General features: G+C 71.1%; 111 protein-coding genes and 8 pseudogenes (1 of these 119 cut by a window edge). 28 read left to right on the plus strand and 91 right to left on the minus strand.

The features are described from left to right. Nucleotides 1-146: 146 nt before the first annotated feature. Nucleotides 147-1,046, minus strand: coding sequence for a hypothetical protein (locus ACFY3L_RS43645; RefSeq protein ID WP_389338899.1), 900 nt, complete (start codon nt 1,044-1,046; stop codon nt 147-149). Then, nucleotides 1,027-3,033 carry a hypothetical protein gene (locus ACFY3L_RS43650; protein ID WP_389338902.1) on the minus strand — a complete coding sequence of 669 codons (2,007 nt, stop codon included), beginning with the start codon at nt 3,031-3,033 and terminating at the stop codon, nt 1,027-1,029. The genes ACFY3L_RS43645 and ACFY3L_RS43650 overlap by 20 nt, the downstream gene beginning before the upstream one ends. A 580-nt stretch (nt 3,034-3,613) precedes the next feature. On the opposite strand from ACFY3L_RS43650, the gene ACFY3L_RS43655 reads away from it, so the two are divergent. Further along, nucleotides 3,614-5,176, plus strand: a complete 1,563-nt coding sequence (locus tag ACFY3L_RS43655) for a tannase/feruloyl esterase family alpha/beta hydrolase (RefSeq protein ID WP_389338905.1) — start codon at nt 3,614-3,616, stop codon at nt 5,174-5,176. An 81-nt stretch (nt 5,177-5,257) separates the two neighbouring features. Here the strand turns inward: ACFY3L_RS43655 and ACFY3L_RS43660 are convergent, their stop codons facing one another. The 9 genes from ACFY3L_RS43660 to ACFY3L_RS43700 all read right to left on the minus strand — a co-directional run bounded on the left by ACFY3L_RS43660 (nt 5,258) and on the right by ACFY3L_RS43700 (nt 12,087). After that, nucleotides 5,258-6,022 (minus strand): FadR/GntR family transcriptional regulator, encoded by a 765-nt coding sequence (locus ACFY3L_RS43660; RefSeq protein ID WP_389338908.1) that lies wholly within the window; start codon nt 6,020-6,022, stop codon nt 5,258-5,260. Between the two features lie 11 nt (nt 6,023-6,033). Then, on the minus strand, nt 6,034-7,284 hold the full coding sequence (locus ACFY3L_RS43665; protein WP_389338911.1) for an amidohydrolase family protein: 1,251 nt from the start codon (nt 7,282-7,284) through the stop codon (nt 6,034-6,036). Nucleotides 7,285-7,295: 11 nt separating this feature from the next. Then, the gene (locus ACFY3L_RS43670) at nt 7,296-8,117 is read right to left on the minus strand and encodes a class II aldolase/adducin family protein (protein WP_389338914.1); all 822 of its coding nucleotides are present in this window, start codon (nt 8,115-8,117) and stop codon (nt 7,296-7,298) included. Nucleotides 8,118-8,305: 188 nt separating this feature from the next. Beyond that, nucleotides 8,306-8,638 carry a hypothetical protein gene (locus tag ACFY3L_RS43675; RefSeq protein WP_389338917.1) on the minus strand — a complete coding sequence of 111 codons (333 nt, stop codon included), beginning with the start codon at nt 8,636-8,638 and terminating at the stop codon, nt 8,306-8,308. A gap of 147 nt (nt 8,639-8,785) precedes the next feature. Continuing rightward, nucleotides 8,786-9,007, minus strand: a complete 222-nt coding sequence (locus tag ACFY3L_RS43680) for a 4Fe-4S dicluster domain-containing protein (RefSeq protein ID WP_344499742.1) — start codon at nt 9,005-9,007, stop codon at nt 8,786-8,788. Then, on the minus strand, nt 9,004-9,714 hold the full coding sequence (locus ACFY3L_RS43685; RefSeq protein ID WP_389338920.1) for a GntR family transcriptional regulator: 711 nt from the start codon (nt 9,712-9,714) through the stop codon (nt 9,004-9,006). The genes ACFY3L_RS43680 and ACFY3L_RS43685 overlap by 4 nt, the downstream gene beginning before the upstream one ends. Continuing rightward, the gene (locus ACFY3L_RS43690; RefSeq protein WP_360558785.1) at nt 9,711-10,481 is read right to left on the minus strand and encodes a thiamine pyrophosphate-dependent enzyme; all 771 of its coding nucleotides are present in this window, start codon (nt 10,479-10,481) and stop codon (nt 9,711-9,713) included. The genes ACFY3L_RS43685 and ACFY3L_RS43690 overlap by 4 nt, the downstream gene beginning before the upstream one ends. Then, nucleotides 10,478-11,539 carry a 3-methyl-2-oxobutanoate dehydrogenase subunit beta gene (locus ACFY3L_RS43695; RefSeq protein ID WP_389338923.1) on the minus strand — a complete coding sequence of 354 codons (1,062 nt, stop codon included), beginning with the start codon at nt 11,537-11,539 and terminating at the stop codon, nt 10,478-10,480. The genes ACFY3L_RS43690 and ACFY3L_RS43695 overlap by 4 nt, the downstream gene beginning before the upstream one ends. After that, on the minus strand, nt 11,536-12,087 hold the full coding sequence (locus ACFY3L_RS43700; RefSeq protein ID WP_344499734.1) for a 2-oxoacid:acceptor oxidoreductase family protein: 552 nt from the start codon (nt 12,085-12,087) through the stop codon (nt 11,536-11,538). Before ACFY3L_RS43700 ends, ACFY3L_RS43695 begins: the two co-directional genes overlap by 4 nt. Nucleotides 12,088-12,166: 79 nt before the next feature. Here ACFY3L_RS43700 and ACFY3L_RS43705 point away from each other — a divergent pair, with 79 nt between their 5' ends. Then, nucleotides 12,167-13,282, plus strand: a complete 1,116-nt coding sequence (locus ACFY3L_RS43705; RefSeq protein WP_389338926.1) for a zinc-binding dehydrogenase — start codon at nt 12,167-12,169, stop codon at nt 13,280-13,282. Beyond that, nucleotides 13,264-14,697, plus strand: a complete 1,434-nt coding sequence (locus tag ACFY3L_RS43710) for a class I adenylate-forming enzyme family protein (protein WP_389338929.1) — start codon at nt 13,264-13,266, stop codon at nt 14,695-14,697. The genes ACFY3L_RS43705 and ACFY3L_RS43710 overlap by 19 nt, the downstream gene beginning before the upstream one ends. Nucleotides 14,698-14,714: 17 nt before the next feature. Here the strand turns inward: ACFY3L_RS43710 and ACFY3L_RS43715 are convergent, their stop codons facing one another. Further along, complete coding sequence (locus tag ACFY3L_RS43715; protein ID WP_389338932.1) at nt 14,715-16,301, minus strand: class I adenylate-forming enzyme family protein; 1,587 nt, start codon at nt 16,299-16,301, stop codon at nt 14,715-14,717. 89 nt (nt 16,302-16,390) lie between these two features. On the opposite strand from ACFY3L_RS43715, the gene ACFY3L_RS43720 reads away from it, so the two are divergent. Beyond that, on the plus strand, nt 16,391-17,014 hold the full coding sequence (locus ACFY3L_RS43720; protein ID WP_354894194.1) for a hypothetical protein: 624 nt from the start codon (nt 16,391-16,393) through the stop codon (nt 17,012-17,014). A gap of 354 nt (nt 17,015-17,368) precedes the next feature. On the opposite strand, the gene ACFY3L_RS43725 is transcribed toward ACFY3L_RS43720, so the two are convergent. The 13 genes from ACFY3L_RS43725 to ACFY3L_RS43785 all read right to left on the minus strand — a co-directional run bounded on the left by ACFY3L_RS43725 (nt 17,369) and on the right by ACFY3L_RS43785 (nt 28,167). Further along, the gene (locus ACFY3L_RS43725) at nt 17,369-18,913 is read right to left on the minus strand and encodes a class I adenylate-forming enzyme family protein (protein WP_389338935.1); all 1,545 of its coding nucleotides are present in this window, start codon (nt 18,911-18,913) and stop codon (nt 17,369-17,371) included. After that, nucleotides 18,906-19,631, minus strand: a complete 726-nt coding sequence (locus tag ACFY3L_RS43730) for an SDR family NAD(P)-dependent oxidoreductase (protein WP_389338938.1) — start codon at nt 19,629-19,631, stop codon at nt 18,906-18,908. The genes ACFY3L_RS43725 and ACFY3L_RS43730 overlap by 8 nt, the downstream gene beginning before the upstream one ends. After that, complete coding sequence (locus ACFY3L_RS43735) at nt 19,631-20,476, minus strand: enoyl-CoA hydratase (RefSeq protein ID WP_344499718.1); 846 nt, start codon at nt 20,474-20,476, stop codon at nt 19,631-19,633. The genes ACFY3L_RS43730 and ACFY3L_RS43735 overlap by 1 nt, the downstream gene beginning before the upstream one ends. Continuing rightward, nucleotides 20,473-21,375 carry an acyl-CoA dehydrogenase family protein gene (locus tag ACFY3L_RS43740; protein WP_389338940.1) on the minus strand — a complete coding sequence of 301 codons (903 nt, stop codon included), beginning with the start codon at nt 21,373-21,375 and terminating at the stop codon, nt 20,473-20,475. Before ACFY3L_RS43740 ends, ACFY3L_RS43735 begins: the two co-directional genes overlap by 4 nt. Before the next feature lie 12 nt (nt 21,376-21,387). Continuing rightward, nucleotides 21,388-22,527, minus strand: coding sequence for an acyl-CoA dehydrogenase family protein (locus ACFY3L_RS43745; RefSeq protein ID WP_389338942.1), 1,140 nt, complete (start codon nt 22,525-22,527; stop codon nt 21,388-21,390). After that, a complete protein-coding gene (locus ACFY3L_RS43750) occupies nt 22,524-23,258 on the minus strand; it encodes an enoyl-CoA hydratase family protein (protein WP_344499712.1) in 735 nt (244 codons plus the stop codon). The genes ACFY3L_RS43745 and ACFY3L_RS43750 overlap by 4 nt, the downstream gene beginning before the upstream one ends. Then, on the minus strand, nt 23,255-23,626 hold the full coding sequence (locus ACFY3L_RS43755) for a MaoC/PaaZ C-terminal domain-containing protein (protein WP_389338944.1): 372 nt from the start codon (nt 23,624-23,626) through the stop codon (nt 23,255-23,257). Before ACFY3L_RS43755 ends, ACFY3L_RS43750 begins: the two co-directional genes overlap by 4 nt. Continuing rightward, nucleotides 23,623-24,135 (minus strand): MaoC family dehydratase N-terminal domain-containing protein, encoded by a 513-nt coding sequence (locus ACFY3L_RS43760; RefSeq protein WP_389338946.1) that lies wholly within the window; start codon nt 24,133-24,135, stop codon nt 23,623-23,625. The genes ACFY3L_RS43755 and ACFY3L_RS43760 overlap by 4 nt, the downstream gene beginning before the upstream one ends. 10 nt (nt 24,136-24,145) lie before the next feature. Next, nucleotides 24,146-24,901, minus strand: coding sequence for an SDR family oxidoreductase (locus ACFY3L_RS43765; RefSeq protein WP_363398006.1), 756 nt, complete (start codon nt 24,899-24,901; stop codon nt 24,146-24,148). A 2-nt stretch (nt 24,902-24,903) separates the two neighbouring features. After that, the gene (locus ACFY3L_RS43770) at nt 24,904-25,545 is read right to left on the minus strand and encodes a gamma carbonic anhydrase family protein (protein ID WP_389338948.1); all 642 of its coding nucleotides are present in this window, start codon (nt 25,543-25,545) and stop codon (nt 24,904-24,906) included. Further along, entirely contained in the window at nt 25,545-26,528 is a 984-nt protein-coding gene (locus tag ACFY3L_RS43775) for an NAD(P)H-dependent flavin oxidoreductase (RefSeq protein ID WP_389339153.1), read from the minus strand. The genes ACFY3L_RS43770 and ACFY3L_RS43775 overlap by 1 nt, the downstream gene beginning before the upstream one ends. A gap of 62 nt (nt 26,529-26,590) precedes the next feature. Further along, nucleotides 26,591-27,343: a CoA-transferase subunit beta gene (locus tag ACFY3L_RS43780; RefSeq protein ID WP_389338950.1), complete on the minus strand. Its 753-nt coding sequence runs from the start codon at nt 27,341-27,343 to the stop codon at nt 26,591-26,593. Nucleotides 27,344-27,351: 8 nt separating this feature from the next. Further along, nucleotides 27,352-28,167, minus strand: a complete 816-nt coding sequence (locus ACFY3L_RS43785) for a CoA transferase subunit A (RefSeq protein ID WP_389338952.1) — start codon at nt 28,165-28,167, stop codon at nt 27,352-27,354. A gap of 171 nt (nt 28,168-28,338) precedes the next feature. Here ACFY3L_RS43785 and ACFY3L_RS43790 point away from each other — a divergent pair, with 171 nt between their 5' ends. Then, a complete protein-coding gene (locus ACFY3L_RS43790) occupies nt 28,339-28,929 on the plus strand; it encodes a TetR/AcrR family transcriptional regulator (RefSeq protein ID WP_354894174.1) in 591 nt (196 codons plus the stop codon). Nucleotides 28,930-29,028: 99 nt separating this feature from the next. Here the strand turns inward: ACFY3L_RS43790 and ACFY3L_RS43795 are convergent. From ACFY3L_RS43795 to ACFY3L_RS43815, 5 genes and pseudogenes are all read right to left on the minus strand, one after another. After that, nucleotides 29,029-29,283 (minus strand): annotated as a pseudogene (locus ACFY3L_RS43795) (transposase); the annotation flags it as partial. Between the two features lie 41 nt (nt 29,284-29,324). Next, nucleotides 29,325-30,179 (minus strand): SDR family NAD(P)-dependent oxidoreductase, encoded by an 855-nt coding sequence (locus ACFY3L_RS43800; RefSeq protein WP_389338954.1) that lies wholly within the window; start codon nt 30,177-30,179, stop codon nt 29,325-29,327. Beyond that, on the minus strand, nt 30,179-31,372 hold the full coding sequence (locus ACFY3L_RS43805) for an acetyl-CoA C-acetyltransferase (RefSeq protein ID WP_389338956.1): 1,194 nt from the start codon (nt 31,370-31,372) through the stop codon (nt 30,179-30,181). Before ACFY3L_RS43805 ends, ACFY3L_RS43800 begins: the two co-directional genes overlap by 1 nt. Nucleotides 31,373-31,396: 24 nt before the next feature. Next, complete coding sequence (locus ACFY3L_RS43810; RefSeq protein WP_389338958.1) at nt 31,397-32,056, minus strand: SDR family NAD(P)-dependent oxidoreductase; 660 nt, start codon at nt 32,054-32,056, stop codon at nt 31,397-31,399. Further along, nucleotides 32,057-33,547, minus strand: coding sequence for a FadD3 family acyl-CoA ligase (locus tag ACFY3L_RS43815; protein ID WP_389338960.1), 1,491 nt, complete (start codon nt 33,545-33,547; stop codon nt 32,057-32,059). A 46-nt stretch (nt 33,548-33,593) separates the two neighbouring features. On the opposite strand from ACFY3L_RS43815, the gene ACFY3L_RS43820 reads away from it, so the two are divergent. The 3 genes from ACFY3L_RS43820 to ACFY3L_RS43830 all read left to right on the plus strand — a co-directional run bounded on the left by ACFY3L_RS43820 (nt 33,594) and on the right by ACFY3L_RS43830 (nt 35,836). Beyond that, nucleotides 33,594-34,745 (plus strand): acetyl-CoA C-acetyltransferase, encoded by a 1,152-nt coding sequence (locus ACFY3L_RS43820; RefSeq protein ID WP_389338962.1) that lies wholly within the window; start codon nt 33,594-33,596, stop codon nt 34,743-34,745. Further along, the gene (locus tag ACFY3L_RS43825; protein ID WP_389338964.1) at nt 34,720-35,487 is read left to right on the plus strand and encodes an SDR family oxidoreductase; all 768 of its coding nucleotides are present in this window, start codon (nt 34,720-34,722) and stop codon (nt 35,485-35,487) included. Before ACFY3L_RS43820 ends, ACFY3L_RS43825 begins: the two co-directional genes overlap by 26 nt. Nucleotides 35,488-35,614: 127 nt before the next feature. After that, nucleotides 35,615-35,836 (plus strand): hypothetical protein, encoded by a 222-nt coding sequence (locus ACFY3L_RS43830; RefSeq protein ID WP_389338966.1) that lies wholly within the window; start codon nt 35,615-35,617, stop codon nt 35,834-35,836. Nucleotides 35,837-35,841: 5 nt separating this feature from the next. On the opposite strand, the gene ACFY3L_RS43835 is transcribed toward ACFY3L_RS43830, so the two are convergent. The 4 genes from ACFY3L_RS43835 to ACFY3L_RS43850 are packed head-to-tail and all read right to left on the minus strand — an operon-like array spanning nt 35,842 to nt 39,689. After that, complete coding sequence (locus tag ACFY3L_RS43835; protein ID WP_389338968.1) at nt 35,842-36,834, minus strand: acyl-CoA dehydrogenase family protein; 993 nt, start codon at nt 36,832-36,834, stop codon at nt 35,842-35,844. Beyond that, nucleotides 36,831-37,979 (minus strand): acyl-CoA dehydrogenase family protein, encoded by a 1,149-nt coding sequence (locus tag ACFY3L_RS43840; RefSeq protein ID WP_389338970.1) that lies wholly within the window; start codon nt 37,977-37,979, stop codon nt 36,831-36,833. Before ACFY3L_RS43840 ends, ACFY3L_RS43835 begins: the two co-directional genes overlap by 4 nt. Before the next feature lies 1 nt (nt 37,980). After that, complete coding sequence (locus ACFY3L_RS43845) at nt 37,981-38,826, minus strand: SDR family oxidoreductase (protein ID WP_389338972.1); 846 nt, start codon at nt 38,824-38,826, stop codon at nt 37,981-37,983. Next, nucleotides 38,823-39,689 (minus strand): LLM class F420-dependent oxidoreductase, encoded by an 867-nt coding sequence (locus tag ACFY3L_RS43850; protein ID WP_389338974.1) that lies wholly within the window; start codon nt 39,687-39,689, stop codon nt 38,823-38,825. Before ACFY3L_RS43850 ends, ACFY3L_RS43845 begins: the two co-directional genes overlap by 4 nt. 41 nt (nt 39,690-39,730) lie before the next feature. On the opposite strand from ACFY3L_RS43850, the gene ACFY3L_RS43855 reads away from it, so the two are divergent. Then, nucleotides 39,731-40,474 carry an SDR family oxidoreductase gene (locus tag ACFY3L_RS43855; protein WP_344499675.1) on the plus strand — a complete coding sequence of 248 codons (744 nt, stop codon included), beginning with the start codon at nt 39,731-39,733 and terminating at the stop codon, nt 40,472-40,474. 56 nt (nt 40,475-40,530) lie between these two features. Here ACFY3L_RS43855 and ACFY3L_RS43860 read toward each other — a convergent pair whose 3' ends face one another. The 10 genes and pseudogenes from ACFY3L_RS43860 to ACFY3L_RS43905 form a co-directional block, all read right to left on the minus strand. Next, nucleotides 40,531-41,250, minus strand: coding sequence for an ABC transporter ATP-binding protein (locus ACFY3L_RS43860; protein ID WP_389338976.1), 720 nt, complete (start codon nt 41,248-41,250; stop codon nt 40,531-40,533). Continuing rightward, complete coding sequence (locus tag ACFY3L_RS43865; protein WP_389338978.1) at nt 41,237-42,058, minus strand: ABC transporter ATP-binding protein; 822 nt, start codon at nt 42,056-42,058, stop codon at nt 41,237-41,239. The genes ACFY3L_RS43860 and ACFY3L_RS43865 overlap by 14 nt, the downstream gene beginning before the upstream one ends. Beyond that, nucleotides 42,051-43,001 (minus strand): branched-chain amino acid ABC transporter permease, encoded by a 951-nt coding sequence (locus ACFY3L_RS43870; protein ID WP_360558836.1) that lies wholly within the window; start codon nt 42,999-43,001, stop codon nt 42,051-42,053. Before ACFY3L_RS43870 ends, ACFY3L_RS43865 begins: the two co-directional genes overlap by 8 nt. Beyond that, on the minus strand, nt 42,998-43,873 hold the full coding sequence (locus ACFY3L_RS43875; RefSeq protein ID WP_344499667.1) for a branched-chain amino acid ABC transporter permease: 876 nt from the start codon (nt 43,871-43,873) through the stop codon (nt 42,998-43,000). The genes ACFY3L_RS43870 and ACFY3L_RS43875 overlap by 4 nt, the downstream gene beginning before the upstream one ends. Nucleotides 43,874-43,885: 12 nt before the next feature. Further along, nucleotides 43,886-45,103: an ABC transporter substrate-binding protein gene (locus ACFY3L_RS43880; protein WP_389338980.1), complete on the minus strand. Its 1,218-nt coding sequence runs from the start codon at nt 45,101-45,103 to the stop codon at nt 43,886-43,888. A 37-nt stretch (nt 45,104-45,140) separates the two neighbouring features. Next, entirely contained in the window at nt 45,141-45,989 is an 849-nt protein-coding gene (locus ACFY3L_RS43885) for an LLM class flavin-dependent oxidoreductase (protein WP_389338982.1), read from the minus strand. Between the two features lie 89 nt (nt 45,990-46,078). Beyond that, nucleotides 46,079-46,285 (minus strand): annotated as a pseudogene (locus ACFY3L_RS43890) (LLM class flavin-dependent oxidoreductase); the annotation flags it as partial. Between the two features lie 558 nt (nt 46,286-46,843). Further along, nucleotides 46,844-47,722 carry a fumarylacetoacetate hydrolase family protein gene (locus ACFY3L_RS43895; RefSeq protein ID WP_389338984.1) on the minus strand — a complete coding sequence of 293 codons (879 nt, stop codon included), beginning with the start codon at nt 47,720-47,722 and terminating at the stop codon, nt 46,844-46,846. Nucleotides 47,723-47,729: 7 nt separating this feature from the next. After that, on the minus strand, nt 47,730-48,923 hold the full coding sequence (locus ACFY3L_RS43900) for a trans-sulfuration enzyme family protein (RefSeq protein ID WP_389338986.1): 1,194 nt from the start codon (nt 48,921-48,923) through the stop codon (nt 47,730-47,732). After that, on the minus strand, nt 48,905-49,285 hold the full coding sequence (locus tag ACFY3L_RS43905) for a RidA family protein (RefSeq protein WP_389338988.1): 381 nt from the start codon (nt 49,283-49,285) through the stop codon (nt 48,905-48,907). Before ACFY3L_RS43905 ends, ACFY3L_RS43900 begins: the two co-directional genes overlap by 19 nt. A 144-nt stretch (nt 49,286-49,429) precedes the next feature. Between ACFY3L_RS43905 and ACFY3L_RS43910 the strand changes: the two are divergent. The 4 genes and pseudogenes from ACFY3L_RS43910 to ACFY3L_RS43925 all read left to right on the plus strand — a co-directional run. Next, a pseudogene (locus tag ACFY3L_RS43910) lies at nt 49,430-49,537 on the plus strand (GntR family transcriptional regulator); the annotation flags it as partial. A 195-nt stretch (nt 49,538-49,732) separates the two neighbouring features. Further along, nucleotides 49,733-50,779: a PLP-dependent aminotransferase family protein gene (locus ACFY3L_RS43915; RefSeq protein WP_389339155.1), complete on the plus strand. Its 1,047-nt coding sequence runs from the start codon at nt 49,733-49,735 to the stop codon at nt 50,777-50,779. Nucleotides 50,780-50,850: 71 nt separating this feature from the next. Beyond that, the gene (locus ACFY3L_RS43920) at nt 50,851-51,909 is read left to right on the plus strand and encodes a zinc-dependent alcohol dehydrogenase family protein (protein ID WP_389338990.1); all 1,059 of its coding nucleotides are present in this window, start codon (nt 50,851-50,853) and stop codon (nt 51,907-51,909) included. A 249-nt stretch (nt 51,910-52,158) separates the two neighbouring features. Then, nucleotides 52,159-52,377, plus strand: a complete 219-nt coding sequence (locus tag ACFY3L_RS43925; protein WP_389338992.1) for a hypothetical protein — start codon at nt 52,159-52,161, stop codon at nt 52,375-52,377. A gap of 228 nt (nt 52,378-52,605) precedes the next feature. On the opposite strand, the gene ACFY3L_RS43930 is transcribed toward ACFY3L_RS43925, so the two are convergent. Together ACFY3L_RS43930 and ACFY3L_RS43935 are read right to left on the minus strand one after the other, a co-directional pair. Next, complete coding sequence (locus tag ACFY3L_RS43930) at nt 52,606-53,682, minus strand: cytochrome P450 (RefSeq protein ID WP_389338994.1); 1,077 nt, start codon at nt 53,680-53,682, stop codon at nt 52,606-52,608. A 37-nt stretch (nt 53,683-53,719) separates the two neighbouring features. Continuing rightward, on the minus strand, nt 53,720-55,258 hold the full coding sequence (locus tag ACFY3L_RS43935) for an FAD-dependent oxidoreductase (protein WP_389338996.1): 1,539 nt from the start codon (nt 55,256-55,258) through the stop codon (nt 53,720-53,722). Between the two features lie 234 nt (nt 55,259-55,492). Here ACFY3L_RS43935 and ACFY3L_RS43940 point away from each other — a divergent pair, with 234 nt between their 5' ends. From ACFY3L_RS43940 to ACFY3L_RS43950, 3 genes are all read left to right on the plus strand, one after another. Then, a complete protein-coding gene (locus ACFY3L_RS43940) occupies nt 55,493-55,645 on the plus strand; it encodes a hypothetical protein (protein ID WP_389338998.1) in 153 nt (50 codons plus the stop codon). Nucleotides 55,646-55,985: 340 nt separating this feature from the next. Continuing rightward, complete coding sequence (locus ACFY3L_RS43945; protein WP_389339157.1) at nt 55,986-56,318, plus strand: alpha/beta fold hydrolase; 333 nt, start codon at nt 55,986-55,988, stop codon at nt 56,316-56,318. Then, nucleotides 56,281-56,556, plus strand: coding sequence for a hypothetical protein (locus tag ACFY3L_RS43950; RefSeq protein ID WP_389339000.1), 276 nt, complete (start codon nt 56,281-56,283; stop codon nt 56,554-56,556). Before ACFY3L_RS43945 ends, ACFY3L_RS43950 begins: the two co-directional genes overlap by 38 nt. A gap of 37 nt (nt 56,557-56,593) precedes the next feature. Here ACFY3L_RS43950 and ACFY3L_RS43955 read toward each other — a convergent pair whose 3' ends face one another. The 4 genes from ACFY3L_RS43955 to ACFY3L_RS43970 all read right to left on the minus strand — a co-directional run bounded on the left by ACFY3L_RS43955 (nt 56,594) and on the right by ACFY3L_RS43970 (nt 59,818). Next, on the minus strand, nt 56,594-57,097 hold the full coding sequence (locus ACFY3L_RS43955) for a PDZ domain-containing protein (protein ID WP_389339002.1): 504 nt from the start codon (nt 57,095-57,097) through the stop codon (nt 56,594-56,596). Between the two features lie 296 nt (nt 57,098-57,393). Then, entirely contained in the window at nt 57,394-58,731 is a 1,338-nt protein-coding gene (locus ACFY3L_RS43960; protein ID WP_389339004.1) for an aminoglycoside phosphotransferase family protein, read from the minus strand. After that, nucleotides 58,707-59,150 carry a hypothetical protein gene (locus ACFY3L_RS43965; protein WP_389339006.1) on the minus strand — a complete coding sequence of 148 codons (444 nt, stop codon included), beginning with the start codon at nt 59,148-59,150 and terminating at the stop codon, nt 58,707-58,709. Before ACFY3L_RS43965 ends, ACFY3L_RS43960 begins: the two co-directional genes overlap by 25 nt. 209 nt (nt 59,151-59,359) lie before the next feature. After that, nucleotides 59,360-59,818: a DUF4288 domain-containing protein gene (locus tag ACFY3L_RS43970; protein WP_389339008.1), complete on the minus strand. Its 459-nt coding sequence runs from the start codon at nt 59,816-59,818 to the stop codon at nt 59,360-59,362. A 203-nt stretch (nt 59,819-60,021) separates the two neighbouring features. Here ACFY3L_RS43970 and ACFY3L_RS43975 point away from each other — a divergent pair, with 203 nt between their 5' ends. The 3 genes from ACFY3L_RS43975 (at nt 60,022) to ACFY3L_RS43985 (ending at nt 62,083) form a co-directional block, all read left to right on the plus strand. Next, nucleotides 60,022-60,462: a VOC family protein gene (locus ACFY3L_RS43975; RefSeq protein ID WP_389339010.1), complete on the plus strand. Its 441-nt coding sequence runs from the start codon at nt 60,022-60,024 to the stop codon at nt 60,460-60,462. 139 nt (nt 60,463-60,601) lie between these two features. After that, nucleotides 60,602-60,790 carry a hypothetical protein gene (locus ACFY3L_RS43980; RefSeq protein ID WP_389339012.1) on the plus strand — a complete coding sequence of 63 codons (189 nt, stop codon included), beginning with the start codon at nt 60,602-60,604 and terminating at the stop codon, nt 60,788-60,790. 114 nt (nt 60,791-60,904) lie between these two features. Then, a complete protein-coding gene (locus ACFY3L_RS43985; RefSeq protein ID WP_389339014.1) occupies nt 60,905-62,083 on the plus strand; it encodes a DUF6891 domain-containing protein in 1,179 nt (392 codons plus the stop codon). 444 nt (nt 62,084-62,527) lie between these two features. Here ACFY3L_RS43985 and ACFY3L_RS43990 read toward each other — a convergent pair whose 3' ends face one another. Then, nucleotides 62,528-63,484 carry a hypothetical protein gene (locus ACFY3L_RS43990; protein WP_389339016.1) on the minus strand — a complete coding sequence of 319 codons (957 nt, stop codon included), beginning with the start codon at nt 63,482-63,484 and terminating at the stop codon, nt 62,528-62,530. 83 nt (nt 63,485-63,567) lie between these two features. After that, nucleotides 63,568-64,143, minus strand: a complete 576-nt coding sequence (locus tag ACFY3L_RS43995; protein WP_389339018.1) for a hypothetical protein — start codon at nt 64,141-64,143, stop codon at nt 63,568-63,570. 40 nt (nt 64,144-64,183) lie between these two features. Between ACFY3L_RS43995 and ACFY3L_RS44000 the strand changes: the two genes are divergently transcribed. Next, nucleotides 64,184-64,858: an amidohydrolase family protein gene (locus tag ACFY3L_RS44000; protein ID WP_389339020.1), complete on the plus strand. Its 675-nt coding sequence runs from the start codon at nt 64,184-64,186 to the stop codon at nt 64,856-64,858. Nucleotides 64,859-65,503: 645 nt separating this feature from the next. After that, nucleotides 65,504-65,989 carry a hypothetical protein gene (locus ACFY3L_RS44005; RefSeq protein ID WP_389339021.1) on the plus strand — a complete coding sequence of 162 codons (486 nt, stop codon included), beginning with the start codon at nt 65,504-65,506 and terminating at the stop codon, nt 65,987-65,989. 157 nt (nt 65,990-66,146) lie between these two features. On the opposite strand, the pseudogene ACFY3L_RS44010 reads toward ACFY3L_RS44005, so the two are convergent. Then, nucleotides 66,147-66,236: pseudogene (locus tag ACFY3L_RS44010) on the minus strand (IS5/IS1182 family transposase); the annotation flags it as partial. Between the two features lie 424 nt (nt 66,237-66,660). Then, entirely contained in the window at nt 66,661-67,056 is a 396-nt protein-coding gene (locus tag ACFY3L_RS44015; protein WP_389339022.1) for a hypothetical protein, read from the minus strand. A gap of 194 nt (nt 67,057-67,250) precedes the next feature. Between ACFY3L_RS44015 and ACFY3L_RS44020 the strand changes: the two are divergent. Together ACFY3L_RS44020 and ACFY3L_RS44025 are read left to right on the plus strand one after the other, a co-directional pair. After that, nucleotides 67,251-67,473 (plus strand): annotated as a pseudogene (locus ACFY3L_RS44020) (transposase); the annotation flags it as partial. Between the two features lie 239 nt (nt 67,474-67,712). Continuing rightward, a pseudogene (locus ACFY3L_RS44025) lies at nt 67,713-67,799 on the plus strand (integrase); the annotation flags it as partial. Between the two features lie 114 nt (nt 67,800-67,913). Here ACFY3L_RS44025 and ACFY3L_RS44030 read toward each other — a convergent pair. The 4 genes and pseudogenes from ACFY3L_RS44030 to ACFY3L_RS44045 all read right to left on the minus strand — a co-directional run. Beyond that, entirely contained in the window at nt 67,914-68,510 is a 597-nt protein-coding gene (locus ACFY3L_RS44030) for a DUF305 domain-containing protein (RefSeq protein ID WP_389339023.1), read from the minus strand. A 90-nt stretch (nt 68,511-68,600) separates the two neighbouring features. Beyond that, complete coding sequence (locus ACFY3L_RS44035; protein ID WP_389339024.1) at nt 68,601-69,302, minus strand: lytic polysaccharide monooxygenase; 702 nt, start codon at nt 69,300-69,302, stop codon at nt 68,601-68,603. Nucleotides 69,303-70,088: 786 nt separating this feature from the next. Beyond that, on the minus strand, nt 70,089-70,889 hold the full coding sequence (locus ACFY3L_RS44040; RefSeq protein WP_389339159.1) for a hypothetical protein: 801 nt from the start codon (nt 70,887-70,889) through the stop codon (nt 70,089-70,091). A gap of 331 nt (nt 70,890-71,220) precedes the next feature. Next, a pseudogene (locus ACFY3L_RS44045) lies at nt 71,221-71,403 on the minus strand (hypothetical protein); the annotation flags it as partial. A 23-nt stretch (nt 71,404-71,426) separates the two neighbouring features. Here ACFY3L_RS44045 and ACFY3L_RS44050 point away from each other — a divergent pair. The 3 genes and pseudogenes from ACFY3L_RS44050 to ACFY3L_RS44060 all read left to right on the plus strand — a co-directional run. Beyond that, nucleotides 71,427-71,951, plus strand: coding sequence for a hypothetical protein (locus ACFY3L_RS44050; RefSeq protein WP_389339026.1), 525 nt, complete (start codon nt 71,427-71,429; stop codon nt 71,949-71,951). Between the two features lie 687 nt (nt 71,952-72,638). Further along, nucleotides 72,639-74,105, plus strand: coding sequence for a fibronectin type III domain-containing protein (locus ACFY3L_RS44055; protein ID WP_389339028.1), 1,467 nt, complete (start codon nt 72,639-72,641; stop codon nt 74,103-74,105). A gap of 173 nt (nt 74,106-74,278) precedes the next feature. Continuing rightward, nucleotides 74,279-74,844: pseudogene (locus ACFY3L_RS44060) on the plus strand (IS6 family transposase); the annotation flags it as partial. A 240-nt stretch (nt 74,845-75,084) separates the two neighbouring features. Here the strand turns inward: ACFY3L_RS44060 and ACFY3L_RS44065 are convergent. The 5 genes from ACFY3L_RS44065 to ACFY3L_RS44085 form a co-directional block, all read right to left on the minus strand. Beyond that, nucleotides 75,085-75,807, minus strand: coding sequence for an SDR family oxidoreductase (locus ACFY3L_RS44065; RefSeq protein ID WP_360563122.1), 723 nt, complete (start codon nt 75,805-75,807; stop codon nt 75,085-75,087). 185 nt (nt 75,808-75,992) lie between these two features. Next, nucleotides 75,993-77,159 (minus strand): ABC transporter ATP-binding protein, encoded by a 1,167-nt coding sequence (locus ACFY3L_RS44070; protein WP_389339030.1) that lies wholly within the window; start codon nt 77,157-77,159, stop codon nt 75,993-75,995. A gap of 2 nt (nt 77,160-77,161) precedes the next feature. Next, nucleotides 77,162-77,995, minus strand: a complete 834-nt coding sequence (locus ACFY3L_RS44075) for a carbohydrate ABC transporter permease (RefSeq protein ID WP_389339032.1) — start codon at nt 77,993-77,995, stop codon at nt 77,162-77,164. Continuing rightward, nucleotides 77,992-78,873 carry a carbohydrate ABC transporter permease gene (locus tag ACFY3L_RS44080; RefSeq protein WP_389339034.1) on the minus strand — a complete coding sequence of 294 codons (882 nt, stop codon included), beginning with the start codon at nt 78,871-78,873 and terminating at the stop codon, nt 77,992-77,994. Before ACFY3L_RS44080 ends, ACFY3L_RS44075 begins: the two co-directional genes overlap by 4 nt. A gap of 70 nt (nt 78,874-78,943) precedes the next feature. Next, nucleotides 78,944-80,206, minus strand: a complete 1,263-nt coding sequence (locus ACFY3L_RS44085) for an extracellular solute-binding protein (RefSeq protein ID WP_360563127.1) — start codon at nt 80,204-80,206, stop codon at nt 78,944-78,946. A 210-nt stretch (nt 80,207-80,416) separates the two neighbouring features. Here ACFY3L_RS44085 and ACFY3L_RS44090 point away from each other — a divergent pair, with 210 nt between their 5' ends. Continuing rightward, on the plus strand, nt 80,417-81,229 hold the full coding sequence (locus ACFY3L_RS44090) for an IclR family transcriptional regulator (RefSeq protein WP_389339036.1): 813 nt from the start codon (nt 80,417-80,419) through the stop codon (nt 81,227-81,229). Between the two features lie 17 nt (nt 81,230-81,246). On the opposite strand, the gene ACFY3L_RS44095 is transcribed toward ACFY3L_RS44090, so the two are convergent. From ACFY3L_RS44095 to ACFY3L_RS44150, 12 genes are all read right to left on the minus strand, one after another. Beyond that, on the minus strand, nt 81,247-81,627 hold the full coding sequence (locus tag ACFY3L_RS44095; protein WP_360563130.1) for a Rid family detoxifying hydrolase: 381 nt from the start codon (nt 81,625-81,627) through the stop codon (nt 81,247-81,249). A 43-nt stretch (nt 81,628-81,670) separates the two neighbouring features. Beyond that, nucleotides 81,671-82,483, minus strand: coding sequence for an IclR family transcriptional regulator (locus tag ACFY3L_RS44100; protein WP_360563132.1), 813 nt, complete (start codon nt 82,481-82,483; stop codon nt 81,671-81,673). Next, complete coding sequence (locus tag ACFY3L_RS44105; RefSeq protein WP_389339039.1) at nt 82,467-83,303, minus strand: hypothetical protein; 837 nt, start codon at nt 83,301-83,303, stop codon at nt 82,467-82,469. Before ACFY3L_RS44105 ends, ACFY3L_RS44100 begins: the two co-directional genes overlap by 17 nt. Beyond that, nucleotides 83,300-84,460: an aminotransferase class V-fold PLP-dependent enzyme gene (locus ACFY3L_RS44110; RefSeq protein ID WP_360563135.1), complete on the minus strand. Its 1,161-nt coding sequence runs from the start codon at nt 84,458-84,460 to the stop codon at nt 83,300-83,302. The genes ACFY3L_RS44105 and ACFY3L_RS44110 overlap by 4 nt, the downstream gene beginning before the upstream one ends. Nucleotides 84,461-84,474: 14 nt before the next feature. Further along, on the minus strand, nt 84,475-85,557 hold the full coding sequence (locus ACFY3L_RS44115) for an amidohydrolase family protein (protein ID WP_389339041.1): 1,083 nt from the start codon (nt 85,555-85,557) through the stop codon (nt 84,475-84,477). A 29-nt stretch (nt 85,558-85,586) separates the two neighbouring features. Continuing rightward, nucleotides 85,587-86,552 carry a Gfo/Idh/MocA family protein gene (locus ACFY3L_RS44120; protein ID WP_389339043.1) on the minus strand — a complete coding sequence of 322 codons (966 nt, stop codon included), beginning with the start codon at nt 86,550-86,552 and terminating at the stop codon, nt 85,587-85,589. A gap of 11 nt (nt 86,553-86,563) precedes the next feature. Continuing rightward, entirely contained in the window at nt 86,564-87,325 is a 762-nt protein-coding gene (locus tag ACFY3L_RS44125) for an SDR family oxidoreductase (RefSeq protein ID WP_360563141.1), read from the minus strand. After that, nucleotides 87,322-88,290: a phosphotriesterase gene (locus tag ACFY3L_RS44130; protein ID WP_389339045.1), complete on the minus strand. Its 969-nt coding sequence runs from the start codon at nt 88,288-88,290 to the stop codon at nt 87,322-87,324. The genes ACFY3L_RS44125 and ACFY3L_RS44130 overlap by 4 nt, the downstream gene beginning before the upstream one ends. Beyond that, nucleotides 88,287-89,165: a carbohydrate ABC transporter permease gene (locus ACFY3L_RS44135; RefSeq protein ID WP_360563144.1), complete on the minus strand. Its 879-nt coding sequence runs from the start codon at nt 89,163-89,165 to the stop codon at nt 88,287-88,289. Before ACFY3L_RS44135 ends, ACFY3L_RS44130 begins: the two co-directional genes overlap by 4 nt. Continuing rightward, nucleotides 89,162-90,088: a carbohydrate ABC transporter permease gene (locus tag ACFY3L_RS44140; RefSeq protein WP_389339047.1), complete on the minus strand. Its 927-nt coding sequence runs from the start codon at nt 90,086-90,088 to the stop codon at nt 89,162-89,164. Before ACFY3L_RS44140 ends, ACFY3L_RS44135 begins: the two co-directional genes overlap by 4 nt. Nucleotide 90,089: 1 nt before the next feature. After that, nucleotides 90,090-91,283, minus strand: a complete 1,194-nt coding sequence (locus ACFY3L_RS44145) for an ABC transporter substrate-binding protein (RefSeq protein WP_360563148.1) — start codon at nt 91,281-91,283, stop codon at nt 90,090-90,092. Nucleotides 91,284-91,597: 314 nt separating this feature from the next. Continuing rightward, nucleotides 91,598-91,735 carry a hypothetical protein gene (locus ACFY3L_RS44150; protein ID WP_389339161.1) on the minus strand — a complete coding sequence of 46 codons (138 nt, stop codon included), beginning with the start codon at nt 91,733-91,735 and terminating at the stop codon, nt 91,598-91,600. Nucleotides 91,736-92,036: 301 nt separating this feature from the next. On the opposite strand from ACFY3L_RS44150, the gene ACFY3L_RS44155 reads away from it, so the two are divergent. Next, nucleotides 92,037-92,657: a cupin domain-containing protein gene (locus tag ACFY3L_RS44155; RefSeq protein WP_360563174.1), complete on the plus strand. Its 621-nt coding sequence runs from the start codon at nt 92,037-92,039 to the stop codon at nt 92,655-92,657. Nucleotides 92,658-92,735: 78 nt separating this feature from the next. On the opposite strand, the gene ACFY3L_RS44160 is transcribed toward ACFY3L_RS44155, so the two are convergent. From ACFY3L_RS44160 to ACFY3L_RS44235, 16 genes are all read right to left on the minus strand, one after another. Continuing rightward, on the minus strand, nt 92,736-93,752 hold the full coding sequence (locus ACFY3L_RS44160) for an alpha/beta hydrolase family protein (protein ID WP_389339050.1): 1,017 nt from the start codon (nt 93,750-93,752) through the stop codon (nt 92,736-92,738). Then, entirely contained in the window at nt 93,749-94,768 is a 1,020-nt protein-coding gene (locus tag ACFY3L_RS44165; RefSeq protein WP_389339052.1) for an LLM class flavin-dependent oxidoreductase, read from the minus strand. Before ACFY3L_RS44165 ends, ACFY3L_RS44160 begins: the two co-directional genes overlap by 4 nt. Continuing rightward, the gene (locus tag ACFY3L_RS44170; RefSeq protein WP_360563178.1) at nt 94,765-95,088 is read right to left on the minus strand and encodes a TIGR04076 family protein; all 324 of its coding nucleotides are present in this window, start codon (nt 95,086-95,088) and stop codon (nt 94,765-94,767) included. Before ACFY3L_RS44170 ends, ACFY3L_RS44165 begins: the two co-directional genes overlap by 4 nt. A 3-nt stretch (nt 95,089-95,091) precedes the next feature. After that, on the minus strand, nt 95,092-96,066 hold the full coding sequence (locus ACFY3L_RS44175) for a zinc-binding dehydrogenase (RefSeq protein WP_389339054.1): 975 nt from the start codon (nt 96,064-96,066) through the stop codon (nt 95,092-95,094). Further along, nucleotides 96,063-96,443, minus strand: coding sequence for a nuclear transport factor 2 family protein (locus tag ACFY3L_RS44180; RefSeq protein ID WP_389339056.1), 381 nt, complete (start codon nt 96,441-96,443; stop codon nt 96,063-96,065). The genes ACFY3L_RS44175 and ACFY3L_RS44180 overlap by 4 nt, the downstream gene beginning before the upstream one ends. Then, nucleotides 96,440-97,657: an amidohydrolase family protein gene (locus ACFY3L_RS44185; protein WP_389339058.1), complete on the minus strand. Its 1,218-nt coding sequence runs from the start codon at nt 97,655-97,657 to the stop codon at nt 96,440-96,442. Before ACFY3L_RS44185 ends, ACFY3L_RS44180 begins: the two co-directional genes overlap by 4 nt. Next, complete coding sequence (locus tag ACFY3L_RS44190; RefSeq protein ID WP_389339060.1) at nt 97,654-99,312, minus strand: hydantoinase B/oxoprolinase family protein; 1,659 nt, start codon at nt 99,310-99,312, stop codon at nt 97,654-97,656. Before ACFY3L_RS44190 ends, ACFY3L_RS44185 begins: the two co-directional genes overlap by 4 nt. Next, on the minus strand, nt 99,305-100,969 hold the full coding sequence (locus ACFY3L_RS44195; protein ID WP_389339062.1) for a hydantoinase B/oxoprolinase family protein: 1,665 nt from the start codon (nt 100,967-100,969) through the stop codon (nt 99,305-99,307). The genes ACFY3L_RS44190 and ACFY3L_RS44195 overlap by 8 nt, the downstream gene beginning before the upstream one ends. Further along, complete coding sequence (locus ACFY3L_RS44200; RefSeq protein WP_389339064.1) at nt 100,966-103,002, minus strand: hydantoinase/oxoprolinase family protein; 2,037 nt, start codon at nt 103,000-103,002, stop codon at nt 100,966-100,968. Before ACFY3L_RS44200 ends, ACFY3L_RS44195 begins: the two co-directional genes overlap by 4 nt. Then, a complete protein-coding gene (locus ACFY3L_RS44205) occupies nt 102,999-104,903 on the minus strand; it encodes a dipeptide ABC transporter ATP-binding protein (protein ID WP_389339066.1) in 1,905 nt (634 codons plus the stop codon). The genes ACFY3L_RS44200 and ACFY3L_RS44205 overlap by 4 nt, the downstream gene beginning before the upstream one ends. Before the next feature lie 10 nt (nt 104,904-104,913). Then, the gene (locus ACFY3L_RS44210; protein WP_389339068.1) at nt 104,914-105,780 is read right to left on the minus strand and encodes an ABC transporter permease; all 867 of its coding nucleotides are present in this window, start codon (nt 105,778-105,780) and stop codon (nt 104,914-104,916) included. Continuing rightward, on the minus strand, nt 105,780-106,790 hold the full coding sequence (locus tag ACFY3L_RS44215; RefSeq protein WP_389339070.1) for an ABC transporter permease: 1,011 nt from the start codon (nt 106,788-106,790) through the stop codon (nt 105,780-105,782). The genes ACFY3L_RS44210 and ACFY3L_RS44215 overlap by 1 nt, the downstream gene beginning before the upstream one ends. Further along, entirely contained in the window at nt 106,791-108,425 is a 1,635-nt protein-coding gene (locus tag ACFY3L_RS44220) for an ABC transporter substrate-binding protein (protein ID WP_389339072.1), read from the minus strand. It abuts the gene before it with no gap. 690 nt (nt 108,426-109,115) lie between these two features. After that, entirely contained in the window at nt 109,116-110,126 is a 1,011-nt protein-coding gene (locus tag ACFY3L_RS44225) for an amidohydrolase family protein (protein WP_389339074.1), read from the minus strand. Continuing rightward, nucleotides 110,123-110,641 (minus strand): 3-hydroxyanthranilate 3,4-dioxygenase, encoded by a 519-nt coding sequence (locus ACFY3L_RS44230; RefSeq protein WP_360563199.1) that lies wholly within the window; start codon nt 110,639-110,641, stop codon nt 110,123-110,125. Before ACFY3L_RS44230 ends, ACFY3L_RS44225 begins: the two co-directional genes overlap by 4 nt. Continuing rightward, nucleotides 110,634-110,845 carry the 3' portion of a RidA family protein gene (locus ACFY3L_RS44235; RefSeq protein ID WP_360563257.1) on the minus strand. The gene runs 202 nt beyond the window's last position, so 212 of the gene's 414 nt are visible here — the last part of the coding sequence; its start codon lies off the right edge, out of view — the gene reads right to left on this strand; the stop codon is at nt 110,634-110,636. The genes ACFY3L_RS44230 and ACFY3L_RS44235 overlap by 8 nt, the downstream gene beginning before the upstream one ends.

Below are 110,845 nucleotides of genomic sequence, written 5' to 3' on the forward strand. Positions count from 1 at the left end.
CCCCGGCGCTGCGCCCCCGCGCGTGGGTGGCCCGGCCCCCCGCGGGGCCGCGCGGGGCCGGGCCGGCCGCCCCCCCGCCCGCTCGCCCGCGGGCCCCGGGGGGGGGGGGCCCGCCCCCCCCCCCCACGCCCGTGAGACAGCACGCGTCAGGCGCCGAGGGTGCCGACCTCCGCGCAGGCGAACGGCACGGTGATGCTGACCTCGCCCAGCTTGCCCGCGTCGTCGCTGAGGGCCGGCAGGGTCAGTGTGCCCGCGGGCCGCTCGGCCGGGCCGGTCATCGACGCCTTCGCGCCGCCGACGTCCTCCGCCGTCAGTTCGCTGAGGGTCACCCCTTTCTTCGGTTTCGGGGCGGACCAGTCGAGGCCGGACAGGGTGTTCATGAGGGCGCCGGTGTGCTGGACGACGGTGATGCTCAGGTCCTCGTCGGAGACGCTGCCGTCGGCGGCGATGGTGACGGTGCCGATGGCGCCGACGTGTGCGTCCGTGTCGAAGTAGAACGACACGCTGAGGTCGCCGCCGCTGCGGTAGCACCGGGTGGTGGCCGCCCAGCCCGGGCGGGTGCCGGGCATCCCGGCACCGCTGACCGTGATCTCCTGCGCCGGCAGGGTGGTGAGGGTCGCCGTGCAGTCCGTGGCACCCTCGATCGTGGCGAACACCCGCCGGTCGCCGCGCCGCAGCAGGAGGGCGGGCATCAGGCCGAGACCGCTGAAGACCTCCTGGGAGGTCGCCGCTTCCTTGGGGTAGCGCAGTTCGTCGGCGACGTACCACTGGCCGGCGCCCAGCATGTCCACGAGGCGGTCGCACCGCTGCGCCGTGACCATGCGCAGCCCGTCGCCGGGCAGCGGTACCGCGATCACCTCGGGGGTGACGTAGAGACCGGCGAAGCCGGCCGGCAGCGCGGCCCCCGGCGGGTTCGCGCCCGCCCCGGTCGTCGGCCGCGGCGCGGGCTTGTGGTCCGAGGTGCACGCGGCGAGGCCCCCGGCGAGGACCGTGGCGAGCAGTCCGGTGAGCACCCGGCGGCGGTGGTCAGAGGTTGTCGTACTCATACGTCACCTTCGGGCAGCGCGGGTCCTCGGTGACCCGCAGGACGGGCCAGGTGAGGTCACTGAGCGGGAACGAGTTGCCGGCCAGGAGGATCTCCACCTCGCCGACCGGGCGGCCGACCCGCCAGTCGTCGAGGATCTCGGCGCGGGTGTTCAGGTAGCGGTCCGGGTTGAGGTCGAGGACCCCGTCCAGGAACTGCTTGCCGCCCTCGCCGGTCATGATGAAGAACGGGTTGGGGCCGGACCGGTCGTTGGTCAGGACGCTGAGGTTCGAGTTCTCCTGGCCGCCGATGCTCTTCGGGACGGGAATCCCGGCGACGGCGCCGGCAAGCTGCTCGAACTCGCTGTACTCGACCCCGCTGTAGCCGCCCTTGCCCTTGAACGGCCCGGCCAGGCCGGTGCAGCTCACCAGGTCGACGTACACCTTGGGAATCGACGCGAGGATCAGGTTCACGGAGTTGCTGCCCTTGGCGACGAGGATGTCCGAGCCGTGATAGGTGACCGCGACCGTGATCGTCTGGCTCGGCAGCCCGGCCTTGACCAGGACGTCGCGGAGCAGGTCGAAGGTCTTGCCGATGCCGTAGCCGACCGGGTTGCCGAGCAGGCCGTAGGTATCGCCGAGCTCGAACGGGAAGCTCTCCTTGTCCAGCGCCGCGATGAACGTCGCCTTGCCGCGCAGCTCCGGCCCCTCGCCCGGCGGGTCCTCGACCGGCGGCTTGACCTCCAGCGTGGACTTGCCGTCCTTGCCGGTCTTCTCGCCACGGGTCATCTTGGCGCTGTCCGCGGCCACCGCCTGCAAGAGCTGGCCGCCGCCCTTCTGGATGGTGCCGACCTGCGGCTGCTGGCTGGACCAGCGGACCGTCAGGCCCTCCATCGGCCCGGCCTTCGGCATCTCGACGCCGGCGAGCGCGTAGCATTCGAGCTTCTCCAGGGCGACCTTGATGTCGAAGATCGCGGTGGCGGTCAGCGTCACGTGCTCGCCGCGGCTGCCCGGGGCGTGCTTGAAGTGCGTCGCGGACTTGTCGGCGGTGAGGTCGATGCGGGTGCCGAGCATCAGCATGATCGCGCTGGCCGTGGCGCCGGCCTTGCCCCACGCCTCGTTGGCCTTGTCGAAGATCTCCTTCGCGCCCTCGCCGAGGATCGCGCCGGCCAGCCGGTCCTTGAGCTCCCCTTTCAGGAAGTCGCTGTTGGCCTTGATGACCGGGTCGTCCGGGGCGGCGAACAGGGCCGCGAACTCGCCGCACGCACCCTTCGGGTCCTCCGCGTGGGCCACGCCGCCGCCGACCAGCCGGTCGAGCAGGCCGGGCGCGGGCGCGGCCGTGCCGTTCTTGGCACCCTTGGCTACCAGCGCGAACCGGCTCGTCGCGTGGCTGAGCAGGAGGATCGTCTGCAACGGGTCGAACCACACCTCGGCCGGGTCGGCGGCGGGATGGATCACCTGGCGGTGCTGGGCGGCGAGGGCGCGCACGGCGGCGCCCGCGGTCGTGAACACCGCGCCGTCGCCGGGCTGCTTGCCCCAGCCGCCGATCGCCGTGGCGAGCTGCGCGAAGGTCGGCGCCTTGTCGGTCAGCCCGACGGCCACCAGCAGCGCCGAGAACTGCTCCGGCGTGTACCTGTCGCCCTCCCGCGTCGCCTCGGCGAGCAGCGGGACCAGCTCGGCGTAGATCGGCGCGTCCAGCAGCGTCACCTCGTCCGGGGCGGCGACGACCGGCCCTTTCGCGGACACGATCGCGAACCCCGAGCGCCGCAGCAGCTCGGCGGTGGCGGCCGGGGCGCCGGCCGGGTCGCTGGTGATCGTCGCGACGAGCTGCTCCGCCGCGGCCGCCGGCTCGGCGGGCAGGCCGGCAGCGGCGGCGGCGACGGACTTGCGGTCGACGGCGCCGCGTGCGGCTGTGTCGCCGCGGTCGCTGTCGTCGGTGCAGCCACTCGCCGCCAGTGTCGCGACGACGGCCAGGGCCAGCCAACGCCGGCCGGTTGAGCTACGTCTCAAAGAACTTCCTCACCAACGGTCTCACGACGCTTCCCGGGCCACGCACCGGCCGGTTCGGCCGGGGCGACGGCATGCGGCCTGGCCCGAGCAGAACACCACGCGCCTGTCCCGAGCGGTAAGGGACCACCGTCCCGGTGGGCCGGGACAAGTGGCCGCTGCCGGTCGCCGCGGCGTCGATCATGTACCGATCAGACGGGAGCGGGAAACGCAGCTGTCGGACTGTGGACACGAATCATTCTCACGGCGAGTGGGGTTGTCGCAGGCGCCCGGCGCTCGTCGTGCCTGGAAGTCGACGGCCGACCAATGGCCGACCAGCGCAGAACCAGCGCCGGACCAGCCGGCTCAGCATCTCCCACCGCCGCGGCGGCTCGGGCCGTCCGGCCCGCCTCGGCACGCCGGTAGATCACTGCCTTTAGGGTGTTCAGGATGCCCACACCCGCGCCGATCGTTGCCCAGATCGGGCTTTCCGCACGCTCGGCCCGGCGCCGTCTGCTCCGCCGGCGTGTGACGCGGGCCTCGGCGGGTAGTCAGCGCGGTGTCGATGCAGGTCCGCCTGCGCGGCCGTCCCACGGGAGCAGCGATGCGAACACCTCTGACTGTCATCGGCGCGCTCCTACTGCCGGTGGCGCTGACGTTGTCCGCCGCCGCCGTGCTGCTCACCGGTCACAGCAATTGCCCACACCTGTCCCAGCCGTCCCTACCCGGCACGCGAATCCTCGCGATGTCTGCGGTCGCCCGCCCGGACGGCATCAGTGCGCGGGCCTCCCGCCTCGGTCGGCCCGGTGCCAGCGGCGTTCCGGCGTCCTGCGACGTCACGATCATCCTGACGCACCCGCCGCTTCGTGACCAGGTCCGCATCGAGGTGTGGCTGCCACAATCGACGTGGAACGGCCGTTTCCAGGCCACCGGCGGCGGAGCGTTCGCCGCGGGCGAGTTCGAGCGCGCCCTCGGCCCAGCGGTCCGGCGGGGCTACGCGGCGGCGTCCACCGACGCCGGTGTGCCGAGCACCGCCAAGAGCCCGCCGGTCTGGGCGCTGCGCCGGGACCGGACGATCAACGAGGGGCTGTTGGCCAACTTCGCCTACCGCTCAGTGCACGACATGAGCCAGATCGGCAAACAGGTGATCACCGGGTTCTACGGCCGGCCGCCCGCCTACTCATACTTCACCGGCTGCTCGACCGGCGGCCGGCAGGGCCTGACCGAGGCGCAGCGCTACCCCGGCGACTTCGACGGCATCCTCGCCGACGCGCCCGCCATCGCCTGGAACCGCCTTACCCTGGCGCAGCTCTGGCCGCAGGTCGTCATGAACGAGGCAGGTGTCCATCCGACCGCATGCGAGTTCGCCGCCTTCAACCGCGCCGCAATCGCCGCGTGCGACAGCGACGACGGGCGCCTCGACGGGATCATCTCGCGACCAGACACCTGCCGGTTCGACCCCGGCCGGCTCGTCGGCACGAGCGTGCGCTGTCACGGCCGCACGATCCGGATCAGCCCGGCGGACGCCGACATCGTCCGCCGGATCTGGGACGGCCCGACGACCCGCGCCGGCGAACGGCAGTGGTACGGCCTGCCGCGCGGCGCGTCCTTCAGCTGGCTGGCCGGCACAACCAAGCCCCTGCTCGGGCCAAGGCACGGCGTGCCGTTCCCCGTTGCCGCGGACTGGATCCGCTACTTCCTGCTGCGCCAACCGCACCGCGACGTCTCCACCATCGGCGACGCCGAGTACGAGCGCCTGTTCAACGAGTCCCAGGCCCGCTACAGCGCCGTCATCGGCTCCGACGATCCCGACCTGTCCGCCTTCCGCACCGCCGGCGGCGGCAAAATGATCACCTGGCACGGCCTGGCCGACCCAGCCGTCTTCTCGCAGGGCACGGTCGACTACCGACGCCGCGTCGAATCCGCCATGGGCGGCGCCAAGGCCACCGACCGGTTCTACCGCGTCTTCCTTGCCCCGGGCGTGGGGCGCTGCTCCGGCGGGGCCGGACCCGTCCCCACCGACCCGCTCGCCGCGCTCGTGGACTGGGTCGAACACGACCGCGCGCCCGACACACTGCCCGCCGCCACCACCGGAGCACATCCGCACCTCAGCAGCGTCCTGTGCCGCTACCCGCAGCAGGCAACCGCCGACCGTCCCTGTCACTGACAGACCCGTCGGTCGCCGGGGACTTACGAATGCTCATCCCTCCGGAGACTGAACCGCTTTCGAAAAAGGCCGTTACCTCCGCTACCCGCGTGGCTGCCGGCGGATCAGGGCTGTGTCGATGACGGCGGACGGGCCGGCCGGGCTGGGGTTGCGCTGCGCGGACGTCAGGTGCTCGGTGACGAGCCGGTGCACCTCGTCGGCGGCGCCCTGCTCGATGAGCGCGAGGATCCGGCCGTGCACCTCGCCGGCCGCGCGGCGTTCGCGCAGTGGTACGCCAGTGGTCTCCCGGATGCGGGTGGCCCAGTCCTGCTCGTGACTGGACCACAGGGCTTCCAGCGCCCCGGCGAGCACGATCAGCGGCGGGTTGCCGCACAGGCCGACGAGGGCCTCGTGGAAGCGGCGGGACACGCCGACGACCTCGACCAGGTCGTCGATGCGGGCCAGATACTCCTCGTGCAGCGCCCGCAGCCGCGGGACCACGGTGTCGGCCCGGTCGGGCCGGCCGGCGCACAGGGCGGCGCAGGCCGGCTCGACGTGGCGGAGCGCGGTGGCGACGTCGTCGATGCCGACGCGTTGCGCGGCGAGGACGAGGCCGAGGTTGTAGCCGAGGTTCGCCGGGGAGGGCCGGTGCACGACCGCACCGCCGAGCCGTCCCCGGCGGACCGTGATCAGGCCTTCCGCCTCCAGGATGCGCATCGCCTCGCGGAACGTCGGCATGCTCACCGGGTAGCGCTGGATGAGTTCCTCCGACTTGGGCAGCGGGGCGCCGTCTGCGAGCTCACCGCGCACGATCTGGCCGCGGATGTGATCGGCCACCTGCTCGGCGAGCCGGTCGGCTGAGACCATGGAGGCGGAGTCTAGTAGGCGTCCGGGTCGTCCTGGACCGCGGGTGGGACCGGGTGCCGGTATACCCTGGACGCGTTCTCCCAGGTCATCTTGCGCACGTCGGCGTCGGGCAGGCCACCGATCTCCTCCTCGATGGTGCGCTGGGTGTGCGGCCAGGTCGAGTCGCAGTGCGGGTAGTCCTGCTCGAGGAAGATGTGGTCGACGCCGATGACGTCGCGCAGCGCGAAGGACGACGGGTCCTCGACCGCGCAGAAGTAGAAGTTGCGCAGCAGCACCTCGGCTGGGGTCAGGTCGATGCCCTTCCAGGTGCCGTACATCTCGTGGTAGCTCAGCATGTGGTTGAGCCGGTCGACGAGGCCGGGCACCCAGCCGATGCCGCCCTCCGACAGCACGATCTTGATGCCGGGGAACCGCACCGGGATACGGGAGTACAACCAGTCCACGGCGGAGAACATCGAGTACCCGAAGAACAGCACGCCGACGACGTCCGGCGGGGCGTCCGGGGCGGTGGACGGCGAGGTTCCCGACGAGCCGATGTGCAGGTTGATGACGGTGCCGGTCTCCTCGCAGGCGCGCATGATCGGGTCCCAGTGCCCGGTGTGCAGCGACGGCATGCCGAGCAGGTGCGGTGCCTCGGTGAAGGTGACGGCCTTGAACCCGCGCTCGGCGTTACGGTAGATCTCCTGGGCGCCGACCTCGGGGTCCAGGAAGTACGGCAGCTGGCAGGGGATCATGCGGTCCGGGTAGGCGCCGGACCACGCCTCGATGTTCCAGTCGTTCCAGGCGCGGGTGGCGGCGAGGGCCAGCTCGGTGTCCTTCGTGGACAGTTGCAGGCGCTGGCCGGCGAAGCCGGGCAGGAACGACGGGAAGCACAGCGAGGCGTACACGCCGCTGAGGTCCATGTCCTTGATGCGTTCGTGGATGTCCCACGAGCCGCGGCGCATGTCGTCGAAGCGGCTCGGTTCCATGCTGTACTCGTTGACCGGCCGGCCGACGACAGCGTTGAAGCCGACGTTCGGGAACTCCTTGCCGTCGTAGATCCAGACGTGGCTGCCGTCCTGTTCGACGACCCGGGGCGTCTGCTCGGCGAACTTCGCCGGCATGCGGCCCTCGAACGCGTCGGGCGGCTCGACGATGTGGTCGTCGACGGAGATGAACGTGTACTTGCGGGGCTGGCGGGGCGGGTCGGGCAGGAAGGTCACCTTCGACCGGTCGGCGATGGTGAACGAACTGTTCTGCAGTAACTCGTCGATCGATGCCATGACGTTGCCTTTCAGTCCAGTACTTCAGGCTCGCGGCGCAACAGTGAGCGCACGGCGCCGGCCCAGAACACGTCGGTGCCCCGCTCCAGCAGTGACTTCTTCATGCCGTGCCGCAGGCCGGGGGCGATCTCCAGGGGGTCGCGGCCGAGCAGCATGACGTCGTAGGCGAGGCGGCAGGCACGGTCGATGCTCGCCGAGCGGTATGTCGCCTCCTGGATCGTCGGGGCGGTGACGATGATGCCGTGGCTGGCGAGGATGACCACGGAGCTGTCCCCGATCCGGCGGGCCAGGTCGGCGCCGAGCGCGGCGTCGTCGACCTCGCCGGTGTATTCGTGCACGAACGCGAGGTCGCCGTCGTACATGCACCCGGTCTGGTGCACGATTTGCGGCAGCACTCCGATCGCGGCGAGCACGGTGACGTAGTACGGGTGGTTGTGCACGACGACCCTGGCGTCGGGCCGGACCCGGTGCAGTTCGGTGTGGATGTGGATGGCCGGGGTGACGTCCCACCGGCCATCCAGGACGGTGCCGTCCCGGTCGACCACGCACAGGTCGGACGCGGAGATCTCCTCCCACCACAGGCCCCACGGGTTGACCCACATGGCACCTTCAGTGCCGCCTGGGCCGCCTGGGCCGTCTTTGACCATGGTGATGTGGCCGGCGATGTTCTCGCTGAAGCCGCTGTTCCCCAGGATGCGGAACGCGCAGGCCAGGGCCTGCCGGTCGGTGAGGTCGACGCCGATCGGCGGGGTGATGCGGGGCGACCAGGTGGCGGTCCCGCCGTCGCGCATGGGCGCGTCGGTCGAGCCGGGCGGTGCTGTCGTGAGTGTCACGGCTCACCTCCAAATCTTTTAGAAGATTAAGCCGCACCTCGCCAGTAAATCAAGCAATCGCTTGGTTGACTTCACCTCGCCACTGACGTGGCGCCGCCCAAGGCGGCAGCATGACTACCCGGTGGATCGCCGGTCTGCTGGGACCACCGATCCACCGGGCAGACGACGTGTTCATCAAGCCCCGCGGGCTAGCGCTCCTTGGCGCAGATGACGACGCCCTTGCTGCCGGGCTGTTCGCGCCAGTAGTCGAAGGCGGCGTCCGGCCACCGGGCGCAGATGATCGAGACGTCCCTGGCGTCCTCGTCGGCGCGGTTCTCGACCCGGCCGAGCACGACGTACCGCGCGCCGGTGGACCCGCAGTCGGCCGTCTCGAACGTCGACGGGGTGGGTTTCCTCAGGCAGTCACCGGCGCCGGGGGCGGCCGGCTCGTCGCGGACGAGGAACCACACGGCGGCGACGGCGACGGCGAGGACCGCCGGGTGCGGCGTCGCGAGATATCGAAGGACATGATGAACGAACACCAGCGCCACGGACTGTCGGCAAACCGTCTCGGTGCGACTGTGCGCGCGACGTGGCCTGCTACGACAGCGGCGGCGCGCGGGTCAACGCCGGCTTCCTGACCAGCGCTGACTTCAACAACTGACCGTCCGTCGGGAGCCCCGCCACCCTCACGCGGGCGGCGGGGTGTATCGGTAGACGGCGATGACGAAGTCGGGGCAGACGATCTGGCAGGCGGTACATCCAGTGCAGCCGTCGTGCAGCTCCGGATACCGGTAGCCCTGCTCGTTGACGGTCGCGGACATGCTCAGCACGCTGGGTGGGCAGGCGGCCAGGCACAGCTCGCAGCCCTTGCAGCGGTCGGTGTCGATGACGAGGGTGCCACGGCTCACGGGGTCGTTCCCTTCAGGACGGCCGCCGCGTCCGTCCACTCTGCACCGTCCACGACGGACGGTGGGAAGACGCCGCGGCGGCGCAGCGCGGCGACGGCGTTGTCGGCGGTGAGGCGCAGGTGCGCGAGGGCCGCGGCGCCGGCGGCGTCGGGGTCCCCGTCGCGGATCGCGGCGTATTCGGCGTGCAGGGCGGCGCGCTCGGCCGGCAGGGCGTCGTCGATGGAGAACCGGGCCGCGGCCGGGACCAGGCCGCTGAACGTGCGCAGCAGCGCCCGCAGGTGGTTGCTGGCGCCGGCGACGTTGACGACCCGGCGGAACTCGCGGGCCAGGGACTCGAATTCGGCCGGGTCGTCGCAGCCGGCCAGACTCTCGTCGAGCTTGCCCAGAGCCTCCACGACCGCCGGGTCGCGGCGCGCGGCGACGCGGCGGTTGGTCAACGCGCTGAGCATGCCGTAGAGCTCGAACGCCTCCCGGACGGTGGCGTCGTCGAACTCCGCGACGAACGCCCGTTTGTAGTGGGCGCGTTCGACGAGACCGTCGCGTTCGAGCTGGATGAGGCCCTCGCGGACCGGCACCCGGCTCACGCCGAGCCGCGAAGCGATCTCGTCGAGGTCGAGACGCTGGCCGCTGCGCAGCTCACCGGCGAACAACAGGTCCAGCACGTGCGCCGCGACCGCCTCGCTGGTGTTGGCCCGCTGCAGCTTCACCGGGTCACCAGCTCGCCGATGCCGTACGTCTGCTCCATGGTGCCCTGCTGATACGACGGTCCTTCGGCGGTCGGCACGAACCAGCCGGTCGGGCACATGGTGAGGATCTCCACCAGGCTGAACCCGCCACCGGCGAGCTGCGTCTCGAACGCCTTGCGCAGCATCCGTTTCGCCTGCAGCACCCCACCGGCGCTGGAGACGGCGCCGCGGGCGACGTAGCCGACGCCCTGCAGCGACGCGACCAGGTCGGCGACCGGGATCGGGTAGCCGTGGGTGTCCGGGTCGCGCCCGTCGATGCTGGTCTTGGTGCGCTGGCCGAGGACGGTGGTGGCGGTCTGCTGGCCGCCAGTGTCGCCGAAGACCCCGTTGTTGAGCATCACGCAGGTGATGTTCTCACCGCGGGCGGCGGCGTGCAGCACCTCCTGCAGCCCTTCGTTGGCCATGTCCCCGTCGCCCTGCAGGGTGAACACGGCGACGCCGGGGCGGACCCGTTTGATGCCGGTGGCGCACGCCGGGGCGCGGCCGTGCAGGCACTGCAGGACGTCGACGTCCATGATGCGCACGAAGCTGCCGTAGCAGCCGTGCCCGACGACGCCGATGCTGCGCTGCACGATGTCGAGCTCCTGCAGCACCTCCAGCAGGATCCGCAGGGCGACGGGCTCGCCGCAGCCGGGGCACAGCGAGTGCTCGCCGAGCAGGAGACTGGGCTTGAAGTCGGCGACCTGTTTCGCCGGGACGGCGGGCGGCCCGGACGTGTCGATGATCATGTCGCACCTAGGATTCGTTCGCGGATCACGGGGGCGTCGAGCAGGGGACCGTAGGAGAGCCCGGACTCGGCGATGCTGACCCCGCCGACGAACCGGACGGCGTCGCGGTCGGCGGCGTGGATGCGCACGTCGTCGAGCATCTGCCCGGCGTTGAGCTCGAAGACCAGGACGTTGCGGGCGCCGGCGGTGGCACGGCGCAGCGCGGCGCCGGGAAACGGCCACAGGGTGACGGGCCGGAACCAGCCGATGCGGTGGCCTTCGGCGCGCAGCCCGGTCACGACGTGCTCGACGAACTTCGCCGCCGTGCCGAACGCCACCACGACGGTCTCGGCGTCGTCCACCATGGACTCCTCGTGGCGCTGCTCCTCCGCGGCGATCCGGTCGAACTTGCCGGCGACCGCGCGCCAGTGCCCGTCGGGGCCGGGGCCGGGGTCGTTGGCCTTGCCCATCGCCCAGGTCCAGATCTGGCGGCTGCGGCCGGTGCCGCCGCCGGTGCCGTCCAGCGCCCAGTCCTTGGCCGGCAGCGGGCCGAAGTCGAGGGCCTGGACGTCGACGCCGACGCGGGTTTGCGCGAGCAGCGGATCGCCGTACAGCATGACCGGCGCGCGGTGCTTGTCGGCGAGGTGGAACAGCAGCTGGGTGTGCTCGACGGCCTCCGGGACGTCCTTCGGGGCGAGGGTGATCGTGCGGTAGTCGCCCCAGCCGCCGCCGCGGGTGGCCTGGAAGTAGTCCTGCTGGTTGCGGGCCAGGTTGAACACGACGAACGGGGTCTCGTTGAGCGCGGCCTCGGCGATCGCCTCCTGCATCAGCGCGATGCCCTGCCCGCACGAGCCGGTCGCGGCGCGGGCTCCGGCCGCGGCGGCGCCGAGGGTCATGTTGACGCCTTCGATCTCGCTCTCCGCGTTGAGGCAGACCCCGCCGGCCTTGGGCAGCCGCCGTGACATCTCCTCCAGCAGGCCGGTGAACGGTGACATCGGGTAGCCGGTGAAGAACCGGCACCCGGCGGCGATCGCCGCCTCAGCCATGGCGGCCCCGCCGTCGAGCAGTTCCAGGCTCATGCCACACCGGCCCGCACGGTCAGGGCGCCCGCCTCGAGGGCGCGCGCGTTGGCGGGGGCGTGCTGCTGCCGGTAGGGAGGCAGCAGCTCCTCCATCGCGGCGACCAGCGACGCCGCCGCCACCATCGTGGTGAGGGCGTTGTAGGCGCCGAGGAGGACGAACCCGGACGCGTTCGGCGCGCCGCACTCCTTGGCCGCGGCCATCGCGTCGACGACGAAGACCCGCAGGTCGGCGCGGAAGCCGTCGGGGTCGACGAGCGGGGTGTTGGCCACGACGATGCCGCCGGGTCGGAGCCGGTCCTGCACGCCCTCGGCGAAGCGATGGTGGGCGAAGATCGCGGACCAGGCTGACGGCAGGATCGGCAGGGCGTGCAATGGGGCGTCGCCGACGACGACGCCGGCCTTGGACGGCCCGCCGCGCATCTCGCCGCCGTAGTCCGCGGCGAGCATCGCATAGCGCCCCTCCCGGGTGGCGGCGAGGGCGAGGGTCTTCGCGAGCAGCTGGATGCCCTGCCCGCCGACCCCGGTGACGATGAGCTCCCGCTCCATCCGAGCCTCCCTTGACGAGATTTGAATATTGAATACAAAATCTAACCGCACCGTCAAGCACGGCCGAGGAGAGCATGAGATGCGGGCACTGGTACTGCACGGCTTCGGCGATCCGACCGTCGAGGAGGTCCCGGACCCGGTCCCCGGGCCGGACGAGGTCGTCATCGACGTCGCCTGCGTCCAGCCGAGCGTCACCGAGTGCATGCTCATCGCCGGTGACCCGGTCGCCATGCACGACGTCCTCGCCGCCCGGCTCGCCGCCGGGCCGACCCGCTTCGGCGGCCACGAGTTCGCCGGGGTCATCAGCATCGCCGGGCCGGGAAGCGGGCACGCGGTCGGGGACCGGGTGACCGCCGTCGAGACGGCCGCGTGCGGCACCTGCGCCGCCTGCCGCCGGGACCGCCCGGACGCCTGCCCCTCCCCCGGTGTGCTCGGCTTCACCCGGGCGGGGGCGTTCGCCGAGCGGGTCGCCGTGCCGGCGAAGTCGGTCGTCACCGTCCCGGACGGGGTCACCGCGGCGCAGGCCGCCGCCGTGCAGCCCCTCGCCGGCGCGCTGCACGGGCACGCCATCGCCGAGGTGCGGCCCGGCGACAGCGTCCTCATCCTCGGCGCCGGCGTGATGGGTGTGCTGCACACGCAGGTGGCCCGGCACGGCGGCGCCGGCCTGATCATCGTCACCGGCCGCAGCCCCGCCAAACGGCGGCTCGCTCTCGCGGCCGGTGCCGATGCTGTCATCGACGCGACCGAGGACGTCCACGCCGCGGTCCTGGAGGCGACCGGCGGCATCGGCGCCGACGTGGTGTTCGAGACCGCGGGCGGCATGCCGAGCGCCGGACTCGCCGGCACGTCCACCTTGGAGCTGGCCGCCCAATGCGTGCGGCGCGGCGGGCGGATCGTCATGGTCGCGGTCCTGCCCCGGCACGCGAGCGCACCGCTGGGGCTGCTGCGGGAGCGTGCCGTGGCACTGCTGCACCCGCGGTCCGGCGCGGGCGGCTACTCCCCCGGCGGCGGCGCGTTCGAGCAGGCGCTGCGCCTGGTGCGCCGCGGCGACGTCGACCTCGACTGCCTGGTGACGCACCGGCTCGACGGCGTCGACGCGCTGCCGAAGGCCCTGGAGATCACCCGCGACAAGGCGGCGCACGCCGCAGCCGGCCCCGCACAGGTCAGCATCGGCCCGTGGGACGCAGCCGCATGAGCCTGCTGATCGGGGACATCGTCACGCTTGCCGCGCTCACCGCCCCTGGACGGACCGCTGCCACCCTCGGCGCGGGGGCGGTGACGTTCGCGGAGCTGGACGTCGCCGCGAACCGGACAGCGAACGCCCTCGCCGCCCGCGGGGTCGGCACCGGCGACATCGTGCTGTGGTGCGCGACGCCCACCCTGCGCTCCCTGGACGTGTTCGTCGCCTGCGCGCGGCTCGGCGCGGTGTTCGCCCCGCTGAACCCCGCTCTGCCGGTGCACGAGCGCGACGCGGTCCGCCGGTACCTCGACCCCCGGCTCGTGCTGTCGGACCTGGCGTTCGGCGAGGCGGGAGTCGTACACCACGAAACCCTCGGCAACGGCTCCAGCGGCTGGGACCGGCGGCCGGTGGACGACGCGGCGCCGCACATCGTCTACCTGACCAGCGGTAGCACCGGCACACCGAAGGGCGCCCTGGTCAGCCACCGGGCGAGCTGGCTGCGTGCGGCACCCGGCGGCGGCACGTTCACCAGCGGCCTGCGCGGGCACGGCGGCGTGGTGTGCACGTTCCCGCTGTACCACTACGGCGGCTGGCACTACGTGATGGAGGCCTGGCAGCACCGCACCGCCGTGCACCTGGTGCGCCGCGCCGACGCCGTCGAGGTGATCGACGTGGTCCGCCGGCAGCGCCCCTCGGCGCTGTACTGCATCCCGGCGGTCTGGGAACGTCTGCTGGACCGGGAGCACCGCGCCGCCGACCTGCGCTCGCTCCTGCACGCCGACACCGGCACGTCCAGCGTCGCCGCGGACCTCGTCGAACGGATCAAGGCCAGGCTGCCCGGCACGACCACGACGATCCTGTACGGCTCCACCGAAGCCGGCCGGATGGCGGCACTGCACGACTGGGATCTGGCCCGCAAGCCCGGCAGCGTCGGGCGGGCCGCGACCCCGAACGCCTTGTGGCTGGCCGCCGACGGCGAGGTCTGCGTCGAAGGCCCCGCGCTGATGAACGGCTACCTCGGCGCCGACCCGCTCACCGGCGAGTACCGCTCCGGCGACCTCGGCCGCCTCGACGAGGACGGCTACCTGTTCCTGACCGGCCGCACCCGCGAGGTGATCCGCACCGGCGGCGAGTCGGTCGGCCCGGCGGAGGTCGAGCACGCGCTACGCGACCTGCCGGGCGTGCTCGACGTGGCGGTCGTCGGCCTGCCCGACGACCGGTGGGGCGAGGTCGTCTGCGCGGTGTTCGTGGTCCCCGACGGCTGCCCGCCGCCGACGGTGGCCCAGGTGCGGTCGCATGTGGAGGGCCGGCTCGCCGGGTTCAAGGTGCCCCGCCGAGTCGCGACGACCAGCACGATCCCCCGCACCCCCGCGACCGGCCAGATCCAGCGCGGCCGCCTGCGCGATCTGCTCACTGGCCCGAAGGCCTGACGGAGCGGCAACGCCTTTCAGGCACGCAGGCGCTGGCGGAGCTGGGCCTTGGCGACCTTGCCACCGGAGCCGCGGGGCAGGTCCGGCACGATCTCCAGGCGCTCCGGCCAGTTGTCCCGGGACACCCCGCGCGCGTCGAGGTGCTGGCGGAGCCCGTCGAGGTCGAGGGTCTCCGCGTCGCGCAGCACGACGAAGGCGCAGACCCGCTCGCCGAATGTCGGGTCCGGCGCTGCCACCGCGGCGACCATGGCGACCGCGGGGTGCGAGCCGACGTGGTCCTCGACAGCGGCGGCGCTGATGTTCTTGCCGCCGCGGATGATGAAGTCGGACTTGCGGTCCACGACCCGCAGGTAGCCGTCGGCGTCGATGGTGCAGATGTCGCCGGTGAGCATCCAGCCGTCGGCCGTGAACAGCGCCTCGTTGGCGGCAGGGTCGGCGAAGTAGCCCAGGCACGTGGCGGGGCCGGCGCACGCGGCCTGGCCGGGGCCGCCGACGGCGGTAACGTCGGTGCCGTCCTCGGCGAACAGCCGCACCCGCATCGCGTCGATGACCTTCCCGGCGGTACGCAGCCGCTGGTCGGTGGTGTCGGTGACCGAGGTCCGCGACAGTGCGCCGGTCTCGTTGGAGCCGAAGAACTGCAACACTCTGGCGCCGGTGCGGCGTTCGAACTCGGCGGCCCGCTCGAACGGCACGGCCTCGCCGCCGGTGAACATGACCCGCAGCGACGACAGGTCCACGTCCGAGGCGACCGGCGAGTTGAGCATCATGATGAACTGGGTGCTGACGCAGCACACGACGGTGACCCGCTCGCGCTCGATGAGGCGCAGCGCCTCGTCGGCGGAGAAGCGGGGCATGACCACGGTTGGGGCGCCCAGCAGCGTGGGGGTGAAGTTGGCGGTCCACTGCGCGAAGCCGTAGGGCGCCGGGATCAGCGTCAGGAACACGTCGTCGGGGCGCAGGTCGCCACACTCGACGGCGAGCTCGTGGTAGTAGAACCAGCGGTCCTGGTTGTGCACCACGCATTTGGGCATGCCGGTCGTGCCAGACGTCGAGTTCAGCAGGTGGATCTCGTCGCGGCGCAGCTCGTGCGCCCCTTTCGGCGCGACCGTGCCGTCCTCGAGTTTCTGGATTTCGAGGTGTACGACGATGCCGAGCCCCTCCACGAGTGCGGCGACCGGCTCGTCGCGGTGCCGGGCCAGACTGACGAGCGCGGTGGCACCCCCGACGGTGAGCAGGTGCCGGACCTCCAGACGGGCCGCCCGCGGGCCGATCGCGACGACGATCATGCCGGCCTTCATCGCGGCGAGGTACACGACGTGCACCTCGACGCCGTCGGGCAGCAGGACCCCGACGCGGGTGCCGCGCGGGAGCCCGGCGTCGGCGAGCCGCTGCGCGAAGGCGGTGGAGCGGGCGTCGAACTGCGCCCAGGTGAGCCGGTCGTCGCCGGCGACGAAGGCGATGCCGTCCGGTTGCGCCGCGGCGTGCCGGCGGACGGTGTCGGGCAGCGTCTCGCCGTCCCGCACCTCGGCGAGGCGGTCGGCGACGTAGCGCTCGTGGACGCTGCCGGGCGCCGGCGCGGCTCCGGCGGGGAACAGGTCGTGCACGAAGAACCCCCAAGACCTCTACCAAACAAGCGCTTGGTTGTGCCATTCTGTTCCTGACCCTTCGAGCATGTCAAGGTAGGGAGCGCCGCGTGCCGGACCTCTGGACTGCCCCCGCCGGCACCCCGGCGGACCTTCGCATCCTGCCGCTGCTGCCCATCCCGGCGGACGCCCACGTGGAGCAGCTCATCTGGCACGGCGACCCAGCGGGTCACGGCGACGACCCGCTGCGGCTCACTTCCGTGGAGGGTGCGACCGGCGGCCGGGTGGTGATGCTGCGGCTGGTGCGGGGTGAGCGGCTCGTCGCCGACCTCCGCGTGCGCCACGGCGCACCCCGCGACGAGGCACCGCACCGGCTGCTGCGCACCGACCTCGGCCCAGGCGCCTCCCGCACCCGCACCTTCACGGTCACCGCGGACCAGACCACCGACCACGTCCCGGACACCGAGCCGGTGCTGAGCACCCCGGCGCTCATCGCCTGCCTGGAGGACACCGCCGCCGACGTCCTGCGCCCGTATTTCGCGCCGGCAACCGCGTCACTGGGCACCTGGATCGGGGTGCGCCACACCGGCCCGGCCCGCACCGGCCAGCAGTTCGTGGTGACGGCCGTCCTCGCCGACGTCCGCGGCCGGCGCTACCTCTTCGACGTGCACGCCACCCTCGACGGCCGCCCCATCGGTGACGGCCAGGTGGCCCAGACCCTCATCAGGCACTGAAGCTGACCTACCTGGGCCAGCTCGCCGTCGTACAGCGACGGCTCCACGCGCGCCTCGGCCTGCGCTGCCAGCCGCTCGACGATCCCGCCCGAGAGCGCGGTCTCGGCCCCGCTCAGCGGCCGGCGCAGCCGGATCTCGGCGAGGACCGGCACGAGCCCCGCGATGCCGGCGAGGATGGGAGTCCCGGTCAGGCGCGGGCTCCGGCCAGCCGTCGGTGACCCGGTCAGGCAGCCACGGCCGTCGTCGCGGTGCACGTGGCGCAGCGTCCACGCCCAGGCCGCCTCCCCGAGGTCCCGGTAGGTCGCAGCGTCGCCCGTGCCGCCATGCTGCCCGGTGCCCGCGGCGCCGCGGACGTCAGGCGGTGAAGCGCCGGGCCGCGTCGGCGCGCAGCGCCGCCTTGTCCACCTTGCCGCCGGTACCAAGGGGCAGCGACGGCAGGGCGACCAGGTACTCCGGCCAGTTCTGCTTCGACACCCCTGCCGCGTCCAGGTGCACCCGCAGGGCGTCGAGGGTCAGCTCGTCGCGGGTGACGATGTAGGCGCAGACGCGTTCGCCGAGAACCGGGTCGGGGACGGCGACGACGGCGGTCTGCGCGACCGACGGGTGGGCGCCGACCGCCTCCTCCACGACGAGCGCGCTCACGTTGTGGCCGCCGCGGATGATGAAGTCCGCGATCCGGCCGGTGATGGACAGGTAGCCGTCGCCGTCGACGGTGGCCACGTCGCCGGTCAGCAGCCAGCCGTCGGGACGGAACAGGGCGGCGTTCGCGGCGTCGTCGTCGAGGTAGCCGGGGGTGCAGCCGGGGCCGCTGGCGGCCACCTGGCCCGGTCCCCCGTCGGCGGTGACGTCGGCGCCGTCGGCGAGCAGCCGCAGCCGCGCCCCGGGGATCGGCCGGCCGGCGGTGGTCAGCCTGGCCGTGCGCGGGTCGTCCACGGTGGTCACCGACAGCGGGCCGGCCTCGTTGGAGCCGTAGAACTGCAGCACCGCGCAGCCGGTCCGTTCCTCGAACTCGCGGGCCCGCTCGACCGGCACTCGTTCCCCGCCGGTGAACATGACCCGTAGCGAGGAAAGGTCCGTGGTCGCGAACGCCGGTGAGTTCAGCAGCATGATGAACTGGGCGGTGACCGCGCACAGCACGGTGACCCGGTGTTCCTCGATGAGCCGCAGTGTCTCGGCGGCGTCGAACTCGGCGGTGAGCACGGTCGGGTAGCCGTACATGGCTGGCACGATGTGGGCGCTCCACAGCCCGAAGCCGTACGGGGCGGGCAGCACGCTGGCGAAGACCTCATCGGGGCCGAACCGGCCGGCGGCGTGGGCGAGGGGTCCGAAGTACTTGCGGTTGTTCATCGTCTGCCGTACGCACTTCGGCAGCCCCGTCGTGCCGGACGTGGAGTTGACGAAGAACAGGTCGTCCGCGCCGAGCCCAGGGCCCGGGTGGTCAGCGGCGGGCAGGGACGCCAGGTCGAGTGGTACGTGCCGGGGCGCGCCGCAGCGCGCGGCGATCTCCGCGCCCGGCCGGCCGCGGTGCGACCAGCGGGTGGCGAGCCCCACCGCACCGGTCTTGGCCAGCAGGTGGATGATCTCGGCGTCGCCGGCCCGGGGGCCGATCCCGACGGTAACCAGGCCGGCCTTCTGCGCGGCGAGGTAGGCGACGTGGGTCAGCGCGCCGCCGGTGAGCAGGACGGCGAGCCGGTCCCCGGGCGCGAACCCGGCATCCACATAGGACTGTGCCAGGCGTGATGACAGGATGTCGTATTCGCCCCAGGTGAAGGTGCCCTCTGGGGCGATGAACGCGACCCGGTCGGGGTCGTTGCGGGCCACCATCGCGGCGATCGTCTCGGCGGTCCAGGTGCCGGAGGCGTGGTGGGCGGCGACGACGTCCGGAGGGTACTCAGACACCGGCGCCGCCGTCGAGGCGCAGCACGGCACCGGTGGCGAAGCGCGCTTCGGCGGAGCCGAGGTAGGCGATCGCGGCGGCGACCTCGTCCGGCTCGGCGACCGGCGGGTCGAGCAGCGCCCGGGCGTGCCCGGCCAGCCGCGGGTCCTGGTCCGCCACGGGCACCAGGTTACGTTTCAGCGGCGTGTCCACGGACCCCGGACACACGCAGGCGACCCGCACCCCATCCGGCGCGTACTCCACGGCGAGTGCCCGGGTGAGCGCGACGACCCCGCCCTTCGCGGCGGAATACGCGGCGCTGTACCGCCAGCCGCGGACCCCTGCCAGGGACGCCACGTTGACGACGGCACCCCGCGCGGCGATCAGATGCGGCAGCGCGGTCCGGCAGGCGAGGAACGTGCCGGTGAGGTTCACCGCGAGGATCCGGTCCCACTCGGCGAGGGTGACGTCGGTGGTGTGCGCGTAGGAGGCGACCCCGGCGACGTTGGCGAGCAGGTCGATCCGGCCGCCCCAGCCGGCCGCGTCGGCGACGGCGGCGGCGACCTGATCTTCGTCGCGCAGGTCGCAGCGGATGCCGCGCACCCCGTCGATGTCCACGGCGGCCGTGTCGAGGCCGGCGACGCGGGCGCCCTCGTCCCGCAGGCGGGTCGCGACGGCCCGCCCGATGCCGGAGGCGGCACCGGTGACGAGGGCGACGCGGCCGTCGTACCGTCGCGGCATCAGCGACCGCCGTCGCGCATCGACCGGGCGTCGTGCCCGGCGAGGGAGTCGTGGCCGACCTCGGCGTTGTGCGCGTGGGCGACGTGGTGCAGGCCGAACACCGAGTCCATCCCGGCGCGCAGGCCCATCAGGTCCTCGGCCTGGTTGACCGCCTTCTTCGTCAGGGCGAGGCCGAGGCGGGGCATCTCCGCGATCCGCCGGGCGATGTCCATCGTGGACGATTCCAGGTCGGCGCGTGGCACGACCCGGTTGATCATGCCGAGTTGCAGGGCGCGGTCGGCGTACACCCGCTCACCGAGGAACAGGAACTCCTTGGCGTGCCGGGGACCCATCACCCACGGGTGGGCGAAATACTCGACGCCCGGGATGCCCATGCGCACCACCGGGTCGGCGAAGAACGCGTCGTCGGCGGCGACGATGAGGTCGCAGCACCAGGCCAGCATCAGCCCGCCGGCGATGCAGGCGCCCTGGACCGCGGCAATGGTCGGCTTCGGCAGTTCCCGCCAGCGCCGGCACATGCCGAGGTACACCTCGGACTCGCGGGCGAAGCGGCTCTCCGCGCCGGGTTTGCCGACGTGGTCCCACCACAGGCCGGCGCGGCGCGGGAACGTGGTGTCGATGTCCCGGCCGGGCGTGCCGATGTCGTGCCCGGCGGAGAAGTGTTTGCCCTCCCCCGTGAGCACGATGACCTTGACCTCGTCGTCGTCGGCGGCGCGGTACAGCGCGTCGTCGAGCGCGTAGGTCATCGCGGAGTTCTGGGCGTTGCGGTACTGCGGCCGGTGCATCGTCACGACCGCGACCGGGCCTTCGGTGCGATACCGGACGACGTCTGCTTCGTCGGTCATGTCCCTTGCTCCTTCAGACCGATGGTGGTGGCGAGGGCGGCGAGGTGGTCGCCGGGGCCGGCGAGGGCGGCGAGGGCCCAGGCGCGTTTGGCGAAGCGGTGCAGTTCGTATTCGACGGTGTAGCCGATGGCGCCGTGGCACTGGATCGCGGCGCGGCTCGCCGCGTGCGCGGCGTCGGCGGCGAGCACGACGGCGCCGTCGACGGCGGGTCCCGCGTCCGCGCCTTCCTGCAGGGCCCAGGCGGCGGCAAGGACGGCGGGCCGGGCGAACTCCAGGCCGAGGTACGCGTCGGCGAGTTGGTGCTTGACGGCCTGGAAGCTGCCGACGGGCGCCCCGAACTGGTAGCGCTGCTGGACGTAGCCGACGGTCAGGTCGAGCATCCGCCGGCCGAGCCCGACCAGTTCGGCGGCGTGGCCGAGGGCGGCCCGCGCGGCGGCGGCCTCGACGAGTGCCGGGTCGTCGGTGAGGACGCCGGCAGCCGTGGAGACGACGGCGTCGAGACTGGTGTCCACAGTGGATGCGGCAGCGCTCAGGCCACCGATCCGGGCGACACCGCCGTCGAGGTGCAGCACGAGGTCGGCGTGCCCGCCGAACGGGGTGAGGCCGCCCGGCCCGGCGACCGCGATCCGCAGCGACCCGGTGGCGGCCGCGGCGGCCCGGTCGTCGTCGAGCGCGGCGAGCAGCGGCACGGCGACGAACGCGGTCGCGGTGACCGGCAGCGCGACGGCGGCGTAGCCGACCTCCTCAAGGACCGGGACGAGGTCGGTCTCGTCCAGGCCGAGGTCGGCCATGGCGGCGAACACGCCGAGATCGGCGAGCGTGGACCAGCCGCCCGCAGCGAGCGGCGCCCGCACCGCGTCGCGCAGCGCGGTCTGGTCCTCAGTCAACGCGAACCGCACAGTGGCTTCCCTTCACGCTCGTGGCAGGCCGAGCACCCGCTCGGCGACGATGTTGCGCTGGATCTCGTTGGTGCCGGCGTAGATCGGGCCGGCGAGCGAGAACTGGAAGCCGCGGGTCCACGGCGAGTCGAGGACCGCTTCCGCGCCGAGCAGTTCCAGGGCGATCTCGTGCAGCTCGATGTCCAGCCGCGACCAGAACAGCTTGTTGAGGCTCGATCGGGCGCCGGGTGGTCGCCCTTCGACGAGGTCGGTGACCTGGTTGAGGGTGAACAGCTGGTAGGCGCGGGCGTTGAGCCAGGCCCGGGTGACCCGCTCCCGCACGACGGGCCGCAGCCGGTCGCCCTGCGCGGCGGCGAGCGCGACGAGCCGCTGCGCGGTGTGCAGGAACCGGCCCGGGGAGCGCAGCGTGAGGCCGCGTTCGGAGCCGGTCGTGGACATGGCGACCTGCCAGCCCTTGCCGGGTTCGCCGAGGACGGCGCCGGCAGGGACGAACACGTCGTCGAAGAAGACCTCGGCGAAGCCCTCGTCGCCGTCGAGGCGGCCGAAGCCGCGGACCGTCACCCCGCCGGCGTCCAGAGGGACGAGGAAGTAGGTGAGGCCGCGGTGCCGGGCGGCGGCCGGGTCGGTGCGGAACAGACCGAAGAGGTGGGTGCTGAAGGCGCCTCGGGTGGTCCAGGTCTTCTGCCCGTTGAGCCGCCAGCCGCCGTCGACGGGTTCGGCGCGGCTGCTGATGGCGGCGAGGTCGCTGCCGGCGCCGGGCTCGGACCAGCCCTGGCACCACAGGTCCCGGGCGGCGGCCATCCGAGGCAGGAGGGTGTCCTGCTGCACAGCGGTGCCGAACTCGAACAGAGTCGGGGCGAGCAGGAAGATGCCGTTCTGGGTGACGCGCTGCGGTGCGCCGGCGGCGTAGTACTCCTCCTCGAAGACGAGCCACTGCCACAGTGAGGCGTCGCGGCCGCCGTACCGGCGCGGCCACGACACGACGGCCCAGCCGGCGTCGAACAGGGCGCGTTCCCAGTGCAGGTGCGCGGCGAAGCCCTCGCGGGTGTCGCCGGACGGCAGCGGGCCGGGCACGTTGGCTCGCAGCCAGGCCCGCGCCTCGGCGCGGAAGGCGGCCTCGTCCGGGGAGTCTTCCAGGCGGATTCCGGTCATTGGCCGAACTCGTCCCGGACCTTGTCGGCCACGCCGGTGAGGTTGAGCTCGAAGGTGAAACCCTGCTCGTAGCGGTAGCTGCGTTTCGGGTCCCACGGGTCGATGCCGTTGAGCGACTCCTTCGCGGCCCGGATGACCGCCGGGTCCTTGGCCGCGATGTCGTGGGCGACGGCGAACGCGGCGGCCCGCAGCTCGTCGCGGGGCACGACGGTGAGGACCGAGCCGAACGCGTGCAGCTCGGCGGCGGTCGCGGTCGCCGACGTGTACATCATGGCCCGCATCTTGTGCTGCGGCACCAGCCGCGACAGGTGCGTGGCCGCGCCGAGGGCGCCCCGGTCGACCTCCGGCAGCCCGAACGTGGCGTCGTCGGAGGCGACGATGACGTCGGCGTTGCCGACCAGGCCGATGCCGCCGCCGAGGCAGAACCCGTGCACGGCGGCGATGACGGGGACCGGGCAGTCGTAGACGGCGCTGAACGCGGCCGCGCAGCCACGGTTGGCCCCGACGAGGGCGCCGTAGCCGGTGCTCGCCTGGAGTTCCTTGATGTCGACGCCGGCGTTGAAACCGCGTCCCTCGGCGCGCAGCACGACCGCGCGGACGCCTGCGTCGGCGCCGGCCGCGTCGAGGGCGGCGGCGAGGGCGAACCAGCCGGCCACCGGCAGCGCGTTCACCGGCGGGTTGGCCATGACGATCTCGGCCACCCCAAGTTCGTCCACTGTGGACTCGATCACGATGCCTCCGTGGTGAAGGTCGCCCAGCCGTACACGGCGACGGTGCCGTCCTGGGTGGTGCACGTCATCTCGACGTCGAAGCTGTCCTCGTCCTGCCGCACGACGGTGCCGTCGCAGGTGACGGTGTCGCCAGGGAAGACCTGGGCGGCGAAGCGGACCCGGAAGGAGCGGACCGCCGCGGCGCCGAACCGGTCGGTCGCCCAGGTCGCCAGGAACCCGGCCTGCAGCATGCCCAGTGACAGCGGCGCCGGCATCCCGGCCGACAGGGCGAACGGCTCGTCGTGGTGGATCGGGTTGAAGTCCCCGGACGCCCCCTGGTAACGCACCAGGTCAGTCCGAGTCAGCGGCCCGTGGACGGAGGCGGTCATGCCGTCACCTTCGCTTCGGCGCCGCCCTGACCTTGGGACTGCGCTGCCTGATGACCGGCCCCTCCGCTGCGCTGCGTACCGGTCACCGCCGTCTCCACGCCGGTGAGGCGGGCGGTGGCGACGTGGCGGCCGGTCTCGTCGCGGAACTCGGTGACCATCACCGCGAAGGTGAGGGTGCCGCTGCGACCCTCCTTGCGGGTGACCGACTCGATCCGGGATCGCCCGGTGAGCCGGTCGCCGGCGCGGGGTGGCGGGCCGTGGAACACGAACTCCTGCTCCGCGTGCAGCCCCTTGCGCTGGTCCATCGCGACCGCCTGCCAGGGGTCGGACTCCCCGGTCTGCCAGAAGAACGCGGTGGTCAGGAACGTCGGCGGGATCACCGGGTCCTCCGCCGTCAGATAGTCGGGGTTCGCCGAGCCGGTCGCGCGGGCGAACTCGCGGATCTTGCCGCGTTCGATGTCGAGGGTGAACGGCTCGCCGGTCACCCCGACTGCACTGTCGTCGACCATGCCGGCCTCTCTACGGGTGTTGGCTGCTGACCGAGACGACCTCGCCGGTCATGTACGAGCTGTATTCGCTGGCCAGGAACACGATCACGTTGGCGATCTCCCACGGCTCCGCGGGGCGGCCGAACGCCTCCCGGGTGGACAGCTCGGCGAGCAGTTCGTCCGTGGTGACCTTCGCCAGGTGCGGGTGCATCGCCAGGCTGGGCGCGACTGCGTTGACCCGCACCCCGGAGCGGGCCGCCTCGAGGGCGGAGCAGCGGGTGAGCGCCATGACCCCGGCCTTCGCCGCGGCGTAGTGCGCCTGGCCCTCCTGTGCCCGCCAGCCGATGACGGAGGCGTTGTTGACCACCACTCCGGTGCCGCGCGGGATCATGTGCCGCAGTGCCGCCCTGGTACAGCGGAAGGTGCCAGTGAGCGTGACGTCCAGGACCGTGCTCCACTGCTCGTCGGTCATGTCCACGACGGCGGCGGTGCCACCGAGCCCGGCGTTGTTGACCAGCACGTCGAGCCCGCCACCGAAATGCGAGACGGCGGTGGCGAAGAGGTGCTCCACCTGGGCCTGGTCGGTGACGTCGCACGGCACGCCGAGGACGCCGAGGCGTTCGGCGGCTTCGGCGAGGCGGCGCTCGTGCCGGTCGGAGACGACGACCGTGGCGCCCTCCTCGACGCACCGCTCGGCGGTGGCGAAGCCGATGCCGGTGCCCGCGGCAGCGGTGACCAGCACGGTGCGACCGGCGAGCAGCCCGTGGCCCGATGTCCTGTTCGGCATGGTCACGACTCTACCAAGCGCTTGCTTGGCTCACCAGAGGCACGCCGGGCCTGATCGAGCGGCACCGCGACCGCCGCGGACGTCGACAGCCGCGGCCGGTCCGGCTCCTCCTCCGTCAACGGCGTAGCAGGTCGCAACGAGTCGCGGCTGCGCACGGCCAGGGCCTGATACACCGCCGTCCCGTGCGCCTTCCAGGCCAGTTCCACGTCCGTCAGGTCCCGCACGACCTTCGCCGGCGCGCCGGCCGCCAGGGTCCTCGGCGGCACCACGAACTCGGCCCTGACGAGGGAGTGCGCGCCGACGAACGCGTATTCGCCGACGTCGGCGCCGTCCAGCACGACCGCGTTGATGCCGATGAGCGCGCCGGCGCCGACGCGGCAGCCGTGCAGGACCGCGCCGTGCCCGACGTGTCCGTCCGGGCCGAGGGTCAGGACCGTGCCGGGGAAGGTGTGCAGGACGCAGGAGTCCTGGACGTTCGAGCCGGCCGCCATGACGATGCGCCCGAAGTCGCCGCGCAGGCTGGCGAGGGGGCCGACGTAGCAGCCGGCGCCGACGTGGACGTCGCCGATGAGCACCGCGGTCGGATGGACGTACGCGGTCGGGTGGACGACCGGCACGACGTCCTCGATGGCGTAGGCGGGCATCAGGCGAACCGCTTCAGCGTGTCCGCGGCCTCGGCCATGATGCGCTCGATGAGCTCCGCGCAGCTGGGCAGGTCGTCGATGAGCCCGGCAACCTGGCCGGTGGCCATGACGCCGGCGTCGGCGCGGCCGTCGACCATGGCGGCGCGGATCAGCATCGGGGTGTTCGCGGCGAGGACGAGCTGGCTGAGGCGCAGGTCGTGGCTGCCGCGCATGGCCCGGCCCTCGCGCAGCATGCTCAGCCACGACCGGCCCGTCAGCTTCCGCAGCACCTGCGCGTTGCGGACCGCGCGGGGCAGCCGCCGCAGCGCGCCGGTGTCGGCGAGGCCATCGACGAAGGGGGTGCGCAGGACCCGCTGCGGCACGCCGTCCAGCGCGGCGGTGACGACCGTGTCGGTGACGGTGGCGTCGAGGTACCGCTGCTTCACCGCCGCACCGACCGGGCTGTCGCTGGTGAGCAGGAACCGGGTCCCCATCGCGATCCCGGCGGCGCCGTAGGCGAGGGCGGCGACCAGGCCACGTCCGTCGAAGAAGCCGCCGGCGGCGATGACCGGAATGTCGACGGCGTCGACGACCTGGGGCAGCAGCAGGGTGGTGGGGACCGGGCCGGTGTGCCCGCCGCCCTCGCCACCCTGCACGACGACGGCGTCGACGCCCCACGCGGCGACCTTCTCCGCGTGCCGGCGCGCCCCGACGGACGGCACCACCACCACGCCGGCGGCCTTGAGCCGCTCGATCAGTTCGGGCTTCGGCGCGAGGGCGAACGAGGCCACCCGTACACCTTCCCGGATGAGCAGATCGGCGCGCTGTGCCGCATCGGGGGCGTCGGCGCGCAGGTTGACCCCGAACGGTGCGTCGGTCAGCTGCCGCACGTCGGCGATCGCGGTCACCAGTTCCTCGTAGGACAGGGTCGCGCTGGCGAGGATGCCGAGGCCGCCGGCGTTGGAGGTGGCGGCGGTGAGCCGGGCGTCGGAGACCCAGCCCATGCCGGTCTGCACGATCGGGTACCGGATGCCGAACAGCTCGCAGATCGGCGTCCGCAGCGCGCTCACGTGTCGACTTCCCGCGAACGGACCGAGGCCGGGTCGATGACCTCGCGGATCAGGGCGAGTTCGGCGTCGGTCGGCAGCCGGGTCTGCGGTACCTCCGCGGGCACGGCCAGCTCGAACCCGGTCGCGGAAACGATCTCGTCGACGGTGACGCCGGGATGCACCGAGACCAGACGCATCCGGTGGTCGTCGGTGCCGAAATCGAAGACGCCGAGGTTGCTGACCACCCGCCGGATCTCGTGGTAGCGGCCGGCGGCCGGGTTCGCGGCGGCCCGGTCGTAGCCGACGCCGCTGACCATGTCGACCGCGGCGACGAACGAGCGCTGCCCGTGCCGGGGCACCCAGTAGCTGGTGGGGTGATTGACGGTGTTGCCGGGCGCGCCGCGGACGCCGAGCAGCGCCCGGGTCGGGCGGGCGAAGTCGCCGATGGCGGAGATGTTGGCGTTGCCGTAGCGGTCGATCTGGCTGGGGCCCATCATGACGTGCCGGCGGCCGGTGTACAGCAGGTCGAACACGGCCCGGAACGGGATCCAGCCTTCGACGACCGGCGGGGTGGCGCCGATCGCCCAGGTGCCCTGGGTCAGGTACGCCTCGCCGTCGGACAGCAGCAGGTCCGGCGCGAAGGTGGCACGGGCCAGCCGAGCGGCGATGCTCGGCACCAGGCCGGTCGGGCTGGCGAGGATCTCCCCGTCGCCGCGCCACACCTCGGCGCAGGCCACGACGCACACCTCAGCGCGAGTGACGGTGCTCATGCTGTTGCTCACGTCAGGACCCCCAGGTACCGGTCGTAGAACGCCGCCCACGCCTGCGGGTCGGCGGCGGCCGCGACGTATTCGCGCTGGAACGCCTCGTCCCGGCCGTAGTCAGGGGCGCAGGAGGTGAAGTGCGCGCCGCGGGGCGCCTCGACGACCCCGTGCACCATCCACCGCTGCAACAGCAGCGACTGCACGGGTGCGGTCCGGGTGAGCTCGGCGGTGTCGACGATCTGCTCACACGACACGTAGGCCCTGTCGGCGGCGCTGCAGAACAGGTCGTCGAAGTACGGGTCGGGCCCCAGGTACTGGGCGTTGCCCTGCACGTCGGCCCGGTTGAGGTGCACCAGGGCCGCGTCGAGGCGCACCGCCGGGATCGCGACGAGTTCCTCGTCGCCGTAGGGCGAGGCGACGGTCCGCAGCGCGGGGTTGACCTTCAGCACGTCGGAGCCGAGCCCGGCCCGGCTGGGCATGAAGGGCAGCCGGCACGCTGCGGCGTACAACGCCCAGCGCAGCATGCCCTCGTCGTATTCGGTCACTTCCACCGCGCCCGCCTGGCGGGCCGCCCGGAAGTGCGGCTCGAGCGGGATCGTGTCCAGGGAGACGAACCCGTACACCAGTCGGCGGACCTTCTTGGCGGCCAGGAGCAGGCCGACGTCAGGCCCGCCGTAGCTGACGATGGTCAGGTCGGTGAGGTCGGAGCGCAGGATCGCGCGCACCAGGGACATCGGTTTGCGTCTGGATCCCCAGCCGCCGATCCCGATCGTCATGCCCGAGCGCAGCTGTGCCACGACCTCGTCTTCGGTCATCTGCTTGTTCGCCATCGCCGCCTTCTTCACCGCGCAGGCTGGACCTTGCCCGATGAACGTACCAAGCGCTTGCTTGATTGCGCTACACTCGCTGCCGAGCCATATCTCACGGCCGCGGTCCACGTAGACTCCTGGTGCGAACGGGATTGACGAGGCTGCACAACGACATCGGTGAGGAAGAGCGGGATGGCACGAGAGCCTGGGGATCGACGCGAGCGGATTCTCGCCAGCGCTGCGGCGCTGTTCGCCCGCAAGGGCGTCTCGGCCACGACCGTGCGCGAGATCGCCGACGAAGCCGGCATCCTGTCCGGCAGCCTGTATCACCACTTCGAGTCCAAGGAAGCCATGGTCGACGAGATCGTGACCTCCTACCTGGACGACCTGCGCACCCGCTACAAGCGCGTGCTGGACGGCGAAAGCCACCCGCGGACCCGCCTGCACGACCTCATCGTGGCCTCGCTCGAGGTCGTCGAGGCGCACCCGCACGCCACCGAGATCTACCAGAACGATGTCAACTACCTGACCCAGATCGAACGGTTCGGATATCTGCGCACCGCCGGCAAAGAGGTGCAGAGCACCTGGCTGTCCGTCATCGAGGCAGGAATCGCCGAGGGCGTCATCCGCGACGACCTGGACCCCAAGATCCTCTACCGGTTGATGCGTGACGCCGTCTGGCTGTCGGTGCGCTGGTTCAAGCCCACCGCGGCGTACCCGATCACCCGCCTCGCCGAGGACTGCACCTCACTGTTCCTGGACGGCCTGGCCAAGTCCCGCTAGGTTCTGTCTCGCGGATCATGGCTGTCGGGAACGGCTCGTAGCCAATCGAGGGTTTTCGGCGAGGTCGAGCGTGGTCTGATGGTGGCTGGCCAGCTTGTCGGCGAGGGCGACGACCCGTTGTTTGAGCATCGCCCACGTGCCGTCGGCGGCCCACCGCCGCAACCGCTGGCACGGCGTCTTCCACGGCCCGTACCGTTCCGGCAGGTCACGCCACGGTGACCCGGTCCGCTTCACTCAGCAGATCGCATTGATCACCTGACGGTGATCACGCCACTGTCCACCACGAACAGGCTGCGCCGGCAACAGAGGCGCCAGCACAGCCCACTCGTCATTGCTCAGATCACCACGAGCCACACCGGTGCAACGATCCAAGCCCATGATCCGCGTTACAGAACCTAGGCGCGGTGCAGGCCGACCGGGCTGATCGGGCCGACGGCACCGGCCGCGAAGGCCGCCTCGACCTTCTCCACCGTCCACTCGGCGTCCTGGGCTCCGGTGCCCTGCACGACGGGGTGCGCGATCATCGACAGCTCGTCGCCGTCGATGCGGACCACCTGCCCGTGCACGGCCGCGGCGGCGTCGGAGAGCAGGTAGATGACCGCCGGGGCGTTCTGCTCCGGCGGCTTGCGCACGTTCTGTCCCTTCGCGGCCGCGCCGAGGTACGCCTCGAACGTGTCGGCCATCCGGGTGTGCGCGTTCGGTGAGACGGCGTTGACCCTCACCCCCGTGCCGATCAGGTCGGCCGCCCAGCAGTAGGTGAGCGAGGCGACGCCGCCCTTGCTGGCCCCATAGGCGCCCATTGCCGCCGACCCGGCGTGCGCGCCGGACGTCACGTTCACCACCGAGCCGCCGCCCTGCGCGAGCATCGCCCGGATCGCGTGCAGGCCGCAGTACGCCGTGCCGAGCAGGTTCACCTCGATGACGGCGCGGAACTCGTCGGGGTCCTGCTGCGACGGGTGCGCGAGGCGGAAGATCCCGGCGTTGTTGACCAGGCCGTCGATCGCGCCGAACACCTCGACGCACCGCTCGACCACCGCGCCGGCGCCGTCCCAGGTGCTGATCGTGCCGACCGCCACGTCGGCCTGGCCGCCGGACGCGGTGATCTGCGCAGCGACGGTCAGAGCGAGGTCGGCGTCGACGTCGTTGACGAGCACCGCCGCCCCCTCGGCCGCGGCGAGACGGGCGTAGGCGGCGCCGAGGCCCCGCCCGGCGCCCGTGACGACGACCGCCTTGCCGTTCAGGGCACCCATCAGGCGAGCCGCTCGATCACCATGGCCATGCCCTGCCCGCCGGCGGTGCACATGGTCTCCAGGCCGAACTGTGCGTCGCGGTGCACGAGGCCGTTGAGCAGCGTGGTGGCGATCCGGGCGCCGGTCATCCCGAACGGGTGGCCGACCGCGATGGCACCGCCGTGCACGTTGACGCGCTCCGGGTCGGCGCCCATCTGCCGGTACGCCGGGATCGCCTGCGCGGCGAACGCCTCGTTGATCTCGACCAGGTCGATGTCGCCGATGCCCAGGCCCGCGTTGGCGAGGGCGCGGCGGGTCGCCTCGACCGGGCCGAGGCCCATGATCTCCGGGCTGAGCGCGGACACGCCGGTGCTGACGATCCGCGCGAGGGGGGTCAGGCCGAGCTCGCGGGCCCGCACGTCGCTGAGCACGACCAGGGCGGCGGCGCCGTCGTTGAGTGGGCAGCAGTTGCCGGCGGTGACGGTGCCGTCGGGTCGGAACGCGGGTTGCAGCGCCGCGACCTTCTCCAGGGTGACGCCGGCCCGCGGCCCGTCGTCGTGGCGCAGCACGGTGCCGTCGGGCAGGGTGACCGGGGTGATGTCGCGGTCCCAGAAGCCGTCGGCGAGGGCCTCCTCGGCGTTGTTCTGGCTGCGGACCGCGAACTCGTCCTGTTCGAGCCGGGTGATCCCGCACAGCTCGGCGACGTTCTCGGCGGTCTCCCCCATCGCGATGTACACGTCGGGCAGCTCCCCGCGGTTCCGCGGGTCCGACCAGGGCCGGGACCCGGTGATGCCGTCGAAGCGCGGGTTGCGGGTGCCGGGCATGCCATCCGCCTTCCCCAATGGGTAGTGCGAGACAACCTCGGCGCCGGCGGCGACGAACGCGTGCCCCTCTCCGGCCTTGATCGCGTGGAACGCCATCCGGATCGCCTGCAGCGACGACGCGCAGTACCGGTTGACGGTCGTGCCGGGCACCATGTCCAGGCCGAGGTGCATCGCGACCTGCCGGCCGAGGTTGTACCCCTGTTCGCCGGCCGGCTGGGCGCAGCCGAGCATGAGGTCGTCCAGCGTCCGCGGGTCCAGCGACGGGACTCGCTCCAGGGCGAGGCGCACGACCTGCACGGCGAGGTCGTCGGCGCGCACGCCGGCGAGGGAACCCTTGTAGGCGCGACCGATCGGCGAACGCACGGCCGAGACGATGACGGCGTCAGGCATCTGCGCAGCCCCTTTCCTTGACGGTTACTGGGAGACCGTCCAGCCGCCGTCGACCGGCAGCAGGACGCCGTTGATGTACGCGGCGGACGGGGAGAGCAGGAACAGCACCGCGGCGGCGACGTCCTCGGGGCGCCCGGCGCGGCGCATCGGGTTGCGGGTGATGAGGTCCCGGCCGAGCGGCGTGTCGCCGAACCCGGCCATCCTCGGCGTGTCGATGAAGCCGGGGGCGACGGCGTTGGCGCGCACCGCCGGCGCGATCCGGGTGGCGAGGTGGCGGGTGTAGCCGGCGATGGCGGCCTTGCCGGCCGAGTACCAGGCCGAGTCGGTGCCGACGAGATTCCCGGCGACGGAGGCGACGTTGACCACCGCCGCGCCCTCGGGCGGGCCGGTGCGCAGCCAGGCCGTGGTGACGGTCTCGACGCTGCCGGCGGTCGCGGTGAGGCCCTCGGCGAAGCCGAGCGGGGCGCCGCCGCTGGCCGGGCCGGCGTTGTTGACGAGGAACCGGGCCGGCCCGCTCGCCTCCAGCGCCGCCGCGACCGCGGCCGGGTCGCGGACGTCGACGACGAGACCGCCGTCGGTCGGGGCCAGGTCCCAGACGACCGGGCGGAGGCCATGTTCCAGCGCGAGGCGGACGATCGCGGCGCCGATGCCGCTGGCACCACCGGTGACGATGACGGTGTCCATCTACGCCGCCGCGCGCAGGGTCGTCTTGAGCACCTTGCCGCTGGCGTTGCGCGGCAACGCGTCCAGGAACACGTAGGAGCGCGGCAACTTGTAGTTCGCGAGGCGTCCCTTGCAGTACACGGCAAGCTCCTCCTGTGTCACCGTGTGGTCCGTTCGCGGGACGATGTAGGCGCGGGCGACCTCGCCGAGGCGCTCGTCGGGGACGCCGATGACCGCGACCTCGGCGACGCCCTCGTGCCGGGCGAGGACCTGCTCGATCTCGGCCGGGTAGGCGTTGAACCCGCCGACGATGAACATGTCCTTGAGCCGGTCGGTGATCCGCAGGTAGCCGCGCTCGTCGAGGACGCCGATGTCGCCGGTGTGCAGCCAGCCGGCGGCGTCGAGCGCGTCGGCGGTCGCCGCCGGGTCCTGCCAGTAGCCGCGCATCACGTTGTACCCGCGGATGAGCACCTCCGAGGTGACCGGATCGACGGCGACCTCGACGCCGTCGATCGCGGCGCCGCAGGTGGTCGACACGGTGGTTGGGTCGTCGTCGGGGCGGCACATGGTGGCCGTGCCGCAGGACTCGGTGAGCCCGTAGGCGGTGAGCACCCTCGCCAGCTTCAGCTCCTCGCGGAGCCGCTCGATCATGACCACCGGCACCGTGGTGGCGCCGGTGACCGCGACCCGCAGGCTGGACAGGTCGTGTGACAGCCGGTCCGGATGGTCGAGCAGGGTGGTGTACAGCGTCGGCGGGCCGGGCAGGACCGTGATCCGCTCCTGCTCGATGAGCCGCAGCGACGCGGCGACGTCGAAGACCGGCTGCGGGACGATCGTCGCGCCGCGCAGGAGGCAGGCGATGACGCCCGCCTTGTAGCCGAAGGTGTTGAAACACGGGTTAACGAGCAGATACCGGTCCCCCGCGCGCAGGTCGGCGAGCTCGCTCCAGGCGACGTAGACCTGGGTGCTCTGCCGATGCGTGAGCATCGCGCCCTTCGGCCGTCCGGTGGTGCCGGAGGTGAAGAACAGGTCGGACAGGTCGTCCGGGCCGACCTCCGCGGTCACCGCCGCGGTGCGGCTGACGAAGGTGTCCCACTCCGCCAGGGTTACGATGTCCGACAAGTCGGGTAGGTTCTCCGCCGCCAGCGAGTCGACGTAGCGGTTGCCGAGGAAGCCGTCGTCGACCAGCAGCAGCCGCGCGCCGCTGCGAGCCAGGATGTAGCCGGCCTCCGGCCCCTTGAAGCGGGTGTTCAGCGGGACGAGGACACCACCGGCGGTGACGACGCCGAGCGCGGCGACGACCCACCGCCACGAGTTCGGCGCCCACAGTGCGACCCGGTCGCCCTTGCCGACACCTCTGGCGGCAAGGGCTCCGGCGAACCGGGCGACCTCTTCGGCCAGCCCGGCGTAGGTGAGCCGGACCGAGCCGTCGACGATCGCCTCGCGGTCGCGGTGGTGCTCGGCGCCGGAGCGCACCAGGTCCGGCAGCGTCCGGGCACTCAACGGTTCCATGCCACGCACCTTACCAACCAAGCGCTCGCTTGGTAAAGTGTCGAGCATGACAGAGGCTTACCTGGTCGAAGCGGTGCGCACCCCAGTCGGCCGGCGGGGTGGCGGCCTCGCCGGCGTGCACCCGGCCGACCTCGGCGCGCACGTGCTGACCGCGCTCATGGACCGCAGCGGCGTCGACCCGGCCGCCGTCGACGACGTCATCTTCGGCTGCGTCGACGCCATCGGCCCGCAGGCCGGCAACATCGCCCGCACCTCCTGGCTCGCCGCCGGCCTGCCCGACGCCGTCCCCGGCGTCACCGTCGACCGGCAGTGCGGCTCCTCCCAGCAGGCGCTGCACTTCGCCGCCCAGGCCGTCATGTCCGGCACCGCCGACCTCGTCGTGGCCGGTGGCGTGCAGAACATGAGCGCCATCCCGATCTCCGCCGCGATGCTGGCCGGCCGGACGTATGGCTTCGACGACCCGTTCCGCGGCTCCACCGGCTGGCAGACCCGCTACGGTGACCAGGAGATCAGCCAGTTCAGGGCCGCGGAGCTCATCGCCACGAAATGGTCCCTCAGCCGGTCTGAGATGGAGGTGTACGCGCTGAGCAGCCATCAAAAGGCGGCCGCCGCCCGGTCCGCGGGCCGCTTCACGCGCGAGACGGTGCCCTACGGTGACGTGTCCGCCGACGAGGGACCGCGCCCGGACACCTCGCTGGAGAAGATGGCCGGCCTGCCCACGCTCACCCCGGGCGGGGTCGTCACCGCCGCACTCGCCAGCCAGATCTCCGACGGCGCCGCAGCCCTGCTGGTCGCCTCCGAAACGGCGGTGCGCACCCACGGCCTGCGCCCCCGCGCCCGCGTGCACCACCTGAGCGTCCGCGCCGACGACCCCGTCTACATGCTCACCGGCCCGATCCCGGCGACCGCGCACGCTCTGCGGCGCAGCGGCCTCACCATCGACGACATCGACCTGGTCGAGATCAACGAGGCGTTCGTGCCGGTGGTCCTCGCCTGGCAGCGGGAGACCGGCGCCGACCCGGACCGGATCAACGTCAACGGCGGCGCGGTCGCGCTCGGCCACCCCCTCGGTGCGACCGGGGCCCGGCTGATGACGACGCTGCTGCACACCCTGGAGGACACCGGCGGCCGCTACGGGCTGCAGACCATGTGCGAGGGCGGGGGGACGGCGAATGTCACCATCATCGAACGGCTCTGAACCCGCCGCGCTGGTCACCGGCGGCACCCGCGGGATCGGCCGGGAGATCGCGGCGCGTCTCGCCGGTGCCGGCTTCCAGGTCCTGGTCTGCGGCCGGCGCGAACCTGCCGACCTGCCGGCCGGGGTGGTCTTCACCGCCGCCGACGTGCGCGAGCCAGACGAGGCCGCCGCGCTGGTGACGACGGCCGTCGACCGGTTCGGCCGGCTCGACCTCCTGGTGAACAACGCCGGCGGCTCCCCCGCGGTCCCGGCCGCGACCGCCTCGCCGAACCTGGTGACCGCCGTCGTCCGGCTCAACCTCCTCGCGCCGTTCTTCGTCGCCCAGGCCGCGAACGCGGTCATGCAGACCCAGCCGGGCGGTGGGCTGATCGTCAACATCGGCAGCGTGTCCGCGCTGCGACCGGCACCCGGCACCGCCGCGTACGCCGCCGCCAAGGCCGGCCTCGAGGTCCTCACCCGCGCCCTGGCCCTGGAGTGGGCGCCGAAGGTCCGGGTCAACACCGTCACCGCCGGTGTGGTCCGCACCGACGACAACGCCGCGCACTACGGCGACGAGGACGCCCTGGCCGCGGTCGCCGCGACCGTCCCCATGGGCCGCATGGCGACCCCCGCCGACATTGCCGACGCGGTGCTGCTGCTGGCGTCGCCCCTCGCGGCGTACCTGACCGGGGCGAGTCTCCTCGTCGACGGCGGCGGCCAGCTCCCCCGCTACACCGAGACCGCCCGCCCCGTCACGCCCTGACCATTCGGCGGGTCCTCGCGACGGGCTGACCGCCGACGGCGGCGCCGTTCGGCGGTCCTTCCGCAGCCGCGACGTCCGCTGGGAGGACCTCCTGCCCGGCGGCCCGCATCCGGCTCGGCGCTGGACGATGCGGCTGCTGTACAAGGACACGGCCGGAAACCTGGAGCGGTGCACCGTGCCGATGTTCCGGCTGCACGTCGACGCCATCTTCACCGCCACCGTCATCCGGCACCACGCCGAGCGTCCCGAGCACCGGGCCGCGATCGGCACCCAGGACGAACCCGACCGCCTCGAATCCGCGTACAACGCGTGGCGGTCGGCACCGAAGCCGCTGCCACGCCTGGCGTAGCGGCGCTACAGCCCGGCGCGGGACAGCAGGAGGCGGCGCAGGGCGACCGGGTCGCCGGCGAGGAGCCGGTTGGCGGTGGCGCGTTTCAGGTAGCGGTGCGCGTCATGCTCCCAGGTGAAGCCGATCCCGCCGAGCAGCTGGATCGACGCCCGGGTCACGGTCCACGCGGCCTCCGTCGCGATCAGCTTGGCGAGGGGCGCCGCGGTGGCGAACTCGGAGGTGCCTGCGGCGCGCAGGGCGTACCACACGGATGACACCGCCTGTTCGAGGTGGACGTGCAGGTCGGCGACGCGGTGCCGCAGCGCCTGGAACGTCGCGAGGGGCACCCCGAACTGCTCGCGGGTGCGCAGGTGCTCGACGGTGACCCGCAGCGAGGCGCGGGCCACACCGACGGACTCCGCGGCGAGCGCGGCGTGCAGCAGGTCCTGCGCGCGGGCGGCGTCGCGGGCGACGAGGTGGCCGGGCGCCTGCCACAGCACGAGGGTCCCCTGCCCGCGGGTCTGGTCCAGGGTCGGCTGCGGCCGTATCTCCGGGTCGGTGACGGCGTACAGCGCAGTGCCGTCCGACACGATCACGACCCCGGCCGATTCGGCGTCCAGGACGTGCGCGAACGAGCCGTCCAGGACGAACCCGTCGCCGTCGGGCCGGGCGGTGCAGCTGCCGTCGAGGGCGACCGCGCCGATCAGGTCACCGGCGGCGAGTGCCGGCAGGAGCGACGCGGCGGCGGGCAGGTCCGGGTCGAGGGCGAGGGCGGCGACCGTGGTGGACAGCAGCGGCGAGTGCAGCAGCGCGGCGCCGGCCTCCTCCAGGACGATGCCGACCTCGACCAGGGAGGCGCCGAAGCCGCCGTGGTCCTCCCCGATGGCCAGGGCGGTCAGGCCGAGTTCTCCGGTGAGCCGGCCCCAGTCCGCGCCGGTGCTGAAGAACGCGGCGACACTCTCGCGCAGCGCGGCGTGCTCCTGCTCTTGTTCCTGCTTCTGTTCCTGCTCCAGGGTCATCGGGTGCCTCGCGGGGTTCGGCCGAGGATCCGGTCGGCGACGATGTTGCGCTGGATCTCGTCGGAGCCGCCGTAAATGGTGTCGGCGCGGGTGAACAGGAACAGCCGCTGGGCGTCGGTCAGCTCATACGGCGCGGCCTCGGCGACGGTCGACGCGGCCCCGCCCACGTCCATGGCCAGTTCCCCGAGGCGCTGATGCCAGCCGGCCCACAGCAGCTTCGCCACCGACGCCCCGACCGGGTCCGGTTCGGTGGCCGACAGCGCCCGCAGCGCGTGGTGGCGCAGGCCCTGCAGCCCGGCCCAGGCCTCCGCGATGCGGTCCGCGACGACGGGGTCGTCGAAGGACCCGTTGGCCCGCGCGGCGGCGACCACGGCGTCGAGTTCGCGAGCGAAGCCGAGCTGCTGGCCGAGGGTGGCGACACCGCGCTCGTAGGACAGGGTGCTGGTGGCGACCCGCCAGCCGTCACCGGGCGCCCCGACGACCAGGTCCGCGTCGGTGCTGGCGCCGTCGAAGAAGACCTCGTTGAACTCCGACGCCCCGGTGAGCTGCATGATGGGCCGCACCTCGACGCCGGGCTGACGCATCGGCACCAGCAGGTAGGACAGGCCGGACTTGCGGGTCGCGGCGGGGTCGGTACGCGCGAGCACGAAGCACCAGTCGGCGGCGTGCGCCAGGGACGTCCACACCTTCTGCCCGGTGATCCGCCAGCGGTCGCCGGACAGTTCCGCGCGGGTGCGGACCCCGGCGAGGTCGGAACCGGCGCCGGGCTCGGAGTAGCCCTGGCACCACAGTTCCTCGGCCCGGGCGATCGGCGGCAGGAAGCGGCGGCGCTGCGCTTCGGTGCCGTGCGCGATGAGGGTCGGTGCGAGCAGGTATTCGCCGATGTGGCTGAGCCGGCCTGGGCCGCCGGCGCGGGCGTACTCCTCGAAGAACACCACCTGCTCGGCGATGCTCGCGCCACGGCCGTACGGCGCCGGCCAGCCGAGGCCGATCCAGCCGGCGGCGCCGAGCTCCCGCTCCCACTTCGCCCGCAGCTCCAGTTGCTCGTGCTCCCGGCCCGGTCCGCCCGCGCCGACCAGCGGGGCGAACTCGCCGGTCAGGTGCTCCCGCAGCCAGGCGCGGACGTCGGCCGCCCGGAGGCTCACCTCAGGCGCCATAGACGGCCGCCGGGGCTGGTGCGCGCGACAGCAGGTCGCGCACGACGGGGCCGAGCTCGTCGGGGTGCCAACGCCGGCCGGCGTCGCGGACCTCGCCGTGCTGCCAGCCGCCGGCGACGCTGATCCGGCCGCCGGAGACCTCGAAGACCCGGCCGGTCACGTCGCCGCTGTCGGCGCCGGCGAGCCAGACGACGAGCGGGGACACGTTGCCGGGGTCCATCTCGTCGAAGCCGGCGTCGGGGGCGCGCATGGCGTCGGCGAAGACCTCCTCGGTCATCGCGGTGCGGGCGCTGGGGGCGATGGCGTTGACGGTGACGCCGTAGCGGGCCAGTTCGGCGGCGGCGACCTGGGTCAGCGCGGCGATCCCGGCCTTGGCGGCGCTGTAGCTCGCCTGCCCGACGCTGCCCATCAGCCCGGCGCCGGAGGTGGTGTTGACGACCCGGGCGGCGACGTCCTCACCGGCCTTGGCCCGGGCCCGCCAGTGCGCGGCGGCGTGCCGTAGCGGAGCGGCGGTGCCCTTGAGGTTGACCCGCATGACGGCGTCCCACTCGTCCTCGGCGAGGTTGACGACCATCCGGTCGCGGGCCAGGCCGGCGTTGTTGACGAGGGCGTCGAGGCGGCCGTGCTCGGCGACCGCCTTGCCGACGAGGGCGGCGGCGAAGTCCCAGTCGGCGATGTCTCCGGGGAACGCGACCGCGCCGGTGTGTGCGGCGACCTCGGCGAGCGCGCCGGCGTCCAGGTCGTTGAGCACGAGGCGGGCGCCGGCCGCGGCGAAGGCGAGTGCGTGCGCCTTGCCGAGCCCCTGGGCGGCGCCGGTGACGATGACGGATCTCATGCGCGGAGCACCTCTCGCTGATACCGGCGGACCTTGTCCCGGACGCCGACGAGGTCGGCGGGGTCGGCCCGGATGACGACCCGGGAGACGCCGAGGGAGCGCAGCGTCTCCAGCTCCCCCACGTTGCCCGGGGCCCTCATGGTGATCTCGACATCGTCGATGGTGCGGCCGGCTGCCGCGCACTCGGCGGCGAGCGCGGTCCGCAGTTCGGCGAAGCGGTCTGCGCTGACGCCGAGCGGATACCAGCCGCTGCCGAAGCGGGCGGCCCGGCGCACCGCGGCGAGCGAGTGCCCGCCGACGATGATCGGCACGCCGCCGGGGCGGGTGGGCCGGGGGCGGCTGTGCACGTCGTGGAACGACACGAACCGGCCGGTGTGGCTCGCCGGGGCCTGCGTCCAGAGCGCGTGCATGGCGGCGAGGTACTCGTCGGCGCGGGCGCCGCGTTCCTCGAACGGCACACCGAGGGCGTCGTACTCCTCGCGCAGCCAGCCGACGCCGATGCCGGCCAGGAGCCGCCCGCCGCTGAGCACGTCGACGGTGGCGAGGCGTTTCGCGAGGTCGACAGGGTGGTGTTCGGGCAGGATGAGCATTGCGGTGCCGAGGCGCAGCGTGGTGGTGTGCGCGGCGGCGAAGGTGAGCCAGTGCAGCGGGTCGGGGATGTCGTCGCCGGCGCCGAGGCTCATCCGGCCGCCCGGGTCGTACGGATACGCAGAGGTGTAGTCGTCGGGGACCACGACGTGCTCGACGGCCCAGACGGACTCGCAGCCGAGGTCCTCGAGCAGCCGGACGAAGCGAGCGGTGGTGGCGGGATCGGCGGCGCCGGTGCCGCCGAGGACGGGCATGACCCCGAGTTTCAGCTCCACGACGGGTACTCTACCAAACGCTTGCTTGGTAGCGTAAGTGGATGGATTTCAGGTTCCGCAAGGGCGTCGCCGTCGTCACCGGTGCCACCGGCGGCATCGGCAGCGCCGTCGCCCGCCTCCTCGCCGCCCGCGGCAGCCGCGTGCTGCTCGCCTACCGCGGCAACGCCGCAGCGGCCGAGGCTCTCGCCGCCGACCTGCCGGGTGCGAGCGCGCACCGGGTCGAGCTGAGCGACCCGGCGTCGTGCGCGGCGCTGATCGACGCGGCACCGGTCGTGCACACCCTGGTGCACGCCGCCGGGCCACACGTGCCGATGCTGCATCTGAGCCGGGTCGCGCCGGACCGGTTCGCCACGCAGCTCACCGAGGACGTGGCCGGGTTCTTCAACATCCTCGCCGCGACCCTGCCGCGGCTGCGAGAATCCCGCGGCAGCCTGGTCGCGGTCACCACCGCCGCCACCCGCCGGTTCCCGGTCCGCGACGGCCTCTCGGCCGGCCCGAAGGCGGCGGTCGAGGCGCTCGTGCGCGGGATCGCCGCAGAGGAGGGCCGTTTCGGCGTCCGGGCGAACTGCGTCGGGCCGGGCATGCTCACCGACGGCATGGCGGCCCGCCTCATCGCCGACGGCGATCTGGACGAGCGCGCCCTGGAGGTGACCCGCGGCAACATCCCGCTGCGGATGTTCGGCACCGCCGCCGACGTCGCCGAGGCGGTGTGTTTCCTCGCCAGCGACCGGGCCCGGTTCATCACGGGCCAGAAGCTCGACGTCGACGGCGGCTACGCCGCCTGACCACACCGTTCGGGCCCGCACGACGAAGGACGTCGTACGGGCCCGATGCGGCTGGGTCAGTGCGCGGCGGTCTTCAGCACACCCATCCGGGTGCGGTACTCGCCGTCGAGGGCCGTGCCGCCGTCCTCGCGGGTCGCGACCACCTCACCACGGACCAGCACGTAGCCGCGGTCGACGGCGCCGCGGACCGCGCCGAGGGCGGGCTCCGCCATGAGCACCGCGACGCCTTCGCCGGCGAGCTGGGTGACGGTGCGCAGCAGCTCCTGCACGACGAGCGGGGCGAGCCCGGTCATCATCTCGTCGAGCAGCAGCACCCGCGGCGAGCCCATCAGCGCCCGGGACACGACGAGCATCTGCTGCTCACCGCCGGACAGCACGCCGACGAGGCTCTTCATCCGGGTCCGAAGGATGGGGAAGCGGTCGATCGCGGTCTGCACCGCACTGCGCGGCAGGCGCAGCAGCTCCGCCATGACCTGCAGGTTGTCCGCGACGTTGAGCTTCGGAAACAGCTGGCGGCCCTGCGGCACCACGGCGATCCCGGCGCGGGCCCGGGCAGCCGGTTTGAGCCGGCTGACGTCCTCACCGTCCAGGAACACCCGGCCGGTCGCCGCGACCGAGCCGTACGCGGCGAGCAGTGCGCTGCTCTTGCCGGCGCCGTTCGGCCCGACCAGGGCGGTGATCACGCCGCCGGGCGCGACGATGTCCACACCGGCGACCGCGCTGGCATGCCCGTAACGGACGGTCAGCCCTTCGAGGCGCAGCTCATGAGACGACATGCGGAACCTCCTCGGCGTCATCTGGGGCAGCGGCCTGGGCGGGGTCGGCGACCCCGAAGTACACCTGCTGCATCTGCGGGCTGTCGAGGCATTCCCGGGGCGAGCCGTCGAACACCGACTGGCCGCGGTCCAGCAGCATGATCCGGTCGACGAGGCCCGCGACGAGGTCGACGTTGTGGTCGACGAGGATCACCGCGTGGCCGCGCCGCTGCACGGTGCGCACCACCTCGGAGATGCCGGTGACGCCGGCCGCGTCCGAGCCAGCGAACGGCTCGTCGAGCAGCAGCACCAGGGGGTCCTGGCCGAGCGCGCGGCCGACCTCGACGAGGCGCTGCTCGCCGAGGGACAGGTCGCCGGCGGGCCGGTCGAGCCGGTCGATGCCGAGCTCCTCGGCGATCGCGGCGACGGCGGCGAGGTCGGCTGGCGGGTACGGGCGGAACGCCCCGCTGAACGACCCGGCGATCATCTGCCAGACGGTGCCGTGCCGCCGGGCGGCCCGGCCGAGCAGCAGGTTCTCCGCGACGGTGAGCTCGAGGGCGAGCTGCGGATACTGGAAGGTGCGGGCCAGCCCGGCCTTGGCGCGCCGGGACGCGGGACCGGCCAGGCGCAGCCCGCGCAGCGTCAACAATCCCTCGGTGGCCGGCTGCGCGCCGGAGATGAGGTCGACCAGGGTCGTCTTGCCGGCCCCGTTGGGCCCGACGAGGCCGAGGACCTCACCGGCGGTGAGCGAGAACGACACGTCCTGCAGGGCGGTGACCCCGCCGTAGCGTTTGGTCAGGCCGGATCCGACGAGGAGCGTCTCAGCCACGGCGTCCCCCCACAAGCTTGGTGAGCCTGCTCGCGTATCCGATGACGCCCTGCGGCGCGACGAGCAGGATGACGAGGACCCCGAGCGCGAGGATCAGCGTGCCGCTGGTCTCCACGGCGGGGAAGTTCAGGGTGAGCTCGACGGCGATGACGGCGCCGAGGACGGCGCCCCAGGGGGTGGCCGCGCCGCCGATGAGCGGCATGAAGATGGCCAGGAACACCAGGTTGAGGGTGAACGTGTCCGGGGTGACGCTGCCGGCCGAATAGGTGAACAGGCCGCCGCCGACGGCCGCGATCGCGGCGCCGATGGCCAGGGACACGAGGTTCATCACCGGCACCCGCACCCCGGCCGCCTCCACCGCGCGGGGCGCGTCGCGCATGGTCCGCACGATCACACCCCACGGCGACATCCGCAGCCGGTCGAGCAGGAACGCGATGACGCACACGACGACGGTGCAGCCGACGACGACCTGGTAGTGGCTGGGCTGCCAGCCGAGGATGTCGAGCTTGCGGAGGCTGCCGAGGCCCCCCGAGCCGCCGGAGATACCTTCGGCGTCCACCAGCCAGGCGGTGAACGCCATCCCGAACAGCAGCGTCACCGCGGCGAGGAAGAAGCCGGACAGCCGCCGGGTGGCGAGCCCGAGCAGCACGGCGACGGCCGCCGCGACGATCGGCCCGGCGACCCAGGCGAGGATGAGCGGCAGGCCGCTCTTCGTCGAGATCAGGCCGACCGCGTAGCCGCCGATGCCGGCGTACGCGCCGTAGGCCATCGACAGTGATCCCGCCATCAGGTACGGCACGTACATGCCGAGTGCGATCAGCGCGTAGGTGGCGGTCGTGGTGACCAGCGTCTGCTTGTAGCCGTCCGCGCCGACCCAGAGCAGGATCAGCACCGCGCCCACGACGCCGCCCAGCAGGCCGAAGGAGCCGGGGAAGCGCTTCATGCTCGTACCCTCCGCACGAACAGGCCGCTCGGTTTGAGGGCGAAGAACAACAGGGCGACGATCAGCAGCCCGTACACGTGGGACTGGCCGCCGAAGTAGTAGGGGACGAAGACCTCGACGGCGCCGAGCAGCAGCCCGCCGACGAGCGGCGCCCAGACCGAGCCGGTGCCGCCGACCACCATCGCGAGGAAGCCCGACAGCGCCCAGCTGAGCCCCGACAGTGAGCTGACGCCCGCCTTCGGTGCGAACAGCAGCCCGGTGATCCCGGCGAGCAGACCCGACAGCAGGAACGCGATGAGCCGCACCCGGTTGACGGGGAGGCCGAGGAGTCCGGCGGCGTGGGTGCTGTCACCGACCGCGCGTAGCAGCCGGCCGGTACGGGTGCTGCGGATCCACACCGCGAGACCCGCGAACGCGACGACGGTGAAGGCGAGCAGCACCAGGGCGCTCGGCTGCACGACCGTGTCGCCGACCGTCACCGGGTCGAACGTGAGGAGGTTCTGCCCCGGCAACGTGGTGTAGCCGAACAGGTACCCGCCGAGCTGCTGGATCGCGAACAGCACCGCCGCGACGGCGACCAGGGCGGGCAGTTCGCCGCCGCCGGAGCGGCGCTGCACCGGCCTGACCACGACCAGTTCGGTGACGACGGCGAGCGCCGCGGCGGCGGTGATCGCCACCGCCGCCGCGGCCCACACGTTCATGTCCTCGTAGAGCACCAGGTACGACGTGCACAGCCCGCCGACCATCGCGTACGGCCCGATCGCGAAGTTGAAGAACCCGGCGCCGACCAGGACCAGGTAGTAGGCCAGCGCGAGCAGGCCGAAGAAACACCCCATCTCGAGGGCGGACAACCACAGCTGCAGCTGGCCCATACTGTTACCTCACTACTTGGCGCACGGCGGCTGGAAAGTGGCCCACGGGCCCTTGGGCTTGTTGTCCGCGCCGAACTCGATGAGCGACAGCCCGCACGCCCCGTCCGCGCCCAGGTGCTTGTCGGCGCCGAACGACAGCGTGAAGTTCGCCTGGCCGAAGGTGGCCGGGTAGCCCTTGACGCTCTGGATCGCCTCGTTGAGCTTCTTCGAGTCGTCGACCCCGCCGGCCTTCTCGATCGCCAGCTTGAGCACGTGCACCGAATCCCATGCCTGGGCGTCGTATGCGGTGATGTCGTAGTCCTTGCCGTACTTGTCCTTCAGCAGGGTCACGAGCGCCTGGGTGCGCGGGTTTGCCGTGTTGATGGAGCCCATGAAGATGAGGCCCTCCAGGGCGCCCGGGGCGGCCAGCTTCCAGGAGGCGGGCTGGTTGCCGATGGACGCGAGCGAGAAGCGCTTCGTGCCTTTCATCTGGCTGCCCAGGGTGTTCTGGGCGAGCACCTCGAACGCGCCGCCGACGCTGGTCACCAGGACCGCGTCAGGGTTGGCGTTCTTGAGCCGGGCCACCTGCGCTGACAGGTCGGAGGCGTTGGCCGCGCCCTTCTCGGTGGCCACGATCTGCACGCAGGACAGCGCCGGCAGCAGCGCTTTGTCGAGCGCGGCGATCGTGGTCGTGTCGTCGGTGAGGACGCCGATCTTCGTGATGTTCGCGGCCTTGAAGGCGCCGCAGTACACCTGTGCCCAGTCCGTGGTGGTGTTGGCGAGCATGTAGATCAGCTCGTTGTCCGGCGGTGCGACCAGTGTGGCGGTGACACCGGTGGGTGCGATGGCGGGCAGGCCGAGCGCCGTGAGCGTCGACTTCGCCTGGAGGATGGCGGCGCTGCCGCTCTGCAGGAACAGTGCCTTGGCGCCCTGGCCGGCGAGCTTCTGCAGCACGGCCGGCACCTTGGTCGGGTCGGACTCGTCGTTCTCGACGACCAGCTGCAGCGGGCGGCCCAGCACGCCGCCCTTGTCGTTGACGTCCTGGATCGCCAGCCGGATCGTCTTGCCGGCGATGGTGCTGTAGGAGGCGCCGGAGCCGGTGCTGTCCTCGTCCAGACCGATGATGATCGGAGCGCCGGACGCGGTGCCGTTGCTCGGCTTGTCGTTCCCCGCCTTGTTACCGCAGCCGGCGACGGTGAGCGCCGCCAGCGCGAGACAGCTGACGATGCGGCTCGTCAATGAAACGCCCATTTGTACCCCTGTCACGGAATTATACGAATCGTCAGCCTCAGGAGGAGTGATCGCGGCGAACACCGCCGGCCGTTTGGCCCCATGTCCATAAACCTAACAAGCGCTTGGTTTTTACATCTTGGCCACGGGCGCCCAGCGTGTCAAGAACGCCACGGACGCACGGACGTAACAGAACCGTCAAAATCCGCGACGAGCCGCAACACAACAGCGCCGCGGGACGTCCCGCGGCGCTGGTAAGCGACCGGTCGCGCCGGCTACCCGGCCGGAGCGTCGACGAGGCAGTCACCGAAGATATCGCGAGGCGGCGCCGTGACGACCACGACGGCCGGAGCGGTGCTGGCCAGACGGCCGGTAGGACCTCGCGGGCGAGGCGCTCGACCTGTTCGTCCCGACCGGGTCCGGACGGCTTCAGGTTGAGCACGGTGAAGCCCATCCCGGTCAGCGCCCGCAGCCGCTCGGCGACCTGGTCCGGCGATCCGGAGATCACGCCGGGCCTGACGTCTCCGACGCGCACCTCGACGTTGGGGGCGCAGGTGATGTCGTCCATCGAGCGGCCGGCCGCCGCCGCGGCGGTGGCGACGCGGTCACGCATCCCGGGCAGGCGGTCCAGCGGCGCGTAGCTCAGCGACGGCATCCACCCGTCGGCCAATCGCCCGGTGACGGCCAGCGCGCGCGGGCCGAACGTGCCGAGCCAGACCGGGCTCCGCCGGGCCGGCTTCGGCTCCATCGGCGCGGCGACCACATGATGGATCCGCCCGGTGCACGTCAGGGCAGCCTCCGTCCACAGTCCCCGGATGATCTCGATGGCCTCGGCCAGCCCGTCGACCTTGTCCCGCGGCGCCGGCACGCCGATGCCGAAGGCGCGGAGCTCCTCGTCGGACGCCACCGCCCAGGCCGAGGACCAGCCGGCCGCCGGCCGGAGAGCCGGTCGAGGGTCTCGGCCATCTTGGCGACCATCGCGGGCTGCCGGTACGGCACGCCGAGCACCCGCGGCATGACGGCGATCCGCGAGGTGCGCGACGCCATCCAGGCGAGCATCGTCCAGGTCTCGTTGCTCGGGTCGGTGCCGCTGGGGTGGTCGGAGGTGGAGACGAAGTCGTAGCCGGGATCCTCGGCGGTGCGGGCGGCGGCGACCGGGTCCACGGTCGTCGACGCGGGGATGTCGATCCCGAACGTGGTCATGCCTGCCCCTTCTGGACAGTGATTGGGGCTTTGGCTGGGGCGGTGACTGGAGCTTCGATTGGGGCTTTGGCTGGGGCGGTGACTGGGGCTTCGTCTGGGGCCGCGGCGAGGCGTGGCATGAGCCAGCCCACCAGGGTGCCGATGGCCAGCGCGTAGGCGAGGGTGCCGAGGCCGATCGTGCCGCCGAGCAGCCAGCCCGCACCGAGCACCCGTGCGACGTTGGGAGCCGTGAGTGGCGATGACCGGGTCCCAGCGGCGGCCGGTGGTGATGACGGCGTGCGACTGCCGCAGGATCGCCGCGGCGATCACCGAGATCTGCTCGAGCAACGCGACACTGAGCGGCCACCCTGCCAGAGGCGCCGCCGGACCTGATTGAGGAGGCGATTGTCGAGGGCCAAGGTCCCGCCTGGAGGACAATGACGCGGTGTACCACCCAGGCGGGCACGGGCCGATGATGGACCTGGTGTTCGACGCCGACCCGGAGGCGAGCAGGCAGCGGAGGAAGTACGATCTCTGCGTCGTCGGCACCGCTGGCTCGTCCGTTGGGCTGGTGCATGGTCAGCTGCCGGCAGCCACATCGACTGGAACGGGCCGGACGGCGGCGGTGATGGGGGTGCGTTGGGTGCCGAGTCCTTCGATGGTGGTGGTCATGGTCTGGCCGGGTTTGAGGTAGGGCTTGCTGCGGGAGCCGAGTGCGGTTCCGGCGGGCGTACCGGTGGTGATGATGTCGCCGGGGTGCAGGGTCATGAATTGGCTGATGTAGGCGATGAGCTGGTCGATTCGGTGGTGCATGTCGTTCGTGCTGGCTCGCTGTCGGGTCTCGTTGTCGATGCGGAGGTGCATGGCGAGGCGGTGCGGGTCGGGGATCTCGTCGGTCGTGACGAGCCAGGGCCCGATGGGTGCGAAGGTGTCGTGTGCCTTGCCTTTGTCCCAGGTGCCGCCGCGGTGCAGCTGCCAGGAGCGTTCGGTGATGTCGTTGACGATGCAGTATCCGGCGACGTGGTCCATCGCCTCCGACATGCCGACTCCATATGCCGTACGGCCGATGACGACGCCCAGTTCGACCTCGTAGTCGGTGGTCGTGCTCAGCGGTGGCAGGAGCAGCGGGTCGTTCGGGCCGGTGATGGCCGAGGCCGGCTTCAGGAACAGCAGGGGCTCGTCGGGCAGGGTCATCTGTGCTTCGTTTGCGTGCGAACGGTAGTTGAGGCCCACGCCGACGATCTTGCCGACGTGCGCGACACACGGCCCGATGCGGGCCGCGGCTGCCACAATCGGCAGTTGGTCGACGTCGAGCCGCGCGAGCCGGGTGAGCTGCTGCGGCTGCACCGCGTCGGGGCCGAGGTCGGCGATGTGCGCGGACAGGTCTCGAACCGTCCCGGCGGTGTCGAGGATCCCGGGCCGTTCGGCGCCCGGCGGTCCGTGGCGAACAAGTCTCACGCTGTGCTCACTGTGGCTGTCCTTGGGCGGGGAGTGCCTGGTCCAGGTCGGCTATCAGGTCGGCCGGGTCCTCCAGGCCGACGGCGAGCCGGATCAGCCCGGCCGGCACCAGGTCCTGCATAGCCGCGCTGGCCATGCCGGACCACATCGAGGCCGGGAGGACGACCGCAGGGGTCGGCCCGCCGAAGCTCGCGGCCCGGGCGGCGAGGTGCAGGCGGGAGGTCACGAGTTCGGCCGCCTCCAACCCGCCGCGGACCTCGAAGCTGAGCACACCGCCGGGGCCGGACATCTGGCGGGCGATCAGCTCCGCCTGTGGGTGGCCGGCGAGGCTGGGGTGGTGCACCCGGACCACCGCGGGATGCTCGGTCAGGTAGGCCGCGACTGCGGCAGCCGACCGGTTGTGCTGCCGGATCCGCATCGGCAGCGTGCGCAGCCCGCGCTGCAGCATCCACGCGTCATGGGCGGACAGCGTTGCACCGAACAGGTATGCATCGCTCCAGAGCCGTTCGGCGAGCGCGTTCGAGGTGACCGAGACGCCGGCGGTGAGGTCGCCGTGGCCGCCGAGGTACTTGGTGGCGCTGTGCAGGACGATGTCCGCGCCGAGGCGGAGCAGCTGCTGGTTGATCGGGGAGGCGAGCGTGGCGTCGACGGCCACGACCGCCCCGGCGCGTTGGGCCAGTGCCGAGACCGCCGCGACGTCGGTGACCCGCAGCAGCGGGTTCGTCGGCGTCTCGAGCAGTACCAGTGCCGCCGGGGTGCGCAGTGCCTGGTCGAATCCCGCCAGGTCGGCGTGGTGGACGAAGTCGACGTCGATGCCGAGTCGCGGAGCGATCTTCTCCAGGAACCCGACGGTCCCCCCGTACAGTTCGCGCTGGGCGACGACCCGCGAGCCGGCGCCGAAGGCGACGATGGTCGCGGTGATCGCGGCCATGCCCGAGGCGTACAGCAGCGCGGTCTCTCCGCCCTCGAGCGCAGCGATGACGGCGGCGGTCTCGGCGTGGTTGGGGTTGCCGTAGCGGGTGTAGAAGTCATCAGCCCGTGGCCGGACCGCCAGCTCGGCGAACGCGGCAGCGGTCGGCGCGGCGAACGCGGCGGTCGGATGGATCACCGGTGCCACGTCGACGCCCACGAGACCGTCGACGGGCCGTCGCTGAGCGGCGACGGTGTCCACCTGCCAGGTGTTCATCGCGTCGCGACGCATTCGATCTCGACCCGGGCGCCCAGCGGCAGCGCCGCGACCGCGACCGTGCTGCGGGCCGGATACGGGCCGGGCATCACCTCGGCGAAGACCGTGTTCATCGACCCGAAGTCCTCCATGTCGACGAGGAACACGTTGCACTTCACCACCGAAGCGAAGTCCAGGCCGGCCGCGTTCAGCACCTGCAACAGGTTGGCGAACACCTGACGGGTCTCGGCTGCGACACCACCGGCGACAATCCTCCCGGTCGATGGATCCTGTCCTGTCTGTCCTGATATGTAGACGAGGTCGCCTGTGCCGATGACGGCGTGTGAGTACGGTCCGGCCGGAGGAGCGATCCGCGGGCTGGTCACGATTTCGCGCATGCAGGCCACCGTCCCGCCGATTGGCCGTCGCCTCAAGGGCCAATCGGCGGCAAAGTGGTCCAGGTGAGCGCGCCCGACCTCGTACCCCTCCTCACCGGCTGGCGGAGCCGCGGCGGCCCCCTCCACCAATGCCTCGCGCTCGCCGTGGCATCGCTCATCGACGCCAGGCTGCTCCGCCCTGGCGACCGACTCCCATCCGAGCGGGCCCTCGCCCGGCGGCTCGGCATCAGCCGCACTACGGTCGCCGGCGCCTACGACCTGCTCCGTCAGCGCGGAGCACTGCACAGCGTCCGTGGCAGCGGCACGACCGTGACCGGCGTACGAACCGCACGGCACGATCCAGCCATCGCGGCGCTGGCGGCCAACCCGTTCATCCGTACTACCCACCCACGACAGGCGACCGACTACATCGACCTCACGGTCTGCCGGTTCGACCCACCCACACTCGTGGCCGAGACCCTCGCCCACCGCACCGACATCCTGCTCGATCTGATTGGCAACGGTCACGACACGGCGGGCTTGCCGGAACTGCGATCCGCACTCGCCGACCATCTCACCGGTCGCGGTCTTCACACCCGGCCGGCCCAGTTGTTGATCACCACCGGCTCCCAGCAGGCGCTGGCGCTCATTGCCTCCGACCTCGAACGCAACGACCGGGTTATGGTCGAGGATCCCACCTACTTCGGTGCGCTGCACGCCTACCTGCACCGTCGTGCCAGACTCCTGCCCTTCGGCGTCGAGCGCCTCGAGCGGGCCGCCGCACTCGCCACCAGCGAACGACGTGTCGATCTCGTCCATGTCACCTCTGCCGTGCACAACCCGACCGGCCGGCAACTCGACGCACCGACCGGCAGACGCATCGTCGAGCTGGCCGGGCGCTGGGGAGCCACTCTCGTCGACGACGAAGCCCTGCGCTTCCTCGCCGACGAGCCACCGCCCTTTCTCGCCGCGCACGACCCCCACGCCGACATCATCACGATCGGTACGTTCAGCAAGGTGCTCTGGTCGGCGCTGCGAGTCGGCTGGCTCCGCGCGCCGGCGCCGACCATCGCCCGGCTCAGCGCTCGCAAGGCTGCGCTCGACCTCGCCACGCCCGCCCTCGACCAGGCGCTCGTCCTGCATTGCCTGCCACACATCGACACCCTCGCCGCGCACCGCCGCCAACAACTCGCGCACCAACGAAGTCACCTGAGGCACCGGCTGAACCAGGACCTTCCCAGTTGGTCCGACGCGGGCGGCGACAACGGCCCTTTCCTCTGGGTCCACACCCACCTCACCGACGCCGACCCGATCGTGCACGCCGCCGCCGGCGTGCGTGTCGGCGTCACGGCCGGGCGTACTCTCACTCCGACCGACTCCTGGAACTCTCACCTCCGCCTCGCCGTCACCGCCACCGATGATGCCCTTGACGCGGCGGTGGACCGGCTCGCCGAGGTGGCCCGCACCCTCGATCACACCTCATCGGACCCCGCGCCACCGGCGGCGTCGACCTGAACCGATCGACAGTCGTATATGGTGCCGTTTGGCTGGGATCTGTGCCGAGGCATCCGGCTCGGGCGTCACGGTTGGGCAGCGAGAGGGTTAGCGCGCATAGCAAGGTCGAGTTTGGTCGTGCGTCGGCGGGGCAGGACATCTCGATGTTGCAGCTGCTTGCCACGTCGTACGGCGATCCACGTACGTCGGTGTCGCTCGAGCGGGCACCAACTCCTGCGCTGGGCACCGATGACATCCTGGTCGACATGGAGGCCGCGCCGGTCAACCCGTCCGACTTCCTGCTCGTCCGCGGAGGCTACGGGTTGCGGCCGCAGCTGCCCAGCCCGCTCGGCGGCGAGGGAGTCGGGCGGGTGATCGACGCCGGCGGCGGTCCGGGCTCGTCGCTGGTCGGTCGGAGAGTCGTCATCCTGCCCACCTACGAGCAGGGCACCTGGGCCGACCAGGTGGTGACCGCCTACCGCAACGTCGTGCCGATCCGCGAGGACGGTGACCCGCTACAGCTCGCCATGCTTGCGATCAATCCCGCCACAGCGCACCTGTTGCTGCACCGGTTCACCGAGTTGGCCGACGGGGACTGGGTCGGGCTGGACGCCGCCAACTCCGCCGTCGGGCTCTGTGTCAATACCCTCGCCCGGCGGCGGGGCCTCAAGACACTCAACATCGTGCGGCGCGAGGCCGCAGCCCGGACCGTGCGTGACGCCGGCGGCGACCGTGTGATCGTCGCCGGCGAGGACCTGCCCGCGCAGATTGCCGGCGCGCTGGACGGCGCGGAGCTTGGCCTGGCCCTGGATGCCACGGCCGGGCCAGTCGTCGCCGACCTCGCCGCCGCGCTCAGGTTCCGGGGCGTGATCGTCACCTACGCCTTCGTGACCGACGCGCCCCAGGCCGTCCGAGCCCACGACCTCATCTTCAACGAGGTGACCCACACCGGATTCTGGCTGCTCAACTGGTTGCGCCACGCTCCGCGTACCGAGATCGAACAGACCTACTGCGCGCTGAACGACATCGTCGCCAACGGCGAGCTGACCGTGCCGGTCGAGGCGACCTACCGCCTGGACGAATACCGAGAAGCGATCGAGCACGCGACAGCACCGGAACGCCGCGGCAAGATCCTGTTCACCTTCACATAGCGGCCGGGCCGGGAACGAGGCACTCCCGCAGCGGCACATCGGCGACCTCCTCGCCGCGGCACCCGACGGTCGCGTGGGCCAGGTCCCGCATGGCGGCGACCTTCGCCGTCGGTGCAGGAGGCCGAGCCACACAGCGGCCCGGTTTCACAGCACCGATGAGTGGCGGCCGCCAGCTGATCAACGGCGAGTGGATCTGATGGCCGATGAGCGTGTGCGGCTGACCGTTGGTCACCTCATCAAGCTGTCGCGGTGCAGGTCTGCTACCTCGTCAGCGCGGCCGAGTCCGTCGAGGACATCGGCGACTGTCCGCCGATGCGCGGGCTACGGACTGACCGGACAGCACAGACGATGACCGCCGGGCACGCGTTCATGCAGAATCTGCGCCGCGGCCACTACGAGCTCGGCATCGACGCCCGACGCGGGCTTCGCGTTGCTGCGGCGTTCACCGAGCTCGCCACCGCCATCTGAAGACCGACCGCGCTTGCCCCAAACACGCCCTCCGATGGGCGAACGCAACAGCGCCGACGTGCGCGATGAGGATCCCCGGGCCGGGATCTATCCTGCTGCCGGCCGGATGCGGTCGAATTGGATGGGTAGGTGCCGGGGGCCGCGCAGGACGGGGTTGGGCCGGTACGGCGGCGGGTCGGCGCGCAGGCGCGGGTTTTCGAGCCGCCGGGCCAGTTCGGTGAGGGCGATCTAGGTCTCCAGCCGGGCGAGGGGGGCGCCGAAGCAGTGGTGTACGCCGCCGCCGAAGCCGAGGTGCTGGCTCTCCTGCGGGCTGAAGTCGATGCGTCGCAGGTTGTGCCGTTGCGGGTCGAAGCGGTCGGGATCGCGCACGTGGTCGGGGTCGCGGCTGCCGGAGGCGAGGACGAGTTGGATGGTGGCGCCGGCCGGGATGGTGGTGCCGTCGAGGTCGATGTCGTCCAGGGCCTTGCGGATCAGCATGTGCACGGGCGGTTCGTAGCGCAGCAGTTCCTCGACGGCCAGAACGACGAACTCCGGTTCCTGGCGGATCCGTTCCAGCATCTCCGGGTTGCGCAGCAGGGTCAGCATCCCGTTGGTGATGAGGTTGACCGTGGTCTCGTGCCCGGCGACGAGCAGCAGCGAGGCGTTGGTCAGCAGTTGAGCCCGCGACATCGCCTCCCGGGTGCCCTCGTCGGTGACGATGGCGGAGAGCAGGTCCTCGCCGGGCATCTGCTGGTGGGCATCGAGCAGGGTGTCGAAGTACCGTCCCATCTCGGCGAAGGCGGCACCGGCACGGCGGCGGGCCTCGTCCGTCACCGAGGCCTGCGGACCGATGCCCTCGACGATGGCGTCTGCCCAAGCGTGGAACCGGGGTTCGTCCTCCAGTGGAACGCCGAGCAGGCGGCAGATCGCGGTTACCGGCAGCGGGTAGGCGAAGTCGTCCACGAGGTCGGCCTCGGTCCGGCCGGTGAGACGGTCGATGAGTTCCGTGACGATGCTGAGCAGCTCCGGGGCCATGCGGTCGATCCGGGCGGGTGTTTCGGGCGGGCCGTAGTGCCGGTTCATGAGCCCGCGTAGCCGGTCGTGCTCGGGCGGGTCGGTGGAGATGAAACCCTCGAGCGTCACGACGTCTCGCGAGCTGGTTCGGGGGTCGTGCAGCAGGTCGACGATGTCGCGATACCGGCTGACCACGAAGCTGCCGTCGGCCTCGCGCACGACCGGTGTGGTGCGCAGCTGCCGGTACAGCGGGTACGGGTCGGCGCGGTTGGTGTAGTCCAGGATCTGCTCGAAGGCGCTGGCCGCGGGCATCGCGGTGTCCTTTCCGCCGGTGGGAATCGGGCCGGGCTCAGTCGGCGTGCACGAGCACGGCGCGGCGCTCGCTGGGTTGGTGGCCGGTGAGCACGACCGTGGCTTGGGGGGACGGCCCCGGCCGTACCTCCGCCGGCACCGGCTGCAGCGTCGCCCGCCCGTCGACGGTGCGCATCCGCGGCGGGAACGGCGCGGCCCGCTCGATCAGCCGGCCGTAGAACTGCAGCCACATCCCCTGGTCGAACGTGACTGCGGCGGTGATGCGACCCCGTCGGCCGTAGACCGCCACGAACCGGCGGTCGGCGGTCGACCCTTGGGTGACGACGACCTCGTCGGCAAAGGTCGGCACCCCGATTGACTTGATCTCGACGCCGAACTGGCTGGACCAGAACACCGGCAGCCCGACGTGCGGCCAGTGATCCGGCCCGGCGCTGATCATGTTGTGCGCCGCGATCTCGGCCTGGTCGACGGCGTTGCCCCAGTGCTCCAGGGCCATGAACTGGTAGTCGTAGACGGGGTGCGGGAACCGTGCGACGTCACCGGCGACGAAGATGTCGTCGGTGACGAGGCCGTTGGCGTCGAACACGCGGCATCCCGCGTCGCAGGCCACGCCCCAGCGCCCGGACGCAAGGCCGGAATCGGCGAGCCATTCGACGTTGCGCTTGGCACCCAGGGCCGTGACGGCCACGTCGACGTCGAGCGTGCTGCCGTCGGAAAGCAGCGCCCGGCGAAGGCGTCCGCCGGAGTCTCCCTCCAGCGCCTGTACCGACACCCCACAGCGCAGGTCGACGCCGGCGTCGTGCTGCAGCCGGGCCGCGATCCGGCCGACCGCGGCGCCCAACGCCCCCGCGAGGGGCGCCGGCCCGCGGTCGACGACGGTGACGGGCAGGCCCAGTTCCCGGCAGTCCGAGGCGACCTCGCTGCCGATGAACCCGGCGCCGATCACCAGCACGTGCCCCGGGTGGTCGGCCAGCCGCTGCCGCAACGCGGCTGCGTCGTCGCGGCTGCGTACCGTGTACACGCCGTCCAACGCCGCCTCGTCGGCGTTCGGCCACGGCTGGGCCCGTACCCCGGTGGCGATCAGCAGCCGGTCGAACGGCACCTCCTCGCCACCGGCGAGCAGCACCCGCTTGCCGTGCCGGTCCAGCCCGACGGCCGGCCGCCCCAGCCGCCAGTCCGCGTCCAGCCCGTCGCTGCGCGGTAGCGCCGTGTGCTGCGCGGGGACCCACCCGGTCAGCACCTGTTTGGACAGCGGAATCCGGTCGTACGGCGCGTAGGGTTCGTCGCCGATCAGCGTCAGCGACCCGGCGAACCCCTCCCGGCGGAGAGTGTCCGCGTCCCGCAGCCCGGCCAGCGAGGCACCGACGATCACGATCCGATCCACCCCGGCGGCGGCGCTCACCCGCGGCCCCGCAGCCGACCCGGTGTGCTGCTCCTCGGGGTCGAGCACGATGGCGCGCACGGGGCAGGCAGCCGCCGCCCGTAGCACCTTCTGCCGCTGCTCGTCGCCGGGGTTCGGCTCGTACAGCAGCGCCTCACCGCCGGGCATCCGGAACACCTCCGGGGCGGCGAACACGCACTGCCCATACCCCTGGCACCGGTCAGATCGACCAGCAGCCTCATGAGGCGAACGGTAGGGCGGCACCGCAGATCGCCACCTCACCCGAGCCGGGCGAGGGTTGCCCGGCGGCGCTCCGTTGCATTGAGTGTCGCAAGATCGAGGCAGACTTGAGCAGTGAAGGCATCGACTCAACCTGATCCGTGGCCGCCGCGAAGGCCGGCATTCGCTGGCTTCCGGTTCCCGGCCGAGGTGATCGTCGTCGCGGTGCGCTGGTATCTGCGCTACATCGCCGGACACGCGTTCGTGCAGAACCTTCGACGCGGACACTACGAACTCGCCGGCGACACCCCGCCCGCTCTGCGGGTCGCCGCGACGTTCGCCGAACTCGCCCGGGCGATCTGACCGCCGACCTGATCAGGGTTCAACGCGTCCCACGATCCCATAATGCAACGGCACCTCCGCCGGCGCGACGTGTCCTGAGGACCCGGCCCAGCACGCGCGGGCCGCTGCGGGCCGCGGCGCCGGCAGCGGCGGCACGACGGAGATGAGCAGCGCGGCGAGGCCCGCCCGGCCCGCCGCCGTGCCCACGCGATCTCGCCCCGCATCGGACAATTCGCACGCAAGCTTCGCGTCCACAAAATGTCCACTGCGCTCGGCCTACGGTGTCGCCAGTCGACGTCCGCGTCGCGGTCGCAACCGTTGGGAGGGCGTCATGCCCGTGAGGTCCCGCGTGGGTCTGACGATGCTGCTGGTGCATGGTGCGTTCGCCGACGCCTCGCTGTGGTCGGCCGTAGTCGCCCAGCTCCGCGAGGCCGGCGTTGCGGTCCGGGCCGCGGAGAATCCGCTGCGCCGGCTGGACGTGGACGCCGCACACGTCGCCGACGCGATGCGCGGCATCGTCGGCCCGGTCCTGCTCGCCGGCCACGGTTACGGCGGTGCGGTCATCACCAGTGCCGCCACGCATGGTCCACATCATGCCTCACCGCGCTGTGACGGCTCTCTCAGCGCGAGCGCTCGGGCGGCTGGATGCTCGACGCGTGAGCACCAACTCCGGCCGGCGTCTGCTCGGGCATGACGACGAGCTGCGGTGTCTGTTCGGGCATCTGGACGGGGGCGGTACCGGTGGACGCGCGATCGGTCTGCTCGGCGAGCCAGGGGTGGGCAGGAGCGCGCTGCTGGCGGAGGCCGTCGAGCACGCGCCGTCGCTCGGGTTCACCGTGCTCACCGCGCGCGGCAGCCGGTCCGAGACACCTCTGCCGTTCGCCGGTCTGCACCAGGTGCTGCGGCCCTGTTGCACCGCGCCGGCCGTGTAGCTCTCGTCCGTCGTGCCACCACAAGCGCTGCTTCGGCTCACTCCGGTCTGACACCGAGTACAACGGCGAGGCTCACGGTCGACCCGTCTCGCCAGATCGTCAGCGCAAGTCGATCCCCAGGCTTTGCCGCATTCTTCTTTTCGATCAATGTGGCGGCGTCGGTCAAGACCTCGCCGTCCGCGTGCGTCACGACATCGCCTTGGCGCAGCCCGTGTCGCTCTGCGGGGCCTCCGGCGGCGACAACACCGATCTGGACGCCGTTGGTGGCGTCCAGCAGCTGCGCACCGAAGTACGGCGTGCCCGGAGGGTTTTCGATCAGAACGGCCGTCCCGGTCATGACGCAATATCCAACGTCGCCGCCTACAGCGGTCCTGATGTCAACGATGCCGTTCGCGCCAAGCTGCTGAGCCTGCTCCACCAGAGACTTGATCATTTTCGGCATCTTGTCGCCACCGATCGCGCGGAAATTGGTGTTCGCGAAGACGAGCCCTTTGACCTCGTACACCAGACCCGGCGGCTCGGCCAGGGTAGACATCAGCATGCGATCCCCTCCAGTCACATCAGCTTGCACACGTCTGTCAATGGCATCTCCACGGTTCAGCCCGCCAGCCTACTAACGCCAAGATCAGCCGTCCGCATCTGCCACCGAGGGTGAGCGCGAGTTCGACCGCGTTCGTCACGCCGCGTGATGAGGTCGCGCGGCGACCGGCGCGCTGAACTGTTTGATATGCAGGTGATCGTGCGTCCGATCAACGCTGCGGGTCCTGGGTTCTCGCTCTGCTCCGGCGGCGCGACTGGGATGAGTAGGCCGGGCGGATGGTGGTGTCGCTCGCCAGGTCAGGTGCTGAGCGCGATCAGCAGGCGGCGGCAGCGTTCGGGGTCTTCGGTGAGTCCGACGCGCAGGCCCCAGAGCCAGTAGTCGACGGCCCGGAAGAGCACCGAGTTCCGCCCATGTTCAGCTTCAATCCCGGCTGCCTGCACCGCGGCGTCGAAGTGATCCGTGATGCTGGCTCGATCGGGCATCTCGTCGATGCGAGTCCAGAGCACCCGGGCCAGGTCGTACGCGATGTCGCCGCGCAACAATACGGGGTCGACGGTCAGCCAGTGTTCCCGGGTGCCGCGTAGGACCTGTGCCGAATGGAGATCTCCGTTGACCGCGACCGCCGAGTCGAACCGCCCCAATTCCGATCCGGCGAGTATCGCCTGGTGAAGAATGGCCTCGTCAAATGGCCTGCCCAGATCAAGCCACTCCTGTCGTAGCGTCGCCGCTCGGCTTTCGACCACCTCGACCGTGCTCACCACGCCGGTGGGTGCCGGCACGGCCAGGCGCCGCATCATCGCGCCCAGGATCACCATTGCATCAGCAGCCGGGATGTGCAGCAGCGATCGCGTGTTGTCCAGCCCTTCGAGCAACATCGCGCCGGCGTCGACATCCGCGTCGACCAGCTCGACGGTGCCACGGCCGGCCCAAAATCGCAGCGCCGACACCTGCGCGACCACGTCGTCGCCCGGCGATGTCAGGCGCAGCACGAACATCGAATCGCCCTGCCGGACCGGAAACACGAGAGCGTTTGATCCGTGTGCGGGCTCTCCGGTGATTTCCAGCCGCCACCTGCGGCACATCGTCGAAGCGAGTTCCGGGACGCTCTCCAGCCAGGCCGAACTCGTCCACCATCGAGGCATCCGGCGAAACGACGACGGAATCGTGACGCGGCCCGTAAGCCTCTGGCCACGTGACATCGGATGATCCCCTTGGTCATGCATGCCCGCCAGCCTCGCAGACCCTCGTCGACCGGCTTGAGCACGTTTCCGGATCTGCCGCAGGTCTCGCGCTGCGGCTCGGCGGTGGCCGTCACGCTGCGTACGTCGTCCCAGCGGCAGGCTGGCTCTGCGGGGCATGCGCGCTCGTGCCGATGAGCGAGTGCCTGCAACGGCGTCGGCGACAATGGGCGGATGAGCAAGCAGGGCGTAGAACCTCCGCTCGCGGACTTTCGCGGGCCGTGGTGTGTCGGCTGCTGTTTGCCCAGGCTCGACCTGGCCGTGACGCGGGCTGATCCCTTGACGGGCATTCCCCCTGCGTCCACTGCTCCTCGGAAGAGATCGAGTGGAGCGATTGACGAAACGCACCCACATGCCGCGATCCGGCGGCGTCAGGTGCTGTAGCTGCCGTCCCATGGTTGGGTGAAGCCGAGCCTGTCGGGGTAGAGCTCAGCCCAGTCGCCGCGGTCGGCGTCGGATTCGTCGACCAGGCCGAACAGGACACCGTCGTAGGTGAGGCGAAAGGGCTGGACGGCGATGTCGTCGAATCGCGGCGCATCGAGTTCGTCCAGCAGCGTGGCGAGGATACGGTCGGCCGCCTGCGGGTCGGTCAGGTAGCGGCCGACGCCGATCCGGCGAATCGTGGATGCCTCGTGCCGGCCGTCATGGTCGAAGCGGTGGACGTAGGCGTACCAGGCGAAGCTCTCATCCAGGTCGTCAACGTCCCGCCTGGCACCGTGTACCGCCGCGTAGAAATAGCCAGCCGCGTAGCGCCCGATGGTGTCGGTGCGGTAGTCCGGCTCATGAGCGATCGGGATGCGTTGCGGCACGGCCATCCGGCGAGCCTAGACGCGCATGCGGGAGCCCAGCTGGGAGCATCCGCAACTTCCGGCCCTTCCTGCTCGTCGAGGACACAGCGCTGATCACGTGCGCACACATGCCGCCGAGGGTGAGCGCGAGTTGACCGCATCCGTCACGCCGCGTGATGAGGTCACGCGGCGACCGGCGCGCTGAACTGTCGATGAGCGGATGTCGGGACCGGCCGCTACAACGCGGTGGATGGCGTCGACGTTTCCGGCGTGAAGGTGTGATCCCACAGGTAGGGAGACGTGGCCTGCTCTTCGCCTGGCCACCAGAAGACCTCGGTGCCGTCCAGGTCGTCGCCGAGCATGTTGAGCGTCTCGACCTCTGTCATGGCGATGCGAACGTGGACGTCCTCGGCGTTGACGTACGTGCGTTCCTCGGCCCGCCCGATCTCCAGCACCCGGACAAACGCGGCCTCGTGATCGACGGCCTGGAACGTGTAGACCGACACGCTGGGCATGAAGTAGCTGGCGTCCTCCGTGTAGAGGGCGAACCGTACTGTTGCGCTGAACCACACCGACGGCAGCTCACTGGACCCGTCCATCTGACGATCATCGTCGCGTACCGCGCCGAAGACCACCTGAATTTGGCATCCGGATCTGCCGCCGACCGCTCGTTGTTCATCGTCATGTTGGATCAACAGGGTGTCGGTGTCGGCTCCGTAGGGTGCGACAGGTGCCCCGACGTGTGGTGTCTCATGCGAAGCGGTACGAGTCGCGCGTGTGCACTGCCGCGTTACGAGATTCTCGAAGTAGCTGTTGCGAGGATGTCGCGAACGGCCTGGCGGCTCCGTCCCAGGGGTGGATGCGGCCACCGTGGCCGGACAGCACCAAGGAGATCTGCATGACGATTCAGCGGATGGACAACGTCCTTATCGTTGTCGACGACCTTGACGCCGTGGTTTCGTTCTTCGTCGAACTCGGCCTGGAACTCGAGGGCAAGGGGTCGGTCGAGGGACGTTGGGTGGAGCGTGTCATCGGGATCGATGACGTCCGACAGGACATCGCCATGCTGCGGACCCCGGACGGCCACGGCCGAATCGAGCTGGCGATGTTCCACACGCCGAAGGCGATCAGCGCCGGGCCGAAGGATGCACCGGCGAACACGCTGGGCATTCGTCGCATCATGTTCGCCGTCGATGACATCGAGGGCGTCGTTGCCCGCCTGCGTGCCCACGGCGCCGAGCTCGTCGGCGAGCTGGGGCAGTACGAGGACATCTATCGGCTCTGTTACGTCCGCGGCCCGGAGGGCATCATCGTCGGACTGGCCGAACAGCTCGGATGAAGGCCGCCGAAGCGACCGTGCACCCCAAGCATTTCGCGGGCACCCGCGGCAGGGGACGTTGCACCGGACCGCCGACGGTGTACTTCTCCGCGAGCCCCGCCGCCACCCCGACGACAGGTACCCATGGCACTCAACTTCGATGGCACGAACCCACCACCGCTGCTTTGCCTGCGGCCCGGGTCCCGTCGCGGACAACGGCCAGCTTCTCAAGCAGCTCACGGGCCGGCTAGAGAAGATCAACAAAGATCCGCACATGCCGCTGTCGTCGCGCTACGGCTCGGCGTGGCAGTCACTGTTGGTGCCGGCCAGTTGGTGCTGGCGTGAATGACTTCGCCGAGGAGCGAAGGTTCAACGTCGGGGTTGGCGGGGTGGCATCCTAGGGCTGGACGGCGCCCGTAGCTGTGCCGGGCTGGGGCGGCGGGGACGTTGGTATGTTGCCGCGATGCAACCCGACGATCTTCGGCAGTCCGCGACCGAGTATGCACGCGGTGAGGTGGCCCGCGGCATCATGACGTGCGGGATGATCGTGTCCGGGACGGCGGAGTACCTGCACGGTGAGGGCGAGCCCGCCGACCTGTACGCGCTGGCCTGGGAGATCGTGCCACGCGAGTTCGCCGCGCACCTCGATGCCCAGGCGAGGTGGCCTGCGCGGACTGACAGCGACCGGCTCACGGCCGCCTTCCGCGCGCTCGACCTGGCGGGGATCGTAGCCCGGGAGGATTTCGCATGCTGCCAGTCGTGCGGAACCAGCGAGATCAGCGCCGAGGTGAGCAAAGGGATGCCGGCCCGCGGATACGTCTTTTATCACGGGCAGGACGCTGAACGGGCCGCGAAGAGCGGGACTCTGTGGCTGGCGTACGGCTCCTTCGACGAGCAGACCGGCGCAGCACGGGTTGGCGGGGAGGTCGTGGCCGCCCTGCGCGGCGAAGGCCTGGAGGTGGACTGGACCGGCGACGCCGACCAGCGCATTCACATCCGGCTTCGCTGGGCGAAACGCCGGTACGGCCGGATGGCCGCCTTTCCGGTGAGCGCCGAGCCCGGCAGGAGCGTGAATGTGCAGTTCGTTCCTGACCGGCACATGGTCTTCCCGCCGATGTCAGCGGGCGCGCTCGCGGCCCTCGAACTCCCCTGGCTGCCCGACGATACGAGCGTGCAGGTTGACGACGGCGAACGGACGGTGACGATCCGGCGGGAGAAGCACCGCCTGGTCAGCGACGACGGCCGGGAGGCGGGCCGTTTCGAGGGCTTGCGGCTTCTCGGCGCGGAGGCCGACGGTGAGGTACCCGGCGATTCGGGGCTGATCGAGGTCACCTATCAGTGCCTGCCGACCGGCCCGCAGCAGATCGCCGGACGGCCGATGAGCCTGCCCGAGATGCTCGCTGTCGTGCGGCGGCTGCCCACCCGGACGGATTCGTGGCTGGCCGCGGTGCACGAAGCCGGCATCGTGCAAATGCGCTGGGAGAACGGACAGCTATGGCTGGAGTCGCCATTCGTGGCCGAGTCCGCCTCGGTCGGCAAGTACGCCAGCCTCGACGAGGCCGAGCACATGCTCACGATCCTTGCCACCGAGAACCGCAACGCGATCCGTGAGCTGGACGGCGTGACCACCAAGCCCTGGTGACCGACTGATCCGCTCCGGTAAGCACTACACCGACAGCGGCATCGCCACCTTCCCCCGGCTGACCCCTGAACCGCAGCTGGCGCACGGATCTGCCGCCGAGAGTGCGTGGCAACCGTCGGCGCGCTGTCGCCAATATCTGTACCCGACGATCTGGACAGGTGACCGTCGAGGCCTGGGACCCCGAACCCGGCGACGCGGGCCCATCGGCCGAACTGTCCCGCTCCGCCGACCTCGATTTCCCCGCGCGGCCAGCCCTGCATCGACAAGGCAGGCAGCGTGTTGGACGGCTCGGCGCCGACAGGCCGGGCGACCCCGGCATCTACCACGTTCGCGTCACCGGCCGGCGAACTGTGGGGAGCAATACCTGTTCCGGTTCTGGCGGATCGCCGACTCACCACTGGACCCCGGCGACGAGGAGCAGTCCGGCGAGGTGCCTGTCGCCGATCAGCTGACCCACGCGGTGGTGCAGCGGCTGGAGGGGCTTCTGCGCCGCATGCGGCTGTCGATTCCGCCGAATGCGTCGATGCTGGTGAGGCAGGCGAACCGCCGCGGGCCGCTGAAGGAATACGCGAACGCGGTCAGGACATTCGGGTCGCGCGGGGTGTGCTGGACCACGCGAGCCGGCTCGCCGGCGGTGAACGCGAGCGAGTCGGTCCCCTCATCGGTCTCCCTGATCGCGAAGCCGGAGCGGCCGTCGGAGTTCATCACGGCCATGCGGATGGTGCCGTCGCTGGTCCTCGCGCGGAACAGCACCCGCCCGGCCCGCAGGTCGTCGCCCGCCGCGCGGGTGTCCAATGCGTGCACGGCGATCCCGGTGAGTGCCGGATCGGTCACGGCGTAGCCGAGCGTCCGGTTGTCACCGGCCCACACGATCTCTCCGATGAGCGGGCCGCCCGATGCGCTCCAGGTCCTTCTGTCTCCCGTTGTCAGCTGGTGTACGACCAGCGAAATCCCTTCGCCCGAGCACGGCCTCGCCGCGTAGCCGAGCTGCCGGCGGTCCGGGCTGATGGCCACCCCGGCGATCTCGGCGGGCACCGGCCCCCCGGCGATCGGCGTCAGCCCTCGCACCTGCCCGTCGGCGGAGAGCCGGAACCGGAAGAGCAGCGACCCGCACCGGTCGACCTGCTCCGCGACGACCACGACCATCCGGTCCGGCCCAGCGGTGACCTCCACCGCCTCGCCAGCACCCGGCGGCCGCTCCGCCAGACCGGTCAGCACCTGACCGGTGGGGTCGAACCTGAACACCTGCACCCAGTGCGCCGGCTCGGTCTGCGGCCATCGCGCCTCGACAGCGACCTGGTAACCGACCGTGGTCGACCGCGGATCCTCGTACCGAACCCCGAAGGCGACGAGGCCGAGTACCAGCAGCGACCATGCCCACCGCCGCGATCCCTGCCCCACCCCTCAATCATCTGCGCCGACCGGCCGGCCCACCAGCGGTTCGCCATTATCAGCCCGGCCGCTGAGCACCGGCGGGTGATCGGCTACGGTCGCTCGCATGGGAACCTGACAACTATGATCCGGTAAGAAGTAGCCGCCCGCTGGTGCCGGGCGACCGGCCAGCCGCGCGTCACAGTGAGTGACGCGACCCGTTTCAGCTCGTACCGCGTCACAGGGCGATCAGGCGGTAGGCCAGCGCGGCGTCGACGATCTCTTCTGCGGTCGCGTCCTGCAGCTCGGGCGAGGGGTGGAAGATGAGTCCGCTCGCGCCTGGCATCACGGTGTTTGTGCTCGAACGCCTCGATGTGCCAGTCGTCGGTCGGGTCGGCGAGGATGCGCCGCACGATTTCGACCAGATCGTCTCGGGTGACGTTGGGCAGTCGGACTTGCGGCGGCGCGCACGCCCGCTCGATCAACTCTTCCCGGTCGGGCGCCCCGCAGTGGTAGCGGAAGTCGTCGAATCCGAAGCTGTGACCGGTCGTCTCGTTGAGTATCGCAAGCGCGGCGGTGGCGTCGATGCCGCGGTCGACGAGCTCCTCGATCCGCAGGATTGCCTCTGTGATCGCAACCCGCTGCTCGGGCGTGACCGTCCGGCGTACCAGCGCGTCGCGCAATTCCACGCCATGGACCCCTACCGGCACCTGAAGTGGGCCGAGCTGGGTGCGACCAACATCTGTTCCGACCCGGACAGGGACAAGCGGCCTGCGATCGGTTGTACGGACAACCGATCGCAGGCGCAGGCTGACCCGCTACCTGCCCCACCAAGCGCCGCCCAGACTCCTTGCCGACCCGGCCTTCCGCACAGGCTTCCGCCACCTAGCCCAACGTGGACTCAGCTTCGACGCAGCACTGTTCCACCACCAGCTGCCCGACCTCGCCGACCTGGCCGACGCCTTCCCCAACGCCAGCATCGTCCTCAACCACTGCGGCCTGCCGGCCACCCTGGACGCCGCAGCCGCCGGCAGCGCCGCCGTGTTCAACGACTGGCGCCAAGCGCTCCGTGAGGTCGCCAGGCGCCCCAACATCATCTGCAAGATCAGCGGGTTCGGGCTGCCGTTCTATGGCTTCGGCTTCGACACCCGCACCGACACCGTCGGCCACCGCGAACTCGCCGCCGCGTGGACCCCATACGTCGAAACCGCCATCGAGGTCTTCGGCGCCGGCCGTTGCATGATGGCCAGTGACTACCCCGCCGACAGCCAGTCCAGCGGCTTCGTGCCGCTGTGGAACGCCCTCAAATTCATCGTCCGCTCCGCCACGGCCGAGGAGAAGGCCGCGCTCTTCCACGACACCGCTCAGCGGGTGTACCGGATCGGCAAGACCCGTCAGCACTAACCGAACTCCGTGACATACCACCGCAAGACCAGCGCCGGAGCCGTACTGCTTCGACCTGCAGCGGAAAGTCAGCTCGAAGCCGCTCCATTACGCTGGACGAACTCGTCAACTACAGATCCGTGCATTCCGCCTGGAAACTGGGTATAAAGGACAGGCCACCTAGGTGGGATTCTCTGATTTTGGGTGTCGCGGACCGACCAATCGTTCGAGGGGATGGCGTGTCGGGCTCACGCCGGTCGGACCGGCGGACGCCTGGTCGCTGGCGCCGGATCCTTGCCGACCGCGGCTCGCCCGGCAAGGCCGGCCCCGCCAAGCTCCTGAGGGGGCAAATCGGTCTAGGGCTGGGCTTGCCGTTCAGCGCCGATCGGTCGGATCGGGCCGGCGCCAGCCTCAGCCGTCACGGCCGAGCGAAGGCGACTCGAACGGCGACTACCCCGCCCTTCTCCACGAGGTACGCCTATGGTCCGAACGGTCGACCCACCCTAGGTTCCCACAGCTGCCAACGAACTGGCTCGATCGACGCGATTCATCCTCCCGATCTCGCGCTTGCCCGTACGAATTCGTCATCTACGAATCCATACCCCCCGCCAGGAGACGTGGTTCGATGCGAGATGTCGGGAGCACCTGTTCGCTAGGTTCTGTCTCGTGGATCTTTGGCTGTCGGCGATGGCGTGCGGCCTAGCGACAGGGGTGCGTGATCTGGTGCCGCCGCTCGGTGAAGACTGGCTCCGAAAGTTGTCGACTTTTCGGGAGTGCGCCATGTCATCCCTGTTCAGCGGACCGATACTTGGTGTTCGAATGCGTCTTTCGCCCAGCACCGGGGCGCAGCCGGTCTATGCCGAGATCGTGGTCGACATCGAGCCGCTCGAGGGCGGGACAACCGAGTTCGAGTTCGTCAGCCTGGCTCACCCGCTTCGTGCTGAATTTGCTGCCGCAGTCGAGTCCGGCCTTCGGGATGAACTGGACAGCCAGGTGGCCATCAGAGGCTTGTCGTCCGTATTTGAGGGCGCAGGAGTCCGGGTCACGCTCACCACCGCCCGTTCGCACGACGTCGATTCGAGCGTGTCAGCCTTTCTGACAGTGGCGCGCTTGGCCGTTCGAGCTGCCATCGAACGCCGACGACGGAGCTGAGCTTCGCTGCTCGCGGCCATCGGGTACGGCGCGTAGCCAGTCCAACGTCTCGACGAGGTCGAGGGCGGCCTGGTAGTGGCTGGCCGGCTTGTCGAAGCGGGTGGCCAGGCCGCGCCAGTGTCTGCGCCGGTTGAACCCACGCTCGACCTGGTTACGTAGTGATCCGGGTGGCAAGCGACCGCCCGCGCCCATCGGACAGAGTGTGAATCTTCGTGGTCAACCCGCCACGGGAACGTCCGACACCTTGCCGTGCTCGCGACTGCTCCCGGTCGAGTGCCCCTGGGCGTCTTCGTATCCCCTGGGGGCTGAAGTGGCATAGGAGGGCACTTCAGACAGGCGCTCCCGCCTCCCCTCAGACTGGCCCCTGCGCCGGCTGCGCGTGCTTCGTAGTGCGGGGTACCGGTGCCAGGTGCGAAACGATGGGGGCACCCCGTGCGGTGAGCCCGCCGACGAGGTAGACCACACCGTGCCCAACGATGACCACGACTACCCCAAACCTCCACGGGCGCGTTGCCGTGCTTGTCCGCGAGATACAGGACGGTTTTGAGATGCGCTCGATAGCGCAGGTAGCGCCAGAAGCCGAGCGAGCCAAACACTGCCGCCGTCAGGACGAGAGCGTCCTTCAACTTCGCTCCTGTCACCGGATTTGCCGGCAATGTGCGCGCGCCGTGTCATTCTCGTTGGCGGATGTGCTCCCGCCAGGCAAGGCCAATTTGCTTAACTGCTTCACGCGCAATCAGACTTCCGCCGCCACTCACGAGCGCCGTTATGGTCAGGTTCATCAGATAGGCCGTGATAATAAACTCCGCCACTACCCCCGGTGCGTCGCCCTTGAACATAGCTGCCCGCGCGTCCCATTCGTCGACGAAGTCTCTTGGTGCACCTTGGTCTCTCAACGACCGAGAGAATTCATACCACGCGTCCATGGGCGTAATCGAGCTAATCGAGCTGTAGTCAATTCCCATCCGGGAAAGCAATCCATAGAAATAGACCGGATCGGCCCCGGATTCCACGACTTCGCCAGCCCACACCGCGATCTCATCGTCGCTTGGCAGCTCAATACCCACGCACGTCATTGTGCAGGCCGCACTCAAACAGACCTAGCCTCCGAAGGGAGGTTTCGCCATGGCCCGTGGCACCATGCACCCACAGAAGCCCGAGGGTCAGCGTCGCCGCCGCATCGACCCGACGCACGGCGAGATCGTCCTTCCCGACGAAGGTTCTGTCTCGCGGATCATGGAATTGGTTCGTTGTAAATGGCGTGGCGCGAGGCGATCTGAGTAATGACGAGTGGGCCCGTGCTGGCACCGTTGTTGCCGGCGCAGCCTGTTCGTGGTGGCCGGTGGCGGGATCACCGGCAGGTGATCAATGCGATCTGCTGGGTGAAACGGACCGGGTCGCCGTGGCGTGACCTGCCGGAACGGTACGGACCGCGGAAGACGCCGTATCAGCGGTTCCGGCGCTGGGCCGCTGACAGTACCTGGGCGATGCTCAAGCAACGGGTCGTCGCTTGGCTGAACCGGTGGCAGGCCACCGGACTTCGACCGCGCCGCCTGCCGCCGCCGCAACCAGGTCGAACGCGGCGGGAGGACGTGGACAGCAGGGCCAGGTTCCTGGTTCGTGACCGGGACTGCAAGTTCACGCAGGCCTTCGACGCCGTGCTGACCGATGTCGGCCTGAAGGCCATCAAGAGCGGTGTCCGGATCCCCGGATGAACTCCATCATGGAACGCTGGATCCAGACCTGCCGACGCGAACTGCTGGACCGCACCCTCATCTGGGACCAACGCCATCTGCTCCACGCCCTGCGCGAGTTCGAGTCGTTCTATAACGAGCACCGGCCGCACCGGGCCCTCGATCAAACCGCTCCGCTACGCCCATTAGTCGGCACCTACAAGAGCAGCCGCCCGCCGAGTAACGTGCGGTCACGAGCCGAGATACCCACGCAACAAACTGATCTCACCATTGCGGGACAGCTTGACCTTGTTCGCAAACTCCTTCGCCGCCTCATTGACCCCGCCAGAGGTCTCCATCGACGCGAGCTGGATGGCGTCGTCCTGATTGGCGATCAGCAGGTTGATGAACTTGCGCTCGAACTCGGCGTCCGGGGTGTCCCTCAGTGCGTTGATCTCGGCCTCGGTCCTCTCCGGAACGACTCCGCCATGGCCGGCGTGCGCGGCGTGCGCGCTGGGATCCGCAGTCGCCGGCTGCTTCCACTTACGTAACCAGCCGGACATCATCTCAATCTCCTCGTTCTGGGTCGCCTCGATCGCGATGGCCATCGTCTTGACCTCCGCCCGTACCGGTCGGTCTTTCGCCAACCGTGCGATCTCCACCCCTCGCCTGTTGTGCGGCACCATCATCTGCGCGAACATCACGTCAATGGAGTTGAAATCCTCACCCGTCGCGGCGCTGGCCGAACCCGCGGGAGCGGAGCTAGGGGCGTCAGGCTTCGTGCCGCATCCGGTGACCAGCGCGGCACACGCGACGACAAGGACCACGCCGATTCGCACAAATTTCATAGCAGTCCATGTTTTCTCAGAGATGAGGCCTGAACGGCGAGACCGCGCCGAGCGCGCTCGGCGCGGTCTCCGTCCATGCGACAGGCATGACTAGACTCGTTGCCAGAGCGTTGCAGTGGCCGGCCCCGGCTCCCAGCCGGGCAGTGAGGTGTGGTTCAGCACGCACCGGTAGCTCAGGCCGTTGTAGGTCACCACGTTACCGACCACGTAGTTCGTGTACGGCGCCCAGGTGCCGCTCGGTGGCGGCTGAGTTGTCGGCGTGGGCGTCGGCGTCGGCGTCGGCGGCTGAGTTGTCGGCGGCGGCGTCGTCGGAGGGTTGGTGCCGCCGCCGACGTTCACGTCGACGCACTGGTAGAACGCGTTGATTGTGTCGTAGACGTTCCAGCGGGAGAGGATCAGGTGACGGCCACTCGGCAACCCGGTCAAGGTGTGCGCGAGGTCAACCGGCGGCGCCGCCCCGTTCATGTTGAACGTCGCGAACAGGCGGCCGTCGACGAAGTACTCGTAGGTCGACGTCCGGTGCAGCGCGGTGCCGTGCCAGTTGAACGTCGCGGTGCTACCGATGTTGTAGACCTTCCATCCCTTGTTGGGATCGTCAAGAGCCGTGTATTGGCTGTTGCCGCCGCTACACAGCATGGAGCCCTTCGGGGCCTCCGCGCCCTGCGGGGTGTACTTGGGCCCCACGCCGCAAAAGCTCTCCACGGCGAGCCTGCACTGCTCGGAACGGCTGCCCGGGCTGTTGATCCAGGCATGGGCGCTGGCCGAGTTGGTCGGCATGATGGCCACCAGCATCGGCCCGAGGAAGAGGCCCGCTCCTACTGCGGCCATCCTTCGTCGTAGCTTCATGGCGTTCCTTCCACGGGGACAACGGGATCCAGATTGGCGGGACGAGCCCTCCCCTACATCAGCTCATCTCGATCTGATAAGAATGTTAACAGTAAAAAGTTAACATTGACCCCTTGCGATATCAAGCACCGCCGCGTTCGAGGGTCTGCTCGGGCGCCGTTGCGTTGCGGGATCGGTGGACGTGGTTCACCCGTGCCGGGTCCGCGGTCAGATCGCTTGGGCGAGTTCGGTGAACGCAACGGCGACCCTCGGCGCGACGCTCACCCTCCTCGGCCGCCGCGACGAGGCCCTCGAAATGCATCGCCGCCGCACTATGCGAGGGCAAGGTCGCCATCCGTGCCCGCGACGCGGCATTGTCCGTCCACAATGGACTCCATTGTGGACGCCGCCTGGTGGCTCGTCGACCAGGCGGCCTACGCTCCGGAGGAGCCGCCTCGGGCGCTGTCCGAGGCCACCTGGCGGGCCGCCGACGAGGCCCGCCGCTTCACCCGTTCGGCGATGCCCCCGATTCGCACGGTGGCGACCTGGCTCCACCGCTCAGGGCCTGCAGATCACTACCACGCTGTCCTGGTGTGCGCTGGAATGTTGATGCCTTCGGCCAGGCGGGAGGAACTTGGAGGGAAGTTCTTGGGTCTGATGGTTTGCCTGGATGAGAACGGGTCTCGGGCTTCGGGCTGCGAATGAAGATCGACTCGTGCCCGAAGCCCGAGCTACCGGAGGAAGGCGGGTGGGTCAGCTCGGTTCGGGGACGCGTAGCTTGATGCAGTGCTTGGGCGGGTTCAGGCCCCGAGGGGACCAGGTGCAGGCGGTGCCCCACGCCGTTCCGGTGACGTACGTGTCCGGCAGGTCGTCGATGATGTTGTACTGGGAGCACATGGACAGGGTCGACGCCGGGGCGGCATTGAGGATGGTGCCTGAACCGCAGGTGGGCTGGAGGAGCGTCAGCCAGGACCAGATCCAGCGTTGCCCGGACGGGAAGTCGTCAACCCCGAAGTAGTCGAAGTTGACGTCACCGATGGTGATCCACGCGCCCCAGTCCTCGCCCGAGTAGCCGTCGTAGTACTTCCAGTGCGCGCCGTTGCCCTCCGTGCGGATGAACTCGTCGGTGTACGACGAGGGTACGTCGATGACATTGCAGTTGGTCTTGTTGTTGTGGGCCGTGGAGTCGCGGCACAACACGGCCGTCACGGCGTTGGTCGAGCTCGGCAGCCCGGTGACCTGCACCGTGGTGCCGCTGCCGCAGGCCCAGTGCTCGGTCGTGGCGGCCCCGGTCCACTTGACGTAGGCACACTTGCCGTCGGCCACGGTGTCAGTGATGTTCAGGACGAAGGCGCGCACACCGAGCGAGTCCCATCCGTTCGCGACCAGCTTCGCCCCCGGCACATCCAGTGTCACCTGGATGCTGGTGCCACGGGTGTACTTCCAGGAGCCCGACCACCCGGTACCGGACGGAATCGCGAACGCGGCCTGGGGTCCGATGACCACTGCAGCCGCGGCGGTGAGTGCGACGACGATCACACGAATCAACTTCATAGCCGGCGAGTCTGCGCACCGACGGGGTTGCATGCCCGTGACTGTCATTGTTGCGACGGCGGTCCGCGCCCGGCCTCTCCGCCACCCACACGCCGAGGGCGGCGAGGTCGATGGTCAGCCTCAGCCGGTGGCGGACGGCAGCCCAGTCGACCGCCCAGTCGGCGAGTTCCCGCTTGGCCGCCGCCGTCCCCCGCGTAGCCGCAGACGGCGCCCCCGGAAAATGCACCAGCCGGGCGCACCGCTGGTGCGCCGTGACCGTGAGGTCGCGGACCGCCTGACCGTTGGCGGCGGGATCGCGGGTGATGGGGCTCTGCGCGGCGATGGCAGGCACTGCTGCCTGCGGGTTGCCACCTGGCTCAGATCGACGAACCAGGCGCCGTCGGGACGATCCCGCGCGACCCACCGCATGGGTCGTCAACCGGGTCTTGCCGACCCCGCCGGGCCCGGTGACCGTCACCAGACGGTGGTCCTTCAGGCGGACGTGCAACGCGGCGGTCTCGCGGTCACGACCCACGAACAGGTTGGCCGGGCTGGGCCATGCGTGGCGACGCTTCGGACGCGCTGCCTGGTGGCGACCGCGACAAGGACATCGAGATCTTGTCGTTGCGTCACCAACTCGCGGTGTTGCAGCGCCAACTCGACGGGCAGCGGGTCCGGTTCGAGCCGGTCGATCGGGCGTGGCTGGCCGCGCTGCTGCACCCGCTGCCGAGGCCGACCCTGCGGCGCCTGCGGCTGCTGGTCCGGCCCGACACGGTCCTCAAGTGGCACCGTGACCTCATCGCGCGCCGCCACGCCGCTCTGTCGCGGCACCGGCGGCGCGGCCGGCCCGCGGCACGCAACCTGGTGATGGATCTCGAAGACGCCGGCTGCAACGTCAAGTACCTGATCCGGGACCGGGACGGCAAGTATCCAGGCATGTTCGACGCGATCCTGGCCGACGCCGCCATCAAGGTCGTGCTCAGCGGTATCCAGGTACCCCGCATGAACGCGATCATGGAGCGCTGGGTGCGGACCTGCCGCCGCGAGTTGCTGGACCGAACATTGATCGAGCACGCCGCCTGAGCTGCCCGGATGGCATTCTCGGCACATACAGGGTCCGATCGCGTCCCGGGCTCCCAGAGGACCGGGGTCCCGGCCGATCCGGGACACAGGTGGGGACGACGGAAGGGGCGCGCGGCCCTGCCACCCGGGTCGCGGTTCCCCGGAAGCTCTACGGCATACCCGGACAGCGCGGAGCTGGCCGTACTACATAGAGATCAAGGAACCCTGCGATGACCATTCGCACCGAACCCATTCCCGCCCGGACCGACCTGCAGGGCGACCGCCGAACCGTCCCCAGCGTCACCGCCGCACGCGCCTGCACCCGGGGGCGGTGACCACACTCGACCTGGCCGCCACTCCAGGTGCAGGGCGAGCGTGCTCCTAGCGCCGTCCAAGTGGCGAGCCGCCTGTCCTGGGACCGGGATGAAGACGGCCGCCGGGGCAGCGGCTTGCGCGGTTCGGGCCACGCTGACGCCAACGCCTTGCCGCCAGTCCGCCGCGTCACCCGGTACTTGGCCTCGATCGCCCGGCCCGACAGACCCGCGCGGGCGTCCGACGGATCGCCGCGTAGAGATTGATCTTCGTAACTCGCGACCACGGACTTCACCCGTCCGAGGTGCGCGGTCAGCACTGACGACCAAGTGGTGTCGCTACTGCTGACGAACGAAGCCACACCCCCGATGCACCGCGACATGAGGAGAACACATCATGCGTAGTCCTATGCGGCGTGCCCTTTCGCTCGCCGTCGCAGCCCTGGCCGGCGTGGGCGCGCTCACGTTGCCGGCACCCGCGTACGCGGATCCTGGCGAGCAGGACCCGCACGGCGCACTCGACACCGTTACCCGCACCGGCCACACGGTCCGGGTGCACGGCGTCGCGCACGACCCGGACGCCGCTGCCGCGATCACCGTGGCGATCGCTGTGGACGGTCAGGTCGTCACCTACGCGGGCACCGACGTCACCGGCGCGTTCGACACGACGATCGCCTCGTCGTTCGCCCCCGGCGAGCACAACGTCTGCGCCGAGGCGTACAACCAGGGCGCCGGCGCGGACGGGTGGCTCGGCTGCCTCGGCTACAGCGTGCCCGAGGCGGTCGGTACACCGCAGGTCAGCCTGCGCGCGGTCAGCGCCACCGAGGTCGTCGTCGCGTGGACCCCGGCCGACGCCAACGCGTCCAGCTTCCGCATCGACCGTACCTTCGACGGCAGCTGGAGCACCGTGGCCACGCTCGGCTGGGATGCCCGCCGCTGGACCGAGAGCGGCCTCACCCCGGGCACCGCGGTCTGCGTGAACGTCATCGCGGTCAACGACTTCTCCGAGCGGGGTGCCGCGGTCTGCGGCACTTCCCTCAAGCCGGCGCTGCCGATCGTGCCGTACACGCAGGTGGAGACCGTGGCGGTCACCGAGACGACCGCGACGATCCGGTGGACCGACTCGTCCATCGCGACCGGGTACGTGGTGGACGCGCACGAGGCGAACCGGGATGAGGTCGTGAGTACGTTCGTGGAGCGCGTGGGTCCCGGACCGTACGAGGTCACGCTCACCGGCCTGCGCCCGGGCGGGTTCTACCGGCTGCACGTGCGGCCGACCCACCCGGAGCACGAGACCACCTCGGGCATGTACCCGTTCGACGGGTACGCACACCCGCCGCAGTACCCCGAGATCGTCAGCCTGGCGGTGGCCCCCTCCGCCAACGTCGGCTGCACCGTGGGCCGCCAGCTCGTGGCGCAGGCCCAGCACGCCGAGCGGATCGAGATCCGGCGCGGTGACGTCGTAGTCGCGTCGGCCCGCTGGAACGGCTGGAGCCCCAGGGCGGTGTACGACCTGCCCTTCGGCGACACGGCGACGTACACGGCGGTCGCTATCAACGAACTCGGCACCCAGGTCACCCAGGAGATCACGGTCGGCCGGGACACGCGGGCCCCGCTTGTCAAGGAGCTCAACGTCACCAACACCCACCAGCACTCGGTGGACATCTACCTGTACAGCAATGAGGACAACGACCTGTTGTACCTGGGCTGGGTCTACGCCGGGAAGACCGCGGCCATCACCATTCCGCAGGGCGTCGTCGGCATCGTCGTCGCCAAGGAGTACTCATCTGCCGAGATCGTGTACACGATGGGCTACGCCGTGATGGGTCACTGCGGCGGACCGACCACCCCGATCACGATCTGATCCCGGCCCGGCCGGGTCGTCAGTGGGCGTATCTGCCGCACGATCTGCCGTCGAAGTCGGCGACGTACTACTACTACTACTACTACTACTACTACTACTACGGCTCTGTTGCGTTGACGGTGGGCATGATCGAGGCTTGAGCGATGAAGGTCGCTGCCCACCAACGCCCGATGATGCCGCCGGGGTCAGCGTTCGCCGGGTTCCGATTTCCGCCCGAGGTGATCGTGGTCGCGGTCCGCTGGTATCTGCGGTTCGGCCTGTCCTACCGTGACGTTGAGCAGCTGCTGCTCGAGCGCGGTGTCGAGGTCGACCACGTGACGGTGTTCCGGTGGTGCAGCGGTTCACACCGCTGCTGGCCGACGCAGCCAGGTTCTGCCGGCATTCACCAGGAGACAGGTGGTTTGTCGACGAGACCTACGTCAGGATCAACGGCGTATGGCGGCACGTGTACCGGGCCGTCGACCAGTACGGCCAGGTCATCGACGTACTCTTCTCAGCCCGCCGCGACGCTGCCGCAGCCCGCCGGTTCTTCCGCCGAGCGTTGGCCACGTTGAAGGTGACACCGAGCGAGGTGCTCACCGACGCGGCACCGGTGTACCTGGCCGTGCTCGATGAGCTGGTCCCGTCGGCGTGGCACCACGTTGAACGCTATGCCAACAACCCGATCGAGGCCGATCACAGCCAGTTCAAACACCGGCTCAGACCAATGCGCGGCATGCGCACCGACCGCACCGCACGGCCGACGCCATCGGCGACCGGGTACGCAACTGGGCCGATTCGGACGTCGGCCAGACCGGCGCCGGCCGGGTGCGTTTCGTCGCCTCCTGGGCCGGGTCCTGGGCGGCCGCCTCGGCCTGACCTTCACCAGCGGTACGGGCGCCGCGGCGTGCGGATGCAGCTTGCCGGCGGGTCGTAGAAGGCCAGCGCCGGCAGCGCACGGGGAGACCTCGCCCGCCCCATGGACGAGCGTCTTTGTGGCTCAACGTCCCAACACCGTTCCTCCGTTGACTCCCACCAGTTGCCCGGTGATGAACGATGCCTCGGGCGAGGCCAGGAAGCCCACGACGGACGCCACGTCCTCGGGTGTACCGGCGCGTCCGACCAGGGTGCGGTCGACCCTGGCCTGGTGGAACTGCGGGGTCATCCGTTCGCCGAAGAACTCGGTGTCCGACACGTACCCGGGTAACACCAGGTTGGCGGTGGCCCCGGCGGGCCCCAGTTCCGCGGCGAGCCAGAAGATCCACGCGTGCAAAGCCGCCTTTGCCGCACCGTACGAGCCGCTGTAGCCGCTGCCGAGTTGGGCGCCGATCGAGCCGATGCCGATCACCCGGCCCTGCTCGGCCAGCTTTGGCCGCAGTGCGGCCACCAGCAGCACGGCGGTCAGCACGTTCTGGTCGAAGTCGGCACGCCACTCTCGGGCGATTGCGTCCAGTTCGGACGGCACCGCCGCGCCCGTGCCCCCGGCGCCTGCCACAACCACGTGCACCCGGTCCACCGCGCGGGCCACCTGCGCGGCACCGTCCGCCGTGCTCAGGTCGGCGGCGACCCAGGTCGCCGTGGGGCCAAGCGTCTCCGCCGCGGCGCGGAGCGTCGGTTCGCGCCGGCCCACCAGCACCACCCGGTCGCCGCTCCCGACGAACGTCGCGGCGACCGCCCGGCCGATGCCGGTGCCGCCGCCTGCCACCACCACAGTACGGCTCATCGAGTCCTCCCGAGGAGACCCCCGGCTTTCGCCGCGGAGAGGAATTGGGACACCCCGCGCAGCGGGGCAGGTTCGTGTCGCCTGTCATGGTCGAGGCGCGGGAAAGAGCACCTCGTCGTCGGCCGGAGCCGGAACGTCGAGATCGGCGACGACGAGTTCGAGCGGCCCGGCGTAGCGCGGTGCCTTCATGCGACACGCACATCCTTCCGCGCGCCGATGCGCGCACCGCTGTGACTGTCGAACCAGCAGGCGCCGCTCAGGTCGAGCAGTACCCGGCATTCGTCGTCGACGACGAGGCCGGCGTCACCCGGTACCTTCGCGTAGTGCAGGTCGCGCACAGCGGCCGCGCCGAACACCTCGCTGTTGGCGGCCAGCCCGAGCCGGAAGCCGACCACGGTCTCGGCGCCCAGCCGTTCCACCACCGCCACCCGGGCCGGCAGGCCGGGGCCCGTCGCGGCGACCCGCACCTTCTCCGCCCGCACGCCCAGCAGGGCCGTCCCGTCGGGTACCCCGTCGGCGGGCAGGGTCGTTCCGCCGTCGATCGTGGCCTGTCCGCCCTGGACCGTGACCGGCAAGAGGTTCATCGCCGGCGAACCGATGAACCGGGCCACGAAGGTGTTCGCCGGCTCGTCGTAGATCTCCTGCGGGGTCCCGCTCTGCTGCACGACGCCGTCGTTGAGCAGGATGATGCGGGTGCCCATGGTCATCGCCTCGACCTGGTCGTGCGTCACATAGACGAAGCTCGCTCCCACTCGCCGGTGCAGCGCCGTGATCTCGGTGCGCATCTGTGCCCGCAGCTTGGCGTCCAGGTTGGACAGCGGCTCGTCCAGCAAGTAGATCGAGGGCTCCCGAACCAGAGCCCGGGCCAGTGCGACCCGCTGCCGCTGCCCGCCGGACAGCGTGCGCGGCCGGCGGTCGAGGTAGGGCGTGAGTTCCATGGTCGCGGCGATGTCCTCGATTCTCGTGGTGATCGCGGGGTCGCGCATCGCCCGCCAGCGCGCCACCATGCCGACGACCGGGATGTGCTGCCACCAGCGGAAGCGGCTCATCAACAGCGGGAAGGCGATGTTGGCCCGCACCGTCTTGTGTGGGTAGAGGGCGTAGGACTGGAAGACGAACGCGACGTCGCGCTGCTTGGGTTCCAGGTCGTTGACCCGTTGGCCGTCGAAGAGCAGATCACCGCCGGTGATGTCGATGAGCCCGGCGATCATGCGCAGCATGGTGGACTTTCCACACCCGGACGGGCCGAGCAGCACCAGGAACTCCCGGTCCGGGATCTCCGTGGAGAACTCGTGGATGACCGGCGTGTCGCCGTAGGACTTCCGGATGCCCCGGAACGCGATGGCTGGCATGCCTACCCCTTCACCGAACCGGAGGTGAGACCACTCACGATCCGGCGCTGGACCAGTAGGAAGAAGACGATGGCGGGCACGGTGAACACCAGCGCGGCGGAGAACACCGTCGACAACGGGGTGATGAACTCGCCGATGAACGACGACAGGCCCTTGCTGGCCGGCCATTTCGCCGAGTCGCGGATGAACGTCGAGGCGAACAGGTACTCGTTCCAGCCGTCGAAGAACGTGATGACGGCGGCCGCGGCCACCGACGGTGCCACCAGCGGCAGCGTGACCTGGGAGAAGATGACGAACCGGGGCGCGCCGTCGACCCGGGCCGCCTCCTCGATCTCGTAGGGGACGCCGTCCACGGCCGACTTGATGATCCACGCGGCGACCGGCATGGCGAAGGCCGTGTTGGCCAGCACCAGGCCGAACAGCCCGTTGATCAGGCCCAGCGACACGAACAGCGTGTAGAGCGGCACGATCAACAGCGCCTCGGGCAGCATCTGGGTGGCGAACAGCGCGAAGCCGATGAGACCTCGGCCGTGGAAGCGGCGGTACCGCGACAGCCCGTAACCGGCCAGCACGGCGAGCGCCAGGCTGAAGAACGTCGTGCCGGACGCCACGATCGCGCTGTTCGTGAGCCAGCGCAGCAGCGGTACCCCACTGTCGAAGACGTCGAAGATGGCGGTGATCCGGTCGACCCGCGGCCACAGGCTCTGCCCGTTGAACAGTTCCTCGCGGGTGGCGAGGGCGGTGTTGAGCATCCAGTACACCGGGAAGCCGGCGACGACGATCAGCACGACGACCGCGAGCCATCGCCCGGGACCCGCTCCGGTCAGCCGCTTCACTGTGCCTCCCGCCGCGCCGAGCGCCGATCGACGACGAAGTAGACGACGGTGACGACGAGGGACAGGCACAGACCGAGCATCCCCAGCGCGGACGCTCGGCCGAGGTCGGAGTTGGCGAACGCCTCCCGGTAGACGTTGATGACGAGCGTGTTGGTGGCGTCGACCGGTCCGCCGCCGGTGAGCAGGTAGATGATCTCGAACCGGCGCAGCGACCAGATCGTCATGAGCAGCGCGAGGATGCGCAGGGTCGGCGCGATGTGCGGCAGGACGATCTCCTTGACCGCGGTGAACCGGTCAGCGCCGTCGACCCGGGCCGATTCACGCACCTCGGCGGGCACCGACTGCAGGGCGGCGAGGACGACGAGCATGATGAACGGGAACACCTTCCAGACGCTGACCGCGGTCACGGACAGCAGGCCGAGGTCGGGGTCGATGAGCCAACCCTGCTCACCGATGCCGAGGACGGCGAGGCCGCGGTTGGCGACCCCGTCTCCGACGTTGAAGATCCAGGTGAAGACGAGCACGACGGCGATCGACGGCACCGCCCACGGCATCGTGAGGATGGCCCGCACGACAGCCCGGCCGCGGAATCCGTCGTTGATCGCGAACGCGGCGACCGTGCCGAGCAGCAGCGACCCGGCGACCGTGCAGGCGGTGTAGAGGATCGTGGTGAGCACCGACGACGCGAACCGGTCGTCGACGAGGAGGTCGCGGTAGTTGTCCAGGCCGACGTACTCGCCGCCGTCGGGGTTGAGCAGCTTGGTGTCGGTAAAGCTGAGCAGCACCCCGCGCAGCAGCGGGGTGGCGGTGAACACCAGCAGATAGACTGCCGCGCCGCCGACGAACAGGTACGGCGCGAGCCGCGATCGGGTGCTCATGGCCCTCCTTCGGGGGGATCGTGCGCGGTAGGTGCCGCTTGGCCCAGCACCTACCGCGCCGGCGGTGGGGTCAGCCCCCGACCGCCGCCTTGGCCTCCTGGGCCGCCTTGGCGAGGGCCTCCTCGGGCGGGACGTTCTGCAGCAGCACCTTCTCGATCCACTGCAGGACGATGTGGCGGATCTGCGGGGTCTTGGCCTCGAACCCGTCCACCACGGCGTCGTGCGAGAACGGCGCGTTCGCCCGGTAGGCGGTGACCCACGGGTTGGCCTTCACGTACGTTTCGGGGACGGTCGTGTCGACGGCCACGGTCGAGGCGTTGCCGATGACCTCGGAGAGCTTCTGCTGCGGCTGCGGCTGGACCAGCCAGCGCAGGAAGTCCTTGGCCAGCTCCTTGTTCTTGGAGTGCTTGTTGACGACGAAGTAGATGCCGACCTGGCTGGTGTTCTTGCCGGGGAACGGCAGCTTCGAGGACATGATGGAGGTGCCCGGCACCTTCTCGCTGATCATCGCGGTCGGCGCGCCGGTCGCGTCGATGAGCATGGCCAGCTTGCCCTCCTTGAACTTCGTGCGGAAGGTCGACGCGTCGTCACCCACGGCGAAGGCGCCGGAGTCGTAGACGGCCTTGTATGCCTTGAGCGCGGCGATGTTCTCCGGGCGGTCGATGGTGAGGGTCTTGCCGTCGGACCAGCCGCCGCCGAAGCCCTGCGGCCAGTTGTTGAAGTCGATCCACCACGGGTTCTCCTCGGCGATGCGGTGGCGCACCGCGAAGCCGGTGATGCCCGTCTTCTCCTTGATGGTTTTCGCCGCTGTGACGAGTTCCTCGGGCGTGGTCGGTGGCTGGACGCCGGCCTGGGCCAGGATGTCCTTGTTCCACAGCAACGCGTAGGGCGCGATCTGGGCGGTGACGGCGAGCTGCTTGCCCCGCCACTTGCCGCCCTCGTTGGTGACGTTGAGCTTCGCGTCGGCGCCGAAGACGCCGTCGAGCGGTTCGAGGACGCCTGCCTCGGCGAGCTCGGGCAGGAACGTGTCGGCGACGGCGAACACGTCGGGGCCGCCGCCCGCGGCGATCTGCGTCTTGATGGTGGTCTCGTAGTCGGCCCGGGTGATTTCCTGCTTGGTCAGCGTCGCCTTGGGGTTCTGCTGCTGGTAGCCCTGGAAGGTCTCCCACATCTTGGCGCCGTAGCTCGGTGCGAGCAGGTCCCAGTGGGTGATCTCGAGGGTTCCGCCGTCCTGGGCGGACTTGGTGGGTTCGTCGGTGTCGCCGCATGCGGCCGTCAGGCTCAGTGAAGCCACGACAGCGGCCGCCAGAAGTGCGGATCGGTATCTCAACATTCCAGTCCACCTCGTGTGGCAGTCGGTGTGTCGGAGGGACGCGGGACTTGGTCCACGACTGTAGACGCGGTGATCGGATATGGGAATACTCGTTCAGATATCTGAATCTGCTGCCTATTATCACAGCTCATCACCGGTGGATTGCCTACGATCGGACGCGTGTGGCACCCTGCTCGGGACTCAACTCACGGACACAGATGGACGGAAACCATGGCGCCGACACCCCGATCTCAGGACGCCGCAGACGCCGCGACGCCGGCCGGCTCGATCAAGTCGGCCGAGCGGGTTCTGCAGATCCTGGACCTGGTCGCGCGGCACAGCGACGGGATCGACGCCAGCGGCATCCGCACCGCCCTGAAGCTCCCCCGCAGCAGCCTGCACGGGCTGCTGCGGGTGCTCTCGGACCACGGCTACCTGTTCGTGGACCCGGACTCCCGGGTCTACCGGGTCGGGCTGCACGCCTGGGAGGTCGGGCAGGCGTACTCACACAACCAGAACATCACCGTCCTCGTTGGACCCGAGATGCGCGCGCTGCGCGACGAGCTCAACGAGACGGTGCAGCTGGCCGTCCTGGACGGCCTCGACAACGTCTATCTGGCCAAGGAGGAGTCCGACCATCCGCTGCGCCTGGTCTCCGGCGTCGGCCTGCGGCTGCCCGCCCACACCACGGCGCTGGGCAAGGTGCTGCTGGCCGGCCTGCCCGCGGGCGAGCTGCGCCGCCGGCTGATCGGGGTCACGTTGCAGCGGTTCACCAAGAGCACTGTCGGCGACAAGGCCGAGCTGCTGCGCCGGCTCGCGGCCGTGCGGACCAACGGTTTCGCCGAGGACGACGGCGAATACACCGTCGGGCTCTACTGCGTCGCCGTGCCGGTGCGCAGCGAGTCGGGGGCGGTCGTCGCCGCCGTGAGCTGTTCCACCCCCTCGGCCCGCGCGGGCGCCGCCGGCGACCGCGCCCAGCGATACCTGCCGGCGCTGCGAGCCTGCGCAGGCCGGCTCGCCCCGTTGATGGCCCCGCTGTCCTGAGCGCCGCGGGCGTGGCGTCAGCCGCCGGCTGCCGCCACGCAGTCGATCTCGACGAGCATGCCTGCGGCCAACGTCGACCCCACCGTCGTGCGCACCGGGTGCGGCTCGGACATCAGCCGGCCATACGCCCGGTCGAAGGCGGCGAAGTCGGCCAGGTCCGCCAGGTGCACGGTGACCTTCACGACCCGGCTGAGTGAGCTTCCGCCGGCCCGTAGCACCTCGTCGAGATTGCGCAGGACCTGGACGGTCTGCTCGCCGACGTCACGGCCGACGAGCTCCCCAGTGGCCGGGTCGACCGGTCCCATCCCGGCAGTGAAGAGCAGCCCGTTGACGAGCAGCCCCTGCGAGTACGCCCCGGCCGGGGCCGGGGCCCGGTCGGTCCGGATCTGCTGCACCATGTCTCCAACTTCCGGTTGAGTGTCTGATGTGGACGAACACTGGTCACTGGCCACCGCCTCGCCAGCCGAGGTCACGGGACATCGCGTCGCAGTGGCGGGTCAGCGTGTTCACCAGGTGGTCACGGTGCGCCGGTCCCTCACCGAGCCGGACGCGGGGGATGGAGCAGCTCATCGCGGCCACCACCCGCCCGGTGCCGTCCCTGACCGGTACGGCGACGCAGAAGACCCCAGGGGTGTACTCGCCGTCGTCCTCGCCGAAGCCGCGCTCACGGATCTCCTGGACCCGCTCGAACAGCTGCTGCGACGTGGCAATGGTGTGCTGAGTGAACTTGCGCATGCTCACGCCCTCGAGGCGTGCCTTCAGGTCCGCCGGATCAAGGTAGGCCAGCAGTACCTTGCCGAGGCCGGTGGCGTAGGCGGGCAGCCGCATCCCGACCCGGGACACCAGCCGCAGCGGATGGTCGGCCTCGACCTTGGCGATGTAGACGTTGTCGATGCCGTCGAGCACGGCGAGCTGCACGGTTTCGTTGAGCTTGTCGCGGGCCGCCCGCAGGTGCGGTTCGGCCCGGCGGGCGAGACTGTCCAGGTAGGCGAAGCTTTGCGCGGTCTCCCAGACCCGCACCCCGATCCGGTAGCGCCGCCGCTCCTCATCCAGATAGATCCAGCCACGGCCCACCAACGTGCCCAGCAGCGCGTGCAGGCTGCTCTTGGGAAAGCCCAGGTCCTGGCTGATCTGCGGGAACGTCGCGCCGGAGGGGTGCGCCGCCAGGTACTCCATGAGATCCAGAACCCGCTCGGCAGACTTGACACCGGTCGTGGACTGGACGTTCGGCGGGGGGTTACGGGTGGCGGTCATGACGCTGGCCTCCTTGCGTGCTGGGGTGTGACCGGCTGTCCCGACCAGGTTCGATCGGGAAGCGCGCCGCGTTGCCCGGGTCGTGCAACGCCACCACCTCATCACACACGCGTCGATACTGTTTGATGGCCCGGCGGCACGCGGCGGCGTCCTCGGCGATGCCGATCGGGAGTTCCTCGGCGATGTTGCGGTCGAAGAACGCCGTCTCCAGCAGGCCGACCACGCCGTCGGCACAGCGGACCCGGACGCCGGCCGACCCGGGGTGGTGGCCGCCGGTCGTCTCGAACTCCAGCCCGGGCGCCACGGTGACCGGCCCGTCGGTCAGCACGAGCCGCCCGGCGACCGCCAGGTCCCGCAGCAACGACCAGGTGCCGCTCGTGAAGTAGAACTCGGTCGGTGGGTGTCCCGGCGGCGCGCACAACATCTCCCGTACCCCGGCGTACGAGGCGTAGATCGTGGCCCGCGGGAGCAGGTTCGGCAGGAGACCGCCGGTGTGGTACGTGATCGTCTGGGTGAGCAGGACGAAGTCGACGTCCTCGCCGCGGACCCCGAGCGCGTCGAGGGCCTCCGGCAGCAGCCGCACGTCGTGGAACGCGCATCGCGGGTCGAGGGCCTGATTGGCCGTCTCCAGCGCCGCCCGGTCGGCGTCGCCGATCGGCAGGCCGGTGTCGATCAGCCCGGTCCGCTCGCCGTCGGTGACCAACCAGACGTAGAACCACAGGTCGTAGAAGTCGTGGTCGTTGCGGCCGAAGAACGCCGCCGAGCCCACGATCGGCATGCGGGCCACCGGCGCCGCCGCCAGCCGCCACGGGCTCGTCATTGGTCGAGCACCTCGACCAGTCGCTTCGCAAGCGCGGCACCGTCGCCGGGCCGCAGTCCCATCGGGTTGACGACGAGCACGCCCTGCCAGGCGCGGTCCTCGCCGACGTGGATGCGAGGCGTGCCCCGGTCCAGCTCCCGCACAACGTCATCGGCGTCGCGACCGGACGCGGACAGGTCGATCTCGAGTACCGGCACGTCGAGGTGGTGCTCGTAGCCGTCCCGGACCGCGCACCGGGCGTCGGCCTCCAGCACGGCCCGGATGTCGGCCAACTCCTGCGCCCCGTGCCGGTGGTGGGCGTCCGGGTCCCGGACGAACGCCCGCAGGGCGACGAGCAGACCGACGATCTGCTCGCGGCCGACCTTCATGCCCCGGCCGATGCCGTGCCGGCCGCGGACGGGGTCGGCGCCGGTGATCTCCGAGCGCTGCCAGGTGCGGGGCCGGATGTCCATGTCCTGGTGGTGCAGGGCGACGGCGCCGACCAGGTCGGCCCGGCCGCAGAGGATCCCGGCGGTGTGCGGGCCCCGGAAGGCCTTTCCGGCGCTGATCGCGACCAGGTCGGCGCCGCCGTCGAACAGTTCCGCGAGCCTCGCCAGGGGTGGTACGTCCATCGCGGCATCGACGAGCACCGGCACATCGGCGCGGTGGGCCAGTTCCGAGACCTCGGCGATGCCGAGGTGGTCGCCGCCGCGGCCGGGCCGCCACAGCACCAGCGCGGCCCGTTCGTCGAGCTCCCGGACGAGCTCGTCGGGGCGGGTCGAGCCGGGATAGCCGATCTCGACCAGGTCCGCGCCGACGGCGGTCAGCGCGTGGTCGTAGGGGTCCCGGTGGGCCCGCTGGATGATGACCCGGCGGCGGGGCCCGGCGACGTCGGGCAGCACGTCGATCGCCGCCGGGCGGTCGCCGGCGAGGCAGACGGCGGTGGCGAGGCTCAGGGCCGCGGCGGCGCCGCTGGTGACGTAGGCGGCGGGCGCGCCGAGCAGGGCCGCGATCTCGGCGCCGGCGGCCTCCTGGAGCTCGTCCATGCGCACGTTGCGCGCGCCCGCCGCCCGCATCGCCTCCACTACGTCGTCGGACAGCGGCAGGCCGCCCAGCCGGGTGGCCGGCCCGACCGCGTTGATGATGGTCCGTACGCCCAGTTCAGCATAAATGTCCATGTGTCGATGCCCTTTCAGATTGGTTCGGCGCGGTACACGATCTCGCCGGCCCGGACAGTCAGCACGGCCGCGACGGCCGGGGCCGGGTCTTCGGTCACCCGCAAAACCGCGACGTCGGCCGGTGCACCGGCGCGGAGGGTCCCGACGCCGGCGCCGTCCAGCCCGGCGACCCGGGCCGGCGCCACCGTCGTGCGGCGGACCACCTCGGGCAGGGCGACGCCGAGCCCGAGGAACTTCGCCATCACGTCCGGCAGGCCGCCGACGATGTCGCGGGAGTAGGTGTGCAGGTCGGAGCTGATCGTGTCGGGCAGGAACCCGGCGCCGACCGCGGCCCGGGCCTGCTCCAGGTCGAAGCCGCACATGCCGTGCCCGACGTCGAAGAGCACGCCGCGCTGCCGGGCCTCGGAGACCAGGTCGACGACCCGGCCGTGCTCGGTGTACGGGGTGCCGGACAAGCCGGTGAAGCAATGAGTGAGGACGTCGCCGGGGCCGAGCCGGGCCAGGATGTCGGCCAGAGACGCCGGCGGCGGCCCGAGGTGCACCATCAGCGGCAGCCCCTCGGCGTCGGCGACCTCGCGAGCCCGGTCCAGGGCGACGACGCCGTTGTCGCCGGCGACATCGGCGGACGCCCGGACCTTCACGCCGATGATCCGTTCCCGGTGTTCGGCGATCGCCGCGCGGCAGGCGGCGGGGTCGACGTACGGGAGGGTCTTCAGCTCTCCGGAGAGCAGGATGCTCGTGGCACCGACGGTGGAGATGTTGATGAACGCGCCGATCCGGGTGCGGGCCTGTTCGACCGTACCGCGGACGAACGCCCCGAACAGGTGCGCGCCGGCGCTGCCGGTGTCCACCATGGTCGTGACCCCGCTGGGCGGGCCGACCACGTCCGGATCGACACCGAGGTCCTGGCCGACGAAGACGTGCGTGTGCAGGTCGACCAGGCCAGGCGTCACCACCAGCCCCGACACGTCCACGACCCGGTCCGCCGCGCCGGCGGTGCCGGCGATCCGCCCGTCGCGCATGACGACGTCCCCTGGGGCCAGGGTGCCGGTCTCGGGGTCGCAGACCAGGCCGCCGCGGAGCACGAACCCGTTCATGCCATCACCTCCGCTGCGCTCCGGACCGCTCATGACAGCCTCACCGGCTGCCCGGTGCGGGCCGACTCGGCCGCGGCGGCGGCGCAGACCACGGCCAGCCGCCCGTCCTCGGCGGCCGGGACGGCGGGCTCCGGCCCGGCGCAGGCCGCCATGAACGCCGAGAGCTGCCGGCGCAGCCAGTCGTCGCCGGCGTACGACTCGGCCCGCTCTCCCGCCGTGGACGACACGGCGAGCGTGCCGCCCTGCTCGATCCGCAGCTGCCCGGCGCTGCCCTGCACGACGGTCAACGACCGGGGGCCGGCCACGTGCGTGCGACCGAACGACAGCGCGATCCCGGCGACCGCCCCGGACGCGAACGTCCCGGTGATCGCGGCCGCCGACTCGGCCTCCCCGGCCAGGCCGGTGGTGCGGCAGGTCAGCTCGGCCAGGGGCCCGCCGACCAGCCACGGCAGCCGGTCGAAGCAGTGGTGCGCCTGCAGCTGCAGGATCCCGCCGCCGCGGCCGGCGTCCCAGTACCAGGACGGCGTGTCGGGCGTCGCCTCGACGATCACGTCGGTGACCGACAGCGGCTCCCCGATCACGCCGTCGGCGACCAGCCTTCGGGCCGCGAGCCACTCGGCCCGGAACCGGTAGCTGAACCCGACCATGAGCACGATGCCGGCCGCGTCCCGGGCCGCGATGATCCGGTCCGCCTCGGCGACGGTGTTGCACAGCGGCTTGTCGATCAGGACGTGGACGCCGCTTGCCGCCGCCTCGACGCAGGCGTCGGCGTGGCCGTCGTGGGGCAGCCCGAGGTAGACGGCGTCGACCGCGCCGGAGTCGAGCAGTTCGGGGAAGCCGGCGAACGGGATGCCGCCCGACCGGTCGGTCAGCGCGGCGGCGCGTCCGGGAACCGGGTCGGCGACGGCGGTGACTCGCACCCCGGGCAGCCCTTCGGCGGTCGCCGCCACCTTGGCGCCCATGATCCCGGCGCCGACGATGCCAAGCCTGATCACGACGTCGCTCCTCACATGCCCAGCAGCTCGCCGCCGTCGACGACGATGTCGCCGAGCAGGATGTGGGAGCTCTCCGCGGAGAGCAGGAAGCGCACCACGGCGGCGACCTCGCTGCCGCGGGCGACCCGGCCGGCCGGGATCCGGGGGCGGAACGCCAGGAGGCTGCCGTCGGCCAGGTCGTCGACGGAGGCGTGGTCGCTGGCGAGCTGCCGCATCATCTCCGTGTCCGTCGGCCCGGGCGAGACGGTGTTGACCCGGACCCCGCTGCCAGCGACCTCCAAGGCGAGGACCCGCAGCGACTGGCGCAGGGCGGCCTTGGACGCCGCGTAGGCGGCCTGCCGCATCCGGGGCATCCGCGCGGCGACGGACGCGACCGCCACGATGGACCCGCTCCCGCGGGCGGCCATGCCGGCGGCGTAGCGGCGGGCCACGTCGAAGCAGCCGATGGTGTTGACCCGGAGGATGCGCTCGAAGTCGGCAACGGTGACGTCGAGGGTGGGTGAACTGTCGAAGACCCCGGCGGCGATCGCGACCTTGTCCGCCTCGGCGGTCTCGTCGACCAGGTCCTGTACCGACTTCTCATCGGTGATGTCGACGTGGCGGGCAGTCGCCTCGACGCCCTGCAACCGCAGCGTAGCCGCGACGCGTTCGACGAGGGCGGCGTCGATGTCGGCGAGGACCAGCCGGTCGCCGGGGCAGGCGCGGGCGAGGTCCTCGCCGATCGCCTGCCCGATGCCTCGACCCGCGCCGACCACGACTGCCGTTGTGCTCATGGTTGTTCTCCAGGTTCTGTGGCGGGCGCCGCCGCAAACGCGAACGCCCGGGCGGGGTTTGCGACCGTCATGCGGTGGATGTCCTCCTCGGACACTCCCCGGTCGCGCAGCATGGGCAGGAAGGTCTCGATCACGTTGGCGTAGCCCGGTCCGCCGTACGCGGCGAGCTGGCCCAGCTCGCAGATGTCGTTGGACAGCATCAGCTGCCCGGCCAGTCCCATGGCACACAGCTCGGCGACGTTGTCGGCCCGGAACGACAGGGGCGCGTAACCCTGCACGAAGGCCAGGTTGTCGATGTTGAGCCAGGCGCCCCGTTCGGCGATCGGCAGCCACCACTTCGTCCCGCGCCGGTCGCCCAGGTGCGACACGATGACGCGGGCCGGGTCGACCCGCTCCTCGGCGAGCAGGTCGAGCTGCTCGAGGGCCAGCTCGCCCCAGTGGGTGGTGTGGGTCATGATCGGGCAGCCGGTGCGGCGGTGGGCCCGGCCGGCGGCGCGGAACACCCGCTCCTGGTGCGGGGTGATGTGGCCGCGCTCGGTGCCGATCTCGCCGATGAAGCCGGGGCGGATGCCGCTGCCGTCGACGCCGTCGGTGATCTCGGCGACGAGGCGGTCGGCGAGGGCTTCGGTGCTGTCGGTGGTGATGTAGCCGGGGTAGACGACCTCGCGATACCAGCCGGCGCCCATCACGATGTTGACGCCGCTGGCCTCGCTGATCCGGCGCAGGGCCTGCGGGTCGCGCTTGAGCCCGATGTTCGTCGGGTCGCAGATCGTCCGGCCGCCGGCCGCGGCGAACCGGCGGACCTCCTCGACGGCGATCTCCTCGTCGTCGAGGATCGCTTCGTACAGCTGGCGCAGTCCCCACCCGTCGACCAGCACGTGGTCGTGGGTGAGGGTGTTGCCCATGTCCTCGGGCTCGATCGGCCCGAGGACGGTCATGACCTTCCCGGCAAGACTTTCGATCATTTCACACTCCCTGCGGCGAGACCTGCCACGATGTACCGCTGAAACGCCAGAGCGATGAGCACCGGCGGGACGACCGTGAACATGGTGGCCGCGGCCAGCGTCGTCCAGGAGAACTGCTGGAGGTTCTGCAGGCCGGCCACGACCGGCGGCACTGTGAGGGCGTTGGTGAGCACCAGCGAGTAGAAGAACTCGCTCCACGCCTCCAGGAAGACCAGCAGGCCGGCGGCGATCAGCCCGGGCCGGGCGATCGGGGTGACGACCACCAGCAGGCAGCGCAACCGGGACGCGCCGTCGACCTCGGCGGCCTCCTCCAGCTCCTTGGGTACGCTGTCGAAGTACGTCTTGAGCAGCCAGATCGCCAACGGCAGCGTGAACGCGTTGTAGCTGATGATCAGGGCGAGCGACGTGTTGAGCAGCCCGAGCTGCCGGAACGCGACGAAGAACGGCAGCACGATCGCGATGGCCGGCACCACCCGGGAAGCGAGCAGCAGCAGGTACGCAAGGCGCGAGCCGCGGAACTCGTACCGCGAGAACGCGTACCCGGCGGCACCGGCGATGACCAGGTTGCTGGCGACCACGGCGACGCCGACGACCAGGCTCCGGGCGATCGCCGGCATCAGCCGGGCGACCGCGTCGGTGCTCGAGACGATCCCGCCGTCCTGCCCGGTGGAGAACGGCGCGCTGTTGCCGGTGAAGATGGCGACATAGTTGGCCAGCGTGGGGTCGTGCGGCCACCAGTGGAACGGCTTGGCGCCGATCTCCGACGGGCCCATGAAGCTGCTCAGCACGGTGAAGTACAGCGGGAACAGGATCCAGACGAGGAACAGCGCGAACCCGAGGTAGATCCCAGCCGAGGCGAGCCGTGAACGCTTCACTCGACGCCCTCCGTGATGGTGCTCGAGCGGTACAGCAGCTTGACGAACACGAACCCGAGGACGAGCGCGATGCCGCCGAGGACGACGGCGGTGGCCGAGCCGAGGCCGGTGTTCGTGTAGACGAATAGCTGCTGGTACAGGTAGATCGACAGGACCGAGGTGGCGTCGCCGGGGCCGCCCTGGGTCAGCGCCCAGATCGTGTCGAACTGCATGAACCCGAAGATCGTGTTGATGATGACCACGACGACGATGACCGGCCGCAGCCAGGGCAGGGTCAGGCGGCGCAGCCGCTGCCAGGCGTTGGCTCCGTCGACCATCGCGGCCTCCGGCAACTCCCGCGGGATCGTCTGCAGCCCGGCCAGAAACAGCAGCCCGGTGAACGACGCCTGCCGCCAGGCCCCGGCGAGAATCGCGACGATGAGGGCGCCGGTGCTGTCCGACAGCGGCGCCACGCCGTCCAGGCCGAGGGCCAGGAGGACGCCGTTGAGCGCGCCCACCTCACCGTCGACGAACCATTTCCAGATCATGCCGACCATCACCCACGGGCAGGCCCACGGGACGATGAGCAGGCTGCGGGCCAGCCACTGGCCGCGGAAGCCGGTGTTGAGCAGCAGCGCGAACCCGAGCCCCAGCAGGGTGGAGACGAGCAGGAAGCCGACCGCGTAGAGCACCGTTGTGGTGAGCGCGTGCCGGAACTGCTCGTCGGCGAACAGCGTCTGGAAGTTCGCGAACCCCGCCCACCGCGCCTCGCCGGCGAAGCTGACCCGCTGCAGCGAGTAGATCGTCGTGCGGATCGCCGGCCAGGCGACCAGTCCCAGCACGAACACCAGCGCCGGGGTGGCGAGGACCAGCCCGAACCGGGCGTCGGCCCGGGCCCGCGGCGACGTGCGCCGCCGCGGGGCCGGGGCCATCGTCTCGGCCATGCTAGCTGCCCGCGGCGGCGAGGTTCTTGGCGTCCGCGGCGAGCCCGACGACGGTGTCCTTGACGCCGGCCTGGCCGAGCAGCATCGCCTGGAGCCGGTCGCCGACCTTGACCTGGAACGAGGCGTACCACGGGGCGACCCGCGCCGGGACCACGTCGCTCTGGTTGGCGAAGGCGTCCTCCAGCTTCGGCATGTCGTAGTAGTCCGGGAACGCGGCCAGGAAGTCCTTGTCCTTGAACAGCCCCGGGTACGGGCCGAGCAGCGCCGCCGCCTTCGCCCAGGACGTGAACGTGGAGTACTTGCCGGCCTCGTCCTTCCAGCCGTAGAACTTCAGCAGCTTCCAGGCCTCCTCGGCCCGCGCGCCGCCCGCCGTGGCCCCGATCTGGATGACCTCACCGATCTGCAGCGTCTTGCCGGCCGTGCCGGGGTGGCGATACAGCATCGTGACGTTCTTCGACTCCGGACCGTCGGCCGTGCGCACGATCTGCAGGAAGTAGTGGTGCAACTCGAAGAACGTGGAGTTGCCCTGTGCCATCGCGGTGACGTGCGCGCCCGGGTCGGCGGTGAGCACCTCCTTGGACGTCAGTCCCTCCTGGTACATCGCCTTCCACCACTCCATGACGCCGAGCGTCTTGGCGTCGTCGGCGAAGACCGGGGCACCCTTGGCGTCGAACGGCGTGATCCCGTCGGCCAGCAGGTAGACGAGGAAGTACTCCTCAAGGAACTGCTTGGTCCAGTAGCCCGCGTACGGGCTGGCCACCCCGGCGGCCTTGAGCTTCTTGCACTGCTCGTACACCTCCTCCTTCGTGGTCGGAGGTGCGCTGATGCCGTGTTTCTGTAGGTGGCTCTGGTTGTACATGAGACTGTGCACCGCGGAGAAGTACGGGACGCTGATGATCCGGCCGTCCGCGAGCCGGTGCCGGGCCGCCGACGCGGGGAACATGTCGTTGAGCATGTCCTCGACGCCGGCGAACTTGTTGAGCGTTCCGGCCCAGCCCGCGTCGACGTACTTGGTCGAGGCGTAGGCGAAGTTGTAGAAGGCGTCGATCGCCTGGCCGCCCTGCAGCCGCGTCTGCAGGGCCGGGCCGTAGCCGACGTTCGGGATGAGGGACAGATCCACGCCCACGCCGGACTGGTCCTTGAAGGACGACAGCAGGGTGCGGATCTGATCCGGGTACGCCTCCCAGGCGGTCATCGACAGCGTCCCGGGAGTGTCGTTGGTCTTCGGAGTGGACGCACCGCCGCACGCAGCGAACAGCGACGCCGTGGGAACGGTCAGGCCCGCCGCAAGCGCGCCGCGCAGCAGGCTCCGACGAGAGATCGACGTGCTGGTGGAGAACAAACCCGGGATTGGGCGCCGCTCATCCATGTGACCCTCCGGCCGGCCAGATGGTTCATATACATGAACCTAAGTTCTGAGATGAGCATTCGTACCAGGTCAGTGAGGCGCAAGCAAGAGACGCTTCATCGAGTTGGGGTCGGACGGGTCCCGGATCCGGACCGCGCCATTCACGCCGAGTGCCGCAACACGCCCTGCCCGTCACCTGCCGACGTGCCACGGACCGCCTGATCGAACTGCTGGCCCGGCGCGCCGGCGGCGACCCGGACGCGATCGGGCGCCCGCCCGGCGTGGTCGGTCTGTGCCACGCTCGAGCAGCAGCTCTTCAACGTCGCGGTAGGACAGCCCGTAGCGCAGGTACCAGCGGACCGCCACCACGATCACCTCAGGCGGAACCGGAACCCAGCAGACGCCGAACGCGCTGGCAGGGCAGGGCCTCGCTGAGCTCGACGCTTCACCATTCAAGCGTGCCTCGATCATGCGAACCGCCAACGCAACAGCACCCCGCCAACTGTGGCGCGGATGACCGAGGATCAAGGACTTTCGGGGGTGCTCACCAACGGGCCAAGTTCGATAGGATTGAACAAGTTTCCGCAGGAGGTTCGTAGGGTGCGCACGACGGCAAGGCAGGACCGCGTCGAGAGCAACGGGCAGGCGCTGGTCGGTGCACGGATGCGCCAGTTCCGCAAGGAGCGCGGGCTCACGCTGCGGGGCCTCGCCACCCAGTCCGGCCTGTCCATCGGGTTCCTCTCCCAGGTCGAGCGGGGCATCTCGGCGATCGGCCTGACCGCCCTCAACGGCGTCGCCGCGGCTCTGGACCGCCCGGTCGCCGAGTTCTTCCACGAGGAGGACCAGGCGGCACCGCCGCCGGCGCCGACCGACGACCTGCCGGACCATTTCACGTTGACCCGCGCCCAGAACGGCGCGACGGAGTACGTCTCCGGCCAGACCACCTACCGCATGCTCTCCGACCGCGGCCCGCACCTGGTGCTCGAGCCCATGGTCGTGCACATCGCCCCCGGCGGGCGCCGCGAGGAGGCCTACGGCCACGCCGGCGAGGAGTTCGCCTACGTGGTGTCGGGCGAACTGCTCTACGAGGTCAACGGCATCGAGCATCGGCTCTTCCCGGGCGACAGCCTGCACCTGCGCTCCAGCACCCCGCACCGGCTCTACAACGACACGGACGGGGTCACCACCGTGGTCTCGGTGGTGACCCCGCGCCTGTTCTGAAGATCGTTGTTCACTCTCACGTCAAAATCTTGTTGACCGCTTCCATGGTGGCCGTCCAGGCCGGCGTGCGCGGGTCGATCACGTCGAAATGGTCGCCGGCCAGCTCGAGCCGGACCACCCGGTCGCCGGCGGCCAGCGCGGCCCGGGCGTAGCGGCGGGACATGTCGACGAGATCCAGGCCGTCGGCCCGGCCCTGCACCACGACCACCGGCACCCCCAGCGGCAGCCGCAGCAGCGGGTCCGCCGCCGCCAGCGCGGCCTCGTCGCCGCCAGCGCGGCCTCGTCGCCGCACAGCGCCGCGGCGACCGCCCCGGTGCCGATCGCGCGCCGCTGCCCCTCGGTCAGGTCGAGCACGCCCGCCTGCGATACGACCACCGAGACCGCCCCGGGCGCGTCGGCCGCCGCCCGCACCGCGAGCTGCCCGCCGGCCGAATGACCGAACAGCACCAGCCGCGACGGGTCGACCCGGGCATCGGCGCGGCCCGCGAAGGCCAGGCCTGCGGCCACGTCGGCCGTCGTGGCCGCCCAGCCGTGGCGGTCCGGGCGCCGGTACTCGAGGTTCCACGCCGCGAAGCCACGCTCCGCCAGGTCGATCGCCATCGCGTCCATGAGGTCGGCGCCCCAGACCGAGCGCCAGAAGCCGCCGTGCAGCAGCACGGCGACGGGCGCCGGGCCGGTGCCGGCGGGCAGCCGCAGCTCGCCCCACTGCTCCGCGTCCGGACCGTAGGCGATGCGCCGGGCCGGGTGCTGCAGCCGGTGCACGGCCCGCCGGACGGCCCAGGTGACACCCCAGATCTCGCGGCCCTGATGGTGCTCCGACCCGGCCGCGACGGGCTGCGGGCCGGTCGCGGTCAGGTCGAGCCACACCGTGCGCGGGGCGTGCCGGCCTGGCGCCGTCATCAGCCGCCGGGCCGGCGCCGTGGGCCCGGGCAGCGCGACGACGGCGCCGGTCGCGCCCGAAAGCGCCGTCCCGAGGTCCGTTGCCTCGCGGACGGCGCCGTCCACGCCGAGCCCGGCGAACTCGGCCGCGGCCAGCTCGCGCACCAGGTCGAGGTCGGCGACCACGTCCGGGCCCACGATCACGTCGACGTTCACGCCGCCTCCCGTCGCAGCAGGGGCAGCACCACGCCGCCTAGCAGGTCCACGCCCCCGTCGTCGGTCAGCCCGTGCGGTGTGCCGAACTCCACCCGCCCGACGCCGGCGTCGATCAGCGTCTGCGCCTGGGCCGCGACCTGCTCCGGTGTGCCGGAGAACGCGAACAGGTCGAGCACGTCGTCGGGCACGAGCCGACCGGCGGCCTCGTGCTCGCCCCGGTCGACCAGCTCGGCGACCCGGCGGACGAGATCCGCCGGCACGCCCGCGGTCGGGTCGAGCTCGGCGACCACCGCGAGGTACATCGCGACCTCGGTGCGGGCCTTGGCCCGGGCGGCGGCGCCGTCGCGGTCGACCACGGTCACCGCGCCGAGCACGATCCGCACGTCGGTCACGGACCGGCCGGCCGGTTCGGCGCCCGCCCGTAGCCGCTCGCGCACCACTCCGATCATCGCCGGGTTGGCGCTGCCGCCGACCTTGATCTCGGCGCCGATCCGGCCGGCGAGCGCTGCGCCCTGCGCACCCCACGCACCGATCAGCAGTGGCGGGTCGGGGCGCTGGACCGGGTAGCGCAGGGCGATGCCCGGCGCGAGCCGGAACACCCGGCCGTCGAAGCCGTCGGTCCGGCCGCCGAGCAGGCGGTAGACGACCTCGGCCGCCTCGCCGAGCGCGGCGATCGGGCGGGGCTGATCGATCCCGACCGCGCCGAGCCAGGTGCCCCGGGCCAGCCCGAGGTAGGCCCGGCCGGCCGAGGCGAGGTCGAGCGCGGCGACCTGCCCGGCGATCTCGTAGGGGGCCATCGAGTACGGGTTGAGGCAGGCGGCGCCGAGCCGCACCCGAGAGGTGGCGCCGGCCATCTCCAGCAGCGGGAAGATCGGCGGCTGGAACATGAGATCGCCGAAGACGGTCAGCACGTCGAACCCGTGCGCCTCGGCCGCCCGGGCGAGGCGGGCGTAATCGCCGGGCCGCTTGTCGCTCTGTATGCCCAGCCCGATTTCGGCCCGCGCCGGGGCGCTCACGTGAGATCCGCCGATCGCATCCCGCGCCGGCGGGTGCGCTCGACCCGCATCACCAGGCGCTCCTCCGGATCGGGGCAGCAGAACAGGGTGTCGCGCTCCAGCCAGTCGCCGGCCGGCAGCGCGCGCTGCTTGGCCGCCAGGAACGGCAGGACGGCCGCCAGGGCGTACACGCAGAAATGCTTGCCGTCGGGCAGCCGCAGGTGGGCGCTGCGCTCCAGCTCGAAGCAGTCACCGACCGCCATCCCGCAGACGGAGCGGCCCTCGATGTGGTCGACGGTGACCCTGAGGTCGTAGATCTCCATGTCGTTGTCTTCGGACATTCCTCACCCTCCGATCCGGACGACGATCTTGCCGGTGGTACGCCCGGCGGCCAGGTCCTGCAGCGCCGCGGGCGCCCCTTCGAGCGGCTCGACCCGGTTGACCGGCGGCCGGACGGCGCCCGAGGCGCACAGGGCGAACAGCGCCTCGTAGGCGGCGGCGACCTCGTCCGGTCGCCGCCAGGGGTAGGCCGATCCCCACGAGAGGCCGACGAGGGTGGCGTTGCGGGCGACGAGGCGCATCGGGTCGACGGCCGGCGGCGGTCCGGCCGCGGCGCCGACGGCGACGATGCGGCCCTCGAAGGCGAGACAGTCCAGCGAGCGGGCGAACACGTCGCCGCCGACGGGGTCGACCACCACGTCGACGCCCGCGCCACCGGTCGCGGCGGCGACGGCCTTGGGGAAGTCCTCGGTGTGGTAGTCGATCGCGACGTCGGCGCCGTTGGCGCGGCACGCCTCGGTCTTCGCCGGGCCGCCGGCGGTGCAGATCACCCGCGCGCCGCGGGCGACGGCGAGTTGGGTGGCCGCGACGCCGACCCCGCCGGCCCCGGCGTGCACGAGCACGGTGTCCCCTGTGGACACTCCGGCCCGCTCCAGGGCGAACCACGCGGTCTGGTACGTCACCGGGATCCCCGCGCCGGTCACCGGGTCGAGCCCGGCGGGACGCGGCACGAGCAGGCCGGCGTCGACGGTGACGGTCTCGCCGAGGGCGCCGTGCGGCAGCGCCGGGCACCCGATCACCTCGCGGCCGGCGTCGGGCCCGGTCAGGACCCGCCCGCTGAACTCGACCCCCGGCGTGACCGGAGGTTCCGGGCGCACCGGGTAGGTACCGCGGCAGAGCATCACGTCGAGGAAGTTGAGGCCGACCGCCTCGACCGCGACGGTCACGCGGCCCGGGCCGGGCTCCGGGTCGTCCGGCACGTCGGCGACGGCGAGCACGTCGAGCGGCTCGCCGTCGCGGTGGGCGACGAGGCGCTTCACGGCTGCACCAGCTCCGCGTGGTGGTGGACGATCCGCCAGCCGTCGCCGGTGCGGCGCAGCACGTCGGTGACGCGGGTGACGGACGCCTCGTCCTCGCCGCGGCAGTACAGCTCGTAGCGGGCCACGCCGGTGTCGCCCCACACGTCGATGCGCTTCGCGCGGGCGACCATCTCGGCCAGCACCGGACGCCGGCCACCGGCGTCGCGGCTGTCGCGGTACTCGTCGAGCTCGGCCCGGGTGCGCAGCGGACCCGGCAGATGCGTCTCCCAGGTGGTGACATCCGCGTCGAGGTGGGCGTCGAAGCGGGCCCGGTCGCCGGCGAGGAACGCGGCGTACATGTCGTCGATCGCGGCGGCGATCTCCGCACCCGCCGTCACGGCCGCACCCCGGCCCGGTCGTCGCGCACCACGGCGCCTCCCTTCATCACCCAGCGCACGCCCCGGAACGCCGAGGTGTCCGCGGACGGGTCCTGGTCCATCGCGATGAGGTCGGCGAACTTGCCCGGTTCGACCGTCCCCAGGTCCTGCTCGGCCCGCAGCCAGCGCACGGGCCCGAGCGTGCCGGCGTGGAGCGCTTGCCCCGGCCCGATGACGGCCGACATGTGCTCCAGCTCGCGCACGGTGGCGTTGGTGCCCTCGAACGACCAGAACGGCGGCATGTCGCTGCCCAGCAGCACCTCCACCCCGGCGGCGACGGCCATCGCGAAGCTCTCCAGGTGCCGGTCGCCCGCGCCCAGCGACCGCTGCTGCATCCACTCCGGGACGCCCAGCTCGTCGAAGAACGCCTTGCACCGGGTGACGAGCAGGGTCGGCACCAGGGCCGTGCCGCGCTCGGCCATGAGCGCGGCCAGTTCCGCGGTCAGCTCGTAGCCGTGCTCGACGCAGTCGAGGCCCAGTTCGACCGCCTCGGTGATGACCGGCGCCGGGCCGGCATGGGCGGTGACCCGCCGGCCCCAGTCGTGCGCGGTCTTCAGCACCGCCGCCAGCTCGTCGGGGTGCAGCTGGCGTGTGTCGATCGACTCGTGCCGGCCGGCGATGCCGCCGGAGATCATCACCTTGATCAGGTCGGCGCCGGCCTTGACCTGCTCGCGGACCCCGCGCCGGAAGCCGTCGGCGCCGTCGCACTCGAGGGTGTCGCTGCTCTCGTGGCCGTGGCCGCCGGTGCACACCAGGGCGCGCCCGGCGGTGAAGATCCGCGGCCCGGGCGTGCGGCCGGCCTCGATCGACCGGCGCAGCGCGAAGTCGGCGTGGTCCTTCTCGGCGACGCACCGGACCGTCGTCACTCCACAGTGGAGGGTACGGCGGGCGCCGTCGGCCATGTAGAGCGCGAGCTCGTGCGGGCCCATCTGCTTGAGCCGGTCACCGGCCGCGCCCGGCAGGGTGAGCGACAGGTGGGTGTGCATGTTGGCCAGGCCCGGGGTGAGCCAGGCGCCGTCGAGGTCGATGCGGGCCGGATCGCCGTCGATCTCGGCCAGCACCCGCTCGCGCGGGCCGACGGCGGCGATCCGTTCGCCGATCACCCAGACGGCGGCGTCCTCGACCGGCTGGATCCGACCGTCGACGACCGTGCAGTTCTCCAGCAGCAGGCTCATGGTTCCACTCCGTAGATCGTGCGGGCGGCGTCGGCGGAGACGTAGCCGTCGGCCACGTCCTCGCGAACCGCCTCCGGATCGCGCAGCGCGGGGTCGCCGTGTCCCCCGCCGCCGGCGGTCAGCACCGTCACCCGGTCGCCGGCCGCAACGGCCGTGCGCTTGGTGCTGACGGCGCGCTCCCGGGCCGTGCCGGGGAACACCAGGATTCGGTTCGCCTCCGGGGCCGCGCCGCCGTCGCTCGCCCAGGGCGGGGACTTGGTCTTTTTGATGACCGACAGGAACTCGCCCGGGGTCACGAACCGGATGTCCCGGCGCAGCCCGGGTCCGCCACGGAACCGTCCGGCCCCGCCCGAGTCGGTGCGGATCTCCATCCGCTCGAAGAACATGCCGGTCTTCGCCTCCAGCACCTCGACCGGCGTGATGCGGGCCTGGGTCTGGCACGGGTGGTTGGCCGGCCCGATGCCGTCGTGCCCGGGCGCCCCGCCCCAGCCGACCGGCTCGTTGTTGGAGACCGCGAACAGCGATCCGGTGTCCGGGTGGACGCCGACCATCATGAACCCGGGCACGTCGCCGCCCGACGAGGCCGGCAGCCGGCCGCCCATGCCCTGCGCCAGCGCCTTGTAGATCAGCTCCAGCGCGACGGTGCCGGTCCACTGGGTGAACGTCGCGGCCGGGTAGACGGCGTGGAAGAGCGTGCCCGGCTCGGCGCGCACGATCAGCGGCGCGAAGTGGCCGGAGTTCGTCTGCTCGGTCGGCGTGGTGATCGCCTTGAACGCCACCCGGCAGGTGGCGATCGTCGCGCCGAGGGGCAGGTTGACCGGGCCCGTCACGGCCGGCGACGAGCCGGCGAAGTCGACGGTGAACGTGCCGCCGGCGATCGTCACGGTGACCCGCATCAGGATCGGGTCGTCGGTGATCCCGTCGTCGTCGAGCCAGTCCTCGGCCGTCCACGAGCCCTGGGGCAGGGCGTCGACGGCCTCCCGGGCGGACCGCTCGGCGGCGGCGACGACGGTGTCGACCACCGCGGCCACCGTTTCCCGGCCGTAGGTACCGAACAGCTCGGCGACCCGCCGCTCGCCGGTGCGCAGGCACGCCACCTGGGCATGCAGGTCGCCGAGCACCGCGTCGGGCATGCGCGAGTTGAAGCGGATCAGCTCGTGAATCTCCCGGACCGGCTCACCGCCCGCGAATACGCGGGTGCCCGGGAACAGCAGGCCCTCCTGGTGTACGTCGGTGGAGTCGAGCACGTAGCCGGGGTCCTTGGCGCCGAGGTCCATCCAGTGGGCCCGGACGCAGAGGAAGGCCACAAGCGCGTCGTCGACGAACACGGGCGCGAACAGCGTCGCGTCGTAGGCGTGCGCGGCGTTCCAGTACGGGTAGTTGAGCAGCACGATGTCGCCCGGCCGCAGCGTGTCCCGGCCGACGTACTCCACGCCCTTGCGGATCGAGTAGTCGTTGGCGCCGAGGAAGCGCGACAGGCCCGTCGACTCGGCGATCAGGCGCAGGCCGGCGTCGTAGATCGAGATGCCGAAGTCGTGGACCTCGTAGATGACCGGATTGAACGCGGTGCGCACGAGCGCGGCGCGCATCTCCTCGGCCGCGGCCACAAGGTAGCTGCGCACCACCTCGGCGGTGGCGCCGTCGACCTCAGGCATCCTCGACCCCGTAGACCTCGCGGGCCTGCTCAGCCGACACATACCCCTCGGCCACGTCCTCGCGCACCAGCTCCGGGTCGCGCTCGCGCGGGTCGCCGTGCCCGCCGCCACCGGCGGTCAGTAGCGTGACCCGGTCCCCAACGGCGACGACGGTGCGCTTGGTGCTGACCGACTGCTCCCGGTCGGTACCCGGGAAGATGATCACCCGGTTCGCCTCCGGGGACCGTCCGCCGGAAAGCGCCCACGGCCGGGCCTTGGTCTTCTTGATGACCGACAGGAACTCCCCCGGCGTGACGAACCGGATGTCGCGGTGCAGGCCCGCCCCGCCGCGGAACCGGCCGGCCCCGCCTGAGTCGGTGCGGATCTCCATCCGCTCGAAGAACATGCCGGTCTTCGCCTCCAGCACCTCGATCGGCGTGATCCGCCCGGTGCTGCCGGAGACGTGGGTGGCGGCGTTCATGCCGTCGTGGTGCGGCGTGCCGCCCCAGCCCACGGGCTCGTTGTTGGACACCGCGAACAGCGCGCCGGTGTCGGGGTGGATGCCGACCATCATGAACCCGGGCACGTCGCCGCCCGACGAGGCCGGCAGCCGGTCGGGCATGCCCTGAGCGAGCGCCTTGAGGATCAGCTCGACCGCGACGATGCCGGTCCAGAGCGTGAACGTCGGCTGCGGGTAGACGGCGTGGAACAGCGTGCCGGGCTCCGCCTTCACCACCAGCGGCGCGACGGTGCCGGCGTTGGAGGGCTGGTCGGCCGACGTCAGCGACTTGAGGATGACCTTGCAGATCGCCTCGGTCGCGCCGTAGGGCATGTTGACCGGCCCGGCCACGGCCGGCGACGACCCGGCGAAGTCGACCGTGAACGTGCCGTCGGCGATCGTGACGGTCACCTTCATGTTGATCGGCTCGTCGGTGATGCCGTCGTCGTCGAGCACGTCCTCGGCGGTCCAGGAGCCTTGCGGCAGCGCGGTCAGGGCCGAGCGGGTGCGGGCGGCGCCGTCGGCGATCATCCGCTCGATCGTCGCCTCGACGGTCGGCCGGCCGAACTTCTCGACGATCTCCAGCAGCCGGCGCTCGCCGGTGCGCAGCGCGGCGATCTGGGCGTGCAGGTCGCCCATCACCTCGTCGGGCATGCGCGAGTTGAACCGGATCAGCTCGTGGATCTCGCGGACCGGCTCGCCGCGCGACACCACCTTGGTGCCCGGGAAGAGGATGCCTTCCTGGTGTACGTCGGTGGAGTCGAGCACGTAGCCGGGGTCCTTGGCGCCGAGGTCCATCCAGTGCGCGCGGACGCAGAGGAAGCCCAGCAGCGGTCCGCCGGGCTCGAACACCGGGGCGAACAGCGTCGCGTCGTAGGCGTGCGCGGCGTTCCAGTACGGGTAGTTGAGCAGCACGACGTCGCCCGGGTGCAGATTCTCCCGCCCGACGTACTCCACGCCCTTGCGCAGCGAGAAGTCGTTGGCGCCGAGGAAGAACGTCAGGCCGGTCGCCTCGGCCACCAGCCGCAGGTCGGCGTCGTACAGCGAGAGCCCGAAGTCGTGGACCTCGTAGATGACCGGGTTGAACGAGGTGCGGATGAGCGTCGCCCGCATCTCCTCGGCCGCGGCGAGCAGGTAGGAGCGCACGACCTCGGCGGTGGCACCATCCAAAGTGCTCATGCCGCACGCACCAGCAGGTAGCCGTGCGCGTCGACCGACACCCGCTGGCCCGAGGGGACCACCGTCGTGGACGTGCCCTCGTCGACCAGCGCCGGGCCGTCGAACGCGTCGCCCGGCGCGAGCAGCGCCCGGTCGTAGACGTCGAACGGCACGACCGCGCGGGCGCCGAAGTCGAACGCGTCCCGCCGCCCGAGCAGGGCCCGGGCGGGGTTGCCGTCGCCCGGCGGCGGCTCGACCAGTGTCGGGCTCGCCGTGCGGCCCACCGCACGCAGGCGCAGGTTCAGGATCTGCAGGCGGTTGGCCATCGCGTGGCCGTACCGGGCGGAGTGCAGCTCCTGGAAGGCGGCCCGCGCGCCGTCGGGGTCGAGGGTGTCGCGCCCGATCGTGACCGTGAGGCTGTGCTCCTGCCCGAGGTAGCGCAGCTCCAGCTGGCGCTGCAGGACCGCCAGCTGCGCGGGCACGCCCTGCGCGCTGAGCGAGGCCAGCGCCTCGGCCTCGACCTCGGCGAAGGTCGCCTCGACCGCCGCCGGCTCGACCTCGTCGAGCGGGGTCATCAGGGTACGGCTGAAGTTGTCCTCGATGTCGGCGCTGAGCATGCCCCACGCCGAGAAGCCCGACGGCGCGAACGGCACGATGACCTCCGCGATGCCCATCTCCCGGGCGAGCAGCGGCGCCAGCAGCGGCCCGGCGCCGCCGAAGGCGAGCAGCGAGAACTGCCGCGGGTCGCGGCCACGCTCGACGGTGATCTGCCGGACCGCGCCGACGGTGCGCGCGAGCAGCACGTCGAAGATGCCCGCGGCCGCCGCCTCGACCGGCAGCCCGAGCGGCGCGGCCACCTGCTCGTCGAGGGCCTTGCGGGCTGCGTCGGCCTGCAGCCCCATCGCGCCGCCGAGGAACCGGTCCGGGTCCACGTAGCCGAGCGCGACGGCCGCGTCGGTGACGGTTGGGCGGGTGCCGCCGCGGCCGTAGCAGACCGGGCCCGGGTCGGCGCCCGCGCTCTGCGGGCCGACCTTGAGCAGGCCCCGGTCGAGCCAGGCGATCGAGCCGCCGCCGGCGCCGATGGTGCGGATGTCGTACGTCGGGATCAGCAGCGGGAAGTGCTCCAGCTGCGCCTCGTGGGCGGCGACCGCGCTGCCCTGCTCGATGACGCACGCGTCGAGCGAGGTGCCCCCGATGTCGAAGGTGAGGAGGCTGTCGCGGCCCAGCGCGCCAGCGAGGTACGCGGCGCCGACGATGCCGCCGGCCGGTCCGCTGAGGACGGTGTGGGTCGGCGAGCGCTTGGCCGCCTCGCTGGTCATCGATCCGCCGCCGGAGCGCATGATGAGGAAGCGCCCGGCGAAGCCGCCGTCGGCCAGGCCCTGCTCCAGCTCGTCGACGTAGCGTTCGAAGATCGGGCGGATGTATGCCTCCAGCACGGTGGTGCTGGTGCGCTCGTACTCGCGGTACTCGCGGGCGATGTCGGTCGACAGCGAGAGGCTGACGTCGGGGTACCGCTCCCGGATGAGGGCCGCCGCGGCGCGCTCCTGCGACGGGTCGAGGAACGCGTGCAGGAAGCAGATGGCGATCGACCGCACGCCCTGGACCTCGACCAGCTCGCGGGCGGCGGCCAGCACCGAGTCGGCGTCGAGGTCCTCGACCACGCGGCCCTTGTAGTCCAGCCGTCCCTTCACCCCCGCCGTGTGCCGGCGTTTCACCAGGCTCGGCGGGCGCTCGTACTGGAAGTCGTACATGTGGTCGGACGGGACGTTGCCGCGCCCGATCAGGAACACGTCCCGGAAGCCCTCGTTGGTGATGATGCCGGTCGCCGCGCCGCGGCGCTCCAGCACCGCGTTGAGGCCCAGCGTCGTACCGTGGATGAACAGCTCCACATCGGACAGATCCGTGCCGAGCGCGGCCACCGCGGCGAGCACGCCGTCGGCCGGGCGGGCCGGGGTTGTCGACGCCTTGCGGAACCGCACCTGGTTGGTCCGGGTGTCCAGCTCCATCGCGTCGACGAACGTACCGCCGATGTCGACGGCCAGCCTGAGGCTCACACCAACTCCCCAATCTCCGGCACCCGCCAGCAGGCGGCCCGGCTCTCCCCGTACTGCTGCAACTGCTGGTCCTCGCCCCGGCACCGGTCGGTGACGAACGGGCACCGGGCCGCAAGCGCGCACCCGGCCGTCGCGTCGGCCTCCTCCAGGTCGCGGACCAGGGCTGTGCCGGGCGAGAGGCCGCGCGACAGCAACGCCCGCGTGTAGGGGTGCCGCGGCCGCGCGAAGACCTCCTCGACCGGCCCCTCCTCGACGATCCGGCCGAGATAGAGCACGACGACCCGGTCGGCGAACCCGCGGACGGTGGCAAGGTCGTGCGAGATGAACACCGAGCCGTGCGAGCGGTCCGCGGCGACCTCGTCGATCACCGCGAGGATCTGCGCCTGCACGGTGACGTCCAGCGCCGACGTCGGCTCGTCGAAGACGATCAGGTCCGGCTCGGCGACGAGCGCGCGGGCGATGCCGACCCGCTGCGCCTGGCCGCCGCTCAGCTCGTGCGGCCGGCGGGCGAGGATCGAGCGGTCCAGCTCCATCCGGTCGAGCACGGCGGCCGCCCGGCCGGCCCGCTCGGCCGCGGGGAGACCGAGCGCACGCAGCGGCTCGCCGATCGCGTCCTCGACGGTCCGGCGCGGGCTGAGCGAGCCGATCGGGTCCTGGAAGACGAGCGAACTGCGGGCCGCCGTGACGCTGCCGCGGGTCGGCTTGGCAAGCCCCACGATGAGCCGGGCGAGGGTGGACTTGCCGCACCCGCTCTCGCCGACGACGCCGATCCGCTCGCCCTTGGCGACGGTGAGGCTGACCCCGCGCAGCGCGTGGTGCCCACCCCGGCCGAACCGGCTCTTGTACACCATGTGCGCGTCGTCCACGACGAGCACGGGCTCGGCGTCCGCGGTCGTGGCGGCCCGCCGGGCCGGGGTGCCGACCGTGACGTCGGCCGCCTGCCCCGCCTCGGCGGCGTCGTGCAGCGGGTGGAAGCAGGCCGCCGTCCAGCGCCGGCCCTGCTGCGCCGGTTGCGGCTGGGAGGTCCGGCAGTCGTCCTCGGCGTGCGCGCAGCGCGGCGCGAACGGGCACGCGGCCGGGGCCTCGCGCAGCAGCGGCATCGCGCCCGGCGTCACCACCACGGGCCGGCCATCGAGGTCGGGCACCGAGCGCAGCAGTGCCCGGGTGTACGGGTGCGCCGGCGCGGTCAGCACCTGCCGGGCCGGGCCGGTCTCGACGACGGTGCCGGCGTAGAGGACCACAATGCGGTCGCACACGGCCGCGATCGCGTTGATGTCGTGGGAGATCAGCAGCACGCCGCGGCCGTCGGTGTCGGCGGCGTGGCGGAACTGCCGCAGGATCTCGGCGGTCAGCGTGACGTCGAGGCCCGTGGTCGGCTCGTCGGCGATGAGCAGGCGCGGCGCACACCCGGTGGCGAGCGAGATCATCACCCGCTGGGCCATGCCGCCGGACAGCTCGTGCGGGTAGGCACCGAGGCGGCGGCGGGCGCTGCGGATGCCGACCGCCTCGAACAGCTCCAGCGCCGCCCCGCGGGCCCGCTCGCCGTCCATGTCCTGATGGGTCCGGAGCCGGTCGACCAGCTGCCGCCCCGCGGTCCGGGTCGGGCTGAGCGCGCCGCGCGGGTTCTGGAAGCACATCGCGGCGCCGTGGCCGCGGTGGTGGGCCAGCCGCTCGGCGGACATGGTCAGCACATCGACGCCCTCGAAGCCGACCCGGCCGGTCGCCACCGAGCCGGTGGGCAGCATGCCGACGATCGCCCGGCCGACCATGCTCTTGCCGCCGCCGCTCTCCCCGACCAGCCCGACGACCTCGCCGGCGTCGACGGTGAACGAGACGTCGCTGAGCGCGGCGACGCGGCCGCCGATGACGACGGAGAGATTGTCGATCGAAAGCAGGCTCACGTGCGGCTCCTCACCGTCGGACCCGGTCGGCGCGCTCCTGCAGGCCCTCACCGAGGAGGCTGAAGCCCAGGACGCAGACGAGCAGTGCGATGCCGGGCGGCACCGAGGTCCACCACCGGCCGGCGACCACGTCACCGGTACCGAGGCTGATCATGGCGCCCCACTCGGCGTCGGGCACCGGGATGCCCAGCCCGAGGAACGACAGTCCGGCCAGGGTGAGCATCGCCCAGCCGCAGTTGAGCGGGGCGATCACCCGCACCGGGGTGATGCTGTTCGGCAGCACGTGCCGCCACAGCAGCCCGATCGTCGAGGCGCCGGAGGTGCGCGCGGCGTCGACGTAGGTCAGGTCGCGGATCGTGCGGACCTCGGCGCGCACCAGGCGGGCGTAGGCCGGCGCGTTCACCAGTGCGATCGCCACGGTCAGGTTGAGCGGCCCGCTGCCCAGCAGGGCGGCGACAGTGAGCGCGAGGATGAACGTGGGGAACGCCTGGAAGATGTCGGTCAGGCGCATCAGCACGTCGTCGAGCCAGCCGCCAAAGTAGCCGGCGACGACGCCGAGGATGCTGCCCAGCACGACGGCGACTGCGACCGCGGCGACGGCGATGCCGAGGTCGATGCGGCCCGCGTACAGCAGCCGGCTCCACACGTCCATGCCGTTGACGTCGGTGCCGAACAGGTGTGCGCCGCCGGGCTCGGCGAGGGTGGGGGCGGCCCCGTCGATCTCGTTCGGCCCCCACGAGCTGAGCAGCGGGGCGAGCAGCACGGTGAGGGCGACGACGGCCAGGATCCCGGTGCCGGCGGCCACCAGGACGGTGCCGAAGCGGCCGTCGCGGCGGTCGCGGCCTGCCCGGCGGCGGCCGGTGCGCAGCAACGACATCAGATCCTCACCCTCGGGTCGAGCATGGCGTGCACGACGTCGGCGATCAGGAACACCACGACGTAGCAGAACGCGATGACCAGCACCGACCCCTGCACCACCGGGTAGTCGCGGTAGAGCAGGCCGCGCAGCGCCCATTGACCGAAGCCCTGCCAGGAGTAGACGTACTCGATGAGCACCGTCGAGCCGATCGCGAAGCCGAAGACGAGGGCGGCCAGCGACGGCAGGCGTACCAGGGCGGCCCGCACCAGGTATCCGCGGCGCAGCAGCCGGCCGGGCAGCCCGTGGGCCTCGGCGGCCGCGTAGGGCTCGGACCGCAGCACCTCCAGCGCCGACGCGCGCACGCTGCGCAGCAGCGGGGCCACGATCACGATAACGAGCGTGAGTACCGGCAGCACCAGGTGCCATAGCGCCGACGTCAGCGCCGGCATGTTGCCGGTCAGCAGGGCGTCGAGCGCGTCGGCGCCGGTGATCGGGGTGAGGTCGGTGTCCGGGTCGACGCGGCCGCTGGGCGCCGGGAACCAGCCCAGGCCCGCATAGCCGACGAGGATCAGCACCAGGCCCAGCCAGAACTCCGGCATCGAGTTGCCGATCAGCGCGAGCACCCGGATGCCGTGGTCGCCGGCCCGGTTCGCGTGCCGGGCCGACCACAGCCCCACGACGGTGGCGATCACCACGGCGATCGCCACCGCCAGCACGACCAGCTCCATCGTGGGGCCGATCCGCAGCGCCATCTCGCTGCCGACCGACTGTCCACTCTGGATGGATGTGCCGAAGTTCCCGGTGATCAGGCCGCCGAGGTAGTCGGTGAACTGGCGCCACAGCGGCTGGTCGAGGCCGAAGCGGGCACGCGCCGCCGCCTCGTCGGCAGCTGTCGCGTTGGGCCCGAGGATGGTCCGGATCGGGTCACCGGGCAGCACCCGGACCAGCAGGAATGTCAGCACGACCACCCCGAGCAGGACCGGAATGAGCTGGAGCACCCGGCGGGCGACGAACCGGAGGACGCGCATCTACGCCGACGCACCCAGGTAGCGCAGGCGGGCCAGGCCGTCCATCGGCTGCACCCAGCCAACCACCGACTTGCGCACCGGCAGGTTGAAGTTGGGCTGGCAGATCACGACCCACGGCACGTCCTCGGCCATGATGTCCTGCACCTGTACCCAGAGCTGGTTGCGCGCGCCGGTGTCCACGGTGGTGTGCGACTGCTGGTAGATCTGCTCGATCTTCGGGTTGGTGTAGTTGGAGTAGTTGAGGTTGGCGCCCTGCACGAAGCTCGTCGCCAGCATGTACTCGACGTCGTTGACCCACAGCTGGCCCGAGGTGATCTGCAGCGGGATGTTTTTCTTCCCGCGCCGGTCGGCGAGCGTCGCCGGGTCGAGCGGGGTCAGCTTGAGCTCGATGCCGGCCTTGCGGGCCTCGCTCTGCACGAGCACGGCGAGCTGCTGCTGTTCCTCGTTGTCGGCCTGGAAGACCAGCTCCGAGGTGACCGAGGTCTTGCCCGACGCGGCGAGCGCCGCCTTGGCCTTGTCGATGTCGTACGTGTACGGGTACCCCTTCTCGGAGTATCCCGGCATGTCCAGCGGCACGACGCTCTTCGTCGGCCGGGCGTCGCCGCCGTACACGTTCTTGATGATCTGCTCGTACGGCGTGGCGTAGGCCAGCGCCTTACGCACGTTGACGTCGTCGAACGGCGCGTTGGTCGTCGACATCTGGATGGCGATCTGCGAGTTGCTGGCCGCGGACAGCACGGTGACGCCGGAGGCGTTCTTGAGGTCCTTGATGTCGCGCGGGCTCGCGCCCAGCGCGATGTCGATGTCGCCGGCCTGTAGCTGCAGCCGCTGGTTGGCGGCGGCCGGCACGACCGAGATGCGGATCGTCTTCGTCTTGGCCGGGTCCGCGCCCGGGTAGGCGTCGTTCGCGGTGAGCTCGATCTCCTGGCCCTGGGTGGCCTTGGTGACGTTGAAGTAGCCGCCGGTGGGCGGGTTCTTGGCGAACCACTCCTTGGCCCACGGGTCCGCGTCGGTGACGTGCTTCTTCGCCTCGGCCGAGTCGAAGACGTAGAGCGAGATGGCCTGGATCTGCCTGGTCAGCGCGCTCGGGAACTCCTGGTGGAACTCGACCGTGTAATCGTCGACGACGACGACCTGCTCGGCCTTGGTGAGGCCGATCGTGCGGTAGACGCCGGCGACGTTGGCCTTGGCGGCGAACGCCCGGTCCTTCGACCACTTCACGTCGGCGGCCTTGAGCTCGTTGCCGCTGGGGAACTTGACGCCCTTGCGGAGCTTGAGCGTCCACACCTTCTTCTCGGCGTCCGGCTCGAACGACTCGGCGAACGTCGGCATGATGTTCTCGGTGTCGAGGATCCTGCTGCCGCCGGCGGTCTTCACGCCGTAGTCGATCATGTATGGGAAGACGTTCTTGTACAGCATCAGGGCGGTCAGGTCGAAGCCGACGAAGTCCTGGTCCCAGCTACTGATGTAGCTGGACACCGCGATCTTCAGGGTCGACGACTTGGCGCCGCCGGAGGCCGACGACGAGGTGTTGTTCTTGCTGCCGCTCGCGCAGGCGCCGGTGGCGAGCAGGAGCGCGCCCACACCGCCGAGCTGAAACACGGAGCGGCGGGAGAGAAGGGGAGAGTCTGCCATGTTCACTCCTCTGTTAGCCCGACCTGCCCCGATGTTCTATCAGGCATGAGTTCAGTGAACAAGATGCATCCCACAGTGAACAGGAAAGATACTGCTCATGGCAGCATTGTCCGGCCGTACGGAGGATGCCTCGGATCAGCTTTGTTCACAGGATTTCACAAGCACGAAACCGCAGTCCGAGCGGCCCGAGGCAGCGGTCAGCGTGTTCGCGGGCGCCCGTCAGCGTCCGGGGAACCGCAGTGCGTCGGCACCCGGCAGCTTCGCGTGCCGCGCCTCGCTCAAAGGCCGGCCCGCTCGGCCACCGCACCGACCGGGCGCCGGGACCCACGGCCAGGGCGTGCAGCAGCCCGCTGTGTTCACCATCGGTGGGCGAGGCCTTCCTGATATCTCACGCTTCCACCTCCGCAGCGGTCGCCATCCTCCGGAAACCCATTCCGGAGGATCGTGGCGCACGCCTCGCTCGCCGCCTACTACACCCCGACCAGCGCGCGCCGGGCCGCACCCGTCGCGGCCGCAGTGCCCCGTCGGGCTCGATGCACTGGCTCCGCTGGAGCTACCGGGCTGGCAGGTGGTGGGCTACCGGGCCCTGCCGACGTCGCGACCAGGCACGGCCCCGTTCCCGGCGCCTCCAGCCGCGCGCTCGTCGACGGTGTCGTCGCCCTCGACCGGCCGGGCTCCGGCAACTCCTGATCAAGAAAACGCACCTGATGATCGTCCGAGGAACCGCAGTGCGTTGGCGCCCAGCAGCTTCGCGCGCTGCGTCTCGCTCAGGAAGCCGGCCCGGTCGACCACCGCACCGACCGGGCGCTCGCCCAGGGGATACGGGTAGTCGCTGCCGACCATGACGCGGTCCTCCCCCAGCGTCTCGACCAGCAGCCGCAGGGCGGCCGGGTCGAACACAACGGAGTCGACCGAGAGTCGGTCGACGTAATGCGACGGCGGGTGGGCCGAACGGCCCCGGACCACGTCGCCGCGGCGGTGCCAGGCGTTCTCGGCCCGGCCGAGCCAGAAGGCGAAGCTGCCGCCGCCGTGCGCGAAGCAGATGCGCAGCGACGGTGGTACCGCGTCGAAGACGCCGCCGAGGATCATCGCCACGATCGACAGGTGGGTCTCGGCGGGCATGCCGGTCAGCCAGCGGGCCATCCACCGGTCCAGGCGCGGACCGGCCGGCATGTCCCACGGATGCACGAACACCGGCGCGCCCACCGCCGCGCAGTGCTGCAGGAACGACACGATGCCCGGATCGTCGAGGTCACGCTCGCCGACGTGGTTGCCGATCTCGACGCCGGCGTGCCCGTTGGCCAGGCAGCGGTCGAGCTCGGCACAGGCCGCGTCCGGGTCCTGCAGCGGCACCTGGCAGAACGGCACGAACCGGCCCGCGCCCTCGGCGGCCAGCTTCAGCGTCAGGTCGTTGAAGATCCGGGCGACCTTGACCGCCTGGGCGGCCGGGCGCTCGTAGGAGAAGAACACCGGCGTCGGGGAGATCACCTGCAGGTCGACGCCGTCGGCGTCCATGTCCTCCAGGCGCGTCGGCGCGTCCCACGTCGACGGGCCGATCGGCCGGAACTCGGTGGACCCCACCATGATCATTGCCGCGCGCTCGGAGTCGACGCGCAGCCACGGCCACCCGGTGCCGCCACACTCGGCCGCGAGGTCCGGCCAGCCGAACGGCACCATGTGGGTGTGGACGTCGACCCTCATCCTTTGCCCGGGTGCACGGTGCCGCACCGGGTGCAGGTGCGCGCCGTCTCGTCCGCGTAGAACGCCTGGAACACGGGCGGCAGGTCGACCACGATGTCGCGGACCTGCAGCTCGACCTCGTGCACCTTGTTCCCGCACGACGGGCAGTACCACTGGAACTTCTCCAGGGTCCCCTCCTCGCGCACCCGCTCCACCACGATGCCGATCGAGCCGGCTTCACGCTGCGGCGAGTGGGGCATGTTGCCGGGCAGCAGCCACATCCCGCCCTCCTTGATGTGCACCGTGTCCGGGCCGTCGGGTGTCATGACGTCAAGGTGCATGTTGCCCTTGATCTGGTAGAAGAACTCCTCGTACGGGTCCACGTGGAAGTCGGTGCGCTGGTTGGGCCCTCCGACGACCATCACGATGAAGTCCGACCCGGTCGGGAACAGCTGCTTGTTGCCGACGGGCGGCTTGAGCAGGTGCTGGTTCTCGGCGAGCCAGTCGGGAAAGCTCACCGGGGACATGTCAGTCATCTCCACCTCCACGGGGGATCAGCGCGACGGCCTGGATCTCGATCAGCAGGTGCGGGTGCGGCAGCTGGTGCACCGCCACGGTGGTGCGGGCCGGTCCGCCCTCGTCGAAGAACTCGCCGTAGACCTCGTTGTAGCCGCCGAAGTCGTTCATGTTCACCAGGTACGTGGTCACCTGCACCACGTCGGCGAGCGACGCGCCGACTG

The organism is Dactylosporangium sp. NPDC000521, assembly GCF_042898305.1.
Taxonomy (GTDB): Bacteria; Actinomycetota; Actinomycetes; order Mycobacteriales; family Micromonosporaceae; genus Dactylosporangium.

What these genes read in the sequence shown, in the direction of transcription:
- ACFY3L_RS43780 (WP_389338950.1), bottom strand. Translation starts at nt 27,343, where the DNA reads ATGAGCACCGTCACTCGCGCTGAGGTGTGCGTCGTGGCCTGCGCCGAG.
- ACFY3L_RS44065 (WP_360563122.1), bottom strand. Translation starts at nt 75,807, where the DNA reads ATGAGCCGTACTGTGGTGGTGGCAGGCGGCGGCACCGGCATCGGCCGG.
- ACFY3L_RS44225 (WP_389339074.1), bottom strand. Translation starts at nt 110,126, where the DNA reads ATGAGGGTCGACGTCCACACCCACATGGTGCCGTTCGGCTGGCCGGAC.
- ACFY3L_RS44130 (WP_389339045.1), bottom strand. Translation starts at nt 88,290, where the DNA reads ATGATCGAAAGTCTTGCCGGGAAGGTCATGACCGTCCTCGGGCCGATC.
- ACFY3L_RS44215 (WP_389339070.1), bottom strand. Translation starts at nt 106,790, where the DNA reads ATGCGCGTCCTCCGGTTCGTCGCCCGCCGGGTGCTCCAGCTCATTCCG.
- ACFY3L_RS44100 (WP_360563132.1), bottom strand. Translation starts at nt 82,483, where the DNA reads ATGACCGCCACCCGTAACCCCCCGCCGAACGTCCAGTCCACGACCGGT.
- ACFY3L_RS44230 (WP_360563199.1), bottom strand. Translation starts at nt 110,641, where the DNA reads ATGACTGACATGTCCCCGGTGAGCTTTCCCGACTGGCTCGCCGAGAAC.
- ACFY3L_RS43730 (WP_389338938.1), bottom strand. Translation starts at nt 19,631, where the DNA reads ATGCCGCGACGGTACGACGGCCGCGTCGCCCTCGTCACCGGTGCCGCC.
- ACFY3L_RS43735 (WP_344499718.1), bottom strand. Translation starts at nt 20,476, where the DNA reads ATGACCGACGAAGCAGACGTCGTCCGGTATCGCACCGAAGGCCCGGTC.
- ACFY3L_RS43860 (WP_389338976.1), bottom strand. Translation starts at nt 41,250, where the DNA reads ATGTCGTCTCATGAGCTGCGCCTCGAAGGGCTGACCGTCCGTTACGGG.
- ACFY3L_RS44195 (WP_389339062.1), bottom strand. Translation starts at nt 100,969, where the DNA reads ATGAGCACTTTGGATGGTGCCACCGCCGAGGTCGTGCGCTCCTACCTG.
- ACFY3L_RS43700 (WP_344499734.1), bottom strand. Translation starts at nt 12,087, where the DNA reads ATGGAGCGGGAGCTCATCGTCACCGGGGTCGGCGGGCAGGGCATCCAG.
- ACFY3L_RS44110 (WP_360563135.1), bottom strand. Translation starts at nt 84,460, where the DNA reads ATGGACATTTATGCTGAACTGGGCGTACGGACCATCATCAACGCGGTC.
- ACFY3L_RS43975 (WP_389339010.1), top strand. Translation starts at nt 60,022, where the DNA reads ATGACGATTCAGCGGATGGACAACGTCCTTATCGTTGTCGACGACCTT.
- ACFY3L_RS43830 (WP_389338966.1), top strand. Translation starts at nt 35,615, where the DNA reads ATGCGGCTGCTGTACAAGGACACGGCCGGAAACCTGGAGCGGTGCACC.
- ACFY3L_RS44170 (WP_360563178.1), bottom strand. Translation starts at nt 95,088, where the DNA reads ATGTCCGAAGACAACGACATGGAGATCTACGACCTCAGGGTCACCGTC.
- ACFY3L_RS43745 (WP_389338942.1), bottom strand. Translation starts at nt 22,527, where the DNA reads ATGACCGGAATCCGCCTGGAAGACTCCCCGGACGAGGCCGCCTTCCGC.
- ACFY3L_RS43665 (WP_389338911.1), bottom strand. Translation starts at nt 7,284, where the DNA reads ATGGCATCGATCGACGAGTTACTGCAGAACAGTTCGTTCACCATCGCC.
- ACFY3L_RS43790 (WP_354894174.1), top strand. Translation starts at nt 28,339, where the DNA reads ATGGCACGAGAGCCTGGGGATCGACGCGAGCGGATTCTCGCCAGCGCT.
- ACFY3L_RS43875 (WP_344499667.1), bottom strand. Translation starts at nt 43,873, where the DNA reads ATGGGCCAGCTGCAGCTGTGGTTGTCCGCCCTCGAGATGGGGTGTTTC.
- ACFY3L_RS44185 (WP_389339058.1), bottom strand. Translation starts at nt 97,657, where the DNA reads ATGAGCCTGCTGCTGGAGAACTGCACGGTCGTCGACGGTCGGATCCAG.
- ACFY3L_RS44220 (WP_389339072.1), bottom strand. Translation starts at nt 108,425, where the DNA reads ATGGCAGACTCTCCCCTTCTCTCCCGCCGCTCCGTGTTTCAGCTCGGC.
- ACFY3L_RS43655 (WP_389338905.1), top strand. Translation starts at nt 3,614, where the DNA reads ATGCGAACACCTCTGACTGTCATCGGCGCGCTCCTACTGCCGGTGGCG.
- ACFY3L_RS44085 (WP_360563127.1), bottom strand. Translation starts at nt 80,206, where the DNA reads ATGTTGAGATACCGATCCGCACTTCTGGCGGCCGCTGTCGTGGCTTCA.
- ACFY3L_RS44095 (WP_360563130.1), bottom strand. Translation starts at nt 81,627, where the DNA reads ATGGTGCAGCAGATCCGGACCGACCGGGCCCCGGCCCCGGCCGGGGCG.
- ACFY3L_RS43765 (WP_363398006.1), bottom strand. Translation starts at nt 24,901, where the DNA reads ATGCCGAACAGGACATCGGGCCACGGGCTGCTCGCCGGTCGCACCGTG.
- ACFY3L_RS44115 (WP_389339041.1), bottom strand. Translation starts at nt 85,557, where the DNA reads ATGAACGGGTTCGTGCTCCGCGGCGGCCTGGTCTGCGACCCCGAGACC.
- ACFY3L_RS43945 (WP_389339157.1), top strand. Translation starts at nt 55,986, where the DNA reads ATGCTGCTGGTGCATGGTGCGTTCGCCGACGCCTCGCTGTGGTCGGCC.
- ACFY3L_RS44210 (WP_389339068.1), bottom strand. Translation starts at nt 105,780, where the DNA reads ATGTCGTTGCTGCGCACCGGCCGCCGCCGGGCAGGCCGCGACCGCCGC.
- ACFY3L_RS43815 (WP_389338960.1), bottom strand. Translation starts at nt 33,547, where the DNA reads ATGGAACCGTTGAGTGCCCGGACGCTGCCGGACCTGGTGCGCTCCGGC.
- ACFY3L_RS44090 (WP_389339036.1), top strand. Translation starts at nt 80,417, where the DNA reads ATGGCGCCGACACCCCGATCTCAGGACGCCGCAGACGCCGCGACGCCG.
- ACFY3L_RS43695 (WP_389338923.1), bottom strand. Translation starts at nt 11,539, where the DNA reads ATGAGCCTGGAACTGCTCGACGGCGGGGCCGCCATGGCTGAGGCGGCG.
- ACFY3L_RS43810 (WP_389338958.1), bottom strand. Translation starts at nt 32,056, where the DNA reads ATGGACACCGTCATCGTCACCGGTGGTGCCAGCGGCATCGGCGCCGCG.
- ACFY3L_RS44140 (WP_389339047.1), bottom strand. Translation starts at nt 90,088, where the DNA reads ATGGCCGAGACGATGGCCCCGGCCCCGCGGCGGCGCACGTCGCCGCGG.
- ACFY3L_RS44055 (WP_389339028.1), top strand. Translation starts at nt 72,639, where the DNA reads ATGCGTAGTCCTATGCGGCGTGCCCTTTCGCTCGCCGTCGCAGCCCTG.
- ACFY3L_RS44080 (WP_389339034.1), bottom strand. Translation starts at nt 78,873, where the DNA reads ATGAGCACCCGATCGCGGCTCGCGCCGTACCTGTTCGTCGGCGGCGCG.
- ACFY3L_RS44145 (WP_360563148.1), bottom strand. Translation starts at nt 91,283, where the DNA reads ATGACCGCCTGGGAGGCGTACCCGGATCAGATCCGCACCCTGCTGTCG.
- ACFY3L_RS44030 (WP_389339023.1), bottom strand. Translation starts at nt 68,510, where the DNA reads ATGAAATTTGTGCGAATCGGCGTGGTCCTTGTCGTCGCGTGTGCCGCG.
- ACFY3L_RS43855 (WP_344499675.1), top strand. Translation starts at nt 39,731, where the DNA reads ATGGATTTCAGGTTCCGCAAGGGCGTCGCCGTCGTCACCGGTGCCACC.
- ACFY3L_RS43955 (WP_389339002.1), bottom strand. Translation starts at nt 57,097, where the DNA reads ATGCTGATGTCTACCCTGGCCGAGCCGCCGGGTCTGGTGTACGAGGTC.
- ACFY3L_RS43770 (WP_389338948.1), bottom strand. Translation starts at nt 25,545, where the DNA reads ATGCCCGCCTACGCCATCGAGGACGTCGTGCCGGTCGTCCACCCGACC.
- ACFY3L_RS43960 (WP_389339004.1), bottom strand. Translation starts at nt 58,731, where the DNA reads ATGGGACGGCAGCTACAGCACCTGACGCCGCCGGATCGCGGCATGTGG.
- ACFY3L_RS43690 (WP_360558785.1), bottom strand. Translation starts at nt 10,481, where the DNA reads ATGATCATCGACACGTCCGGGCCGCCCGCCGTCCCGGCGAAACAGGTC.
- ACFY3L_RS43870 (WP_360558836.1), bottom strand. Translation starts at nt 43,001, where the DNA reads ATGAAGCGCTTCCCCGGCTCCTTCGGCCTGCTGGGCGGCGTCGTGGGC.
- ACFY3L_RS43905 (WP_389338988.1), bottom strand. Translation starts at nt 49,285, where the DNA reads ATGCGCGAAATCGTGACCAGCCCGCGGATCGCTCCTCCGGCCGGACCG.
- ACFY3L_RS43845 (WP_389338972.1), bottom strand. Translation starts at nt 38,826, where the DNA reads ATGAGATCCGTCATCGTCACCGGCGCCGCCCAGGGGCTCGGCAAGGCG.
- ACFY3L_RS43835 (WP_389338968.1), bottom strand. Translation starts at nt 36,834, where the DNA reads ATGACCCTGGAGCAGGAACAGAAGCAGGAACAAGAGCAGGAGCACGCC.
- ACFY3L_RS43785 (WP_389338952.1), bottom strand. Translation starts at nt 28,167, where the DNA reads ATGGCGAACAAGCAGATGACCGAAGACGAGGTCGTGGCACAGCTGCGC.
- ACFY3L_RS43930 (WP_389338994.1), bottom strand. Translation starts at nt 53,682, where the DNA reads ATGCCCGCGGCCAGCGCCTTCGAGCAGATCCTGGACTACACCAACCGC.
- ACFY3L_RS44105 (WP_389339039.1), bottom strand. Translation starts at nt 83,303, where the DNA reads ATGACGAGCCCGTGGCGGCTGGCGGCGGCGCCGGTGGCCCGCATGCCG.
- ACFY3L_RS43755 (WP_389338944.1), bottom strand. Translation starts at nt 23,626, where the DNA reads ATGACCGCCTCCGTCCACGGGCCGCTGACTCGGACTGACCTGGTGCGT.
- ACFY3L_RS43980 (WP_389339012.1), top strand. Translation starts at nt 60,602, where the DNA reads ATGGCACGAACCCACCACCGCTGCTTTGCCTGCGGCCCGGGTCCCGTC.
- ACFY3L_RS44125 (WP_360563141.1), bottom strand. Translation starts at nt 87,325, where the DNA reads ATGAGCACAACGGCAGTCGTGGTCGGCGCGGGTCGAGGCATCGGGCAG.
- ACFY3L_RS44035 (WP_389339024.1), bottom strand. Translation starts at nt 69,302, where the DNA reads ATGCTGGTGGCCATCATGCCGACCAACTCGGCCAGCGCCCATGCCTGG.
- ACFY3L_RS44050 (WP_389339026.1), top strand. Translation starts at nt 71,427, where the DNA reads ATGCGTGGCGACGCTTCGGACGCGCTGCCTGGTGGCGACCGCGACAAG.
- ACFY3L_RS43645 (WP_389338899.1), bottom strand. Translation starts at nt 1,046, where the DNA reads ATGAGTACGACAACCTCTGACCACCGCCGCCGGGTGCTCACCGGACTG.
- ACFY3L_RS43825 (WP_389338964.1), top strand. Translation starts at nt 34,720, where the DNA reads ATGTCACCATCATCGAACGGCTCTGAACCCGCCGCGCTGGTCACCGGC.
- ACFY3L_RS43900 (WP_389338986.1), bottom strand. Translation starts at nt 48,923, where the DNA reads ATGCGTCGCGACGCGATGAACACCTGGCAGGTGGACACCGTCGCCGCT.
- ACFY3L_RS43760 (WP_389338946.1), bottom strand. Translation starts at nt 24,135, where the DNA reads ATGGTCGACGACAGTGCAGTCGGGGTGACCGGCGAGCCGTTCACCCTC.
- ACFY3L_RS43985 (WP_389339014.1), top strand. Translation starts at nt 60,905, where the DNA reads ATGCAACCCGACGATCTTCGGCAGTCCGCGACCGAGTATGCACGCGGT.
- ACFY3L_RS43880 (WP_389338980.1), bottom strand. Translation starts at nt 45,103, where the DNA reads ATGGGCGTTTCATTGACGAGCCGCATCGTCAGCTGTCTCGCGCTGGCG.
- ACFY3L_RS43820 (WP_389338962.1), top strand. Translation starts at nt 33,594, where the DNA reads ATGACAGAGGCTTACCTGGTCGAAGCGGTGCGCACCCCAGTCGGCCGG.
- ACFY3L_RS43800 (WP_389338954.1), bottom strand. Translation starts at nt 30,179, where the DNA reads ATGGGTGCCCTGAACGGCAAGGCGGTCGTCGTCACGGGCGCCGGGCGG.
- ACFY3L_RS43965 (WP_389339006.1), bottom strand. Translation starts at nt 59,150, where the DNA reads ATGGCCGTGCCGCAACGCATCCCGATCGCTCATGAGCCGGACTACCGC.
- ACFY3L_RS43805 (WP_389338956.1), bottom strand. Translation starts at nt 31,372, where the DNA reads ATGCCTGACGCCGTCATCGTCTCGGCCGTGCGTTCGCCGATCGGTCGC.
- ACFY3L_RS44070 (WP_389339030.1), bottom strand. Translation starts at nt 77,159, where the DNA reads ATGCCAGCCATCGCGTTCCGGGGCATCCGGAAGTCCTACGGCGACACG.
- ACFY3L_RS44040 (WP_389339159.1), bottom strand. Translation starts at nt 70,889, where the DNA reads ATGAAGTTGATTCGTGTGATCGTCGTCGCACTCACCGCCGCGGCTGCA.
- ACFY3L_RS44190 (WP_389339060.1), bottom strand. Translation starts at nt 99,312, where the DNA reads ATGCCTGAGGTCGACGGCGCCACCGCCGAGGTGGTGCGCAGCTACCTT.
- ACFY3L_RS43705 (WP_389338926.1), top strand. Translation starts at nt 12,167, where the DNA reads ATGCGGGCACTGGTACTGCACGGCTTCGGCGATCCGACCGTCGAGGAG.
- ACFY3L_RS43775 (WP_389339153.1), bottom strand. Translation starts at nt 26,528, where the DNA reads ATGGGCTGGGTCTCCGACGCCCGGCTCACCGCCGCCACCTCCAACGCC.
- ACFY3L_RS43660 (WP_389338908.1), bottom strand. Translation starts at nt 6,022, where the DNA reads ATGGTCTCAGCCGACCGGCTCGCCGAGCAGGTGGCCGATCACATCCGC.